Source organism: Mycobacterium toneyamaense, from assembly GCF_055384815.1.
In genome coordinates, this window is record NZ_AP040333.1 from 569,934 (window position 1) to 680,472 (window position 110,539).

Genomic DNA, 110,539 nt, shown 5'->3' on the forward strand with positions numbered 1-110,539 from the left:
GACGAGATCAGCGGGCGGGCTGAAGGACCGTCAGCCGACGAAACGTGACAGGCGCGCGGAGAGGTGCGGGGTCAGGCCGCCGTCGGCGTCCACGCGCTCCTCGACGTAGGCAAGATCGCCGTTCTCGATGATCCCGTAGAGCCGCTTCGCGCCGCCGACAAGCATGCCGGACTTGCTGCGGGCCAGGGCGTCGGTCGCCAGTTCCCAGGACGCCTGGTTCAGCGGGGTGCCGTAGAACAGCTCGACGTAGCCGGCCGAATGCGCCAGCAGCAGCTCGATGGCCTGGGACTCGTCCTGCCCGTGGGGATCGGTCGGGTCGTTCACGAACCGCCAGTAGCCGGTCTCGCGCAGGCCCGGACCGGCGTATTCGCCGTTCTCGTCGAGCCGCCAGGAGCGGGCATCCCAGTTGAGGTAGTCGCCGCCGTTGTGCGACACGATGATCTGCTGACCGAACCGGTAGTCGCCGGCGGAATCGCGGCCTTCGCCTTCGCCGCGCCAGACGCCGACGAGCGGCAGCAGGGCCAGCAGGGCGTCGTTGAAGTCCGCGCCTTCGCGCAGGTTGGCGGTGTCCGCGGGCAGCGGCAGATCGTCGAACCCGGGTACGTTGCGCGCGGCCGTGGCCTTGGCACGATCGGCAGCCGCGGCGATGGCACGGTCGCCGGAACCGGCCAGCGCGCCGAGTTCACCCAGGCCGTCCGAGGCTGAATCGCTCCTCGCGTCCGCGGGGTCCTGGTCGGACGTCACGACTCGTCGGTGATCAGGCGGTACAGCGCGTAGAGCGCGAACCAGGTGATGGCCAGCGAGGCCGCGACCAGCAGGATCTCGAAGAAAAGCACCACGGACAGATAGGTTACTCGCGATGCCGGTGTGACGTGCGCCGCACCGGCCGGGAAATGCGACGAGCGGCCGCATCGGCACACCAGGGCATGAAGTCCGGGTACCGATACGGCCGCTCGCGGCCAAAGAAACTAGGCGACCTTGACGTCGACCTCGTGGATACCGGCCCCGGTCGGCGCCACCACGGCGTCGCCGTTGCCGACCTTGGACAGCGCACGCAGCGTCCAGGTGCCGGGCGCGGCGAAGAAGCGGAAGTCACCGGTGGCCGACGCGACGACCTCGGCGGTGAACTCGTCTGTGCTGTCCAGCAGCCGCACGAACGCGCCACCGACCGGCTGGCCGGAACCGTCGACGACGCGGCCGGTGATAACGGTTTCCTTCTCCAGGTCAACGCTGGCCGGCAGCGTCAGGCCTTGCTTGGGTGCAGAGCACATAATCAGTTTCCCAACTCGATCGGGGCACCCACCAGGGAGCCGTATTCGGTCCAACTGCCGTCGTAGTTCTTTACATTCCGGTGGCCCAGCAATTCCTGCAGCACAAACCAGGTGTGCGACGAACGCTCACCGATGCGGCAGTAGGCGATGGTCTCCTTCTCGCCGTCGAGGCCGGCGTCGGCGTAGATCTTGGCCAGCTCCTCGTCGGACTTGAAGGTGCCGTCGTCGTTGGCGGCCCGGCTCCACGGCACGTTGATGGCGCTCGGCACGTGGCCGGGGCGCTGGCTCTGCTCCTGCGGCAGGTGCGCCGGAGCCAGAATCTTGCCGGAGAACTCGTCGGGCGAACGCACGTCGACCAGGTTCTTGGTGTTGATCGCGGCGATCACCTCGTCGCGGAACGCGCGGATGCTGTTGTCGATCGGCTTGGCCTCGTACGAGGTCGCCGGGCGGACGGTGGCGTCCTTGACCAGCGGGCGGTCGTCGAGTTCCCAGCGCTTGCGGCCACCGTCGAGCAGCTTGACGTCGCCATGGCCGTACAGCTTGAAGTACCAGTAGGCGTAGGCCGCGAACCAGTTGTTGTTGCCGCCGTACAGAACGACGGTGTCGTCGTTGCTGATGCCCTTGTCGGACAACAGCTTCGAGAACTGCTGCTGGTCGACGAAGTCACGCTTGACCGAGTCCTGCAGATCATCGCGCCAGTCCAGCTTGACGGCGCCGGGGATGTGCCCCTCGTCGTCGTAGGCGCTGGTGTTCTCGTCGACCTCGACGAACACCACGCCGGCGGTGTCGAGGTTGTTCTCGGCCCATTCGGTCGAGACCAGGACGTCGGAACGTGCCATGTACGAATTCCTTTCGGTTGCTTATCAGCTCTAGCGGGTCAGGAGGTGGCGGGGATGCCGGTGCGGCGCAGGCGCGCCACCAGGGGGTAGATCTGGCAGCCGAGGCAGATGCCGAAGGCAGCGTTGAGGAAAGCGGCGATCAACGCGAACGCGGTGGCACCCAGGCCCAGCGCGGGGATACCCGCTGCGAAGCCGGCGAATCCGGCGATCGCGAACAGCAGCCCGACGAGTTGGGCGAACTTCAGCGGCGCGACCGGTTCCTTCTCGGTCACCGGCGCCAGCCGCGGCGCGATGAAGGTGGCGAAGATGCGGCCGTACGGGTGCTTGCGCGGTCCGCCGATGGCGCCGATCGCGAACACCACGGCCTGCACGCCGAGAATCACGGCCGCGGCGATCGGGCTCGCGGCCGAGACCAGCAGCGCAGCGATCAGCACGCCGGTGGTGACCCAGGCTGCGAAGCGGGGTCCACGCACGTCGACCTGGGGGGTTTCGATGGAATTGTCTGACATGGGAAAGCTCCTGTTGTTGGGAAGACGTGGACCTGCCACGGAAAGCTGCTCGGAGCGCAACACGAAACGACGGCGCGGCTACTCAGCAGCTACAACAACAACAGCAACAACCCGCGACGCGGCACAGATCTACTGCGCGACGTTTGGTGAGCAGGAGCTCGCGGGGGGATAACACGGCAGACAGCTTACCCAACAACGGCGTGCTCAGGCCAACAGCGGTAGCAGGGCCTCGCGCAGATCAGCGGATTTCGGGACGCCCGCGGTGCGGTACCGCTGCTGCCCCGAGGCGTCGAAGATGAACGTCGTCGGCAGCGACAGTACCGACAGGCGGCGGGCCGCAACGGGATTGGCGTCCAGGTCCAGCTCGACGTGCGCGACCCCGAGGTCGTCACACACCTGGTCGACGACGCGGCGGACGGCCGCGCAGGGTCCGCACCACGTTGCGCTGAAATGCACGACGGTCGGGCCGGTGGTGGACAGGCCGAGATCGGAGTTGTCGGTTTCGGCGGACGGTTCGGCCGGCGTCACTTCCTTCATCAGGCCCGCGCGCACGGTCAGCAGCCGGCCGATGATGTAGGCGATCCCGAGGGCGGCCACCAGGACCGTCAGCACCACGACTGTGGAGTTCATGACTGTCTGAACCCATCGAGGGGCACGGTTACTCCCGTGGCGATGCCTTCGATGATGACGTCGGAGCCGCGCGCGCCCTCACTGGTCGGGGTCAGCCCGAACGGCAGTTTCATCCCCGGCATCGTGGTGGAGAAGGCCCGCAGCACCGCGGCCTTCTTGTCGTCGGGCACCTTTTCTTCGGCAGTGCCCGGGCCGGTGAGCACGTCGGTCGCGGTGAACACCAGGTTCGTGTGGTCGGCGCCGGTGATGGAGAGGTCCACCGAGACGCTGACGCGCTTATTCAGACCGGCAGCGGTCGGGGTCCCGGTGAACACGAGGCCGTGGCTTTCGGAGATGCCGGACTCGGTGGTGCCGCCGGTGGCGTCGTTCGAATCGTTGGTCGGCGCTTCCACCAGCAGGTCCTTGATGCCCATGAAACGGCCGACGTGAGTCGAGTCCACGATGATGCGGCTTTCCAGCTTCGTCGAGGTCAACTTGGCGTCGGGCCCGATCAACCAGGACTTGGGTGTCGCGACCATGTCGTACAGCGTCGCCTCGATGGACGCCTTGCCCACGACGGGGTGCGCGACGGCGGCGGCTTTGACCTCGACCTGCTGGTAGCGGCCCCGCGCCGCCTGGGTTCCGAACGGGAAACCGAGGATCGACACCCACGGATCGAAGTGCAGGTGGGCGGCGGTCCGGACACTGCGCGCCATGCGGTATTCGGCGAAGATCGCGAAGCCGAAATCGGTGCCGACGACCGCGAGGATCAGCACGACCACTGGGATCAGCAGCCGGGTCAGCACCTTACGCATCCGGACATTCTGGCGTACGCCCAGGCACGCAGCGTCGCGACCGGCCGTTCCAAGCCGCTAAATCGCAGGTGGCAAGCTATCGTTAGATGATCTTGGCCGGTAACGGCCATGTGTCAGCCATGATTCTCCGGAGTTGAATCGGATTGAACTGCGACAGCGTCGTCGCGGGGGAACGTCCGGTGCGGCCCCGGACGTACTGGAGGACCCGTTGGATCTTCTGCTACTGACCGTCGACCCGCACCCGGAGTCTGTACTCCCGGCGCTGGCGCTGCTGCCGCACAGCGTGCGGCCGGCACCCACCGAGGTGTCGTCGTTGCTGGAAGCCGGCAACGCCGATGTGGCGATCGTCGACGCGCGCACTGATCTCGCGGCCGCCCGCGGACTCTGTCGTCTGCTGGGCAGCACCGGTGCCTCCGTCCCCGTGGTGGCCGTGGTCAACGAAGGCGGCCTGGTCGCCGTCAACGTCGAATGGGGCATCGACGAAATCCTGCTGCCCGGCACCGGGCCCGCCGAGATCGACGCGCGGCTGCGGCTGCTGGTGGGACGCCGTAACGGCGTCGCCGACCAACAGAGCGCCGGCAAGATCACGCTCGGCGAGCTCGTCATCGACGAGGGCACCTACACCGCCCGGCTGCGTGGCAAGCCTCTTGACCTGACCTACAAGGAATTCGAGCTGCTGAAGTACCTGGCGCAGCACGCCGGCCGGGTGTTCACCCGCGCCCAGCTGCTCCAGGAGGTGTGGGGCTACGACTTCTTCGGTGGCACCCGCACCGTCGACGTGCACGTCCGGCGCTTGCGCGCCAAGCTCGGCCCGGACTACGAATCGTTGATCGGCACCGTCCGCAACGTCGGTTACAAGGCCGTTCGGCCCGCGCGCGGCCGCACCAACGGTGCCGCCGAGTCGGTCGATGACGTCGACGACGAGGACGACGGCGACTCCGGTGACGTCGAGAACGGCGCTCGGCAGACCCAGCCCGCGCAGTGACGGAACTGACCTGGCACACCGCATTGAGTGCTGCCGACCAGACGGCCATCCGTGAACTCGTCGCGGCGGCGACTGCCGCGGACGGGGTTGCCCCTGTCGGCGACCAGGTGCTGCGCGAACTCCCGCTGGAGCGCACCCGCCATCTGCTGGCGCACGACTCGGGTGCGTTGATCGGCTATCTGAACCTCGCACCGGACATGGCGGAGGCCGTCGTCGCCGTCGAGGCACGACGCCGGGGCATCGGCAGCGACCTGATCCGTGCCGGCCTCGCCGCCGGTGGCGCGGCGACCCGTATCTGGGCGCACGGCAACCTCGATGCCGCGCGTGCCACCGCTGTGGCACTCGGCCTGACCGCGGTGCGCGAACTCTGGCAGATGCGTCGCTCGCTGTCCGACTTGCCTCCTTTGCTGGGTGAACCCGGTGTCCGGCTGACCACGTATCCGGGGCCCGAGGTCGACGCCGAACTGCTGCGCGTCAACAACGCGGCGTTCCACTGGCACCCCGAACAGGGCGGCTGGACGCAGGCCGAGGTGGACGAGCGCCGGGCTGAATCGTGGTTCGATCCGGCGGGGCTGTTCCTGGCATATGACGCCGACGATGCGGCCGGGGAACGGTTGCTCGGCTTCCACTGGACGAAAGTTCATCGGACTCCGGACACCGAGTCTTCTGACGCCTCCGGCGTCGGCGAGGTGTACGTCGTCGGTGTGGGGCCGGACGCGCAGGGCCGCGGTCTCGGAGCGTTGCTGACGCTGGCCGGTCTGCACCACCTGGCGGACCGGCTGGGTGCGGGCGGGACCGTACTGCTGTATGTCGAGGCAGACAATGCCGCGGCGGTGAAGACCTACCGACGTCTCGGGTTCGAGCTGTACAGCGCCGATGTCGCCTACGCGGCAGCCCCGACCGTTAGCTGAAACGACGAGTTGCCTGAAAAGTCGCTGATCGAGTTCACCCGGTGTTCATTCGGCATCAGTGATTCGTCCATTACGGCCGCATACGTTGCGCGGGAGTCGGAAGCCGACCCTTGAAAGCCGACCATCGGCCGACACCGAAAGTAGGACCCGTGAAGTTCACCAGCATCGGTAAAGCATTCGTCGTCACCGCAGCGGCCGCATCGCTTGCCGTCGGCATGACCGCGTGTGGCAACGACAACACCTCCGGCACTTCGTCGTCGTCGGCGTCCGGTTCGTCTGCCGAGTGTGGCGGCAAGAACGCGCTGACCGCCGAGGGCTCGACCGCGCAGCAGAACGCGATCGCCGAGTTCAACAAGGCCTGGGGCCAGGTGTGCGCCGGCAAGAACCTGTCCTACAACGGCACCGGCTCGGGTGCCGGCCGCCAGCAGTTCATCGCCAAGCAGGTCGACTTCGCCGGTTCCGACTCGGCGCTGGCCAAGGAGCAGATCGAGAAGGCCGCCGAGCGCTGCGGTGGCAACCCGGCGTGGAACCTGCCGCTGGTCTTCGGCCCCGTCGCTCTGGCCTACCACCTCGAAGGCGTGAGCAAGCTCGTCGTCAACGCCGACGTGCTGGCCAAGATCTTCCAGGGTGAGATCAAGAAGTGGAACGACCCGGCCATCGCCGCGCTGAACGCCGGCACCACCCTGCCGGACACCGACATCAAGCCGGTCTACCGCTCGGACTCGTCGGGCACCACCGACAACTTCCAGAAGTACCTGGCCGCCGCGGCTCCCGAGAGCTGGAAGAAGGGCGCCGGTAGCGAGTTCCAGGGCGGCGCCGGTGAAGGCGCGCAGAAGTCGGCCGGCGTCGTGCAGGCCGTCCAGGCCACCCCGGGCGCCATCGGTTACGTCGAGAAGAGCCCGGCCGCAGCCGCCGGGCTGCCGTTCGCGCAGATCGACAACGGTTCGGGCGCAGTCGAACTGACCGACGACAACGCCAAGAAGGCCATCGCCGCCGCCAAGTTCGCCAAGGACGGCAACGACCTGGCTCTCGACCTGAAGTCGCTGTACTCGACCAAGGAAGCCGGCGCCTACCCGCTGGTGCTGGCCACCTACGAGATCGTCTGCTCGAAGGGCTACGACGCCGACACCGCCGCCGCGGTGAAGTCGTTCCTGAAGGTCGCCGCCAACCAGGGCCAGGCCAACCTGTCGAAGGCGGGCTACATCCCGCTGCCCGACGCCTTCAAGGCGCGTCTGCTGCAGTCGGTCGACGCAATCGCTTAAGCAGTGCTGGCGCTCCGGTTCCATCGCAGTAAGGATGGAACCGGAGCCCACGACCGTTAGGTTCCTGACAGGATGACAGTGACAACACCGAATCCAGCCGACGCGGGGTCGGGGGAGGCAATTGCCGCACACTTCCCCGAGCCGACGCCGGTGTCTCTCGACCCGTCGAAGGGCTCGAAAGTTCGCCTGGGCGACCGGATTTTCCGCCTACTCGCCGAGGGTTCCGGCGTACTGATCGTCGCGCTCATCGCGGCCATCGGTGTGTTCCTGCTGTGGCGCGCCATCCCGGCGCTGGCCCGCAACAAGGAGAACTTCTTCACCTTCGGCGGCAACTGGGTCACCACCGACACCTCCGCGATGCACTTCGGCATCCTCGATCTGCTGCAGGTCACCGTCTTCGTGTCGGTGTTCGCGCTGCTGATCGCGATGCCGGTCGCACTGGGTATCGCGATCTTCGTCACGCAGTACGCGCCGCGCCGGCTGTCCGGCCCGCTGTCGTACATGGTGGACCTGCTGGCCGCGGTGCCGTCGATCGTCTACGGCGTCTGGGGTCTGTACGTGCTGGCCCCGGTGCTCAAGCCGTTTGCGTTGTGGCTCAACAAGGATCTGGGCTGGCTGTTCCTGTTCAAGACCGGTAATGCCTCGGTCGCCGGCGGTGGCACGGTCTTCACCGCGGGCATCGTGCTCGCGGTGATGATCCTGCCGATCATCACCGCGGTGAGCCGTGAGGTCTTCGTGCAGACGCCGCGCGGTCAGATCGAGGCCGCACTGGCGCTGGGTGCCACCCGCTGGGAAGTCGTGCGCACCACCGTCCTGCCGTTCGGGCTGTCGGGCTACATCAGCGGCGCCATGCTCGGCCTCGGCCGCGCTCTCGGTGAGACCATCGCGCTGCTGATCATCCTGCGCGGCACGCAAACCCAGTTCAGCTGGACCCTGTTCGACGGCGGCTATACGTTCGCGAGCAAGATCGCCGCGACCGCAAGCGAATTCAACGACCAGTACAAGGCGGGCGCCTACATCGCCGCCGGCCTGGTGCTGTTCATCCTCACCTTCGTGGTGAACTCCGCGGCACGCGCCGTCGTGGCCGGAAGGGGCGCGAAATGAACGCCAAGATGGCCGCGATGCTGGAACGGCCGGTCAAGCACCAGTCTTTCGAGGGCGTCGGTTTCCGCCGCAAGGCCACCAACTGGGTGGCCACGGTGCTGGTCAGCCTGTCGGTGCTCGTGGCGCTGATCCCGCTGGTGTGGGTGCTGTATTCCGTTGTCACCAAGGGTTATGAGGCGCTGACATCGGCAGACTGGTTCACCAACTCGCAGTCCGGCATGACGGCGTTCGAGGCGGGCGGTGGTGCGTACCACGCCATCGTCGGCACCGTCCTGCAGGCGCTTGTCTGTGCTGTCATCTCGATCCCGATCGGCGTGATGGTGGCGGTGTACCTCGTGGAGTACGGCGGCGGCACCCGGCTGGGCAAGGTCACCACTTTCATGGTCGACATCCTCACCGGTGTCCCGTCGATCGTCGCCGCACTGTTCATCTACGCGCTGTGGGTGGCCACCCTGGGCTTCCAGCGCACCGGTTTCGCGGTGTCGCTGTCGCTGGTGTTGCTGATGATCCCGGTCATCGTGCGGTCCACAGAAGAGATGCTGCGCATCGTCCCGATGGACCTGCGTGAGGCCAGCTACGCGCTTGGCATTCCCAAGTGGAAAACCATTGTGCGCATTGTCATTCCGACAGCGCGGACAGTTCTATAGCCACCGTTTCTGTTGTGGTTGAATGACCCGACTTTCTGATGGGAGCGGGCGGTTGGATTCTGGTAGCTGGTCTGTGCATCGGTTCGACTTTCGTCGATCGAACGGTGTGGTTGTAGAGGGGCTTGAACAGCAGGGGTTGGATCTGAGTGCCTGGGCGGCGCGGCTCGGCGTTCGGGATGGGCAGCGCTATCTGTTGGGGCCCAACGGATTTCCTGATGTTCGCGTGAATGCTTTTCTGGCCTCGGCGCGGATGCGCAACTTGGCCGAGACCACACAGCGCGATTACGCGCACGCGTTGGCGCTGTGGCTCAACTTCCTGGAGACCCGAGGAATCTCGTGGTGGGATGCTGCCGTCGACGATGCCGAGGAGTTCGAGTTCTGGCGGTTGATCGATCCGGCCAACGCCGCGCCGGTGGGGACATCGACGTTCGCCAAGGATGTGGCGGCGTGTAAGAAGTTCTACCGGTGGACGGCGGCTCGGTTCCCCGACGTCGTCGACGTGTTCGCGGAGGTGAGCTTTCCGCGGGCGAAACGCCAAGCGGGCGTGAAGTGGTTGGACCCGGCCGCCATCGTACGTTGGCGCGACGTGGGGCTGCGGGGCAGGGACTTGTCCGGACGGCGCGACCGGTCATGGAAGGGACGAAATGAGCAGCGGGACAGCGCTTTTGTCGACGGCCTCTACGGGACGGGTCTGCGCCTGACAGAGTGGGCCAGCGTGGTTTTGCCGGAGTTGCCGACGCTGGAGGCGGACCGGGGTTTTTTCACCTGCCAGCTGGCGGATGCGTGTGCAAAGGGCGGGTACGGGCATACGTATTGGATGCCGCGTGCGGCGCTGAGCGAGGTGCGTGCCTATATCGAGGGGGCGCGTGCGCGCGCGGTCCGCGACGCGCAGTGCGCCGGCCGCTATCAGCAGATGGCGGGGATCTGCGTTGTCGCCGAGACCGGGCGCCGGCGCTCGGTCTCGCTGCCCGACGGGGATGCGATGGTGGAGCGCAACTGGAATCTCATTGGTCCGCGCGTGCGGCGCACGCTGTTTCGCCGGACGCCGTCGGGCTTGGAGCCGCTGGCGCTGTGGCTCAATGAGGATGGCACGCCCCGCGATCCGCATGGTTGGCACCACACATTTGAGACGGGGAACCAGCGGATCGCCGATCTTGGGTTGGCGGATTTCAGCTGTACACCGCATATGTGTCGACATTCTTTTGCACTGAAATGGTTTTCGATCGCCAGGCTGGTCCAGTTGGCACAGCTGGGCCACCTGAGTACTCAGGAGGCCAGTGACTTTCGCGCCCAGTTCGGCGACACCTGGCATCTTGTGCAGACGATGCTCGGTCATGCCCGGGTGGAGACCACCAAGAACGTGTATTTGGAGCCGTTCCGCAGCCTGGACGTCGAGGTGCTGCTGACCCACGCAGACGGGTTTCCGATCGCGGAGTTCATGGCCGCTGCGTTCGCCACGCACCCGAAGGTCGCCGGTGACCCGCTCATGGCGGTGCAATGACACGGCGGGGTCGCAAGGCTGCATTGCCCAAGAGTGGTCATGGCACTGATCGTGGCCTGGTGCCGGGAAGCTTGACTGTGCGCTGTTTTTCCCAAAAGTCCGGCACTGTAATCGATTTCGATTTCTCGGCGCTCTCGACGGCGCCGGATGTGCAACGCGCTCTGGCCCTCGCGTTCGCGCGGCGCACCGCTCCAGGTGGCGGCCTGAACGCGGTGCAGTCGTTTCGTATCAGCTTCCGCGTGGCGCGGCTGTTCAGCGATTATGTGTCCGCCCTGCCATCCCCGCCGCTGCACATGGCCGACGTGACGGCTCAACACATCGACGGGTTTCACGCGTCGCGAGGCCACATCTCGTGTGCTCCGATGGAGCTGGGTGCGCTCAAGGCGCTGTTGTTGCGTGCCGATGGCATCGGCGAGGCGTTGCGGGCCAAGCTGCATGAAGCCAACCCGCCGTTCGTGGCCAGCGGAGAGGGCAAATCAAGCTACAGCCGTGCGGAGTTCAAACGAATCGCCGACGCAGCGCGATCGGACCTGAGGGCCGCGGCAGCGCGCATTCGTTCCAATCGGGCGTTGCTGGCGCGGTTCCGCGCCGGGGAGTTGGCCGACCCCGATCGGCGTTTGGAACTGCTCGATTGGGTAGACCGTACCGGCGATGTTCCGCGGTATGAACGAAAGTACCGGCAAGGCACCAACATCAAGGCCTGGGTACAGCAGGGGCGTTACGGCAGCGTGGCCGATGTCATTCGGTGGGCGCACCTGGATGGCTTTGAGGCCAGTGCCGGTGCGGTGTTACTGGCGGTGATGACCGGGGAGAACATGAGCGTCATCTTGGACACCCCTGCGGCCCATCACCGCGCCGACGGGTACACCGGGGACGCGGCGACGGCAATCCTGGACACCTACAAGGCGCGTCGCGGCGCCCGGGCGTACATGAATCTGGTGCTGTCGCAGGTTCCCGACTGGATCAGCATCCCCGCTGAGCCCCAGGCGCTGTCGGTTCGCGACGAGTTGCACACCCCGTTCGGTCTGTACGCGCTGCTGCTGGAGCTGACGGCGCGTTCGCGTGAGATCACCGGCAGTGACCGGCTGCTGCTCGGTTATCACTGGACCGGTGGGCACAGCGGTTTAGGGCGGGGGTTTCGGGTTCCCCCGGGGCACAAGTGTTTCGCCACGTGGGCCGACAGGCACAATCTGCGCAGCGATGCGCTCGACAGCCAGGGCCGCGCGGTACCGCTGGCGGTGGCGGCGGGCCGGATCAGACTGACGTACCTTCAACTGCACCAGAAGCCGGTGGCGCACACCGAGACCACGCTGGTACGCGACTACCTGGGCCGTGATCGAGGCAATCTGCAGGAGTATCGCGGCGTGGTCGCCGCGGCGCTGGCTGATCAGGTGGACACCGCCCGTACCCGCGCCGCCATGGACGTGATCTCCCCCGCCGAACTCGAACAAGCCAGCTCCGACCCCGAGGCGATCGCCGCCAGTCACGGGGTGGACGCCGCGACCCTGCAACAGCTGGCGCGCGGGGAGCTCGACACGGTCATGAATGCGTGTATCGACCACGAGAACAGTCCGCACGCCCCGGCGGGGCAACCCTGCCGGGCGTCGTTCATGACGTGTTTGGAGTGTCCGTGTGCGCGGGCGCTGCCACGCCACCTACCGATTCAGGTGCTGGTTCATGACCGCCTGGCGGCCCGCCGGGCCGTCATGCCGCCGCTGGCGTGGGTGCAGCGTTTCTCGGTGCCGTACGCGCAGCTCGCCGACCTGCTGGCCCGCCAGGACCCGCTGGACGTAGCGGAGGCACGCGCCAATCCCACACCGGCGCAACGTGATCTGGTGGAGCGGTTCGTCAATCGGGAATTGGATCTACGGTGACGACGCTCGCGGCAACGGACTGCTGGCCCGAGGGCCCGCCGGCGGGGGTGTCCTGGCCAACCCCTGACACGGTGGTGTTGCTGGACCGCGAACTGGTACCCGGAACCGATGTGAGCACGTTGTGCCGTTTCGGCGCGGACCGCTGGCGGCTCTCGGAGGCGATCTTCGAAGAGCACGAGACTGCGGCGAGCCTGAACTTCGCGGCACTGCCCGCTCCGCTGCGACTGGCGGCCAAACACTATGTGTGGCAGCTGATTAACCACGACGCGCCGACACCACTGTATCGGGTGGGCGCCGAACGGGCTTCGATCCGCACCATCTTGTCGGCGTGGTCGGGGTTCAAAGATTTCCTCACCTGGCTGCATCGCCGCCAGATCACCCAGTTCTGCGACGTGACCCACGATCTGCTCGATGACTACCTCAGTCATGTCGGCGATCAGGACATCACCCTGGAGGCCAAATTCCGCCGCACCGTCGAGGTCCGGCGGCTGTGGAGCTATCGCAGCATTCTGCCCGCATCGATGCGCCTGCCCGTGTTGCCGCCGTGGGCAGGCGATCCGGCGGGCGAGCTGTTCGGGCGCGCGCGAACCAGCCGGGAAAACCGCACCCCACGTATCGCCGAAGCGACCATGGCGGCGCTGCTGTCATGGTCGCTGCGCTTCGTGGAGGATTTTGCCGCCGATATCGTGGCCGCCCACACCGAGTACGTGCGGCTCAAGGCGCGCACGCCGGAGGGGCGGCGCCGACACGGGCCGGTGCCGTTTCGGCCTCCGCCCGGCACCGTCGAGCGGCAAATGCGCGCCTACCTCGACGACGTGAAACGACGTGGCGCTTGCCTGCCAGGCAAGACAAGCGCCGACGGTCAGGTCGAGGTGGACTGGCGCCACGTCGGCATGATTCTGGAGCGCTCGTTTAACTCCAAGACTGCCTCCAGCCCGGCCGGGCAGCTGCTGCTGGCTGCCGGCGTGCCCGTCGCCGATGACGCCTACCTCGATACCGCGATCACCGCGCAGCTCGACGGCCAGCCATGGCATGCCGGCCCGATCGCCTACCGCGACGCCAAAGTCCTTGCCCGGCACCTGAGTACGGCGTGTTTGGTGGTGATCGCCTATCTGTCCGGGGCCCGCCCGGGCGAGGTGCTCAACCTGCGCCGCGACTGCATCAGTCACGATGACGCGGCCGACATGTGGTTGATGTCAGGGGTGTTCTTCAAAAACGCCGTGGATGTCAGCGGCAACAAGATCCCCGCGGGGGCACCACGGCGTGACCCCTGGGTGGTGGTGGCACCGGTGGCCGACGCGGTGGCGGTACTGCAGCGCCTGCACGACGATGACTTGTTGTTTCCGGTCACCCTCGAGGTGGGGCGAAGCCGGCCCCGCAATATCACGCGCAGCGGGCGGGCCCGTACCGAATCGACTCCCGACATTGCCGCGTTCATCGACTGGGTCAACGACTACTGCCGCCCCCGCGGACTACCGCCGATCCCACCCGATCCGCGTGGCGGGCTGAGCATTTCGCGGTTTCGCCGCACACTGGCGTGGTTTATCCGACGCCGCCCACGCGGCCTGGTCGCCGGTGCGATCCAATACGGACATGTGCACACTCGGCTGATTCAGGGTTACGCCGGCGACTACAACTCCGGCTTTCCCGACGAATACGCCTTCGAAGACTTCTTGGCCCGCATGGAAGAACTGGCCGCCGACGAACAAGCCCTGGCCGGTGGCGAGCATGTATCGGGACCGGCTGCGCACACCTACCGCTCCCGTGTCAGCGCAGCGAGCAAGCAGTTCGGCGGCCACGTGATCACCAGCGCCAAACAGGCACGTGATCTGCTGGGCAATCCGCTGCTGCAGATCTTTCACGGCGACGGGATGACGTGTGTGTTCGAACCGGCCCAGGCACGGTGCCAGATCCGCGGCAGCGCCGAGGATCCTATGGTGACCCCGGATATCGATGACTGTCAGCCGCGGTGTCGTAACATCGCGCGCACCGACCGTGACATCATGGCCGTGCGCGCCCGTCACGATGAGCTGGCCGACATCGTCAACGACAGTTTGGCGCCACCGTTGCGCCATGCACGTGAGCGCCAAGAGCTTTCGCGCTTGGCGGCGATTCTGCAGGAGCACCAATGAGTGGCAGTGTTGCACAACGAGACAACGACCCGGTGCGCCAGAAGATCATGGCCGCGATGGATCGACTGCTGGCGGGCGAGCCGCTGCGGTCGAGCGGGCGGCTCAGCGTGTCCCAGCTGGCGGTGGAGGCCGATGTCGGCCGCTGGCAGCTGACGCATCAGCACGTCGATCTCAAAGAGCAGTTCCAGGCCCGGGTCCGCAACGCTGACGGGGCGCCGGCCGCCTTCGCCCGTCAACTCAGCGACCACGCGAAACTCCAACGCGACCACACCGCGCTGCTCGCGCACTGCGTCGAGTTGGAGGAACGCCTCGCCACCTATGCCAGTGTCATTCAGCTGCTGGTCCTGGAACGCGAAGCCGCTGCGCGGAAAGCTCCTGTCGCCGATATTGCGTCACGACGCATCACGGGCCAGGGCCGCTAACCGACCACGCGGCCCTGCTGCACGCCGCGGTACGCCGTGGCGTGCAGCCGGGCTGCTGGGGCCTCAGCAGCAGGAGGCGGCGCTGGGCTGACCAGCTTCAGCGGCCGCGGTGCCGCCGCAGCAGACACCGCCTTCGCCGGAGTCGTCGAGAAGGTTGGGGCTGGAGCCAAAGGTGTCCGAATCGGCGAGCACGGTGTAGACCTCCCACTTCTCGCCGGCCGGGCCGGTCACCCACACTTTGTCCTGGGTGGCGAAACAGCACGTGGTGCCGATTTCCTCGGCGGTGAATAAGCCTTCGCCGGTCAACCGGGCGATCTCGCTGTGGACCTGCTCGCTGGAGGCCACCTCGACGCCGAGATGGTTGATGGTGCCGCCCTTGCCGGGGTTCTCCAGCAGCACCAACTTGAGGGGCGGCTCGGCCACCGCGAAGTTGGCGTAACCCGGCTTCACCTTGGCCGGGCTGATGCCAAACAGCTTGGAGTAGAACGTGATTGCCTCGTCGAGGTTGTCGACGTTAAGGGCGAGCTGGACACGGGACATGGTCGAGACCTCCAGTATTGGATGTGACATATATCGAATTGGCGCCAACCTCAGCTTGCCACCTTTTTGATATATGTCAAGATCGCTGGCACGATGGTGTCATGCCCAAGGCGTTACCGATGATCGACATGTCCGAGCCGGTGTGTTGCAACCCGGTGGCCTCGGGCCCGATGGGCGATGAGGATGCGCTGGCGGTGGCCATGCGGCTCAAGGCAATCGCCGACCCGGTGCGCATCAAGATCTTGTCGTCCCTGTTCAGCGCGGCCGATGGCGAGCAGACCAGCGGGGACCTGTCCGAAGCGCTCGGCGTAGGAGAGTCCACGATCAGTCATCACATCGGGCAGCTGCGCACCGCGGGGCTGGTGTTGTCCGATCGCCGCGGCATGAGGGTGTTCCACCGGGTGAAACCTGATGCGCTGCAAGCGTTGTGTGTGGTACTCGATCCCCGCTGCTGCCAATAGCGGGGCGGCCTCTAGGCGCGCCCGGGGTATGCGCGCAGCAGCCGCTCGATGGTGCGCCGCTGCCCAGGATGGGGCAGCCGGCCGGTGACACCGACAATCGCCACCGCGACCTCCACCGGATCGGCCGGGCGGTCCACCAAGTGCTCGACCACCTGCTGGGCCTGCTTCGGCGTCAGCGACGGCGGGCCCGCCAACGCCATGAGCGGTGAATACCCCAGGCCCGGAGCCTCATTCGGGTAGCCCGCCCGGAACCAATCGCGCAACGCCCGCAGGCGGCGCGTGAGCGGGACGGAGGCTGTGCCGGCCACCGTGACCACCGGACCTCAGCCCGCCCGCAGCCGCGGGGCGACGTGATCGATGCGTTCGACAAGCGTGTCGACCACGATGTCGAAGGCATCGGGCGTCGCCGCGCGGACCGGATCGGGGATCGACCAGTGGATCCGTTGCGGGTCGGCGGGCAGTTCCTCGTGCGCGTTGTCACACACCGCGATCACCAGGTCGCTGGGCTGCAGCACGTCGTCGAGGCGCTGGGGTGTGCGCGCCGGCATCGGCACCTGCCGACGCTGCGCGGCCGCCAGTGCCAAGGGATGAATGTGCTCGGCGGGATGGGTGCCGGCCGAGGTGGCCGGCACGGCGCTCATACGGTTCCAGATCGCCGCCGCGAGCTGACTGCGCGCAGAATTCTGCGTGCAGACGAAAACCACCCGGCGAGCCCGCCGCCCCGCCACGGGCACCATGGCATCCAACGCGCGGCGGTCCAAATGCAAGTACGTACGGCGCCCGTCGGCTTCGGAGCGGCGGCGGGTGATGAGCCCGGCCTCGGCCAGCACCCGCAGATGATGGGCCAACAGATTCGACCCGACACTCAGCAGCTCTTGAAGTTCCGACGGGGACGCGTCTGCCAGCAACAAATGGTCAACGATGGTGAGGCGGCCCGGATCGGCCAGTGCGGCGTGGATGGCCGCCCGGTGGTGCACGGTGTCACTCGACTCCATAGGCATTGACTCAATGTTCATTGAGTTATCACGATACGTCAAGGTAGGGCATACCGCTGCAGCGGACACCCTCCCAGCGTGGTTCATCTTCCGTTCATCGTGATTGGGCCGGACGTTCATGGGGGACGCCTAGGTTCTGTTGCCGGACGGAGACAGAACCGTCTAGCGGAGCGACATTTTCGTGCTCGGCCCAACCCGGTGACGCAAATTTTTGCGGACGTCACCCCAATGCTGTGAGGGAGTTCTGTGAAGCTCAACCGATTTGGCGTCTCCGTGAGCTTGGTGGCCGCCGGAGCGCTGGCGCTGTCGGCGTGCGGCAGCGACAACAACGCGTCCTCGGGTGGCTCGAGCGCCAACGGCGGTTCGTCCAACGTGTCCTGCGGCGGCAAGAAGGCACTCAAGGCCAGCGGCTCGACCGCGCAGGCCAACGCGATGACCCGCTTCGTCAAGGCCTACGAGGAGGCCTGCTCGGGCTACACCCTGAACTACACCTCCAACGGTTCGGGCGCCGGCGTGAGCGAATTCCTCGGCAAGCAGACCGATTTCGGTGGCTCGGACTCCCCGCTGAACGCCAAGAAGGGCGAGATCGACAAGGCCAAGGACCGCTGCGGCTCGGAAGCTTGGAACCTGCCGGTCGTCTTCGGCCCGATCGCCATCACCTACAACGTCCCCGGCGTGACCTCCCTGTCGCTCGACGGCCCCACCGCCGCCAAGATCTTCAACGGTGAGATCAAGACCTGGAACGACCCGGCCATCGCCGCACTGAACAACGGCGTCGCCCTGCCGGCCGACCCGATCCACGTGGTCTTCCGCAGCGACGAATCCGGCACCACCGACAACTTCCAGAAGTACCTGGACGCGGCCTCTGACGGCGCCTGGGGCAAGGGCGCGGGCAAGGCGTTCGCCGGCGGCGTCGGCGAAGGTGCCAAGGGCAACGAGGGCACCTCGGCCGCCATCAAGAACACCCCCGGATCGATCACCTACAACGAGTGGTCCTTCGCCAAGACCCAGGGCCTGACCACCGCCAAGGTCGTCACCTCGGCCGGACCGGAGCCCGTCGACATCAGCACCGAGACCGTGGGTAAGACCATCGCCGGCGCCAAGGTCAAGGGCCAGGGCAACGACCTGGTGCTCGACACCGCCACCTTCTACAAGCCGACTCAGGCCGGCTCGTACCCGATCGTGTTGGCCACCTACGAGATCGTGTGCTCGAAGTACGCCGACGCCGACACCGGCAAGGCGGTCAAGGCGTTCCTGCAGTCGACGATCACCGGTGGGCAGAAGGGCCTGGACAGCAACGGCTACATCCCGATCCCGGCCGAGTTCCAGTCGAAGTTGACCACCGCCGTCAACGCGATCTCCTGATTTGAGTTCTCATGGCGTTACAACCCGATATTTCGGGAACCCCGCGGGTGCCGTCGTCGACGGCACCCGCGCCGGGGGACAATTCACGGATGTCTGATCCGATCACGCCCCCGAAACCGGCCGCCCCGAAACGGACCAGCACCGGCGCCCTCGGCGACCGGATTTTCAAGGCCATTGCCGTCGCCGCCGGGGCCACGATCGTCATCGCCATCGCGCTGATCGCCGTGTTCCTGTTGATCCAGGCGATCCCGTCGTTGATGGCCAACCACGACAACTTCTTCACCAGCAGCGAGTTCAAGACCTCCGACGGTGACCACCTGGCGTTCGGTATCGCCGACCTGTTCATGGTCACGGTGCTCAGCGCAGGATTCGCACTGGTCTTGGCGGTACCAGTGGCGATCGGCATCGCCCTGTTCCTGACGCACTACGCCCCGGCCCGACTGTCCCGGCCGTTCGGCATCGCGGTCGACCTGCTGGCCGCGGTCCCCTCCATCGTCTTCGGCTTGTGGGGCATCTTCGTGCTGGCACCCCAGCTCTCGCCGGTGGCCGAGTTCCTCAACCGCAACCTGGGCTGGCTGTTCCTGTTCAAAGAGGGCAACGTGTCGCTAGTTGGTGGCGGCACCATCTTCACCGCGGGCATCGTCCTGGCGGTGATGATCTTGCCGATCATCACCTCGGTGAGCCGGGAAGTGTTCCGCCAGACCCCGATTCCGCACATCGAAGCCGCCCAGGCCCTGGGCGCGACGAAGTGGGAAGTGGTGCGCATGACGGTGCTGCCGTTCGGCCGCAGCGGCGTGGTGGCCGCGTCCATGCTGGGCCTGGGTCGTGCCCTCGGTGAGACCGTCGCGGTCCTGATCATCCTGCGGTCGGCGGCCAAGGCCGGTAACTGGTCGCTGTTCGACGGTGGCTACACCTTCGCATCGAAGATCGCTTCGGCCGCAGCCGAATTCAGCGCCCCGCTACCTACGGGCGCCTACATCGCTGCGGGCTTCGTCCTGTTCGCGCTGACCTTCGCGGTCAACGCTGCCGCACGCGCCATCGCCGGATCGAAGGTGAACTGAGATGAACGTCGCCACACTGGATGAGCCGATCAAGAGCCCGACTTTTCACCCGACCGCGCGCGGTCGGCGCATCAAGAACGCGGTGGCCACCACGCTGGTGGGTAGCGCCTTCGGGGTCGCACTGATCCCGCTGGTCTGGGTGCTCTACATCGTCATCGAGCGAGGCTGGCGCGCCATCGTCAGCTCCACCTGGTGGACCCGGTCGCTGCAAGGCGTGCTTCCTGAAGAGTTCGCCGGCGGTGTGTACCACGCGCTGTACGGCACCATCGTGCAGGCGAGTATCGCTGCGGTGCTGGCGATCCCGCTCGGGGTGATGGCCGCAATCTTCCTCGTCGAGTACGGCGGTGGCCGTCTGGCCCGCACCACTACCTTCATGGTGGACGTGCTGGCCGGTGTGCCGTCGATCGTCGCGGCGCTGTTCATCTTCAGCTTGTGGATCACCACCCTGGGCTTCACCCAGAGCGCGTTCGCGGTCTCGCTGGCGCTGGTGCTGCTGATGCTGCCAGTGGTGGTCCGATCCACCGAGGAAATGCTCAAGCTCGTCCCCAATGATCTGCGGGAAGCCAGCTACGCCTTGGGCATTCCGAAGTGGAAGACCATCGCACGCATCGTGGTGCCCACGGCCCTTCCCGGCATCATCACCGGCGTGCTGCTCTCGATCGCCCGCATCATCGGCGAGACCGCGCCGGTGCTGGTCTTGGTCGGCTATGCCCGTTCGATCAACTTCGACATTTTCGGCGGCAACATGGCCTCGCTGCCGCTGTTGATCTACACCGAGCTGATCAACCCGCAGCCCGCAGGCCAACTACGGGTGTGGGGCGCGGCACTGACGCTCATCATCGTGGTCGCCATTTTGATCCTCGCCGCCGCGGCCACGACCCGGCTGCTCACTCGCAAACGCTGAATCGACAGGAACTTTCGTCATGGCCAAACGTATCGACCTCAAAGACGTCAACATCTTCTACGGCGCGTTCCACGCCGTAGCGGATGTCTCGCTGTCGGTGCAGCCGCGTAGCGTCACCGCGTTCATCGGGCCCTCGGGTTGCGGCAAGTCCACGGTGCTGCGCTCGCTGAACCGCATGCACGAGGTCACCCCCGGTGCCCGCGTTCAGGGCTCGGTGCTGCTCGACGGCGAGGACATCTACGCCGCCGGTGTGGACCCCGTCGGGGTGCGCCGCACCATCGGCATGGTGTTCCAGCGGCCGAACCCGTTCCCCACCATGTCCATTCGCGACAACGTCATCGCGGGGTTGAAGCTGCAGGGTGTGCGCAACAAGAAGACCCTCGATGAGGTCGTCGAGCGCTCGCTCAAAGGCGCCAACCTGTGGAACGAGGTCAAAGACCGCCTCGACAAGCCGGGGTCGGGCCTTTCGGGTGGTCAGCAGCAGCGGCTGTGCATCGCTCGGGCGATCGCGGTGCAGCCCGATGTGCTGCTGATGGACGAGCCATGCTCGGCGCTGGACCCGATCTCCACGTTGGCGATCGAGGACCTGGTCGCCGAGCTCAAGCAGGACTACACCATCGTGATCGTCACGCACAACATGCAGCAGGCTGCCCGGGTCAGCGATCAGACGGCGTTCTTCAACCTGGAAGCCACCGGTAAGCCGGGCCGGCTGATCGAGATCGACGACACCGAGAAGATGTTCTCCAATCCCGGCAAAAAGGCGACAGAGGATTACATTTCCGGACGGTTCGGTTAGCGTCAGCGTGCCGCTCACGGTAGGGGCATGAGCGGCATCAGCGGCACAGGAAGGGTGGGCGGCACGCGTTGACCATCGAGGTGCGGCGAACGAACGCGCCGATGGAGCCGGGGACCTACCGCGCGGCACTGGGTGCGCCGCGCGGCAGCCTGGTGTTGTGTGAAGTCGACTCCCGCATCGCCGCGGACCTGATGGATGAGGCCGCACGAGCGGGGATCGACACCACCTGGTGCCGCAACGGCGCTGAGACCCTGCTGGCGGTCGGCGCCGGCGCTCCGGATGTGTTGATCATGGCCGCCCGCACCGCCACCGTCGCCGCCGCCAGCATCACCTCGGCGGTGCGCGCGACCTCCGATCTGCCAATCCTGGTGGGTGCCGCGCCCGGCGAGGAAGACCTGGCGCGTCCGGTGCTGGCGGCCGGCGCGTCAGCGGTGATCGCTCGGCCCTATGCCATCGCCGCGATTACCCCCTTCGCCCTCACCGGCGAACCCGGGCCGGCGATCCTGGTCGCCGGACCGATCCACGTCGACCGGCACGGCTACGAAACCCAGGTTCGGGGCCGCGAAGTCCAGCTCACCCACCGTGAACTGGAGCTGCTGGTGTTTCTCATCGAGCGGCGCGGCAAAGTCGCCAGCAGCGAAGAGATCAGCCGCGCGGTGTGGGGGCACCCGTCGGACACCAATACTGTTGCGGTGCATGTCAAACGACTCCGCCGGAAACTGGGCGACGATCCCGAACATGGCGAGTTCATCCGCACCGTCCGCGGGGTTGGCTACCGGCTGGCACCGTCTGTGTGCGCGTGAGCGTCCCGGACACCGCGCCGCACTGGAACGATGCCCTGGCCGCCCTGCAGCGCTATCAGAGCCAGCGCGGCACCACCGACGTCGGCCCGAACATCCGCGCCTACGGCATCGATCTGGGCAAGTGGGTCGCCCGCTGCCGTGACGAGTACTGGGACGGGATCCTGGACCTCGATCACCTCGCTGCGCTGGAGGCGGTCACCGGCTGGCACTGGGGGCCGCCGCGTCCGGGCAGTTGGCGCCACGGGCACGATGCGCTCGCGACCTTCGCGCGCCAATCCGGCACGACGAGGATGCTGGCCGGCACCGTCGTCGACGGCGTCGACCTGCACGCCTGGGTGACCGCACAGCGCCAGGCCTTCACCGGCCTGGAACTGTCCGCGCCGCAAATCCGGCTGCTGGCGGCGCTGCCGGAGTGGGACTGGGACATCGAGACAGCCCGCTGGGACCACGGTATCGCCGCCGCGACCGCCTGGATCGCCGAGCACCACACGCTCGCCTCGGTGCAGCGCGACACCCGACTCGCGGACTATCCGCTCGGCCAATGGCTGCACCGCTGTCGCGAAGATTTTCGGGCCGGCACGCTGCTCGCTGACCGCGTCGCCGAGCTCGAAGCGCTGCCCGGTTGGAGCTGGGGCCGCCACCACGACAGCTGGGAGGAAGGGCTGCGGGTGTTGCGTGCCTACCTCGCCGAGACCGGCCACGCGTGCCCGCCGCAAAAGACGGTCTTTGACGGCCACCCCATCGGCTGGTGGGTCACCCATCGCCGCCGCGAGCATCGCAACGGCACACTGCCCGTCGACCGCGCCGAACTGCTCGCCGCCCTGCCGGGGTGGCGATGGACACCGACGCAGGACCGCTGGCAGGAGGGCCTCGATGCCCTCACCACCTACGTCAGCCGGCACGGCGCCGCCACCCCTGGCCGCAGCGACACCGTCGACGGCTACCCACTCGGTGCGTGGGTGAACACCCAAAAGAGCGCGCACAAGGCGGGCCGGCTGCCTGCCGATCGGGCCGCCAAACTTGCGGCCCTACCGGGCTGGCGCTGGCGAACCTGACCCGGTTGCCACGCAACTGTCTCGATCAGGCTGACGCCGACGTGCCCAGGGCGCTGCGCTGGTGACGGGTCCAGGTTTGAGCGGCCATCTGCACCGCATCCCAGGGCGAGCCCAGCGGTGGGGTGTAGGACAAGTCGAGTTCGCTGAGCCCGTCGATAGTCATCCCGTGAAACAGGGCGGTGGCGTAGGTGTCGACGCGTTTGGCGACCTCGGCGCTGCGGTGCCCGACCAGTTGAGCGCCCAGCAACGCGCCGCTGGCGGTGTCACCGGTAATCCGGATGTGGATCGGGGTGGCGCCCGGGTAGTACGCCTTGTGATCATCGGGACTGGCCGCGACAGTGGCCGGGATCCAACCCCGTTGCGCGGCAATGACTTCATGTTCCCGTAGCCCGGTGCGGGCGGCGACCAGGTCGAACACCTTGACCACCTGGGTGCCCAGGCTGCCGGCGTAGCGGGCGTTGCCCCCGATGGCGTTCTCGCCGGCGACGCGGCCCTGCTTGTGAGCGGTGGTGCCCAGCGGGAGCCACGTCAGGCCCAACAGGCGGTGGTGCGTGTGGACGCAGTCACCGGCGGCGTACACGTCGGGCAGATTGGTACGCATCGCCTCGTCGACCACGATCGCGCCTTTGGTTCCGAGTTCGGCGCCGGCGTCGGCGGCCAGTTCGACATCCGGGCGCACGCCCACCACGACCAGCACGAAATCAACAGTGCGGGCGATGGTCTCGCCATCGTGGCTGCCGGTCACCGTCAGGGCGCCGGCATCGGTGCGACTGATCGCCTGCACGGTGGTGCTGGTCAGCACCTCAACCCCATGACGCTCTAGCTCGGTGTGGACCAGGGCGCCCAACTCGGCGTCGACGGTGGGCAGCACTTCGGGCAACGCTTCGATCTGGGTGACCGCGATACCGCGGGTGGTGAGCGCTTCGGCCATTTCCAGGCCGATGTATCCGGCACCGATGATCACCGCGCGTTTCGGGTCGCGCTTGTGCAGGGATTCCATCACCGCGAAGGTGTCGCCCATGGAATGCAGCAGGTGCACACCCTCGGCGGGGCCGAGGGCATCCGGACCGGTCAGACCGGCGATAGGAGGCCGGGCCGACACCGCGCCGGTACCGACCACCAGGGCGTCGTAGGCCAACTGCTGGGGTGTGCCGTCGGCGCCCAGGACATCGAGGGTGTGCTCGGTGACGTTGATCCGGGTGGCGGTGGTGTCGGTGAGCACCCGCATCCCGGTCGCGGCGAGATCGGCGGCGGTGCGGTGCGCCAGGTTGCTCCAGTGGGTGACTTCACCGGAGACGTAGTACGGGATGCCGCAGATGGAGAAGTTCGGGAAAGCGTCGGCGACCACGACGGTGACGTCGGTGGTGGGGTCGAGTTCACGGATGCGTAGGGCGGCGCTGATACCGGCATCACTGCCACCAATGGCGACAACTCGGCGGTCAGACATCAGGGGTGCTCCTCACAGGAGTGGGCGGGCGATCAAGGGATTGCCAGACGGCGGCTGCCGCGATGAAGCACCGTCTATGTCAACGATTTTCGTGATCAATGGCCCGATCGGGCCTAGTGGCCGTTGAGTCGGGAAGCCAATTCCGTGACGCGGGCGGCGATGTCGTCGCGGACCAGTCGCATCCGTTCGATGCCGTCGATGCCGCGGTCGGACGGTTCGTCGGTGTCCCAATTCTCGATCGGGGTGCCCTGTACCGGTTCGACGACGGCTTCGCGGCCCAGCGTCACGACCAGATCAACCTGGCTCAGCAGATCAGGGTCGATCGGTTTGGGCTTCTCGCCGGTGATATCCACGCCGATCTCGGTCAGCACCTGTGCCGACAGCGCGTTGATTGCACCGCCGGGTTTGGTGCCAGCCGAGTAGACGGCGACAGTGTCGCCGGCCGTATGGCGCATGAGGCCTGCGGCCATTTGGGACTTTCCGCCGTTCTTCACGCAGACGAAAAGCACGGCGGGTGTTTGGGGTTGGGTCATGTCGGGTCCTGTGGTGTGGGTGAGAGGCCGGTGCGGGTGCTGCGCCGTTCGAGCAGGGTGACGTCGCGCCAGCGGCCGTGGTGTTGGCCGAGGTGGTGTTGGGTGCCGACGACGCGGAAGCCGGCCTTCTCGTGCAGGGCCAGGCTGGCGGTGTTCTCGGGGAAGATGCCGCACTGCAGCGTCCAGATGCCGGCGTTCTCACTGGAGGAAATCAGGGTCTGCAGCAGACGGGTGCCCAGGCGCTGGCCGCGGGCGGCGGCGCTGACGTAGACGCTGTGCTCGATAACACCGGCGTAGACGCATCGCGATGAGATCGGCGCGGCGGCAACCCATCCCAGGACAGTGCCGGTGTCGTCGCAGGCGACGTATCGGTGCTCGGATAGGTGCCCTGCGTCGAAAGCGGCCCAGTCGCCGGCGGTGCTGGCGAAGGTGGCCTGCGCAGTATCGATCCCCTCCTGGTAGATGGCCAGCACCGCGTCGGCATGGGCTGCCGTCATCGCCACGATGGACGGGGTCGGGTTCATGCGGTCAGCCGCTGGTGGTGACGTTGAGGTCGGCGAGCAGCCGACGGACGAGCCCTTCGATATCGTCGCGGATCGGACGCACCGCATCGACGCCTTGGCCGGCCGGGTCGGGCAGTTCCCAGTTCAGGTACCGCTTCCCGGGGAACACCGGGCAGGCGTCCCCGCAGCCCATCGTGATGACGACGTCGGCGGCCTGCACGATCTCCTCGGTCCACGGCTTGGGGTACTCGCCGGTGATGTCGATACCAACCTCGGCCATCGCGTCGATCGCAGCGGGGTTGATCTCGTTGCCGGGCTCGGATTCCCCCGACCAGGCGACCGCCCGGTCACCGGCCAAGTGGGTGAAGTACCCCAACGCCATCTGCGAGCGTCCGGCGTTGTGAGTGCACAGGAACAGGACGGTGGGTTTGCCGTCGACGATCTTGCCTTCCACGCGGGCCAGGGCGTGCAGGCGCTGGCGGGCGAATCGCTCGGCCAGCAGCGGCAGGAAGTTGGGAATGGTTGCCCGGCCGGCGAATTGGTCATAGGACGTGTGCAGGAACCGTTCGATGGTCTCCACCCCGAAGGTGTCCTCGAACTCGGCCCGCAGCCGGGTCGCCGCGGTCTTGAGGGCGAGCTTCTGGTCGATGGACAGGTCGTCGCGCAGTTGGTGGGTGACAGGGGTGCCGGTCATGACGCGGATTCCGTTCTCGTCGCTGAGTCGCTGGGCAGATGCTGGGACGTGTGGTGGCTGAACCGCTTTCGCAAGGCCAGGGAGACGTAGACCAGCGCGACCAGAACCGGTACCTCGATCAGCGGCCCGACGACACCGGCCAGGGCTTGGCCTGAGGTGGCGCCGTACGTGGCGATCGCTACAGCGATGGCCAGCTCGAAGTTGTTGCCCGCGGCAGTGAACGCCAGCGTGGTGGTGCGCTCATAGCCCAGCCCCGCCGCGGCGCCGAGCAAGTACCCGCCGCCCCACATGATGGCGAAGTACGCCAGCAGCGGCAGCGCGATCCGGGCGACATCCCACGGGCGGTTGATGATCTGGTCGCCCTGCAGCGCGAACAGGATCACGATCGTGAACAGCAGCCCGTAGAGCGCCCACGGTCCGACGGTCGGGAGGAACTTGGTCTCGTACCATTGCCGGCCCTTGGCGCGTTCGCCTAGACGCCGCGACAGATAGCCGGCCAACAGCGGAATCCCCAGGAAGATCAGCACCGACTTGGCGATCTGCCAGGGCGAGGTGTTGATCGTGGTTTGTTCCAGCCCGAGCCAGCCCGGCAGCACCGACAGGTAGAACCAGCCCAGGACGGCGAACATGACGACCTGGAAGATCGAATTCAAGGCCACGAGCACGGCGGCGGCTTCGCGGTCGCCGCAGGCCAGGTCATTCCAGATGATCACCATCGCGATACAGCGGGCGAGGCCGACAATGATGAGGCCGGTGCGGTACTCGGGCAGGTCGGGCAGCAGGAGCCAGGCCAGGGCGAACATCAGCGCCGGGCCGAGTACCCAGTTCAGCAGCAGTGAACTGATCAACAGTTTGCGGTCACCGGTGACGGTGTCGAGGCGGTCGTAGCGGACCTTGGCCAGCACCGGGTACATCATGATCAACAGACCCAACGCGATGGGCAGGGATATCCCGTCCACCTGAATCGCTTCGAGCGCGGTGTTCATGCCCGGAATCCAATGGCCCAGCAGCAGGCCGGCAGCCATCGCGATACCGATCCACAGCGGCAGGAATCGGTCCAGGGTGGAAAGTTTGCCCATCACATGCGCGTCGGCGGGGCTGGGGGCGGTATCGGTCACAGGGTCACCTCGGTGGAAACGTCGATGTCGATGGGGGCGAAGAAAGCGGACAGGCCGATCAGGGCTTCGGGGACCACGGAGTAGTACACCCATGACGCCCGGCGTTGCGATGTGAGCAGGCCGGCGTCGCGGAGGACCTTCAGATGATGCGAAATCGTGGGTTGGCCGACGTCAAGGCCGTCGGAGACATCGCACACGCACGCCTCGCCGCCAGCGCGGGTGGCGACTGCACTGAACAGACGCAGTCGTACCGGATCGGCCAATGCCTTGAGTTTGACTGCCATCTCCGTGGCAGCCGCTGTGGTCAGCGGCTCGCGAAGAAGTGATGTGGTTTCGCAGCAGGCGTCAGCGTCGACCCCTGCCGGTGAATTCGACATTCATCGATATTGACAGAGATCGATACCGCCTGCCAAGCGAACAGTTCATGAACGCCTGCGACGTGGACCTCGGCAAGGACGACGTTGAGGCCGGCCTTCCTGGCGGGCACCCGGCCTTAGTAGGACCACGGCTCACTGTTGCGGTATCGATCGGCAATAGTCGCTGGGGCGACATCAGCGAGTTTGTATGGACCGGGCCCGGTATTGAGACCACCCTTGGTCTCCACCGTCTTGGTCATGCGGAGGCCGTCTGCCAACGGTTTGAGAGTTGGGTCGTTGAGCGCCAGGCGATTCCACAACAGGCCGATGAAGTTGGTCAACGGCGACAGGGTCGTCTGCTCATAGTCGTGCCGCATACCCGACAAGACAAGCGATTGAGCCTGGGCGCTTCCCGTGAAAGCGATCATTGCTTCTTCCGGCCATTTCTGCCGCGCGATAAATCGCTCAGGCAGTACCGCAGTTGTCCGGCCCCAGGTCGCTAGGTCGGCTACGCACAGAAGATCGAGCCCCTCGCGCGGCGACAGCACCAGGTCTCGATCGAACTCGTTGGTGATGTCTTTGACGTTGTCTTTCGGTGTGCTGCCTGGGTTCTTCCAGTTATGGGATTCGGCGAGCAGTCCGTAGAACACAGGCGGTATCAGATAGGACTGCAGGCCGTCTCCACGTATCCGTAGATAGCGTCCCGGGGAGTGGTGGACTTCGGATCTGGCGTGGTTCACGCGTTGTGATCAACGAGTCATGGTGAACGCTAGGCGATTTGGTGTTGTTTGGCAAGTGCTGCCGCGGCGTGTTTGGCGGCGATCACGGCGCGTAGTTCGTCCATGGAGACATCGGAGAGGTAGCGGCGGGTGACCTGCCACTCGTCGTGGGATTCGATGACCACCGCGGTGGCCAGGCGAAGGAACGCCGCCGGATTGGGGAAGATCTCCACGACATCGGCCCGACGCTTGATCTCTTTATTCAGACGCTCTATCGGATTATTCGACCAGATCTTCTGCCAATGCGCCTTCGGGAACGCAGTGAACGCCAACACGTCGGTCTTGGCCTCGCCCATCATCGCGGCCACCTTCGGGAACGACGCGGCCAGGGTGTCGGCGACCCGGTCCCACTGCGCGGCGACCTCGTCGGGTTCGGTGTGAGCGAAGATGGTCTTGACCGCCGCGGTAACCGCCGGGGCGTGTTTGGCCGATACCGCGGTATGCAGGTTCCGCATGAAATGCACCCGGCACCGCTGCCACGATGAGTTCGTGAACTGCTGTGCCACAGCGACTTTCAACCCAGCGTGCGCATCGGAGATGACCAGGTGCACCCCCGATAGGCCGCGCGCCTTAAGCGAGGCGAGGAACTCGCGCCAGAACTCGAACGACTCGCTGTCACCGACCGCGGTGCCCAGCACCTCACGGGTGCCGTCGATCGACACGCCGGTCGCGACCACCAGGGCCTGGGAGACCACGTGCGCCCCCACGCGGACCTTGCAGAAGGTGGCATCGCAGAACACGTAGGGGAAGCTGGTGTGGGTCAGCGAGCGTTCCCGAAACGCTGTGATCTCGCGGTCCAGGCCGGCGCAGATCCGCGACACCTCCGACTTGGACACCCCGGTCTGCACGCCCATCGCCGTCACCAGGTCATCGACGCTGCGGGTGGACACCCCGTGCACGTAGGCCTCCATGATGACCGCGTGCAGCGCCTTGTCGATACGCCGGCGGGGTTCCAGCAGCGACGGGAAGAACGATCCCGCCCGTAGCTTGGGGATCTGCACCTCGATGTCCCCGGCGGTCGTGGAGACGGTCTTGGGGCGGTGCCCGTTGCGGTGCACCGTGCGGCCGTCGCTGCGTTCGTAACGGCCCGCGCCGATCGCCGCGGTGGCCTCGGCCTCGATGAGCTGCTGCAACCCGGAACGGATCAACTCGGCGAACACCGCACCCGAGTCAGCGGACTTCAGTGCATCGAGCTGAGCGAGCAGGGCAGAATGGTCAAGGGTCATCGCGCGGTTTCCTTCGGTGAGTCACTTTGGTACGTAACTCACTGACCACTACGCGATGGCCCACCCCAACACCGGCACCGACACGGCCTGAACATCTCCGCCCACCTCAGCCCCGTCCCCGAATTCCCACCACCCCAGGGGACTTAGCCTATCCGTATCCCCCGACGGAGCGCGATGCCCTCTTTGTAGGCCTCTTCAATGTCGTTTCGCCCGATGGTGCGCCTGACGCTAAAAGCCGCAGCTACACCCGAGGCAAGAATGTAGTTCTTCTTTCGCATCTTCTCCGGATAGTGAGGGTGATAGACAACGACGTCGGTTTCCTTGGGGAGCGACGTACCCTCGTCGTTTTCGAGCAAGATGTACTTCCGCTTCGCAACCTCGTACTGCGGCGGCAGCCAATCGGTGAGTACGACGTCCCAGAGTGACTCGACTACGTGCCCCGTCTCCTGGGTGCGCCCCTTGGTCTGGGCCATCTTCTGCTCGCGCTCGTAATCCCTGACGATCGAGTCGTTCACATCGGTCAGCCACTCGTGGTGTTTGTGGATCATGTCCCGAGCGTAGTGAGATGCTCCGACGCTTTTGACGAGCTTGACAATATCCATCTATTTTCAACGTTCGTAGTCAATCGCGTAGCTTGCGCACACGAGATTCGACGTCCAGGGAAGTGAACCTGCGGATCGCTCGAAGTGGTTCTATGGCGAAATGCTCTCGGGCACTTAGTGATTGATGGGCGCGCGTCGCGAGATGTGCCCAATCTCGCCCTTGGTGGTCCGCGCTCCAGATCTGTTCGCAGCGGCCGGAGCCTAACCACGCGCAGCGACAACCACGGCGTTCTTGCTGCGGACATTCAACCGAGCGCGGCTGATGCGTCGCGGCAGGTCGGCTGCTGGTGACGACCGAGGGTATGCGTGATGAACGCTGCATGACACTGTCGGGTGCGCACCTGCTGCGTCTTGACCCGGTAGCTATGTCAGTGAATATTGACTCAATGATGGTTGAGCAATTATCGGGGTGGTGCAGCGGCACGGGGGCTGCGGGCCGTTCATGGGTGATCGGGGCAGCGGGCAGCATCGCATTGGCCGGCCTGTGTGCTCGACGTTGTTCACTCGCAGGCCTTAATCCCGTTAGGCGGCTGCACCGGCCACGCGTCACCCGCCCCGTTCACCGCGATGCCCACCGCGATGCCCACCGACGCGGTGCCGCGCGCTCGGCGCGTCAATCCACCAACCGGTACCTGATCGAGGAGTCGACATGTTGATGAACCCCGCCAAAGCTGGTGCTATCGCCAGCCTGATCGCCGTCTCTGCCCTCGGCTTGTCCTCATGCGCCAGGACGCCGGTCCAGCCTTACGCGCAGAACGCCACCATTGACTGCGGAGGCAAACAGGGCCTGGTGGCCAGCGGTTCCACGGCGCAAGCCAACGCGATGACCCGCTTCATCGCCAGCTACCAGAAGGCGTGCCCCGGCCAGACATTGACCTACACCTCCAACGGATCAGGCGCTGGCGTCCGCGAATTCGTTGCCGGGAAAACCGATTTCGGCGCATCCGACTCTCCGCTTCGCGACCAGGAATACACTACTGCCAAAGGGCGGTGCAACGGCGCGGACGCGTGGAACCTGCCCGTGGTCTTCGGGCCTCTGGCGGTGACGTTCAACCTCAAGGACGTCAACGTGCTGACCCTCGATGCGCCCACCATCGCCAGGATCTTCATCGGTGCTATCACCCGCTGGAACGATCCGGCCATCACCGCGCTCAACGGGCAGATGCCCGCCGAAGACATCCACGTGGTCTACCGCAGTGATGACTCGGGCACCACCGACAACTTCCAGCAGTACCTGCAGGCCGCTTCCGGCGGCGTGTGGAACCGGGGCGCGGGCAAGGCATTTCACGGCGGCACCGGCCAGGGGGCAGCCGGGAACGAAGGCACCTCAGCGGCGGTCGCCAAAACCGAAGGCGCCATCAGCTACAACGAATGGTCCTATGCCCTCAACCAGAACATGGCCGCCGCCGACATCAAAACACCTGCCGGCATCGTCCACATCGGCGACGACTGGGTCGGCAAGACCCTCGCCGACGCCAAGATCACCGGCAACGGCGACGACCTGACCGTCGACCTCTCGGCGATCTACAACACCACGACAAAGGGCGTGTACCCGATCATGTTGGCCAGCTACGAAATCGTCTGCTCCAAGAACCCCGACGCCCAGGTCGGCAAGGCCGTCAAGGCGTTCCTGCAGTCCACCACGACCGTCGGGCAGACCGACCTGACCAAGAGTGGCTACATCCCGCTGCCCCCGGAATTTCAATCCAAAGTGGCTGCCGCCGTGAACAAACTCACCTAACGCCAAACCCGAGCAGCGCGACCCACACGAACGGCCAACGCCTCCCGGGCATGCGCTCGACCGTGTGCGGCCGTGGCGATGGATCAGCACCGAAGGCCACCGGGGCGACCGCGATGGAGAACTAGAATGCGTCAGCATCGAGACGTCATGGGGCCTGGAGTGTGAGCCATGCACGAAAATTGCCTGCGATCGCACGAAACTCGTCGCGTCAGGCGAGTTTCGTGACGCCGGCCGAGGCCATCGAGCAGCGTGCCGCCGGCATCATCAGCACCGACGAGATGATGCAGAGTCTGTTGAGCTGGTCTTACACCTTCGGTGACGTCGCTCGTGTCGATGGCGTTGCCACCGACGCCTGGATCCGTGGTGACTGGGACTGCGTGGAAATGGCCTTCTATGTCGATAAGCTGACCGACGACGAGTTCGAGCGCGTGGCCGAGTATGCCCGCCTTCAGTTGCCGGCGGCTGGGCACGAGCAGCGGCTCACGGGTAGCGCCTTTACCGCGCAGGACGTCGCGGCAGGACTGGAGCTCAACTATGCCCAGGTCCACCACATGCGGATGGCACGCCAGCTCTGGGCGGTCTCGGATGGGCAGTCGTGGCGATTCCCGGCAGCCCAATTCGATATCGACATCGTGGCCTGGCGGCCGATCCGTCAGATCAGCGGCCTCGCTGACGTGCTGGCCGCGCTGCCAGCTGACCTACGTCCGGTAGCGATCGAAGGCTTTCTGTACACGCCGCAACCGGACCTTGTCCGTGGCCGGGCTCAATCGACTCTGGCCTGGCTGCGCGGCGGCGGTGATATCGACGCGGCGGTACGCGCCGCGCGGGCTTATCCGTGGTACGGCCGCTGAGTACCGAACCGACGGGCGTCGTTTTCTACCTCGCCAAGGACGGTGACCGCACCATCGCTCTGGTCGCCGAGCGCGACGGCAGACTGTTCTGCTACATCCCCAACGTCGACGCCTTCGTCTACAACAAGCCGATGAGCGTCGACTTCCTGATCGACCGCAGCCGCCGATACGACCAGATCAACACCGCCGACGCCGCACGGATCATCGGTGAGGGCCGCATCGGCAGAATCGACGGCGGCGAGTACGTCACGCTATGGGAGTGGGCAACATCTGAGCCACTGCGGATGAATCCGGAGGCGGTGCTCGGCGCGCCGGATCCCGAAGAACCGAGAAAGCGCCCGCACCGATGACCAACGCACGTTGAGCTTGCCGCGGGCGGCGGTCTTCGCAGGGGCGCAGCCGCCCTCCGACACGGCCGTTGGATACCCCAAGAGTCCGAGAAGCCGGAGTGCGTCCTGATATGAAATCTGGGTGCCGCAGCGTCGCAAACCGCCCACCGAACGGGACTGGATGCAGGCCCCCGTCAACGCGTGGCCACAGGTGCTGGTCCCGTGAAGATCGATGTGCCCGCTCAGATGTTTGGCGGCGACCCGGCGGGGTTCATTGAGCACTTGGGCTTGCGCATCACCGGTCGCCCATCGCCCTCTGAGACCGTCTGGGACATCGCCGCACCTGCGGCAACGCTGGTCGCGGGACAGACGCTGCACGGTCCGGCGCTCAAGCGCAGCAGATTCGATGTCTCAACGGCACCGGAGCCTTCGGTGCCGGGCGGCGTGCCGGCCGAACTGGCCGGCAGATTCGAACAGCTCGCCGCACTCCTTGACGAACACCCAACGCTGCCTTCGCGATTCGACCGGATCGTCCAGACACTCATTGCAGTACCCGACGACCAAGTACCCACCGCGATCAGATGGGGCAGCAACATGCTCGCGGCCATGCCGCTGCAGAACGAGGACGGCACGACCGAGCCGCTGTTTCCTCGGCATTCGGTCCACGACATTCGCATCAGCGAGAGCGTCTACCGCTGGACCAAACTCCCCCAGGTGTTCCTCCTCCTCAAGCGCCACAGTCTGTCCGAGGTGATCGCCGCTTCCCGAACGAATTCGTTCGAGCAGGTCTTCCAGTCCTCCGGAGCCCTGCTGGAGGGCAGCGTATTTGGCGGCCTCTACTTCGCCCCGCTGCTGGGCAACCAATCCCCGCTGATGTGGGGCATCGGAGCCCCGCGCATCGGCCAGGTCATCATCTACACCTTCGGACGGCTGATCGGTGGACGAAGCGACGGCGCCAGCCGCGACGGCCTGGATTCTCTTCAACCCCTTACCCACTTCACCGCCAGCCGCGAGTTCGCAACCGGACTCCAACACGAAACCACCATGCACAAGGCAGTGTTCTCAGAGGCGGTGGACTGGTGGACCTCACGAATCAACAACGCCATCGTCGACCTCTACTCACCGACCACCTACGTCAACAGTAACGGCTTCTACGTGCCCGAAGCGCACCAACGATGGATGCTCAACTTCGAACAGCTCCTGGTGCGTATCGCGGCAATACTGCGTCACCCTCGCGATCAAGCGGCCCAACTGACCTTGCTGTTCCCGGCGATGGACATGCTCGCAGACAGCTTGATCAGGAGCAGCGGCATCGGCCAGCTCATGACTCCCACCCGCATCCGCAAGCGTATCGTTGCCATAGAACAGCATGTGCCCCAACGTATTAGGCAACTCATCATGGAGCCCGCCCACCGTGCTCTGGCCGCGGCAGAACACGTCGCCGACGAGTTCTTCGTCGAAAGCCTCAACGCGGACGCCACTACCGAGTCGCGGCTCACCACGCTGTGGAACGCCAGGCGCAACGCCACCCACGGCTTCAACAGCAACGCGGAAATCCTCGCCGAGCACAGTGGGCGACTGCCCTCCGACATCGTGCTGGTGCCGATGGTGTACCTGTTGGACATCCTGACCGACCGGCAGTATCTGCTCAGGCACATCGAGAGCAGTTGCGCACGGAATCCGGCATAGCCACCGGACAACCGCGGACGACCCACCCACGCCGCGGCTGCCCGAGTCGGCCGACTGCCGGAGCATCGAAGCGCGAGTTATTCCGCCGGGGGCAGTTCCAGTTCAACAACGGCGCCGTCGCCGACCATCAGAAACTCATGGGGCGAGACTTCAAGGGCGGCGGCTAGATCGAACAAGCGCTCATAGAGCAGGCCGCTCTTGCCGAGTTCCACGTCGACCAGCAGGTTTCGCGAAAACCCGGAGCGTAGTGCCAGAGCTTCCTGAGTTAGACCGCGACGGGTACGCACTTGGCGGATCCGCTGTCCCACAAGGGCGCGAGCCCGGGCCCACTCTGCAACGCGTTCTGGGTCGGACTGATCTCGCGGTTTCGGCACCCAACCAAGTAGCAGCATCGCACCACCAAAGGTCTGCCAAGCTAGCTTGGCATGAGATCTATACTTTGCCGGGTCGCGAATGAGAGGGAAGTAACGAATGCCGGATAGTGCCAGTGCAAAGAGGGGTCGCAGTGGATCGGAAACGCGACAGCGCACCGATACCGTGACCCTTCGGCTTCTACCGGCGGAAGGTGCTGCGCTCAGCATCTTGGCGAAGAAGCATGGACACGCGAGCCGCCAAGCGCTAATACTTGCTGCGCTGCAGCCGCTCATTTCTGATTCTTCGCAAACGCCGTCGTAATCGGCTGTACCATGCGCTATTCCGGCGGCGTGCCCTCCACGATCATCGCGGGACGGGCGTATTCCATCGCTTCGGCTAGGGTGCGACGATGATGAAAGCACATGAAACGTCAGCTGTTTCGGTATTTCGATGAGGAGAACGTTGCCACGTAACGTGCAGTATCCAGTCGCCGAGCCGTCGTCGATGTGGCCAGATACGTGATACTGCGCCACATCTGCGAAGTGTGCGGTATCGAAGAACACCTCACGCCCGAAGCGGCCCACGAAGCCGGCTGGGACTACCCGCCGAAAATGGGCACATTCGGCGTGATCAGCCCACGAACCTGCCCCAATTGCGTGGTCAACCAGACTCTGTGGTGGGCGGTCGTGGTTGAGAAATGCACAGTCGACATGCTCACTACGCGCCAGCGAGAAACGTTCGTCCGGATCACCGGCGAGCCTGGCAACATCACAGTCCCGTAGATCGGTCGGACGCATTCATTCGTTGTGTCCCAACGCTTCACGGCGCTCCTCGTCCGGGAGTAAGCCGCCCATCGGTGACGCTTCACGCATTTCGATTGCGTGGCGATGCAGGCCAATCAATGCGAGGCGCAGTGCCGCCAGATCGTTGCTCTCCACGATGCGTTGCCGACAGTCGAGGTTCGCAATGTGAGGCTGGCCGTGAACACCGGTGCGCAAGCGTGCGATGTTGGCGAGGATGGTCAATGCCCAATCGCCGAGTGACGATTCGGTTAGGTCTGTAGCGAGCTGGCGATGGACAAGCCACGAGCGCCGCTCGGATCGGGTCAGTTCGACATCGTCAACGTGGCGCATCGGCTCGCTGGCCTCGACCATAAGTTCCTCCAGATGAACGTCCCGAGCTGAACGCCTCACCATGCTGGCGCTCAACGGGTTTCACGGCTGAATCGGCGTTCACTGACGAGCTGAAGGTGAAGGCTGGCCCTCGGTCATAGACGGCGCTGCTCGCCGCCTCAGTCAAACGGTCTTGCTTGAAGCGGTGCTCAAGGAGCGACACACGTCGCCCCTGGTGCTGTTGTAGACGGATCAAGGCACGATATAGCTGTTGAAGTGTACGTTCGATGCTACAAGCGATGATGTGTACAACAGAAAAAAGTAGCGAAAGAATATCGGGCATCGTGACCGGCATCATGTTGTCGCTGGCCCGCGTCATGGGCGAGACGGCCCCGCTGCTGGTCCTGGTGGGCTACGCGCAGGCCATGAATTTCGACATGTTCGGCGGCTTCATGGGTTCGCTGCCGGGCATGATGTACGACCAGATCGGCGCCGGTGCCGGCGCCAACGAGGTCCCCACCGACCGGATGTGGGGCGCGGCGCTGACCCTGGTGCTGCTCATCGCGTTGCTGAATGTGGCAGCGCGGCTGGGCGCCAAGTTCTTTGCCCCGAAGAAAGTTTGAGCAGGAGTACGGGATAATGGCCAAGCGTCTGGATCTCAAAGATCTCAACATCTACTACGGTTCGTTCCACGCCGTGCAGAGCGTCAGCCTGTCGGTGGAGCCGCGCAGCGTGACTGCGTTCATCGGGCCGTCGGGCTGCGGAAAGTCGACGGTGCTGCGCACCCTCAACCGCATGCACGAGGTGATCCCGTGCGCTCGCGCCACGGGCTCGGTCCTGCTCGACGGTGACGACATCTACGCCCCCGGCGTCGACCCCGTCGGCGTGCGCAAGACCATCGGCATGGTGTTCCAGCGCCCGAACCCGTTCCCCACCATGTCCATTCGCGACAACGTGGTGGCCGGCCTGAAGCTGCAGGGCGTGCGCAACAAGAAGACGCTCGACGAGGTCGCCGAGCGGTCACTCAAGGGCGCCAACCTCTGGAATGAGGTCAAGGACCGGCTGGAAAAGCCCGGTGGTGGCCTCTCCGGCGGTCAGCAGCAGCGGCTGTGCATCGCGCGGGCCATCGCTGTGCAGCCCGACGTGCTGCTGATGGATGAGCCGTGCTCGGCGCTGGATCCGATCTCGACGCTCGCCATCGAGGACCTGATCGCAGAACTGAAGCAGGACTTCACGATTGTGATCGTCACGCACAACATGCAGCAGGCGGCGCGCGTCAGCGACCAGACCGCGTTCTTCAATCTCGAGGCCACCGGTAAGCCGGGGCAGCTCATCGAGATCGACGACACCGAGAAGATCTTCTCCAACCCGTCCAAGAAGGCCACCGAGGACTACATCTCCGGCCGCTTCGGTTAGGTCGCCTTTTTCGCGGGCAGACGCCCGCAAATGAAGTGCTCCCCACGAGCTGGACTGAAAGTTGGTTCTGGGGAGCACTTTTGTTTCGTGCTCACGTCCCAACGGGCAGCGGCGCGACAGCTCGACGGGAGCCCAGCGACAGAAGTACGTGGCTTCAATCACCATGCGGCCCAGCGGCCCTGATTGAACACAAGTACGTTTTCAGGCTAGCAGAGGTGCCTGAGTTCAATCACCGCCGGCATCTTCCCGCCGCGATTGAACTCAGGGACTTGTCCGCCCTATCCGGCAAGTCGAACGACCTCTACGGCGTGATGACGACGCGGGTGCCGGAGGGTTCCTTTGCCGCCCAGACGTTTTCGATGTCGGCGAGCGGGCGGGCAACGGTGGTCAGCTGCAGTTCGCCGGAGTCGAGCATCGCGAACATCCGGGGCAGACCTTCGGTGCGGGCGCGCTGCAGCGCCTCGGGCGGGACGCTGCCGATACCCACGCCTTGGAGCGTGATTCCGGTGCTGCGCAAGGTCGCAGCGTCGATCTGGATGCTCGCACCGGTCATCGAACCGACCTGGATGAACCGCGTGGCGTGGAAATGGGCCGACGGATGCGCGGCGGCCAGGGCGGCGAGCGTCTGCTGTGCGGACGTGCCCCACAGGTAGTCGATGACGGCGTCGAACGGCCGCGCCGAGTGTTGGGCGACAACGCTTTCCGTGAGATCGTCGGTTCCGAGCGCGATGACGTCGTCGGCCCCGACGGTGCGGAGCCACTCCAGTCGCTCAGGGTTGCGGCCGGCGACTACGACGCGTCCCGCCCCGAACACGAACTTGGCCAACTGCACGGCAATCGATCCCGTGACGCCGGTGGCGCCGAGGACCAGCACGTGGTCGCCGGGTTTGGTCTGGGCGGCGTAGTCGAGGCTCATCCACGCCGACATGCCGGGATTGGGCACCGCGGCGGCGGTGACCGAGTCGACGTGTTCGGGAACCGGGACCGCGTCGCCGGGGTCGACGAGGGTGCGTTCGGCCATCAGTCCGTACGGGGCGAGCGACGCGGTGTAGACGCGGGAGCCGTCATCGAGGCGGGCGACACCGTCGACCCCTGCGATGGCGGGGAGCTGAATTTCCTTGCTGCTGTAGTGCTTTCCCATGATCACCATGCGGCTGAGGTTGGTCAGCGCCGACGCCTCCACGTCGGCGACGACGGCGCCCTCGCGTGGCTGGGGTTCGGGGAAGTCCAGATACCGGGGCTCCTGGCCCCACTCGTGCACGACCGCTGCCTTCATGTGCGCTCCTCAAAATAGTTTCTTCGGAAACTATATGCCGCGTGCCGGCGGGATGGCAAGATGGTTTCCGTGAAAACCAAGTCGGCGCTGATCACCGAGATCAGTGCACTGGTGACGGCGGTCGGGGACAAGTTCGACACCGACGAGAGCGATGCCGAACGGGACTTCCTCGCCGAACACTGCCCTGCGCGGCTGGAACGCACCGTGCGTGAGCTGCCCACCCTCAGCCTGCACCTGCTGGCGGAGCTCGCCGAAGGGCCGATCAGCGTGGTGGGCCTGGCGGCGCGCGCCGATCAGCTCAAGGGCACGGTGTCCAAGCATGTGCAGCGCCTGGTCGACGCCGGTCTGGTCAGCCGCTCACCGGTGCCGGGCAACCGCAAAGAACTGCAGCTGAGCCCCACTGAGGACGGAAAAACCCTCATCGAGGTACACCAGCGCATGCACGACGAGATGGACGCCGGCCGACACCACTTCCTGTCGCGCTATCCGGCGGCGGAACTGTCGGTACTGGCGAAGATGCTGCAGGACCTGCTGGCGGCCGATCGGGACGGGGTGCGGCTGGTACCCGCCGAGCAGGGCTAGTGGATGGTCGGCAGGCCGTCGTCGTCGGAGAAACGGCCGGTGACCTGGAAGATCACCCGGCGCGCGACCTCGACGGCGTGGTCGGCGAAGCGCTCGTAGAAGCGGCTCAGCAGCGTCACGTCGACCGCCGCGGTCACGCCGTGCTTCCACTCGCGGTCCATCATCACGCTGAACAGATGACGGTGCAGGTCATCCATCGCGTCGTCTTCTTCCTGGATGCGGGCCGCGCGCTCGGGGTCCTGGGTGAGCAGTACCTCTTGCGCGGTGTTGCCCAATTCGACTGCCAGGCGGCCCATTTCGGCGAAGTAGCCGTTGACCTCCTCGGGCAGCGCGTGCTGCGGGTGCCGGCGCCGGGCGATCTTGGCGACGTGCAGCGCCAGCGCGCCCATGCGGTCGACGTCGGCGACGATCTGGATGGAGCCGACGACGGACCGCAGGTCACCGGCAACCGGGGATTGCAGGGCCAGCAGGACGAAGGCCTGCTCCTCGGCGTGGGCGCTCAGGGTGGCGATCTGCTCGTGATCGGAGATGACCTGCTCGGCCAGCACCAGGTCGGCCTGCAGCAGGGCCTGGGTCGCGCGCTCCATGGCAACGCCGGCCAGTCCGCACATCTCGCCCAGGCGGTTGGTCAGGCCTTCAAGCTGCTCGTGGTACGCGGTACGCATGGGCTCCAGACTACTTTCTGGCCCTTGGACATGCCGTGATCTGGCAATGAACGGCCGGTGAATGGGACAGGTCAGATGCTATTTGCACGTGGTGTCGGCTGCATTGGTGATGCTGAGGTCTTCCGGCAGCTTGGTGGGCTCTCCGGACAGGCTGCCGTGGGTCACCCGCATCTGTGCTGCTGAGCCGCTGGCCGCCGGGGTTCCCACCGCGGTGAAATCGGTCCCCAGCACCACCCGCACCACGTCTCCCAGGCCAGACACCCGTTCGACGTGGGCGCCCGGCAAGGTGGACGCCACGGTCGCGGCGGCCTGTTCGTGCCCTGCCGAGAAGAACACCGTCGTCGACGTCACCTGGCCCTGGTAGTCGTCCGGCGAGTTGACGGTGAAGCCGTGCTGCTCGAGTTCCTTGGTCGCGGTCGCGGCCAGGCCGTCCTGACCGGTCGAGTTGGATACCCGGACCGTCACCTGGCTCGGGTCGGTCGTCGTGGTGTTGACGTCTTCGCCGTCCGGTGCGGCTGCGTTGGTGCTGGGCGCGGCCGACGTGGACGGCACCGGGGTCTTGTCGGCGTTGCGTTCCTCGGGCAGTGGATCGTCGTTGATGATCGCGTCGAACAGTGCGCGCATGTCGTCGACCCGCGGCGGTTCGTTGCCCTCGGAGTCGGTGACGCCGGTGGGCACCGTCACGAAGGTGACGCGGCCGGCGCTGACGCCCTGGATGGACTGGCCGAGCTGCACCAGGTCCTTGGTGGTGACGTTGTCCACAGAGGAGTCGTTGATGAACAGGTTGACGACGTTGTTGAGCTTGCCGATGTTGAAGAACGTGTCCTTGGAGATCATCGACCGCAGCAGCGACGACAGGAACATCTGCTGGCGCTTGATCCGGCCGTAGTCGCCGTTGACCTCGGTGGTGACCTGGCGGGCGCGGACATACTGCAGCGCGGTGTGGCCGTCGATGACCTGACGCCCGGAGTGCTCCAGCACGGTGCCCAGCTCGTAGTCCTCGAGCGGCGTGCTGCTGCAGACCTCGACGCCGCCGACGGCGTCGACGAGTTTGGAGAAGCCGGCGAAATCGACTGCCATGAACCGGTTCACCGACAGGCCGGACAACTTCTGGATCACCTTCACCAGGCACTTCGGCCCGCCGAACGAGTACGCCGAATTCAGCTTGGTCTCGGTGTAAACCTGGTCTGGCCCATAGCTTTTGGTGTCTTCGTCGTAGATGGGGCCGTAGCCGCCGGTCTTCGGATCCCAGGCTTCGCACTGCGTTGACTTGATGGCCAGGTCGCGCGGGAACGACACTGCCACAACACGTTTGCGGTTGGCCGGGATGTTGACCAGCATGATCGTGTCGGAGCGCGTGCCGCCCGCGTCTTCGGTGGTACCTGCGCCCATGTCGGCGTTCTGGCCGTAGCGGCTGTCCACGCCGACGATCAGGAAGTTCTCGTCACCGAACTGCGCGTTGGGGTCGACGATGTCGCGGGAGTTGAGGTCCAGCGCCGAGACCCGGTTCATGTTGTTGTTCTTGATGTTCTGCCACTGCCAGGCGGCGCCGGTCATCGACAGTGCGATGACGGCCGCCAACGCCATGAGAATGCGGCCGGCCACCGCGAACCGGTGACGGGTGTGATGATCGACAGGTGGGGGAGCGTCGGCATGCGTCGGCCGTTCCGGATTGTCGATGTAGTTCCGGACGTCGGTGCGCACCACGGCTCGCGGCCGTTCGGGCAGTTCGACGGGTTCGGCCAGCGGCGCGCCGAAAACCTCTGTGACGGGATCGGATTCGGGCCGAAGGCGGGCGGTTCGCACCGGCTCCTCGGCCGCCGGTTCCGGGATCGGCGCCGGGGCGACGGGCTCGGGCTTCGGTGCGGACCGCGGCGGCTGCGGACGCTTGACTGGCGCCGATGGCGCCGCCGGCGCCGACGGCGCGGGTGCCTCGATGGCCGTCGCCGGCGGGACCGCGCCACCGGAGAGCCGGGCGATGAGTTCGGCGACGGTGACGCCGCCGCCGCCGTGGCTGCCGGTGATCTCGTCGTCGGGCTGTTCCGCTAAGCGACTGGCCCGTTCCCATGGCGCCCGGACCGGACCCGAGGCGCGCGTCGTGCGCGTTACCCAGGGGTTGTCGCCGTCACCCTCACCGGGGGTGGTCCGGTCGCGGTCGCTCACGTCTACCCGCCAGAGTTGACCACGTCGGCGCCGAACGGCACCGTGCAGTCGTCGGGGTCGTCCAGCCAGCCTTCGGGCAGCACCACGGAACCCGGCGACCCCTGCCGGCCTCGCGGGCCCTCTGCGCAGTCCGGGAACGGCACATCGGAATCCAGTTGGGTGAGCAGTTCGTCGAGCTCGGCCAGGGTTTTCACCAGGGCCAGGGCGCGGCGCAGATCGGCGCCGGCGGGCAGCCCGTGCAGGTACCAGGCGACGTGCTTGCGGATGTCGCGCATGCCCTTGTCCTCGCCGAAGTGGTCGGCGAGGAGTTGGCCGTGCCGGCGGATGATGTCCGCGATCTCGCCGAGCGTCGGCGGGGTGGGGCGCGGCTGGCCGTTGAAGGCCGCCGAAAGTTCGGCGAACAGCCAGGGCCGGCCCAGGCAGCCGCGGCCGATGACGACGCCGTCGCAGCCGGTCTCGGCCATCATTCGCAGGGCGTCATCGGCGTCGAAGATGTCGCCGTTGCCTAGCACTGGAACGCCGCTGACGTGGGCTTTCAGGGCGGCGATCTGGTCCCAGTCGGCGGTGCCGGAGTAGCGCTGCGCGGCGGTTCGGGCATGCAGCGCGACGGCCGCCGCGCCCTCCTCGGCGGCGATGCGGCCGGCATCGAGGTGGGTGTGGTGAGCGTCGTCGATCCCGATCCGGAATTTCACGGTGACCGGGATATCAGTGTTTTCGGTCGCGCGCACGGCTGCCGCGACGATCTGGCCGAACAGCTTGCGTTTGTAGGGCAGGGCCGAACCGCCGCCGCGGCGCGTCACCTTGGGCACCGGGCAGCCGAAGTTCATGTCGATGTGGTCGGCCATGTTCTCGTCGACGATCATCTTGGCCGCAGCGTACGTGGTGGCCGGGTCGACGGTGTAAAGCTGCAGCGAGCGGGGCGACTCCTCGGGCGCGAACGTCGTCATGTGCATGGTCGCGGCATTGCGCTCGACGAGGGCGCGCGCGGTGACCATCTCGCAGACGTACAGGCCACTGACCGTGCCCACCCGGGCCAGTTCCTGCTCGCGGCACAACGTCCGGAAGGCGACGTTCGTCACACCCGCCATGGGGGCGAGGACGACCGGAGAGCGCAACGAGATCGGCCCGATCCGCAGGGATCGGGCCGTGTCTCGTTCCGGACTTACGACGCTGATGTCGACACCAGTAGGTTCTTCATCGCCTTCTTCTCGGCGACCTTGCGCTCGCGCTCCAGACGACGTTCCTTGGCCACCTCGAACTTCGCGCAGGTGTCCTCGAGCTCGTTGATGATCCGGCCCAGGTCGTCGCGCAGGCGCGCGCCTTCACCGGTGAAGTCTTCGCGCTCGAAGATGCGCCACTTCTTGAGCACCGGCATGAGGACGTCGTCGAGGTGGATGCGCGGGTCGTAGACGCCGCCGACGGCGATGATGACGGCCTTGCGGCGGAAGTCGGGCACGGTGTACCCGGGCATCTTGAAGTTCTCGACGATGCGGTGCAGCGAGGCCATCGCCTGGTTCGGGTTGATGTCCAGGCCGGCGGCCGAGACGTCGCGGTAGAAGATCATGTGCAGGTTCTCGTCGCCGGAGATGCGCTGCAGCAGCTGGTCGGCGACGGGGTCGTTGCAGGCCTTGCCGGTGTTGCGGTGCGAGACGCGGGTGGCCAGCTCCTGGAACGAGACGTACATGACCGAGTCGAACAGGCTCTCGGCGAACAGGTCGCCCTGCAGGTTCTGGCCGGGCGAGAAGCCGCGGGTGACCTGCTCGACGCGCAGTTCCTCGAGCTCGACGGGGTCGCAGTTGCGGGTGACGACGAGGTAGTCGCGCAACGCGATGCCGTGGCGGTTCTCCTCGGCGGTCCACCGGTTCACCCAGTAGCCCCAGGCGCCGTCCATGCCCATGTTCATCGCGATCTCGCGGTGGTAGGACGGCAGGTTGTCCTCGGTCAGCAGGTTCTGGACCATGGCGGTCTGGGCGACCTCGGAGAGCTTGGCCTGATCCGGATCCCAGTCCTGGCCGCCGAGGGCGTAGTAGTTCTTGCCCTCTTTCCAGGGGATGTAGTCGTGCGGGTTCCAGTCTTTCCGCATGCTCATGTGGCGGTCGACGAGCGTCTCGACGACCGGCTCCAGCTCGTGTAGGAGCTGCAGGTCGGTGTAGTCGGCTGTCATGGCGCCTCCCGGTGCGATGTATCTGTACCTGTTGGTAGCAGTCAGAGTATCTGTGTCGGGTAGTGACATCAAGTTGCTGTGACGCATGTCCGACCGGTGATTCTGAACTGTGATGTCGGCGCTCGTTAGGTGTTACCGGTGTGAGGGCACCCGGCTCATCAGCATGTCGACGCAGTAATCGACGAACTGCTCGCGGGTGACCGGCAGCTTGCCGCCCAGGTACCCGGTGAACAGTGCGGTGAGGGCGCCGATCAGGCTGGTGGCCTCGAGCGCCCGCCGCGCGGGATCGCCGCCGGGGAACATCTTGTGCTGCAGCAGTTCGATGAAGCTCGGCATCCAGTCCGCGCCCGAGCGGGTGAGTACGGGTTCCTGCGCCGGCGCGATGAGCAGGACGCGGCCGCGCGTGGGGTCGTCGACCATCATCGTGACGAACCGTTCGACGGCGTCGCGGGGGCTTTGCGATGTGGTCAGCGCCGCCATGGCCGTCGTGCACACCTCGTCGTACACGGCGCGGACGAAATCCTCGCGGTCGGTGAAGCTCTCGTAGAAGTAGCGCTCGGTCAGGCCGGCGGTGCGGCACACCGCCCGCACCGTCGCCGCGGGGCCGTCGGCATGGCCGAGCGCGGCGATGCCGGCTTCGATGAGCGCCTCGCGACGCCGCGTCGGGCGGTCCGCCAGTGGGACGGCAGACCAGCGGCCCTGTCGTTGACCGGAAGGCACGTGACTCCTAAGCTGTGGCTGACAACGCGTGTAGTCAGGATACCCGCTGACATCCAGGAAAGAATGCCGGTGACCCAAAATACTTCCGACACATGCCCAGTGACCAGCGAATCTGCCCCCGTGGCGGCGGTCGGCTGCCCGGCTTCGCCCGGCGGCTACGACGCGGTGCCGCTGGGCCCTGACTCGCTGACGTGGAAGTACTTCGGCCAGTGGACCGGGCTGTTCCAGGGCACGTGGGCCGGCTCCATGCAGAACATGCATCCGCAGCTCGGCGCGGCGGTGGAGGAACATTCGATCTTCTTCATGGAGCGGATTCCGCGGCTCCTGCGGTCGATCTATCCGATCGGCGGCGTCGTCTTCGACGGTGACCGTGCGCCCAAGACCGGCGCCGAGGTGCGGGACTATCACATCGGGATCAAGGGCGTCGACAAGCGGGGTCGCCGCTACAGCGCGCTGAACCCCGACGTCTTCTATTGGGCCCACTCGACGTTCTTCAAATCCACTCTGCTGGCTGCCGAGAAATTCGGCGGCGGCATCTCCGAGGCCGACAAGCGACAGCTGTTCGACGAGCACGTGCAGTGGTACCGCATGTACGGCATGAGCATGCGGCCCGTGCCGAAGAGTTGGGAGGACTTCGAGGTCTACTGGGATCACATGTGCCGCAACGTCCTGGAGAACAACTATGCGGCGCGCGAGGTCATGGATTTGTCGACCATGCCCAAACATCCGTCGCTGCAATGGATTCCGGACTGGCTGTGGGCGCAGAACCTCAAGGTGATGCAGCGCTTCCTGACTTTCATGACGGTGGCCCTCTACGACCCGCCGGTGCGCGAGCTGATGGGTTACTCGTGGTCCGCGCGGCAGCAGTGGGTGCACGACCGGCTGTGCCAGGTGATCACGTTGGTCTCGAAGTACGGCCCGAAGCGCAGGCTGATGCATCCGCGCAAGCGGTCGGCGATGGACCGCGCCTCCGGCCGGCTTCCCGTCGACTCGCCGCTGGTGGAGACGCCCGCGCGTAACCTGCCGCCGCTCGAATATCGGGGTCAGCCGCAGTTCTACTGCCCAATTGTGGACTGACCCAGGCACTTTCCGTACTCGCAGCAATTCGAGGGGTCTGTGAGGCCGATTTAGTCGCTGGGTCACCGTCGAGCAATGGATAGGCAACACGGCGGGTGTTGGCTCGGTGCATGACGAGCATCTATGAGCAGATCGGAGGAGCCGAAGCGCTCGAACAGGTGGTGGCGGACTTCTACGAGCGCGTACTGGCCGACCCCGAACTCGCCGGCTTCTTCGCCGGCGCCAATATGTCACGGCTCAAAGGCCGGCAGGTCGAGTTCTTCGCCGCGGCCCTGGGTGGTCCCGAGCCCTATACCGGCGCTTCCATGCGGGACATCCACCGCGGGCGCGGCATTTCCCGGCAGCACTTCAACCTGGTGGCCGCGTATCTGAGTGAAAGCCTGGCCGCCGCGGGCGTTCCGGCACGGACCGTGCAGCGGATCATGGCCGCCATCGCGCCGCTGGCCGGCGACATCGTCACCGCCAAGAGCGCCTGACGGACCCTGCCCGCACCAGACTCGGCGGGTCGGTCGAGGCGGGCTAGCGTGGAGTCATGCCTTATCCCGGGGTTCTCGCCAACCGCTACCAATTGCGGGGGACGCTGGGCCACGGCGGTATGGCGGAGGTCCGCGACGCGTGGGACGCCCAATTGCAGCGTCCGGTGGCCGTCAAACTGCTTCATGCGCCGCTGAGTGCACAGCCAGACTTCCGGCGCCGCTTCGAGGTCGAGGCCCGCGCCGCGGCCGGTCTGAACCATCCGCACGTTGTCGCCGTCCACGACTACGGCGAGCAGGACGGCACGCCGTACATCGTCATGGAGCGGCTGCCGGGACGCACCCTGGCGGACGCGATCGCCGCGGGTCCGCTCCCGCTACCGCAGGTTCGGTCGGTGCTCGACGACGTGCTCTCGGCACTGGCGATGGCCCACGCGGCCGGCATCCTGCACCGCGACATCAAGCCGGGGAACATTCTGCTGGCCGATTCGGGAGCGGCGAAGATCGCCGACTTCGGCATCGCCAAGAGCGCCGAATCCGGCCACACCATCGCCGGCCAGGTCGTGGGGACGATGGGCTATCTCAGCGCCGATCGCCTCTCTGGGCATCCGGCGACCGTCGCCGACGATCTGTACGCCGTCGGTGTCGTCGGGTACGAGGCGCTCACCGGCCGGCGGCCTTTTCCACAGGACAATCTGGTGGCGCTCGCCCGCGCTGTCTCGGAGGGACATCCGGTACCGCTGCGCGTGTTGCGGCCCGACGTCGACCCGGCGCTGGCTACCGTCGTCGAACGCGCGATGGCGCGTGACGCGCGGGCGCGCTTCGGCAGTGCCGAGGAGATGCGCGCCGCCCTGCACGGGGTTGCCCGCGCTGTGCGACCGCCGACGTTGGTGCTCGGGCAGCCGCTACCGGACCCGACGACGTCGCTACTGCCGGTCGCCGCGCCGCGGCGCCGCTCGCGACTGCTGCTCTGGGGTGCGGCCGCCATCGTGGTGCTGGTGACGGTCGTCGCGGTGATCGTCGACGCCGCGTCACGGCCGTCGACGCCGGCGCCGGTCGGGACGAGCACGCCTGAGCCGACCCCGACGTCCACGTCGGCCCCGGTTTCGACTCCGCCACAGCCGGTCGATGACGCACCGCCGCCCAACGGTCATGGCAACGGAAAAGGCAAGGGCCACAACAAACATTGACGACGCGGTGATTGGCGGCGGGATGAGTCCGACGGTACATTGGTTCCTGAATACAGAAAATGATGTACCGTCAACCGTATGGCGACACTGCAGCACACTGACGCCCTGGCGCGGTTCGGCCATGCCCTGTCCGATCCGACGCGCACCCGAATCCTCCTGAGCCTGAACAAGGTTCCCGGGTACCCGTCGGACCTGGCCGACCAGCTGGGCGTCTCCCGGCAGATCCTCTCCAACCACCTCACCTGCCTGCGGGGCTGCGGTCTGGTGGTGACGGTGCCGGAAGGCCGTCGGATGCGATACGAGCTGGCGGACCGCCGGATCGGCCGGGCCCTGGACGACCTCATGGGACTGGTGCTCGCGGTCGACCCCGACTGCGTGTGCGTCGGCGCCGACGGCGAGCCGTGCGGGTGCACCTGATGACACTCACCGACGTGCGCCGCGGTCAGCTGGCGCGGCGCATCAGGTGGCTGGTCGCGGCGACCATCTCCTACAACGTCATCGAGGCCGTCGTGGCGCTGTCGGAAGGCACACGGGTGTCGTCGGCGGCGTTGGTCGGCTTCGGCCTGGATTCGGTGATCGAGGTGTCCTCGGCCGCCGCGGTCGCCTGGCAATTCGCGGGCGCCGACCCGGAAGCCCGCGAGAAGACCGCACTGCGCGTCATCGCGTTCTCGTTCTTCGCGCTGGCCGCCTACGTGACGGCCGACGCGATCCGTGCCCTGCTGGGTTTCGGCGAAGCCCGGCACTCGACTGTCGGCATCGTGCTCGCGGCGGCAAGCCTGATCGTCATGCCGGTGCTGTCGTACGCACAACGACGGGCCGGCCGGGAACTCGGATCGCGTTCGGCGGTGGCTGATTCCAAGCAGACACTGCTGTGCACCTACCTGTCGGCCGTGCTGTTGATCGGTCTCGTGGTCAACAGTGTTCTGGGCTGGTCGTGGGCCGACCCGATCGCGGCGTTGGTGATCGCCGGGATCGCGGTGAGGGAAGGTGTGGGCGCCTTGCGAGGCGATGTGTGCTGTGCGCCGGCCGTCCGCGAGCCCGCCGCAGCACCCGACGGGTGTGGCTGCTCTGACTGAGTCCGACGGGCCCTCAGTCGTTCCGGGCGACCGAGATCCCGCTTGAGCACCTTGCCCGTCGGGTTGCGAGGCAGCTCGTCGAGGAACACCACCTCGCGCGGCACCTTGTAGCGGGCCAGGTTGTCCTTGACGAACTGCTTGACCTCATCCTCCGACACCTCGGTCCCCTCGACGGTGACCACGAAGGCGCGCAGGCGTTTTCCGAACTCCTCGTCGTCGACGCCGACGGCGGAGGCCTCCACGATGGCGGGGTGGGTGATCAGCAGTTCCTCGACCTCGACGGGGAACACGTTCTCGCCGCCGGAGACGATCATGTCGTCGTCCCGGCCGTCGATGTAGAGGCGGCCCTTGTCGTCGAAGTGCCCGACGTCGCCGCTGGCCATCAAGCCGTCGATGAACTCTTTGGTGCCGCCACCGGTGTAGCCCTCGAATTGCGTTGCCGCACCGACGAATATCCGGCCTGTTTCAGGGGCAGGCACCTCGTGGCCGTTATCGTCGAAGATCTTGATCCGGCAGCCGAGCATCGGCTTGCCGACAGAAGTGGGTGCCTCGCGGATGTCAGCGGGTGTCGCCATGGTCGCGAGCGCCACTTCCGTTGAGCCGTAGAGGTTGTAGACCACCTCACCGAGCAGGTCTTGCGCCGCGGTTGCGACGGCGGCCGGCAACTGGGAACCGGCGCAGAAGATGGCGCGCAGGCTCGTGGTGTCGTAGCTGCGGACGGTGTTCTCGCCGAGGCCCAGCACCCGCTGCAGCATGATCGGCACGACGCACACTGTGGTGGCTTTGTGCCGCTCGATGTCCGCGACCAGTTGTTCGGCCTCGAACTTGCGCCGCAGCACCAACTTCGAGCCCAGCGCGATCGTCATGATGGCGATCAGCAGGCCCGTGCCGTGGAACAGGGGCGGCCCGATGATGGTGGCTTCACGAGCACGCATCGGCAGCCGCTCCAACAGACCGCCCGGGAGGATGAAGCTGCGCGGCTCGGCGCGCGGTGCGCCCTTGGGTGTGCCGGTCGTGCCGCTCGTCAGCAGGATGATCCGGCCCTGCTTGGCCGGAGCCGGCGGCGCCTTCGGCGACGCGTCGGCCGCGAGGGCGTCGAGATCGTCACTGGCGCTGTCGATATCGGTGACGTACGTGCCGCGCGGGGCCTCGATGTCGGCGACCAGATCGGTGAACTCGACGTCATGCACCAGCAGGTCGACGCCTTCGCGGTTGGCGACCTCTGCGGCCTGGCGGGCCGAGAACGCCGTGTTGAGCCACACCGCGTTGACCCCGGCGCGCGACGCGGCGAACGCCACGATCAGGGGTGCGCGGTGGTTGCGGCAGAGGATGCCGACGGTGGCTCCGGGGGCCAGGCGAGCACGCAATGCGTTGGCAATCCGGTTGACCGCCTGATCGAATTCGGCGTACGTCAGCTCGCCGCGCTCGTCGGCGATCGCCGGATAGGCGCCGTGCCGGATCGCGGCGATGCGCGGTGCGGCGCCGAACGGCCCGTAGGTGTTGAGTGCCGCCAGGACCTGCACCAACCGGTGCGGCAGGTCGACGCCGATGGCGCCGGCCCGCACCAATGCCACGAGGGCGCGGGTTTCGGGACCGGCCCGCCGGGCCGGCTCGGCAAGCAGTGAGTTCAGGTCCATCAGGTTCCTTTTCTATTCAGCCGCAACGGGTTCGGCGGACTCTGCCGGTGCCGCCTGCGCAGCGGCGGACTCACCGAACATCGAGTAGACCTTGTTCCGCACCAGGTCGAACGGACGCGGGCTGAGGGCGTCGGTGAGGGCCGTCAGCTGTCCGGACGGCGGGCTCAGGCGGCGCGGCCGGTGCATGATCGCGTCGCACAGCGTGGCCGCGGCCTGCTCGGGCGTCAGGGTGGGGAAGCGGTCGTACATCTTGGTCGGGGCGATCATCGCGGTCCGCACCAACGGCATGTGCACCGTCGTGAAGGTGATGTTCTCCGACACCGTCTCACCTTGCAACGTGTCGCACAGTCCGTCCAGTGCCGACTTGCTGGCGATGTAGGCGCCGAAGCGCGGCAGCTTGGTCTGCACGCCGATCGAGGACACGTTGATGATGTGCCCGAAGCCGCGCTCGCGCATGCCCGGCGTGAACTTCAGGATCAGCTGGACGGGCGCGAAGTAGTTGAGCTGCATGGTCCGCTGGTAGTCGTGCATGCGGTCGTGGGACAGCTCCAGCGAGCGGCGGATGGACCGGCCGGCGTTGTTGATGAGGATGTCGACGTGACCCAGGTCGGCCAGCACCTGGTCGGCCATGGCGCCGATGGCGTCGAGGTCGCTCAGGTCGCAGGGGTACACGTGCGCGGTGCCGCCGTCGGCGCGGATGTCCTCGGCGACGCGTTCGAGGTTCTCCCGGGTGCGGGCCACCAGCACGACCTCGCCGCCGGCGGCGCCGATGCGGCGGGCGGTGGTCTCGCCGATACCGGCCGAGGCGCCCGTGATCACCACGATCTTCCCCGCGACGGCGTCCTCGAGCGTGTAGCCGGTGAGGGCGTCGACCACGGTCTGCAGGTAGATCGGGCGGGTCTTGATCGGCGTGTTCATGACGCTGGCGAACACGGCGAGCGGCTTGGCGCTGACGGCGGCGACGGGCTTGGTCGCCAGGGCGGTGATGTCGGAGAGGTTCATGGCAGGGGTCCGTTCTTGAGTGGGGTCGGTTTTCAGCCGAGGGCCCGGCGGGCCAGGCGCAGGGCGGGCAGCAGCAGGGCGTGGGGAGTGATCGAGCCTGTGATGGCCATGAGCTTCACGACGGCGCCGGGCACGATCTGGCGGGCGCCGCCCTGCATGCCGTCGACGGCCTGCGTCGCGACGTCGACAGGGGAGACCTGAGCCGGTCGCAGGCTGAACTCGTGTGCCGAGGCGACCTCGGCCCATTCGGTGGGAACCGGTCCGGGGCACAGCGAGGTGAAGGAGACGCCCGTGCCGCGCAGTTCTTCGTGCACGGCTTCGGAGAACGAGTTGACGAACGCCTTGGATGCGCCGTAGGTCGCCATCGACGGCATGGGCTGGAAGGCCACGACGGAGGCGACGTTCAGGACGGCGCCGGCGCCGCGCTCCACCATGCCGGGCAGCACGGCGTGCGTGAGTTCTTGCAGCGCAACAACATTGACCTCGACCTGCTCGCGCTCGCGGTCCATCGGCAGCGTGTGGAAGGCGCCGCTGGTGCCGAAGCCGGCGGAGTTGCAGAGGCCGGCGACCGGCCGGGTGCGCAGTTCCTCGATCAGCGTCTGGCGCTGCGCGGCGTCGGCCAGATCGCACGGCCGCACCGTCACGCCGACGCTGTGGTCGGCGCGCAGCTCGTCGGCGAGGGCGTCGAGGCGGTCCTGCCGGCGCGCGACGAGGAGGAGGTTGTAGCCGCGGGCGGCGAGCACGCGGGCCAGTTCGGTTCCGATTCCGGAGGAGGCGCCAGTGATGACGACCTCGGTGGTGCCATCGGGCTTCGGCAGGGTCATGTGGCTCTCATTTCATAGTGACGTGTGACTGTGCCAGTAACACTGGCACAGTGTGAATGTTGGTGTCTATACTTCGTGGAATGACAGATGTCACAGTCGAGGAATTCACCATCGACGAACTGGCCGCGCGTACCGGCACGACGGTGCGAACCATTCGCTTCTACAACGAGAGCGGCCTGCTGCCGCCGGCCGAGCGGCGTGGCCGGCTCGCGTATTACGGTGCGCCGCACCGCATTCGGCTCGAGTTGATGCAGCAGTTGCAGCAGCACGGCTACACGCTGGCCGCCATCACCAAGGTGCTGGCGCGGCTGCCGGAAGGTGCGACGGCCCACGACCTCGCGGTGCGTGCGGCACTTCTCACACCGTGGAGCCCGGCTGACGACGAGGCCGTCGACCTACGCGAACTCGAACAACGTGCCGGTCTGGCGCTGGACGACCGGGCCCTCGACACGCTCGAAGCGTTGGGGGCGATTCGACGCCTGGATGACGGCCGTTTCAGCGTCCGGCAGTCGGTGCTCGGCGCCGCCATGAACCTGCGCGACACCAACGTGCCGGCCGACGACATCCGGCGCCTGGCCGGCGTCGTCGACAAGCACATCGATGCCCTCGCCAATGAGGTCACGGACGTCGTGTTCAGCCGGATTCGCGAGGCCGAGGACCCCAATGTGTACCTCGGGCGGATCGCCAAGGTGGTGCCGAACCTGCGGCCGCTGGCGGCGCAGATGATGGCCGACCGCTTCACCGCCGCGATCAGTCAGGCGGTGCAGGAACGCGTGGCGGAACTGGAGATTCCGGCGAAGTAGGTCGGCGTTGCAACGCTTTACGTCGAGCGTGGGGGTTGCCGAGGCGACACGCCGGGTGGCTTCCCGAAAAGCCCCACGCTCGGCGTCGGGCGAGGTATTTGTGCCCCCACCAGGGCTCGAACCTGGGACCTGCGGATTAAAAGTCCGTAGCTCTACCGACTGAGCTATAGGGGCGTGGGACACAGGATACTGCGTCCCGTGAGGCCGCCTCCGCGGGTAGGTGGTTGAGCGGCCGTTGGTGGTCTGAAGTGCCGATTTGGGCCGTGGGGCGGTCGTGCCCTAAGCTATCGAAGCTCCCAACGGAAACGTTGAGAGTGCCCCCGAAGAGATTCGGATTGGCCCCCATCGTTTAGTGGCCTAGGACGCCGCCCTTTCACGGCGGTAGCACGGGTTCGAATCCCGTTGGGGGTACGCAACGCGAAAGCGAAGCAACGCAGTATGTAAGGCCCTGTGGCGCAGTTGGTTAGCGCGCCGCCCTGTCACGGCGGAGGTCGCGGGTTCGAGTCCCGTCAGGGTCGCCAGAACGGCGAGGCAACTTGCCCTTCCGGCCAGGTAGCTCAGTTGGTACGAGCGTCCGCCTGAAAAGCGGAAGGTCGGCGGTTCGATCCCGCCCCTGGCCACCAGGTTGACCTGCTTGGACACGGATTATGCACTCGATGGATGGTTCAATTCGTCCGGTTCTTGTCCGGTCGTGAGTGGTTGAATCTCAGTGGCGTGAAGCCGATCGAGGTTGGTTGCCACTTGATCTAGTTCGTCGGCATAGAGATCGCTATAAATATTCGCGGTGACGGTGGGCGTGGAATGACCCATAGTTTTTTGGACATAACGCAGGTCTGCCCCCGATTTACGGGCCAGGCTGGCATACGTGTGGCGTAGCTCATGGATAGTTAGCGGAGCCAGGTCGGTCTTCTCAAGGGCTTGATTCCAGTGCGTATGGCGGCGCCAGTTATTGGATCGCAGCATTGTTCCGTTGGATGAGGTGACCGCTGGTTCGTCGGGAGCGCGGCCTTTGGTGCGGCGGGCGAAGATCTCGACCACGACTTGCGGGAGCGGGATGGTTCGGATGCCAGCGCGGGTCTTCGGAGGTCCGATGACAATGCGGCCCTCAACCTCGGGTGCGGCCCTTCGGACGAAGAGGCGGCGGGCGCCAAGGTTGATGTCCTTGACGCGGAGGCCGACGAGTTCGGACCAGCGCAGGCCGGTGTAGGCGAGGATTGTCACGACGTCGCCCTGATCGCCGCAGGCGCTGGCTAGTCTCTGGACCTCCTGTGCGGTCAGGTAGCGATGACGATCCCGCTCGGGAATGCGGCCCGCTGAGACGCCAAGAGCGGGGTTGCGGTGGATGCGGCCGTCCTGGTGGGCGACGTCGAGAATCGAGCGCATGAGCCGCAGGGTGGACACTTTCGCCCACGGGCCGACCGTGAGGCCGTCAACGAACGCCTGAACGTCGGCACGAGTGATCTCGTCGACGGGGATGTGGCCGAATCGGGGCGCGATGCGCAGTTCCCAGTGTTGGACGTATCCGCTCCAGGTCTTCGGCGACACCGCCGGCTTCTTGGAATCCGAGAACTGCGTCCAGATCCGGTTCAGCGGTGTGCGTCCGAGGCGTGGGTCGAATCGACGTGCACCGAGCGCGGCTTCATTGTCGCGGTCGGATTTGAACGCTTTCGCCTCGCGCAGGGTCCGAAAGGTGGCCGATGTTTCGACCCAGCCCGATGGCGCGTCCGGATCACGGATCAGGTAGCGGACTTGGTAGCGGGGTTGGCCGGCTGCGTTGAGGCGCTTTCGGATGCCGCGAGGGGTGTTGCCCGCCATTACCGGCGCACCTGTTTCAGCCAGGACCGAACTTCCGCGCAATCCCAGCGGCGTACGCGGTCTGACAACGTGTAGCAGGGCGGCCCGATCTGCTCGCCGGTTGTTTCGCGGAGTGCGGCCCAGCGGTTGAGTGTTGCAGCGGAGACGCCTAGGAGAGCTGAAACCTGTTCGGCGGTAAGCAGTTCTGGGAAGTTGCCCGTAGCGACGAGAGATTCCCTAATGCCGTGAGCGACCATCGCGTCACCCAGTCGCGGGTCGTTGGTGTGTGGACGGCGTGTGCATGCCGGCCCGAATAGCGTCGAACCACGCGCGGGTGCGGGGCAACCCGGCGGCGCTGTCGGCTGCGCCCCCCGTGACTCCCCATAGGCTGTATGCCCAACGATCCAGTGCGGACACAGGCGTCTCGCTGCATCGTTGGAGTTCCGTCTCGTCGTGCAGAACCAGTGCGGTGCCGAGGATCTCGCCGGAGGACCATATATGCCGGTACTCATCGAAACCGTATCTGCGCACCAGGTTGGCGCGTTGCATCAAATCGTCTGCTTGCCGGGCCAATTGGTCTTGGTCGGGCAGTTCGAAGAGATATCCGCAGTCAGTCATTGAGCTGTCCTTTCGCGGTAGCGCCCGCCGTCTGTCCGTATTGCATTGCAGTGGAGCGGATTTGATCATCAGTCCAGAAATCAGCACGCACTCTGGTCACCTGGCCGTTCTCGGCGACGACGTACCCGGTGCCCGGCGTGTCAGGGCTGATCCGATGTGCGGGTGCGGAATCGGCCATTCCGTCACCGAGAACCATCGTTACCTCGTCGCGGGAACGAAGACGGAGTGCGATCGTCTGAGTGAACAGGCCCCGCATCGGTAGGACTTCTTTGCGGGGATCCTGCAGGAATGCGACCACGACGATTCCCAGTGCGCGGCCTTTGGTCAAGATTCGAGACAACGAGGCGGCGGCTTCTTTGCGCAGTGCGGGGTCGCTCATGTACGCGGTCATTCCAGCCAGCTCGTCGATCAGCAGCACCACGAGGGGTGAGCTCTTAGTCGGACTGTGCTCGCGCGTGCGACCTGCCATCGCGGCGCCGCGCCGTTCCATCAGGTTCTCCACTGCGGTAAGGGTTTGCACGGCATCAATCTCCGTGGTAGCGATCTTGGTGAATAGCCTTGAGCCAACTGATAATTCGATGCCGTACTTCAGGTCGATCCCCACCAGGCGCACCACATCGGCGGCAACAGCGGGACCGAGCCCACAGGCTATGCCCCAGAAGACCGAACCTTTGCCTGCGCCCGAGCAACCTACGGTGAGGGTGTGACGGCCGCTCAATAGCAAGATCCACGGTGTGCCGTTCTCGCATCGACCGAGCCTGACCCGTGATGTCGAGACGGATGTTGATGGAGCAGCGTCGCCCACCGTCGACAACTGTTCCCACATGACCAATTCGATTAGGAGCGTCCCGGGTGAGACGACAACCGACCGCGCCGAATGGGCGCCCGCAGCGTCGCGAATCGCCGGAACGGCGCGCTCCAAGTCGTCGATGGTCTGTCCCATCCTGGCCCGTACTGTCAAATGCAGGCTGGTTTGAGACACTTCAGTTCCGCACAGTCTTGGATGAATCCAGCGCGTCCTCGCAACTTGCCGTCCTTCTTTGTCTAGGCGAGTGACCTGCTCTGAGGCTGACAACCCGCAACGCTTGCACAGCCTTTTCCACGAGACGTGTGCCCACAGTCGCCAGCGCACAAGGCGGGCGGGCGTCGCGAAACGATCCTTGTAGGTTTCCGGTGACTGCAATCGCCAATAAAAGAGGGCGGCGGCGGTGACACCACCGATTACCGCTATCGACAGGGTCAAGCTGGTGAGGAAGTGCAGCACGTGGTCGAGCCGCAGCGGGGTGTCGGGATCGAATGGCGCGTCGGGATCAGGATTCATGCCGATGCCCGACCTGAGCTAGGCGCGGCGGACGGCTTGCCCGGTGCTGTCATGCTCGAGGCCCGGAATGACCAGGCGATCCGTGAGAAGTCGCCCGACCGCTCGATGTAAGGCAGAGCCATCAGACCCTCGAAAACCACTGGGGTGAAGGGTGTTCCGCTGGAATTGGTAGGCGCAACTGGTTGGGTTTGCGCAGCGAACTTGACAGTCACGGTGCGGCTGCGCTTCGGTGCGGCCGGGTCGCCGTCGAGCACTTCGACCTGCCACATCGGCGAACCGGTTTCGCGGTCAGTCGCTTGCACGCGGTTGTCGCCGGAGGACTTGTCGAAGTCGATCATCGGCGTCACCTCTGACACCAGAAACGCGCCGAGCGAGAACACCTGGTCGTGCCCGATCTGTATCCATTTGGGGACCGACATGCTTCCTTCCCTTCCGTTCATTCGCCACACCCGCGCCATACGAGGTGTAGTCACTGTATAGACAATAACTAGACAATAACAGCGCAATAGACCCCCCGCTACGGCCATTGCTCGACGGTCCCGACGACATGTCAAGGCCGTCTGCGAATAGCTGAAGGAGGCGCGGGTATCGGCTGATTCCGGCCCTCTTCCGCCGGGTTGTCGAGCCGGGTCTACGCTTCTATGGCGTGTAGGTTCGTCTAGCTACTGGCTAGTCTTGTACTAGCCCGATGAGCAGGTGACTTGTGTTGAACTTTGGTCAGATTGACCGCGAAAGCAATGCGCCGCCATACGAGCAGATCGCGGACCTGCTACGACATGCGATTACCTCGCTCCAGCTACGTCCTGGCGAGCGGATACCGGCAGAGACAAAGCTAGCCGAGCATTTTGGCGTCGCGAGAATGACTGTGCGGCGGGCGGTGCAGGAACTTCGTGCTCAGGGTCTTCTTGTGCCGGCCTCTGGCCGCGGATTGGCCGTCAGGCCAGCCCCCGCAATTAGGGAACTATGGCCTGCAGAACCTGGCCATCCAGCCGAGGCCGCAATTCCAAACTTTAATGTTTGGGGGGATGCAGCGCCGTTGATTGCCCATGCAGAGAACATACGAATGCGAATGTATGTCCTGGGCGGGGATCTAGAGCAAATCGGGCTGCTTGCGGGCGAGCCGGCAGTGGCCGACGAGCTCCTTAGGACTCTCGCTGGCGTTGGATTGGCCGAGTCCGACCTACTTGGCGCCTTGGCCATCCGCCTCAATATGCATATCGGTGACTCAGCGCATGCAACCGAAGTCTTCCGCGCGATGAAGGCTGCTCAGCGAGCGTTCGCTGAGGCCTGGACTGCAGCGCGATCTGCCTCCGATACCTTGCGGCGGTGCGCGTCGGCCAGCCCGGATTTACCTACTGCGCATACAAGCGACCCGTCGTCGCATGATGCCGAGGGCTAACATCCACTTAACAACGCGTGTCGTTGACGGGGAGCCTCCGACCATTCCACGGGAATCACCTGCGCACCTCCCTGATAGGACTCGATGCCTCTAGCTCGCGCCAGCCGGGAACTAGCGCAGTCATCATCGCGGTAAAGGCTTTTCCGTGGGAGCGGTATCGCAGGTGGAGCAGTTCATGAACGACGACATAGTCCTGGAAGGCCGGGGGCATTTCGACAAGATCCCGTGCAAGCGTGATCACACCGTCCGGTGCGCACGAGCCCCACTTTCTAGTGAGCTCGGCGATCACGATGCGGGAAGGATTCACTCGAATCTTGGTCGCCCACGCCATCGCCTTGCGGGTTAGCGCTTGATCGGCGGTCAGCGGCATCTTCGGCCTTGCCATCAGACCTTCTCCAGCACTGTCATAACGTTGTCGATAATCTCGGCGCAGGACTTTGGAGGTACCTGACTATCCAGCAGTGGTTTGTAGAGTCCACTGCGCAGGCGGCGGCGCTCCTCGGGATTCTGCCGCCAGTGCGGGAACTGATCTACCGCCACCTCGATGCTCACCGCAACCCTCTGGATATCGACCTTCAGCCCACGCAACGAGTGCTCGGTTCTCAATGCCGAGTAAATACCGAAGGCGCGATCCGACAGTCCGCTCTGCCGGGCGAACTCGCGCAGCTTGTCCTTCTCCTCCGCAATTGCCTTGAGCTCATCTAAAGCGGCAAGGCCGTTGACCTTTCGCTCTTCGAGGTTTTCGATGACACGGTCGGCCCTTTCTTTTATGCTTTGGAGCGCCACCGCGGCTGCCGGGTTGTCGTCCATCTCCTTGCGTAAGCCACGCAACAGGTTGTAGACCTTCTCCTCAGGTGGTCCGTCGTCCCTACCCAGGGCCTCCAATGTTGGGACATCGAACGTGGCAAACTTGGTAAACCTACCGAGACCTTCTTGAGTTGCGGTCTCTTCGACCAGATGCTTGGTCTTGTGCTCCAGATCGGCAGTGAAGGTGGTCGCCTCGGAGTAGGCGTTTCGCACGGCCGCGTACAGAACAGATAGGCGCTTGTACGTCGCGATGTGGTCGCGCAACTCCGCTGAGGGCGAGAGTATTTCCCACAACGCCTCGATGTCGCGGTAGTCGTCGAAAAACTTCTTGCGCTCGTCCTCCGATACAAATTTGCCGTAAACGATGCCTTCTAACTGCTCGTCATCACCTTGGCCGCGCGTGACCTGCAGGTACTCGCTGGAAGCAGCGTCGATCTTCAGCAGTAGATCAGCCATCAGCAGATCGAGGTCTTGCAGGGCGCCTTCGACATCGGCGGAATCGAACCGCAGCGCCTTGTGAAGTTCTTTCAAGATGCCAACGAAGTCTACGACGAGACCCACCTTCTTCTGCACACCCTCGCTGTCGACATATGGTCGGTTCACGCGCGCAAGCGCCTGGAGGAGGACGTGGTCACGCATCGGCTTATCGAGATACATCGCGTACAAGATCGGCGCGTCGTAGCCGGTGAGCAACTTGTCAGTGACGATCAGGATCTTGGGCTGTTGATGGCCCTTCTTAAACTGCCGACGCACCTCTCTCTCGCGGTCATCGGAAAGCTGGAGCTCATGTACGTCGGGACGGTCGACGACATCGCTCGCATTCTTGCTATAGACCACCTCGGACCACTCGGGCGGTAGCAGCTTGTCGAGCGCCCGCTTATATTTCGCACACGTCTCACGGTCGACCGCGACGAGAAAGGCCTTGTACCCCAGCGGATCCACGTTCTCATTGAAGTGGTTCGCGACGAACTCAGCCACCTGCGCGACGCGGCTGTCAGAGCCGAGGAAGGTGCGGAGTCCGACTGCTCGCCGCAGTACGTTGTTGAGTTCATCGATGTCGGTGACGGCCTCGTCGGACGCAAGGGCGTAGAACTGCTCGTCCAAGTCCTCTGGTGCCATGGACATCGACGACGGCGCAAGCATGTACTTGATCGGCAGAGTGGTCTCGTCCTCGATCGACTCAATGATCGAGTATTTGTGCAGGTAGCCCATTTCGTCCTGTGATCCGAAGATCTGGAACGAACTTGTGCCACCGCCTTGTGTCCCGCCGACCGGGGTGCCCGTAAAGCCGACAATGGTGGAGTTTGGGACCGCCGCCATGAGGTATGAGCCGAGGTCAGCAGCGACCGATCGGTGAGCCTCGTCGATGAAGACAAAGACGTTGTCGCGGTTGGAGCTGTCCTTCCGGATTGTCTCGAACTTGTGGATCATCGAGACGACCAGGCCTCGGAAGTCGGAATCGAAGATGTCTTGCAGGTCATCCTTGCTGTTGGCACGCCGAACCGGGATGTCGTTGGCCTGCATCTCGCCGAGCAGTCTGTCGACCCACTCCTTGAGCTGGCCCTCCAGCTCGGTGCGGTCAACGACGAGGATGACGGTTGCGTTGTTGAAGCGGTCCTTCTGGCTGAGGATCAACTGCGCCGCCGTTAGCAACGTGAAGGTCTTGCCGGAGCCCTGCGTGTGCCAGATCAGCCCCCGGTTCTTCGCCTGGTCGGCGCACCGCGCGACCACCGCATCGACTGCACCGCGCTGGTGCTCGCGGAGGACCGATTTCTTCGTTTCACCGTCTTCGACATAGAAGAGCACCCACTCGCGCAAGGTGCGCAGGAAGTCACGCGGCTCGAAGAACGCCTGTACGGCATCGCGGTAGGACTCGTCGCTCGTGTGCTTCCACCTAATGAGCATGCGGCGGTTGATGTTCCACGTGACGCCGTACCAGTATTCGATCAGGTGGGTCTCGTTGTGAAGCTGGGCCTGAGCCAGAAGCTCTGGCGTCTCCATCTCGTAACGTCGAAGCTGGGTCACGGCTTTGGTGAGCGCGTCGCGGTCTTTTGGGTTCTTGTGCTCGACGATGGTGACCGGAATTCCGTTGACGACGAACATGACGTCGGCGCGGTTCCCTTTTGCCCGGGCCGGCGGCTCGACCTTCCACTCCCACGTGACGTGTAGGGCGTTCTCGTGGGGCAGATCGAAGTCGACAACCTGAACCGGGCGCTGGCGCTGTTCGCTCTCGTCGTGCCATTGACGTTCGCCTCGGAGCCAACGCAGCACCTCTCGGTTGCCCTCGATCGTGGCGGGCAGCGCTTCAATGCTCTCGACGATCGCGCGGGCCTGGTCCTCGGTAAGCCACGGGTTGAACTGCCGCAGCTTGTTCTCCAGCACCTCGGGGAACAGCATGTTGGCCCGACCGCGACGCATGCGTTCGGCTTCCTCTGGCGCAAGTTGCTCCCAGCCGACGGCTGAGGCGTGCTTCACCATCGGGAATTGCACCGATTTGGCCTCGGAGATCTTGATCTGACTCATGCTGCAGTCCCGTCGATTGACGGCAATGCGCTCAAGTCGAGGTCGGCGACCGAAATCTCTCCGGTCATCAGCTTGTGCAGCAACGACTTGAAGAGCTGGTCAAGCACGTCGCGCTTACGGCCGAGGAGCTCGATCTTGCGGTCGAGTGCGTCCAGCACCTCGACAATCTCCTGCTGTTCGATGATGGTTGGCGGCCACGGCACGGTCATCCCACGGAGGAAGCCGCACGTCAGCGCCCCCTTCGTGCTACCTCCGCCGGAAGCGACCGCACGCAAGTGGTCGTACTGAGTCTCAAGGTATGCGCGTACGAACTTTGGTTCAGCCTTCTCAAGGTCCGTCTGAAGGTAGGCGAGGTGTTGGTTGATCGTTGCACGGATACTGAGGACGGCCGCATTACCTAGGGTTTTGCCTTGTCCAGTGATAGCCACCAGAACGGCTCCCGGCTCGAGCACGGGCAGATGACACTCCTTCAGGGCGACGTCAGTCACGAACTGGTCTGCATCTTGGATGTCACGGTCGTAGACCTTTGCGCTGTTGAGCCATGGGAAAGTCCCACCGTCCCAGTAAGCACCAGTCGATCGTTTCGGGGTCGAACCATTCCCGATTCGACCGAGCTCGCCCAGACGAATAAGTTCCCAGCTCTCGGGGATTCGGCCGATCTCGGTTTCCTTCTGTGCCTCCCCCCGCAGGCCCCGCGAGAACAACTGCTGCATCGTCGATCTCTTGGTCTCGGTGGTCGTGCTGAGAGCCGCCTCTTCCTGTTGAATCTGAGTCAGCAGGAAACGAAGCGATCGTCCGATGGCAACCTGATCTTCCAGAGGAAAGAACGGAATCTCCAGCTCGCGCAGTGTGGTGCTGTTAACGCTGGCGAAGGTTGATCCGGTAGCTTGCGCCTCGAGAACGGGCTTCATGAAAGCAAGGGAGAAGTACAGGTACCACGGCTCCACGCCCTTCGCGGCGCGGATGACTGACACCCCGCGTCCAACGACTGCGGCTTCGGTTGCCATGTTGACATCGCCGACTGGGGCGCGAACCGAGATCAATACATCGGCAGGCCTCGCGAACTTGTTGCCTTCTGTGCACCAAACTCGTGGTGTGGGGTGCATGAGTCCGAAGTCTGCCTTCCCCTGATAGAAGGGGAGGCCGATACTTTGCTCGTTGTAGGTCGATGAAGGTGGAGACTGCCCGAGAATGACATCAGCGACGTCCGGATCACCAAGCCTGACAGTCGCGGTCACCGGGCTCACTGGACCTTCTTTAATAGGGCGAAGAGGACGTCATCATTCTTGGCGGAGTCAATGGCAAGGGCCTCCAACTCAGAAATCAGTTCGCTGATGCCTCGGTGATCGGAACCCTCAGCCGAGGTGACCCAGCGACTCGGACTGAGGTTGTAGTCAGCCCCGATAGCCTCCCCGAGGTCGATGACCGCTACCTCGCCTTCAACCGGCTCACCCACGTTGAAGAGATTGGCGAGGTCAGCGACATCCGCGTCCGCGAGGTGGTTCTTGGGTCGGCCTTTGGTCAACCGCTTGCTCGCGTTGACGAGCGTTATCTTGCCCTTCTTGGACTCAGGCTTCCGCTTATTGAGCACCACGATGACGCCAGCGGCCGTCGTGTTGTAGAAGAGGTTGTCGGGCAACAGGATGACGCCCTCGACGAGGTCGCGGTCGACGAACCACTTGCGGATGTTGCGTTCCTTGTCTTCGTTCTTCGAGCCCGAGCCGCGAGTTACGGCACCGGTGTCGAGGACGACCGCCGCACGGCCGGTGTCCTTGAGCACCGAGAGAGTCTGCTGGAGCCAGGCCCAGTCACCCTTGCCTGACGTTGCGCCACCGTGTTTGATGAACCGGTCGTACGGGTCGTCCTCGAAAATGCTCGGGTCAAAAGGCTGGTTCCACATCGGGTTGGCGACGACAAGATCGAACTGGTCGAGTGATCCCGACGAGGTCCGGAACTTAGGATTGATCATGGTGTCGCCCCGGCGTAGGTCGACGTCCATGTCGTGGATGATTGCGTTCATCCGGGCGACGGCGTAACTCTCGGCCTGTAGCTCTTGACCAAACAGTTTGAGCGGGATCTTGGCGGTCGGGTCCAGCTCGCGCGCGATGAGCTGGAGCTTGATGAGTAGGCCGGCGGAACCGCAAGCGTAGTCATGGCAGGTCTGTCCTGGCTTCGGCCTCAGGATGCGCGCCATGAGGAATCCGACCTCGGTTGGAGTGAAGAACTCGCCCGCACTCTGGCCCGAGCCTTCTGCGAACTTCCGGAGAAGATATTCGTATGCGCGGCCAAGGAAGTCCGGCTGCACGTCTGCGAGGCCGAGGCGATAACGCGGGTCGGAAAATGTCTCGACGACGCCATTGAGCTTGGCGGGGTTGATGTCTCGCTCACCGTTGCGCTCGGCCGCGAAGTCGACGACGTCGATGACTCCGGCGAGGCTCGGGTTGAATCGGACGACGGCACGCACGGCCTTAGTGAGATGTTCACCGATGTCGCGTGGTCGTGTAGACCGACCGCGCTCGTCGTCAGGCCAGTCGTACGGCACGCGTCCGCTGATGACGGACCAACGTGCCTCGGCCGGGAGATAGAAGCGGAGCAGGTCGTGGTCGTTGTCCGCGATCTCCAGGGCGACGTCACGGTCGCCGTACTCCTCGGCGAGTCGGTCGATCTCGTCGTCAAAGACATCGGAAAGGCGCTTAAGGAATAGCAGCGGCAGCAGGTAGTCCTTGAACTTCGGCGCGTCCTTCTCGCCTCGGATCGAGCAAGCGGCGTCCCACAGCATCTGCTCCATTGGCTTTGTGGTCGGAGTCGCTGGCTTAGCTTGGCGGCCACGGCGACGGGTGACTACTGCTCCACCGGCAGCCGGGGCATCGCTGGGATCGACGCCAGCTTCCTCGGCCAGAGCGTTGATCTTTGCGAGCTGGGCCCTCTGCGGCTTGCTGGAGCCGGCTTCCCACCTGTTCACCGTGGCGAAGGAGACACCGAGCCGCTCGGCCAACTCGCCCTGGGTCAGATCTAGAGCAGCGCGGATGGCTTGAAGGTGCGCGGGACGAGTCGAGGATTCCGTCATTATGTTATGTTTGCATAGTGATATAGCAAATGCAACCTCGTCTAGTCAGTTGACCAAGGTAGCCAAGACACCTGCACGCCGCCGGCGTGCTGCAACGGAGAGGGCTGTATGGCAGAGCCAACGGAAGAGACTGCAGCAGCGGAAGGCAGGCCTAAATTGTTGCTCGCACAAGTCCGTGATTTGTACGGACGCGCTGCGTACACGCACAAAACTCATGAGAAGCAGGCAGACATCTGCTACCGAAAGTATTTGTGGCAGCGCCGAGGGCTTCTGGCCATGACAGCCATAAGCTCGACCACGTTCGTGGCGTCGCTCCTCGGCCAGGCAAACGCGGAGCAATGGGCGCCATTGGTCACCTCGTTCATCGCGTTAGTCGTCACCGCGATGAATCTTGGCAGCAAGAACTTCAATCACGGCGAGGAGATGCAGCAGCACCGTGACACTGCGGCAAAGGTGTGGGATGTCCGCGAGTCCTACCTGTCGCTCATCGTTGACCTTCAAGCGGGAATGTGTTCGATGCAGGAGGGAATCGAACGACGCAACGATTTGCAGAAGCAGTACTTCGCCATCCTCGGTGATGCTCCCCGCACAACCTCAAAAGCCTACGAGGCTGCGCAGGACGGTTTGAAGAGCCGCGAAGACTTGACGTTCTCGGAGAGTGAGATTGACCAGATGCTGCCAGCCCAGCTTCGACAGGGAAAGCCAGCAGCCGATGAAGACAAGTGAGATTTTCGAGGGCCTGCTCACGAACCTACAGGTCGACAACGCCGGCACCATCGGTGCCCGTCGCGATGAAATTGCCAAGGTTCTGAACAAGGAGTTCCGGAACCTCGACAGCTCGAAGGACCATCAGCTCATGGTGGGCTCCTACGGGCGCTTCACGGCAATTCGCGGCATATCGGACCTTGACATGCTTTACATCCTGCCGTCGTCCCTATGGGACAAGTACGAAGGAGAGGACGGACCCTCGGATGTCTTGTCGCGCACGCGCGCCGCTATTCAAGCGCGCTACCCGACATCCAGCGTGAAGGTTGACAGTCCGGTGGTCGTCGTCACGTTCCAAAATTTCATGTTCGAAGTACAGCCCGTCTTCGAGCAAGCGGACGGCTCGTTCAAGTACCCGCATACGAAATCGAAGTCCTGGAAGGTCACTAAGCCGCGCGAGGAGATCAATGAGACCCGAGACTACGACAGCATCACCAATCGGAATTTTCGCAAACTATGCAAGATGGCGCGAGCGTGGAAGAACAAGCACGGCGTAGTCATGGGTGGCCTGTTGATGGACACCTTGGCGTACAACTTCCTGCAGAAGAACGCCGACTACCATTCCGCGACCATGACGACTTATGCCTTCATGGTCCGAGACTTCTTCAAGTTTCTGTCCGAAGAGGACGATCACGACCATTACCAAGCGCTGGGAAGTAAGCAGGATGTAAAAGTCAAGAAGAGGTTCCAGAGCAAGGCGAAGACCGCGTACGAGTTGTGCCTCAAAGCGATTGACGCTGACGGCAACACGACGGTCAACGCTAAATGGAAGAAGGTCTTCGGCAAGCCTGTTCCTGCGGTCGACAGTACCGCGAAGACTGCGAGCGCCTACACGTTCGATCACACCGAAGAGTTCATCGAAGATGAGTTCCCAGTGGACGTTCGGTACACCCTGACCATCGACTGCACCGTCACCCAAAACGGCTTCCGCCCGGATACCCTACGCAGCATGCTTGCCCGACATGTCTGGCTCAGACCGCAAAAAACCTTGAACTTCACAGTCACGGAGTGCGATGTGCCGCAACCATTCAAGTTCAAGTGGAAGGTCTTGAACCGCGGCGAGGAAGCGGAGAAACGAAACGAGATTCGGGGTCAGATTATCAACGACGACACCCGAACACACCGCGAATCCACAAAGTTCCGTGGGGAGCACTATGTCGAGTGTTACGCCATCAAGAATGGCGTGGTCGTTGCGCGGGACCATATTGATGTACCAATCACCACGGCCCAGCATGCCTAAGCCCAAGCCGTTTGCTGGTCGCCGCATCGTGGTCACGATAACACTGGGATCACTTGTGGCACTTCCCAACTTAATTGACCGAGTCGATTGCTAACTCGCTGACGATGTCACGGGCTGGGTTGAATGGCAGGAAATGCCATGTGGCAGTCAATGTGTTTGGCGACGGCACGGGCGAGCTGCCTTGCGCGGCGCTGTGTTGCTCGTCATCCCAGCCGGCGCGCTCAACCGCCCACTCCAGGAGGCTGGGGGCCGACACTGACGCGCACTACCACGGTGCCCGCAGCCTCCGTCCGTGCACGGTGTCAGTGTGCCGCAGCCAATAAGGCGGGGCGCGTCGACCCTGCCCATGAGATTGAACCGAGACGACCGACCTAGACGTCCTACCCAACCAATTCGCATTGGGTCACGGTGACGCCGCTGGTCACGACAGCAGCGGTAGCGCCGCCTCGATCATCACTTTGCCCACCTCGGTGCCCGCCGCGGTGGCGATTGAGGTCATCGCCGCGGTGGCCAACGTCTTGAGTCGACCCGGGGATGGGGAATCCGAGTTCGACTCACCGCGGATCTCCGACACCAGCTGTTCGGCGGCGCCGCGGACGTGTACATCGGCGAGCGCGGGCAATGCCTGTTCGATCGCATCGGCGAGTATGCGCGCCTGTTCTACCTTCTGCTGGACGTTGACAGTCTGCGTAGCGCCGGGACTGTTGAATGCAACGGCGATACCGCTGCTGCTTTCGATGTGCAGATACGGGCTTTGCACCTCGGCGACGCCAGGCAGGTCACGCACCGACTTGCCCGACGCTGCGTACTTCTCGCCGTAGGGGGTCAAGTGTGGCCGGAGAACGATCCCCTGCATGGTGCCGGTGCCGTCGACGTAGCCCTCCTCCATGAGCCACTCTAGTGCGGCGTTCAACTCTTCGCGGGTGACCTCGATGTCGGACCAAGAAGTCGCCTCCATGAAGGCCGCAGTTTTTGCCTCGGCGATGGTGGCCCCTTCGACCCGTAGCTCGTACAGCCACGCCAGCACTGCGTCCCGCAGATTCCACAGACGCTCGGCCTTGTTCATACCGGTCCTCCTCAGTGTGGTTCGGGGTCAGCGTAAGTGCGGGGTCCGACATTGATGATGGAAGTGCGTTGGCGTTGTTGGGGTTGCGCACTCCGCCTCGACCGCTGCAAGTACGGCTGGTCGATCACCGACCAGAACTTGATTGGTGAGCGCTTACCCCGTTTGGTCAGCCGGGTCTCCGGTTTCCGACAACAGCGGGAGCAGGATCTCGGCGACCTCGGTCATGTTTTGCCGTGTCACCAGCAGCTCAAGGATCTGTTCCGGGGTCTGCGGCGGGTTGGTTCGGCGATTCGACATCTCTCGCAACGCGCGGACTCCTGCATGCGGGTGCGCTGACACCGTGTTGGCGGCGAACTGATGTGGGTGCACGGTTTCGATGTCGGCCTCCACGAGCACGCCCGCTGTGCTGAACCCGGCCCGGCGATCATCTGTGACGATGGCGTCGGCCTTGCCGATGATCGCCGCGTGGGCGACATGGCCGTCATCGGGATCATTGAGGGCGTAGCTGTAGTCGCGGTCTTTGGGTGCGTGTACCTCAGAGCCAGGAAATGCAGCCTTCAGCTGGTCGAAAAGGTGCTGACGGCGCCTGGCGCTATCGGTGATCCCGCGCTTGTCGTGCAGGCCGGCGAGTACATAGTCCAGCTCGAAGAGGATTCCGGACCCCCACACGGGTGCGTAGGCCTCTTCGGTGGCTAGCTGCAGCAGGAAGTCGCGCTGAAGGCTCGGCACGAGGGCGCAGGTGTCGAGGACGGCGCGATACACGCGGGCGAGTCTTTCAGACGTCGCGGACGGTCAATGCGTGCGTTTCGCCTCGGCGAGTAACTCGGCGACTTCGTCGGCGTCGGCGTCCGCGAACTCCGCCGAGCTCTCGGTGATGAACCGGTTGCGTCGGGCCCGAAGCTCCTCGCGGTAAGCAAGAACATCGGCGAGCCGCAGCTTGCGACGCACTGCACCGGGTACGTGCGCGTGCAATTCGCCGTCCTCGATAAGGCGAACCACGGTGGGGCGGCTCAGGCCGAGGATCTCGGCGGCCTGCTGGGTGGAGATTTCTCGGTCGCGAGTCAAGATACTTATGGACTGGCCGTGGCTGAGGGCGTGGGCGACACGCTTGAGGACTTCGTAAAGCTGCTCGGTCAGTTCGACACGATCGTGCTCGCCCGCGCCGGACAAGAAGAAGGCAGGCTCAGGCGAGGTCCCGTGACGGGCCTCGTGCGCCTCCATGAAGCTGAGGACATCGGCAAGCCCATCGGCATCGGCCGGAACCGGGCTCACAATCTCCGCGGAGGCGGTGCTCATGGGTCTCACTTCCTCTCATCTCACCGTCGGAACCCAACCAATCGTAGCAAATTTGCGAAAGTTACGAAAAAGTGGCACGCGTTGGACTCTGCGTCGCAATGTCGATTTCCCGACGCTAATCGTAGGTAACACGGTTCGCGCCAGCCGCTTTGAGCAGCCGGTCCCGTGCTTCGCACAGGTTGTCGAGAGCGGAATTCAAGTCGAGGGCGGCGTCGGCCAGTTGGTGGCGCGCTGCAGGATCGCCGTGTGAAGCAAGTATTGCGGTCGCCGAGCGGAGCCTGTTCACGTAGAGCAGCACATCGACGGTGTAGCGAGCCGTCTGCATTGGGGTGGCACCACCAGATCGTTGGAGGTGCTTGTTCATGAGCGCTGTCCAGTCGTCGATGATGCGCCTGTCGAAGCCGTGCAGTGCGTTGAGCGACCAACGTTGCCAGGCTGGCGGCCATCGTCTTAGTGAACGCGAATGTGGTGACGGAGAGGCCATCTTCAAACCCTAAAATCCGTACTCGCCGTATCGCCACATCCGAACGAGATTGCACAGCCGCCGCGCTGAATGCCGTGGCCAGCGAGTTCGCGCCGCGATCAGAATGCGGTTCAGCGGCGCCGGCGGGGGTAGCCTCGATCGTTCGCGTCCTGTCAGGGCGCGCCGGTAGCGTCTATTGGCAAGCGAGCCGAGTGGGTGGTCGATGGTCTCGATTCAACGGAGAAAAGATGGGCAACGAGATCGAACTGGTTGCAGACGGCGACGGTTTGGCCGTGATCGGTAACTCGGCCGATGTTGAGCGCTTCTTGCTCGATCAAGGCCTGGATAAGGCGTCGCCGAAAGTGCTGGATTTAAGCCGTCTTTCGTCGTTGGCCGGTACCAGCGGGGCCTCACTGCGAGTCGGCTCGGAAGTGGCTACAAACTCGGGACGCTGGGTCAAGCTGACTGCTGAGTCGGCGCAGGCCGTCAAGCAATACGGGCTGATGGCGACCAAGACCCCCGGTGTCAGTCACGCGATGATCGGGAAGCCCGGTGAGGTCAAGCAGTGGCTTCAGATCGCTCAGGCCCCGACGAAGCTGCTTGGTGGTCCGTTGGCCCTTTCCGCGGTGTCGACGATGATGCAGCAACAGGCGATGCAGCAGCAGATGGACCAGATCGTGGAGTATCTCCAAGAGATCAACGAGAAGGTCGATGACATCCTGCGTGCACAGAAAGACGCGGTTCTGGCGGAGATGATCGGCGTTGACCTGGTCATCGAGGAAGCATTGACCGTGCGCGACCAGGTTGGGCGGGTTTCGGAGATCACCTGGTCGAAGATCCAATCGGGCTCATTGGTGCTCGCCCGGACGCAGGCGTACGCCATATGCCAACTCGAGGCCATCGCCGAGACTCTGGAGAAGAAGGCCGACCTCGGCAAGATTGCCAAGGCCACCAAGGAGGCCGAGCCCAAGGTGCGCGAATGGCTGGCGGTCATCGCGCGCTGCTTCCAGCTCCACGACGGGGTGGCCATGCTGGAACTCGATCGGGTGCTCGATTCCGCTCCCGAGGATCTCGACAGCCACCGGCTGGGCCTTGCCAAGGCTCGTCAGAAGCGGCTGGGCCTCATCTCGAGCAACACCGCCCGCTTACTGACCCAAATGAATCAGACGATCTGCAACGCGAACTCCAAAGTGCTGCTCAATCCGCGCGACGCGCCGGCGGCCGTGCGGTCGAGCAAGGAGCTCGCTACGGGTGTGATGGCTTTTCGCTCCCGCCTCGGCATCGAGTCCGGCGACGCGCCCAGCGATGCGAAGCGATGGAGCCAGGCCGCGGGCGAGGCGGTGAACAAAGCGCTGGCGACTGGGTCAGTGGGTGCCACCGCGGCAAAAGACAAGGCCACGGATCTGACCGACGCGGCCAAGGTCAGAGCAACTGATTTGACCGATGCAGCCAGAGATAAGACGGCCGACCTCAGAGACTCCGTCCGAACACTGTTCCGGCGCAAGTAATGCCAGTTCCAGGGCAGCGCACTGCGAAGACTGGTGAAAAGTTCCAAATGATGGCGCTACGTGATCGCACGCGCAAGCTGTACGGCAAAGGTTGGGCCATCATTCACGAGCGCGTATCCGCCGGCCAAGCCGCCGTGAGTGCAGAACGTTCGTCGTCGGCGCACACGCCGGTGTTCTACGACGCCTGACTTGCGGTCGAGACGCGAAACCAGGCGTGTGGCCGTGCGCGGCACTACGGAAGTGGGGTAGCGGCTGGCCGAATCGCCGTACACCGCCTGACTCCGTGACCACCGTCGCACGATGCGTCGCGCGGAGAGATAAGCATCTTGCGCGACCTCCACCACGGCGATGGCTTTCTTGAGTCCGTACACACCCCAGAACCGGCCAGGCCCACGTCCAGCCCGTCGCCACGGTTCGGGCACGACGTGCTGGTATTCCTTGTCTCCGTGTAGATTTGGTGAGGAGTGCTTCGTGAAGTAGATGGCCAGGCGCTTCGGATCGCAGGCTTTTAGGCCACTGCGGACGTCGATGGCGGTGCCGGCAAGTCGATGGCGGGCCTTTTGCACTGGGTTGGGGTGGTCGACGACCTCTGCCCACGTCTCGGACAGCCACTGAGCGAAGCCCCGACCCGACCGGCCCGGCGACATGGGTGGTGCCGTCCACAGGTGAATGTGGGGTGCGCCGCGCCGCTGAAATTCCAGTTTCCAGATGTAGCGAGCGGGTTCGCCATACTCTCGTTGAAATCGTTTGCGCCACAACACCATGTGTCGCTTCACGCTCGCACCATCCGGCGCGACGACCTCCCAGTCACCGGGATAGGTGAGCGTGACCATCGCCGGGACACGATCAGACTCCACTAGCGGGCTGTAGTCGAGTTCGGCGAAGGTGCGGCACATCGCGGAGCGTGATTTACGGGACCACTCAGTGATGACACCACCAGAACCGCACGGGTCATTTTCAGGACGACTCCGTCGTGTCGACGACACGACGGCCTGATCATCGTCTCCATCTGTGAGGGCGAGGTCGTTTCTGACTTGCAGCTTCGCATCGTCAACGTCACGTTGGTGATGACCGACGGCTCGTTCGGCAGCTTTCTCGGCCCGGACGGGATTGGTCCACCCGAGCCGCACGACGCCGGGGCCGATAGTGATGCGAAACCGTCCGGATTCAGGTTCGGTACCTCGCCGCCCGGGTCCATACGCCCACGGTGCTGCCGGTTCGAACAGTGCCGCTGCTGCGGTGACCATCTCGGGGCTCGGGAACCGCAGCCCCAATGCGTCGATCGCCCGCAGATCACTGGTCGCGATCCCGTCGGCGAGCGGGCCGCGGACATTTTCGGCACATATAACAAGCCCGCCCGGCGCGGCGGGGTTGAGGCCGGCGCCCCGGTTGACGTCCGGCCGACCACTGTCGCTCTCGCGCCCTGCGGCCTGGGCGGCCTCGGGCGCTCGCGACCTACCGTCAACCGAGGCACCGGCAGCACCATGCCGCAAACACGGGTGTTGTGATGCCGATGTCGAGCCCTGCGTCGAGGGCGTCGGTCCGGTGGCTGACGATGCGATGCTGGGCATCGGGGTGCCTGCTCCCCGGAACCGCCGAGGCTGCACACAAATCAAGCGGCAGTACGGAAGCTCCTGGTCGGGAGTGCAAGCACCGTGTCCGGTTTATGTCCGTTCGCCGGACAGGCTCAGTACGTCAGCCCTGCTCAATGCGGAACATATGACGCACAGAAGCAGATAAACCGCAGGTCAGTGGCTATCTCGTCCGCCTGAAAAGCGGAAGGTCGCCGGTTCGATCCCGGCCCTGGCCACTTCGAGAACCACCTGGTAACGGGTGGTTCTTCTCGTAACTGGGCCGGGTTCTGGCAGGGCGCCGATGACCCAGAGTGACCCATTCTGGATCTAGTCGCCAACGCGGTGGCCCTGATGACCCGCAGCTGGATCATTTCGAAGCGTCGATGGCTCGTCGGAACGGACCGAAAGCTGGGTGGGCGGCGGTACCCTCAGCGCACTATGAGAGCACGACTGCTCGCCGCGACTGCGATGCTCGCCGCGTTCACAATCAGCAACGCGGGCACGGCATCCGCCAACGAATACTCATGCGCCAACGCAGCTGCGGCGAACGGCTACGTCAACTCGAACAAGTTCCTTGCGGAGGTCCAACAGGACTGTGCCGTCGCATACGGGATCGCCAACGCGAAGGGCGTAGGCACTCAGTCTGAGGCCAGCGCCGCTGTCGCCGCCGCTAATCAGTACCTACGTTCCCGCGGGTACGACGCGGCTACGGTTGAGCAGATGGACATCGCTGGACACGGAGTGTAGCCGCGGCGCGTTACTCCGCGGCTCTGTCTCGGGATCAGCCGGGCATCTGCCTACCGCATCGTGAGGGATGCCGCTCTCGACGGCGCCGTCGCAGAGTTAGGCACCGCATGACCGCCTAGACTGTGTGGCGAGGTTTCCGGCTTTGAGCTCACCGATGCCGCTGAAGTACCCCAGCCTGCTATTGACCACCAGGGTCACTCACGATCGTGGTGATCCGCCCGGCCTCGTCAATTCCGATCACAACCTGTCCGTCCGGTGCCTGCAGGACCATGCGGTCGTGCCCGGGGATATCCAACGAAATCCCTTGCCGGCGTTGAGCATAGGCGGTCACCGCCAGGCGGTGATCGGTGATGTCGCCGGTTCGCAGCGCGCGGGTAATCGCCGCCGTGGTGGACACAGCGGCGGCGGTGGGCATCGAGAACTCGTCAGGGTTGTCAAGCAGAAACCAGCTGTATCCGTTCCCATTCGGGGCTCGGTAGTAGACCGGGGCGGGCAGCTCGGAGAGTGCTTGTGCGCAGTAGACGTAGACGGCTTCGGGCATGCCGCGTGCGATCAGCCCCTCGTAGACCCGTTCGGCCGGTTGAAGGTTCTGATACGCGGTCGTCAGCTCCGCCGCGCCGAGTCGCTCGCCTGCCTCCCGGACGTACTGGGCGAGGGAGACTACTGAGTCCGGGAAGTCGTTGATGTTTTCCCAGGCCCACAGCCACGTGTTGGTGCGCGTCGAGGTGGAGCCGATGAAATGTGGGCGGAACACCGCCGCGGGCTCGCGCTCGAACCAGAACACCGGCGGCTCGGACAGGTCTACGCGCCAAGACAGCCCCGAGTACCGGGCGATGAGTTCGGTCTGCGCCTCGATGGACAGGATGAGCGTGTGGTCGACGAGCTGGCCGACGACGTCGCGGTCTCTCGTCAAGGTGAACTCGAAGCTCGGTGGCTCGCCTGTCACGTGCTTAGTGCGGCACTTCGTCGAGCCCGTTGGCGCTCAAGGTCTCTGTCAGCGCAGCAACCACCCGTTCGGCCGGCCAGTTGTCCGGAGCCGAAATGAGCGTTCCCCCAGCCAGTTCGGACGCCGTGAGCCCATCGGCGACTCGACTGACCGTCCCGACCTCGGCGCTGATCCAGGTGCGGTAGCCGATGCCGATCTTCCAGTTGCCGCGGCGCGCGGCGCTCCGCGTCGGGTCGTCCGCTAGGGCGAACATGGCCGGTCCCCAGGTCCGCGCCACCGCCGCGCACACGATGTCACCGTCCTCTGCGGTGATCGCACCGGTATACATCTCGCGAAGCTCCACCGTCATGTGGTGGCTCGGAAGTCGCCCGCCCGTGGAGACGGATCCCGCAGACACCCTGATCCGCGGCGCCACCCGCGGTCCCGCACCGGCGACCGAGAACACGTATCCGTTCTCGGGCTCGGGGTCACCGTCTATGCCGGTGCCGACGAAGCCGCGCACGATGTCGGCCAGGGCCTCCGGTGAGCCCTCCCAACGCTGATCCTTCGACGTCCGCCAATACGACACATCGAACGCCGCCTGAAGCTCACTTAGCAACGCGTCGGTGCGTTGCGCGATCCATTCGGGGGACTCTCCGGTCGCGACCCACACGGAGCGCAGGATCGCATCCCGGCTCCCCCATACCGGCGCGGTGCCTGCGGTGCTCATGATCTGTCAATCCTAACTTTCACGGCATCCTTGGGGTGTAGATGACCGAGACGTCATAGATGCCGTTGGCCTCAAACAGTTTTCGTATCGCCGCAGCGCCGTACGGGTCGGAGACGTGCCATTCGAGAATCGCATCGGGTGGCAGCGCGCGAAGCTGGCGCTCGACCTGTTCGAGCGTCTTGTCGGCCCGGCCTTCCCAGTAGGTGCTATCCGGCGCGAAAGCCATACCGCGATGCCCGTCTTTCGCTTCGAGGTAGACCTCCTGCGGCCCTCTGAACACCTGTGCGTCGTATTCGACGGGTCTCCCGGTCGTGGGGTCGATCCGGACGTACTCCGGGAGGTGGCCCTCCGGGGTGCGTTCAATACCGCCGACCTGGCCCTGGAAGTCCATCCAAGGCTTGTCCGGGCCGCGGTTCACGTGCCGCCAACCGGGTTCGGTGTCGCCCTTCTGCCAGGTCGACTCGGGAGTATGCGGTGGCCAGTTACCTGGGTGGTACGGATCGCCGGAGTTGTAGTGCGACCCCTGCCCGAGGTCGAAGGCGTCGGGCGACGGCGGGGTGTGCGTCGGCGGAACCTCAACCGGATTCGCATCGTGATGCCCGCCGAGCAGCATGTCCTCGAGCGGACTGTGATGCTCCAGTGGCGGTGGCGCGGTGTCACTGCCGTGCCCGATCAGCCCGTGGTCCCCGGTCGCCGGTACCTCGACGGGTCCGTGCGGAGCGACTGGCAGGTCGGCAGGCGGGTGTGGGGCGACCGGCGCCGCGTCGTGGACGACCCCGTGCTCGATGCCGTGCTCCAGGCCGTGGGTGACGGCGCCCTCGGCTGCCCCGCGTGCCAGTAGGCCTTCCCCGGCCAAAGGTGCAGTGGCTGCCGCGACGGTGCCGTCGAAGAGCGTCTTGCCGGCGTAGCGACCGGGGTCTTCGACCATCGCATGCCCCTCACGCTGCGCAGCCTGGTAGCGCAGGGGATCGCTGCGGATGTCGTCGATCGTGCCGTGCACGAGCTGTTTCCAGGACTCGCCCACACCCGGATGCCCCGGCCCGCCTAGGCCGGTCAGGTTCTCGATACCGGTGAGGGTTTCGCGTCCTCGCTCGTAGAACCCCTCTTGCATGCTGTTGGTGAAGTTGTTGAACTTGTCGCCGAGTCGTTCCCCGAGGCCGGGGATCGGTGGCTTCGGGCCGGGTTCTTGCACAGGTGGCGGCGGCAACGGCTGCTGCGCCTGCGCCGTCATCGCGGCCAGGCGCTGCTCAACCTCCCCGGGCGGTACCCGGGGATCGTTCATCAACACTTGACGCGCCATCGCCAGACCCGCCCGACCCTCGGGGGTTTTGGGATCGAACTTCGGCTCCGAAGCTGGTCCAGCCGCGGCGGGCGGACCACCCGGCAGCATCATGTCCTGCAGCGTGCGGGGATGCTCAGACGCCGCGTCGCTCTTGCCGTCCTTGCCGGCCAGCAGATCCAGCGGATTCGTCGGCTTGTCCGGCTGCGCGGGAGGTCGCTGCTGCGTCCAGGGCGATTTCTCGTCGGGTTTCTTTGCAGGATCCGGTACGCCCAGAAGCCCTGCGAGTCCGCCATTGTCGTCGTCGCCCGGCTTGTCCTGCGGTGGCTCTTTCGGCTTCTGGTAGTCCACGGCCTTCACCGTTGGCTCGTGCTTCCCGTCGCCGTCGTGACCTGGGAACGCGACCCCGTTCAGCGGGGAGAGTGCGCCGTGGATCCGGTCGGCGGTCTGTTTGTCGGCGTCGACCAGCTGCTGCACAGCGGTTTGGATCGCGTGCGCGTGTTCCTTCGCCTTCGACTGCCGGTCCGATCCGTCGCTGAGGAGAGACGGCGTCGACGTGTCCTTCACGGCGAAGTCCTGGCCGACAGTGAACCCGTCCTCCTCCGCCTCGACGATCGCGTTCAGGGCCTGTCGCTTCGCCCACGCCACGTCGCCAGACCCGGTGGTGGCGTGCGCGCTCGCGCTGTGCAGCGCGTCCGCGGCGCCCCGGACTGTCACCAGGTCCGCCCAGGAGCGTTCGGCGGCAGCGTCAGCCCCGGCGCCCTCCCAGGTCGTCCCGCCCGGCCGAGTCATGCCGTTGTGGATGGTCGTGAAGTGCTCCTCCCACGCCTGGGCTGTGCTCGACCAGTGCGTCGCCGCGGCGTCGAGGTGCTCGGTGTTCCACGCTTCGACATCGGCGCGGGTCAGGGATCCGCCGGCCAAGGCTTCAGACCTGAACGGCGGAGATCGCCTGGCCGGAGTCGCCGTCGGTGCGCGTGTAGCGGGCCGCCGCCGCGCGCAGCTTCTCCCCAGTGCTGGTGGCTCGGCCGGAGAGAGTTGAGGTGATGGTGTCGACCAGCGAGTGGCCCATGGTGACGGCAGACGTGCTGGCCTGAGTGTGGTGCCCGGCCGAGGCTGTGGGTGCGGCGCTGCCGGCGAGGGCTGCGGCGGCGGTATCGCAGACGTTGGCGTGCGACTGCAGCCCCTCGGCGTCGACCTTGATGGCATCTGCCACGACGGATCCCCCTCCTCCCCAGGAGATCCAAGGATAAGGCTAGATCTGGTGTGGGGTCCGACGCTGATTTGTTCGGATCCGCGGCCGAGCAGGGGCGGATCAGGAAGCCGACGACGAATACGCGATGGACCACCACTCCACGCGTCGTTCAGTGCGGCCCTCTGCGCCGTGGAGAACCGCGTCACCGCCAATCCGGGTGAGGTTATTCGGCCCGGGTCGGGCGAGGCGCCCACACCCGGCTCCACACTTCACGAATCGCGACGCCGAGCAGAACCAGCGCAAACACCACCAGCAAGCTCAACTTGAGACCACCGCCGAATCCCGTGCCGTAGTGGAGCGCACAGAGGATGATGGCGGCACCGGTGATCGGCGCGAGAATCGTGACAATGCCCGCGGGCCATCGCGCGACGGATATCGCTTCGACCACGGCGGCAATGGTAGTGATGGCCAGCGCCACGACCGCGACGGTCGAGAGGCCGTTCACGATGAAGAACCCATCGTTCAGCGCCGGCGGATGGCCGGTCAGCGGCTCGTACGCCGTCCAGCCAAAGTCTTTGTGTCCCAACCCGACTCCGAATATCGACTCGTCGGAGTCGGCGTACCGCCGCGGCAGGCCGAAGTTCAATGGCGCCGAATTCATCTCCGTCATGAGACGTGCGACGACGAACACCCACCACGACACGGCCCCGGTGACGTGAGCGATGCGCGCCGTAACGAAGCGCCGGCCGTGGAGTTCAACGCAGCTCATCCGAGTACCGCCGCGCCGTTCGGGCCGATCTGTGGCGCCGGCACGAAGCAGCGAGTCATAGTTCGTCGTCTTCGTCCTCAAGCCGCGGGCGTGGCTTGCGCATCACGACCACTGCCCAGATCACGCCGCCGATGAGCGCCGCGACGATGGCCAAGAAGACGAGCTGTCCCGCCAGGTAGTCCATCGCATCCCCCTGCCCCCGAAATCCAAGGATAAGGGGATCGCCGGCATGGTTCCCGCGGAGATTGGGCGTCACCCGCTGAGGTGACAGCAGGACGGAACACGCGCACTCACTCAGCCAACTCGCGGGTGTACCTCGAACCGTGGCGCCGGACTATGTTGGCCAGTGAATGGGCGAAAGCGGGCAATGATGGCCGGTCTCCTTCGGCTGGGCACGTACCTGGCGACATGCGGGGCGCCGGCCCTCGGCCTGTCACCGGTAGCGGCAGCTGACGCGGCTTACGACCCGACCGGCAACCGATCAGGCGGCCCGGTACCGACTGTCAATGGTGTGCCGTGTGTCGGCGGTGGCCTGGGTGTTTGCGTGAGTATGCGGCAGAACCGTCCGCCCGCTTCGGTGCCGCAGTTCGGTGTGGGGCACAGTCCGACGGTGCGCCGCTGAGTGTCGAGCCGCCCGACGCGCAACCGGCGGCCGACGAGTTCAGCTGGGTAAGGTGCTGGCAATGACCAATTTCCCGGAGCCGGCCGACGACCTCGAGCCGCAGCTCGAACCGGTCGCGGCCCGGCTCCTCGATGCGCAGGTGGCGTTCGCCATGCAGCAGCTGCGCGGCGAGAACTACCACAGCCTGGTCCTCGACGAGATCGAGCACGCCCTGTCGGAGGCGTCGGAGATCACGCTGTCCGACGCCGTGACGCCCACGATGATCAAGAACGTCGCCGCGAAGTACGCCGTGCAGGTCCCGGTGGAAGGCGGCATCGCGGAACTGGTCAGTGAGGTCGCTGCCCGGCTCTATCAGCTCACCGCGTCCTCGGACACCCGCTTCGGCGACGTCATCGACGGGCGTCGTTTCAGTGAGCTCAGCGCGATGGTGCTCGAGATGGGCGTCACGCAGCGAGTGCTGGAGCGGATTCTGAGCAGCGAGGCGTTCACCGAATTCTGCGTGACGCTGGTCCAGCACTCGCTCGCCGAATCCGTCACGCAGGGTGGCAGGTCGTTGGCCCGTGGTCGACTGGGCCGCGTGTTCGGCGCAGTCGGTGCCCGGATGCCACAGGGCCCGGTCGAACGGCTGGAGCTGCGCGCCGAGGATCTGGCGCGCCGCGGCGCCCGCTTTCTGCTCGCCCACACGCATGCGGACGAAGACGTGCTCGCCGAGGCGCTCAACGATCTGTGGCGCAGCAACCTGAACAGCCCGCTGTCGTCGGCGATTTCGGTGATTTCGGCCGACGACGTCGAGGACGCGGTCGTGCCGATCTACGAGTTCTGGCGCACCTTCCGGGACACCGACTACTTCCGCGCGCTCCTCGACGAGGGCATCGATCATGTCTTCGAAAAGTACGGCGATGTCAGCCTTTACGATCTGCTGCTCGATCTCGGGGTCGGCCGTGAGGACATGATCGAGGAAGCGCTGCGCTTCGGCCCGCCGGTGATCGCCCTGCTCGATGAGCGCGGTTATCTGGAGTCGGTGCTGCGACGCCGTCTCATCCCGTTCTACGCCTCGGATCAGTTCCGGGAGGCCCTGGCTGGCGGCTGAGCCGTTTGGCTGTGCAGCACCCGGGTAACCACCCGTCATGGCTTCCGACAGACAGCCGAACCAGGCACCACCGGACCCGGATCCGACATTGACCCCGGGCCTGGCACCTGGCGGCGGCACCGAACCCGGCGACACGCCGCCCGATTCCGGGCAGGAATCGGCGACGAGCAATCCCGATCCGACCCCGCCGGCCGGCGGCCCGAAAAAGGTGATCGCCCCGACGGTTGTGATCGCGATCTACGTCATCATCTTCCTGACCATTGCGGTCCTGTTCATCCTGAAGATCGCCGGCGTCTTCAACTGACTACTTGTACGGCGGATACGGCGCGTCGTGCAGCACGCGGGCCAGGTGTGCGGCGTTGCGGGCCGCCGCGGCGGTGGCCGACGCGACCGCTTCCGGGACCTCGTCGAGATCGTTGTAGTCCGTCGACTCCATCGCGGCGCCGTTCCAGTACGTGCAGCCCTGAGCGGGGATGTTGAAGCCAATGTCGTTGAGGCCCTGGAAGATATCGGCGACGGTTTTGTGGGCACCGTCCTCGTTGCCGACGACGCTGACGATCGCGACTTTCTGCGAGACGGCCGGCCGGCCCTGATCATCCTTGTTGGAAAGCTCGGCGTCGAGGCGCTCGAGAACCCGTTGTGCGACCGACGACGGGTGCCCCAGCCAGATGGGCGTGCTGATCAGCAGGATGTCGGCGTCGAGGACCTGGGCCCGGATCTGTGGCCACTGATCGCTGTCACCCATGTCCGCCTCGACGCCGGGCGCGATGTTGTAGTCCACGCACCGGACGGTTTCGCACGCGACGCCCTGCTCCCGCAGCACGGCCAGGACATGCTCGGCGATGAGGTCACTGCTCGACGGTGCCGGGCCCGGTTTGAGGGTGCAGATCAATGCTGTCGCGCGAAGCGGAATCTGAGGCACGGTGGATTCGGTCATGACGGGCGGGTACCCGCGACGGACTGTGACAAACGGAACGGGCGGGGATCACTACTTCCGGAGCCATGCCAGGCGGAGCATCCTCAGCCGGTCACGCGTGGGGTGAGCGCGCCTCCAACTCCGCCACCCGTGCCTTGAGCGCGTCGATCTCGGCCTGCAGTTCGGCCTCGCGGCCGTCGAACCTGGCCTGGTATGCCTCGCCGAGTTCGCGCATGTACTCGCGGTCGAAGCGGGGAATGATGGAGCGTGAGCAGTTCCAGTCGAAGGCCTCGACCGCGATCTCGATCTCGCGCTGCGGTCCGTCCTCGATGACGGTCCCGCGGCCGAAGACCTTGAGGCGGGTGCGTCGCGGGTAGTCGACGAAGAACATCGCCAGCCGGTCGTCGGCGGCCAGATTGCCCAGGGTGACGAACTGGTTGTTGCCGGGCAGATCGATGAACCGCAGCCGTTCGGTCTCGGGCAGGTACCGTACGAATCCGGCTGGGCCACTGCGGTATTGGAGGTAGGGCCAGCCGTTGGGTGTGACGGTGGCCAGACAGAACTGGTCGGCGCGCCGGATCATCAGCAGCTCGCGGTCGTCGAGGCGCTGCGGTCCGTCGTCGGCGCGCTCGGTGTGCCGGCCGTACGCCAGATAGCTGCCGTTGCGCTGCTGACGATCCAGGGCATCGGGGCCGAATGCCAGGTGGTGGTAGTGATTGTTGGGTTCGGCGGACACAACGGCTACGCTACGCCCGCCTTCGAGCCCGGGGATCGGCTAGCGCGGCGGATTGAAGGTGTTCGGGGTTTCCGGGTGGATGCGCTGCACCGTGGGGGCCGGGCGCGTGCCCTGTGGACTGCCGGGATGCAGCGTCACCTGCCAAATACTGCTCAGGTCATTGGGTGTGAAGCACGTCTTGTCCAGGCACGGCACGCATTGCTGGTCGGGGCCGCATCCCGCCACCACGGGAATGCCGAGGAGATTCATGATGCGGAAGATGTTCTCTGTGTTGCCGCCCACGAGTGCGACCGATCCGGCGGGAAGGCTCGAGACTGCTTGGGCCAGCGGTTCGGCGGCTGCGGCGGACGGGGTGCTGGGATCCGCGTTGGGCAACTGCTGAACCGCCAGTCCGCGCGCGGCGGCGGTGTACGACACGGTCTGCTTGGACCGCAGCGCACTCGATGCGTACACGTTGTTGAACCTGATGTCCTGCAGGACCTTGGCGACGGCCTTCGCGTATTGAATCCCGTTGCTCGACAGCGGGAGGGTGGGATCGGAGAACATCGGTTCACCGTGTTCGACGATGTACACGACGGTCGGCGCCCGGTTGGGTGCGTCGGCTTGCGCGGGATTGCTTGCCACCGCGATCGGTAGTGCGCACACAGTGCCCGCGATCGCGATCGAAGCTCGGGTTGTGAGCTTGCGTCGTGCCGCCATCGTTGTCCTCCTGGCCGTGAATGATGTTTGCAGGCACCATCTTTCGGTGCGCGCTGAACGGTACGACCGGAGCTGACGAGGCGGCGGGCGAGTTCCGCTGGATGGGATCACGGTCCGGCAACGCTACGGCGCGGCGGTCACCACGACCTGAACGACACCGGTGTCGGCGTCCGACGCGATCACCAATGTCGGTGCGTTCGCGGCCGAGACCACGTGGCCGCCGGTGACGCTGACTGTGTACCCGTTCGGGTAGGCGATGGCCGGCACCGACATGGTGCTCAACGAGCCGGCCGCGAAGCTACCCGAACCGTCCGCCTTGGTGGTCGAGTAACTGAAAGTGAAGGCGCCATTGGCATTTGACAGCTTGAGCGGCGTGCCGGACACCGCCTGTGGGTACGGCCCGGCCAGCACCTGAAGGTTCCCGGTGTTGACGTTGTCGCCAGTGGGCGGCAGGGCCGGGTCGTAGACGACGGACTCGCCGTCGGTGCTGCCGCTGGTGGTGATGTCACCGACACCGGAGTAGGCCCATACGGACCAGCTCATCAGGTACCGGTCTGCGGCGTTCATCTCGGCTCTCAGATCCGAGGGCAGGTGGGAGGCGCCGAACTCGTCCATGAACACCGGGATGTTGTTGGCCTTGCCGTAGGCGTGTGCCGTGCTGGCCTGCTGCATGGCCAGCCAGCCACAGATGCTGCTGGTGGCCGAGCCGGCACAGTAATCATGAAACGCCAGAACGACATTCGCATCATCGATGGTGCCCAGCTGGATGGGCAGGCCGAGGATCGCGGGAACTTCGGACACGGCGGGGTTGGCCGGTTCGACGAACAGCGCGGTGTTCGGATCGACGGCCCGGATGGCAGCCGCCACCTGGTTGTACATCGGCGTCAGCTGTTGCGTCGCGTAGAACGGGCTGCCCAGCAGCGTCGGCAACCACGAGGTGCCCGGGAAGGGTTCGTTCATGATGTCGTAGCCGATGACGCTGTTGTTGCCCGCGACCGCGGCGGCGACCGTCTCCCAGGCCTTGGCGTAGTTGTCCTCGAGCCCGATTCCGTTGGCGGCCTCGGCGTTGTTCCAGAAGCCATCCCACGCCGCGGTTTCGGCGGGGTTCAGGTAGTAGCTGCCGGGGAAGCCGAAGCTGCGGTTGGGCAGCCCGCCGGTCTTGGTGGCCCACTCGGGCGCGCCCTCGCCGCCGAGCGATGCGCTGTACAGGTCCTGGTGCATGTCGATGATGGTGTAGATGCCGTGCGCCGCAAGCATGTCGACGGTCTGCCGGATCGAGTCGACATAGGCGGCGTCGTACACACCGGGCTGCGGCTCGACGCCGGCCCAGATCACCCCGAGCCGCACGACGTTGAAACCGTTGGCCGCCAGGAATGCGGCGTCGTCCTCGCTGAATCCGCTCGCCGACGGTTCATACGGCGCCAGCTTGTACACCTCGTTGAAGCCGTGCAGCAGGACGACCTGTCCTTCGCTGTTGGTGAGCCAGACGCCGGTCGGCGTGACGGACAGCATGGAGGTGTTCGCGCCGGTCTGGATGAGGGTGGTGCCCGTCCCGGACTTACCGACCGCGCCGTGATTGCCCAGCAGACCCGCGTTGCCGCCCGCGCCACCGAGCGCGGGCAGTTCGGTGGAGCCGCCGCCGACGCCACTGTTTCCCGCATCCCCGCCGGCGCCGCCGATGCCCATGATGAACGCGCCGGAACCGCCGTTCCCGCCGCGGCCGCCGTCAGCCCCGTCGCCGCCGCGGCCACCACCGCCGCCGGCGCCGAACAGCAGACCGCGCCCGTTTCCGCCCTTGCCGCCCGGCCCGCCGGTGCCGCCGGCCTGGGCGCCGCCCGCACCGCCATGGCCGCCGATACCCATCAGCATGCCGCCGGGGCCACCGGCGCCGCCCGATGCTCCGGCGCCCCCGGAACCGCCGCGCCCGCCATTGCCGACCATGCCCGCCGCGCCGCCGTTGCCGCCGCGGACCAAGGCCTCGGTGCTGTCCCAGCCGGCGCCGCCGTCGCCGAACAGCCACCCGCCCGCGGTGCCATTGGGTGCGGTCGCGGTGCCGATGCGGCCGTTGCCGATCACGTAGGTGCCGGCCAGCCTGTTGATGACGCCGTCCACGCCCTGCCCGAGCGGACTGTTGATCCAGCCTTGGATGCCGGTGTGCAGCGGGTTGTAGATCACTGCCTGGAACCACCCGGCCGCATTGTTGGGTAGGGCGGCCGGCACGGCGCTCGGCGCCGCCTGTGTCGCCGCGGAGGGGAGCGTCGCGGCGACAGTCGTGGCACTGGCGCTGGTGGCTCGCGGGGTCACCGCAGGCGCTGCGGCCGCCGCACTGGCTGCTGACTTCGGCTTGGGGACAACGGGATTCGCCAGGATCTGGGGTCGCGATGACGTCGCGCCGGTGGTCGGTGCGGCTGTGCGGTGCGACCGTTCACCAGCCGAACTCGCCGCAGGTTTGGTGCGGGCGGGGGAGCGGGTGCCGCTCGAGCGGGGCGGTGCGGAACGCGCCGGCCGGCCGGTGGGCGGGGCTGAACTGTCGCTACCCGCGTGCGCCGCGGCACTGGCCGCCGAGGCGGCGGGACTGCCGGCAGCGTTGTGGCCGGGTTCATTGTCCGCCCATGCGACGGCGGTCCCGGTGGTGAGTGCTGCCCCGATGATGGCCGCCGCGAGTCCGCCGACGCCGTACCAGCCGGCGCTTACCGTCATTGCTTGTGTATACGTGACGGGCCCATGCGCTGCGGCCAAAATGGCGCGGCTGTCTGAATTCAGCATGACCGGCGACCAACCGGCGCAGACGATTCGGGCCCGCCAACCGGAGTTGACGGGCCTGAATCAGGTGTTCAGTTGGCGGGTGCCGGCGGTACCGGCGGAACCGGTGCCCCCGGCGGGGGCGGGACATCGGCGGGGTCCGGACGGAACTCCACCAGGCCCGGCGGGATGTTGGTCCCGGGAGGCGGTGCCGTGCCGGGTAGGGATTCGCCGAGCTGTTCGCGCGGCATCTGCCCGAGCAGTCCGCCCTTCAGACGACCGTCGCGGTACATGTCGATGTAGCGACCCAGCCACGTACGCCCGTTGACGTCGGCGTTCTCCTCACCGGGTTCGACATCGAACTGCTCGCACTTACCGGGAGCCGACGGCTTGATGCACTGCTGCGGGCCGTAGGCGTTGTTGAAGGCCCGGAGATTCGGTGTCGTGACGGGCGATGGCCCGCCGGGAGCCGAGGGCACGGCGTACTGGCCCAGGACGCTGCCGCGGTCGAGGCCGGTCAGGTCCGAGGGTGCACCGAGCGCGGCGCCCAGGGGATTCACCCCGTCGCTCTGGGCGAGGACGTTGAGCCCCTGGGGACCCAGGTTGGCGCCCGCGACCGGGACCGCGAGGTTGCCGCCGGGGCCTTCGGGTGCGACGGGCGCCGGTGGTGGCAGGGCGGGGCCAGGCGCGGGAATCGGCGTGGGCACGACCGGATCGGCGGATGCGATGTCAGTTTGCGTCATTGCCGCCGCCGCAGCGAAAACCGCTGCGGCGGTGACAATTCCGCGGGTAACCCGATGCATCAGACCGACTTGGTGATGCCGTAGTAGGCCACGATGTCGTCGGTGTCGGTGGTGGAGCTGGTCAGCACCGCGTACGACCGCAGGAAGGACTGGCCGACGCAACCGTCGATCTTGATGTGGGTGTCCTTGAGCGTCACGCGGACCGGAGCCGACTTGAAGGTCTTCTTGTCGACCGGCACCTGGGTCACGGTGCCCGGCTTGGCGTGGATTTCCAGGGTGCCCGACATCGGCATGCTGACACCGGTCGGGATCAGGCCGGCCAGGGTGGAGCCCGAGGTGCTCAGACCGATCTGGCCGATCAGACGCACCTGGCCGAGCTCGATGCCGCAACCGATCTGGTAGCCGGCCTCCAGCGTGCCGCCGTTCAGCTTGGTCTTGCCGTTGCCGGTGACCGTGCCGGTGAACGTGCCGCCCACCAGGTATTCGCGGGAGCTGACCGCGGTGGTCAGCGGGGCGACGGGCAGCTGGGTCTCGTTCTTGGCCACGACCTCGAGGACCCACCCGTCCGGGCTGGTGATGCGGGCCGGCTCGTCGGAGGCCACGACGCCGTTGTCCGGCGGCGGGCCGTCGAAGCCGGCGGGATCGACCGGGTCGGCCAGGGCGAGCGGCGTAACGGTCGCCGACAGCAGCACGCCCGCTGCGGCAGCCAATGTGGCAAGTCGGTTCAACATGGGGTTACGGCGCCTCTCGTGGGTTGGAATGCGAGAACGAGACTGTTTTCGGGCTCTTCATGATTGACGGTGTAGTTGGGGTCTGAATCCGCCGGTTTCGAGTAGGGATCGGGCGATGTAGTGGGTGAGGTTGCGAAAGCCCAGGGCGGAGCCACGGAGGTGTTCGAGACGGCCGTTGATCGCTTCGGTCGGTCCGTTGCTGGTGCCGGGCCGGTCGAAATAGGCCAGCACATCGACAGCCCGCTTGGTCAGTGTGCGTCCGAGGGTGATCAGCTCGGTCAGCGGTTTGGGAACGCCGGCGCTCAGCGTGTCGATCAGCGCCGCCATCATGGCTCGGCCTTTCGTGCGGTCGGGTTCGCGGTAGGCGGCCACGGCGCGTTGGTACATGTGCCAGGTCGCTTCGACCTCCACATGAATGTCGCCGGTGAACAAGGCTGCCAGCCGGGCTTTCTGGCGGTCGGTGAGCAGATCGACGCCGGTGTGCAGGGTGCGTCGGCAGGCATAGAGCGGGTCGGTCTTGCGGCCGCGGTGCCCACACGTGGCCACCTGGATACGGCGGCGGCAGTCGTCGAGAGCGTTGCCGGACAACCTCACCACGTGGAAGGGATCCATCACCGTGGCTGCCTCAGGAAGTTCTTCGGTGGTGGCGGTCTTGAACCCGGAGAAGCCGTCCATGGCAACAACTTCGACACCGTCGCGCCAGGGCTGGGGTCGCTCGGACAGCCAGTCGGCGAACGCCTTCTTGGAGCGGCCTTCGACCATGTCGAGCAGCCGGGCAGGGCCGGTCTGGTCGTGGACCGGGGTGAGGTCGATGATCACGGTGACGTACTTGTCGCCGCGACGGGTGTGCCGCCACACGTGCTCATCGACGCCGATCACCCGCACGCCGTTGAAGCGGGCCGGATCGGCGATCAGCACTCGCTGCCCTTCGGCCAGGACGGCGTTGTTGGCGGTGTTCCACGACACCGCCAGCGCTTCGGCGACGCGAGCCACGGTCAGGTGTTGGCAGACAATCGCTTTCAAGGCCCACTGCAACGCACGCCGGGACAGCTTGGCGCGTGGTTCGGCGGCGTTGCCGAGGTCTTGGCGCCACACATGGGCACAGCCGGCGCAGCGGTAGCGGCGGAGGGTGACCAGCAAGGTGGTGGGCCGCCACCCGAATGGTTCGTGGGCAAGCTCGCGTGTCACGCTGTCGCGGCTGACGCCTCGCTCGCCGCAGCGGCGGCACCACGAGTCGTCGTCGCTGACCCGGCATGCCAATACCGCACGATCGGGGTGCAGTTGCTGGCCGGTCACCTCCAACCCGAGGTCGTCGAGGCGGCAGAAAGTAGTCAGGTCAGCGCGGGCGAAGCCCGCCCGACCGGTAGCGTCAGGCACGTCGAGGTCTTTCGGATGAGGCGTGTAGGAACCTTCATCTTCGAGAGACCTCGACCCCTATCCCGGCAACGACGCGCCGATGACCTCTACACCCTCAACTGCGAAGAGCCGGTTAACGGACTGCAAAAACTTGCCCTTGCGTTATCAACCAGTGGGCAACACCGGAATATGCGTGTATTGCTGGAGTCATTTGTCGTGGTAGCCGGCTATTGAATGCCCAGTTCGGCGAGTGTGATCTGGGTCATTGGTCCAGTAGTGAAATACAACCGACGGAGATTGGAAATCGCCGGTTTGTCTTGTGTTAACCAACTGGCCATGTACACGCCTGACCGTGAGAGGGTCGAACGCCGAGCGTCCGTCATTGCCGGGTGACTCATGTCCGGTGGACGCGGCAATCGCACCGAATGACTTGGAGGAAAACGGTGAAGTCTTCACGCACCTGGGTACGTCTGGTTGTCGCATCTGCTGCCGTCTTCGGCGCAGGGGCGATGTACCTGCCCACCGCTGCGGCCGACGATGAAGCCGGGCCGGTCGGCCCGATCGATGCCGGCGCCGGGGTGCAGTCGACGGGCGTGACGTCGTCGAACGCCGACCCGGCCGCGGTCGCCGCGTGCTCGCAGTTCGCGACCGCGCTCGACAGTGCGGCCTCGGGCTACGAGGGCTTCGCCGACAGCCTCGACGCCAACGACCCCTACGTCCACCAGAGCAATGTGGCCGGCCGGACCACTCTGCGGCAGTCCTCGGCGGTCGCGATGGATGCCGCGAACACCCCGGGCCTGAACCCGGCAATCGCCGACCCCATGCGGTCCTGGTCGTACGGCGCCGCCAAGCTGCTCGTGAAGATGGGCATCGGCATGACGGGCGGCAGCCTCGACGACACGGCAACCCAGGTCAACACCAACGCCGAGGCCGTCCAGCGCGAGTGCGCCGCGGCCGGTACCCACGCCTGAGCGCGCCGGTATATAAGGAATACGTGAAGCGACACGCCTTCGGCGTCGCCGTGCTGTGCCTGGCGCTGGCCGCCTGCGGTGGCAAGACCGGTACGCCGACACCCGCGACCCCGTCCGTCGTTGCCGAGTCCAGCATGGACAGCCTGCTGCTGACGCCGGACGAGATGAACAAGACGATGGGCACGACCGGGATGGTGGGCCGTCCGCCGAAAGACGGGATGGACGACCACCGCAACCTGCTGCCGAACCTGAACTGCCTCGGCGTCTGGCAGATCGACGAGTCCGTCATCTACTCCAAGGACGGCAAGGATCTCAAGAGCGGCCAGGACTGGAAGGCCGTGCGGCAGCAGACGTTGCAGGTCCCTGACAGTGACCAATGGGACTACCTGGCAGCGCAGTCGGTCGTCTACTACCCGACATCCGACGCGGCCCGAAACTTCTTCAACCTGTCGGCCGCGCGGTGGGCCAAGTGCACCAACCACCATGTCAACATCCGGCTCAACGACAAGCCGTTGCCGAAGTGGCTGTCGGGCGACCTGGAGCGCACCGACACCAAACTGGCGATGCCCATCACGCGTGGCACCGGGCCCGAAACCCGTTGGTGCCAACACGTTCTCCAGCGCGTCGAGAACCTGATCATCGATGTCGAAGCATGCACGCCCAAGGCGCCGGTGACGGCGGCCGCCGACATCGCCACGAAGATCCAGTCGAACATCCACTGACGGTCGTCCCGCTGGTTGCACCATCTGGTCACGGCGCGTGGTCCCGTGGTCTATGGTCGCGCCATGGCAGTCAGCGCGTCGCACGAAGTGACCATCGAGGCAACCCCTGAAGAGATCATGGATGTCATCGCAGATCTTGCGCAGACACCCGTGTGGTCGCCGCAGTACACCAAGGCCGAGGTCCTGGACACCTACGAGAACGGCCGGCCGAAGCAGGCCAAGATGACCATCAAGGCCGCCGGCATGGCCGACGACCAGATCCTCGAATACACCTGGACCGACCTGACGGGCAGCTGGGTGCTGATCAGGTCGTCGTCGCTGAAGAAGCAGGAAGCCAAGTACACGCTGACCCCGGCCGGCAACAAGACCAAGGTGAAGTTCGAGATCACCGTCGACCCGGTGGTGCCGATCCCCGGCTTCCTGCTCAAGCGCAGTGTCAGCGGTGGTGCCGAGACCGCCACCGAGGGGCTGAAAAAGTTCATGGCCAAGAACAAGAAGGGCTGACGCACACCGGGATTCAGCCGCGTCAACCCATGGGCTAACGTCGCGGGATGACGAATGCGGGGCCACTGGCCGGAGTCAAGGTGATCGAACTCGGCGGAATCGGCCCCGGGCCGCACACCGCCATGATGCTGGCGGACCTCGGCGCCGACGTGGTTCGGGTGCGTCGTCCCGGCGGGCTGACGATGCCCGCCGAGAACGTCGACCTGCTGCACCGCGGCAAGCGAATCGTCGACCTGGACGTCAAGTCCGACCCGGCAGCGCTGCTCGCGCTGGCCGCGAAAGCCGATGTGCTGCTTGACTGTTTCCGTCCCGGCACCTGCGAGCGCCTCGGCATCGGGCCGGCCGAGTGCGAGGCCGTCAACCCGCGGCTGATCTTCGCCCGGATCACCGGCTGGGGCCAGGACGGGCCGCTCGCCCAGACCGCGGGCCATGACATCAACTACCTGTCGCAGACCGGTGCGCTGTCGGCCATCGGCTACCGCGACCGGCCGCCGGTGGCGCCGCTGAACCTGGTCGCCGACTTCGGCGGCGGGTCGATGCTGACGCTCATCGGCATCGTCACCGCGCTGTACGAACGCGAACAGTCCGGCCGCGGCCAGGTGGTCGACGCGGCGATGGTCGACGGTGTCAGCATGCTCGCCCAGATGATGTGGACCATGAAGTCCACCGGCGTGATGAAGGACCAGCGCGAGTCGTTCCTCCTGGACGGCGGCGCCCCGTATTACCGCGTCTACGAGACCTCCGACGGCGGCTACATGGCGGTCGGCTCGATCGAACCGCAGTTCTTCGCTCAGCTACTTGTGGGCCTTGGCCTGGATCCTGCCGAGGTGCCCAACCAGTTCGACCTCGCGCGCTACGACGAGATGCGCGACATCTTTGCTGCCCGGTTCGCGAGCCGGACCCGTGCCGAGTGGACCGAGACGTTCGCCGGCACCGACGCCTGCGTCACTCCCGTGCTCACCTGGACCGAGGCCGCCGCGGGCGAACACCTCCGGGCCAGGTCGACGATCGTCACCGTCGACGGCGTCGACCAGGCGTCGCCCGCACCGCGCTTCTCACGGACCCCGTCGGGCCCCGTCGGCGCTCCGCCGCAGCAGACCACGCCGATCGAAGAAGTCGGTTGGTAGCGGGTTTTGAAAGTTAGCTGACGCATTCTCTACCCGAGGCCGGTAGAGAGGACTAAATTTGCCCTTATGGCAGTTATGGCGTCCCGAGAGCTGGTGATCGACGCCTCGCCCGAAGCCATCATGGATGCGCTGGCCGACATGGACGAGGCGTCGCAATGGCGCAGCTTGCACCGGGAATTACAGGTAGTGGATCGGTATCCCGACGGTCGTCCGCACCATGTCAAAGCGACCGTGAAGATCATGGGCATCACCGACAAGGAGCTCTTGGAGTACCACTGGGGTGATGACTGGATGGTGTGGGATGCGGCCGACACCTTCCAACAGCGTGGGCAACATGCCGAGTACAAACTGACTCGCGAGGGCGACCGGACCCGGGTGCGATTCGACATCATCGTGGACCTCGTCGCCCCCATTCCCGAGTTCCTGTTGCGCCGAGCCCGCAAACTGGTGCTCGATGCTGCGGTCGACCGGCTGCGGGCCCGGGTGACTCGTCTCTACGGCTAGTCCACACTCTGTCGATAGGGAGTTCGTATGACCGACCGCCCACCTTCTCCGCTGTTGGAGAAGCTGGTGGTGGTGCGGAACGGTGGGCCGCAGCAGACGGTGGTGACCGAGCTGCGCCGGGTGATCCTGCGCGGTGATGCGCCGCCCGGAACCCCGGTGCCGCTGACCGATGTCGCCGAACTGTTCGGCGTGAGCCATATTCCCGTCCGCGAGGCACTCAAGACGCTCATCAGCGAGGGCTTGGTGACGCACCGGCCCAACTCCGGATACACCGTCGCCCGGATGACGAAGCAGGAACTGCACGAGATGTATCTCGTGCGCGCGGCGCTGGAGGGCGCGGCGCTCACGATCGCCGCGGAAAAGGCCACCGACTACGAGCGGGCCGTCACGATGGAAGCCAATGAGCGGATGGCGCAAGCGATTCGGGACTCCGACGGTGCGGCGTTCCAGCGGGAGAGCCGTAACTTCCACATGGCGCTGGTGCGCCCGTCCGGCATGCATCGACTGCTGCACATCCTCGAAATGTCCTGGAACATGATCGAACCCGTGCAGGCCATGATGCACGTGACGCCGGACGACCGGGCCAAGCTCAACGGCGACCACGAGGAGATGCTCGAGGCGTTCCTGGCCCGGGACACCGCGCGGCTCAGTGCGATCGCGCAGCGCCACAACGACAGCGTCGACGTCGCGATCGGGACCCTGCCCACCGACACCGGGCTGCTCACGCAGGATTCCTAGCGATTTGTGCACGATTTTCCGCGGCCGGCGCGGAAAATCGTGCACAAATCACAGGGTGCGGAGCCGGCTGATCGCCTCGTCGAGGGTGTCGTCGCGCTTGCAGAAGGCGAACCGCACCAGGTGGTTCCAGCCGGCCGAGTCGGGGGAGTCCGGATCGAGGAACGCGGACATCGGGATGGCGGCGACGCCGACCCGCTCGGGCAGCCCGGCGCAGAACGCGGTGCTGTCGTCATATCCGAGCGGGCGGGGATCGGCGCACAGGAAGTAGGTGCCGAAGCTGTCGTGTACATCGAAACCGATGTCGGTGAGGGCGCCGGCCAACCGATCCCGCTTGCCGCGGTAGGACTTTCGCAGCCCCGCGACCCAGGCGTCCTCGTGGTCCAGCGCGTGGGCGACGGCCGGCTGGAACGGCGCGCCGCCGACGTACGTCAGGTACTGCTTGGCGGCGCGCACCCCGGCGATCAGGTCGGCCGGCCCGCAGGCCCAACCGATCTTCCAGCCGGTGCAGTTGAACATCTTCGCGGCGCTGGAGATGGTGACGGTGCGCTCGGCCATGCCGGGGTACCCGGCGAGCGGCCGGTGCTGATGACCGTCGAACGTCAGCTGCTCGTAGACCTCGTCGGTGATGACCAGCAGGTCATGCTCGATGGCGAGGGCGGCGATGGCCGTCAGCTCGTCGTGGCTCGCGACCATGCCGGTCGGGTTGTGCGGCGAGTTGAGGATCAGCGCACGGGTCTGCGGCGTGATGGCGGCACGGAGCCGGTCGATGTCGATGGCGAAGCCGTGGTTGTCGGGTGCCAATGGAACGACGACGCGCCGGCAGCCGGCCATGGCGATCACCGGGGAGTAGGAGTCGTAGAACGGCGCGATGATCAGGACGTCGGATCCTGGCTCGACCAGGCCGATCACGGCCGCGGCGATGGCCTCGGTGCCGCCGACGGTGACGAGCACCTCGGTGTCCGGGTCGTAGTCGATGCCGTAGTGCCGTGTGCGCTGGGCCGCGATGGCCTGGCGCAGCGCGGGGATGCCCGGGCCGGGCGGGTACTGGTTCACGCCGTCCGCGATGGCCTGCTGCGCCACCGCCAGCATCGGTGCCGGGCCGTCCTCGTCGGGAAAACCCTGACCGAGGTTGACGGCGCCGACCCGTGCGGCCAGCGCCGACATCTCGGCGAAGATGGTGGAGGCGTAGGGCCGCAGGCGGGCGACCATCCCCGGTGGCGTCACCCCTGGATTGTCGCAGAACTCCTGACGTGGTCGACGGCGCGCTCGTGCCGCTGCTGCCGCGCGACGACGGCGAAGTAGAACGCCAGCGCGAAAGCGCAACTGGTGAACAGGCTGCTGACGAAGAACAGCCAGGGGTGCCGGATGCCGCGTCGCAGCCCGTCGGCGATGCTGAACAGCGGTAGCAGGATGACGTTGATGATGGTGTAGTCCTGGCCCGCCGACGACGCCGCGGGGTTGACGAACATCAGGCGGATGTAGTCCGACCAGCTGCCCGGCCCGGTGATCGGATTGCCGCCCGGCGGTTGGTAATCCATGACGAATTTGGTGTTGAAGTAGTAGCCCAGCGCTATCGAGGCGATGCCGATCACGTAGTAGGCCGACTCGAGTGCCGAGAACGCGGGTCCGTCGGCCGGCTTGCGGAAGACCGCGGGATTGAGCTTGACGATGAACGCAATGGTGATCAGTCCGAGGAGCGCGTGGACGATGAGCGAGACCATGTCAGCGGAGTCTGCTCGCCGCAGAATGTTTTGTCAATCATGACAAAACATTCTGCGGTACCGTACTGGGATGCCCCGGCCGCCGCAGACCGTACGTAGTGAGCGCACGCGCGAGGCGCTGCAACAGGCGGCGTTGGTCCGTTTCCTGGCGCAGGGTGTCGAGGGCACCACGGCCGAGGAGATCGCCGCCGACGCAGGTGTTTCGCTGCGCACGTTCTACCGGCACTTCACGTCCAAGCACGAGCTGCTGTTCGCCGACTACGACGCCGGCCTGCACTGGTTTCGCACCGCATTGGCCGGACGACCCGCGGATGAACCGGTGCTGGCGGCGGTACAGGCCGCGATCTTCGCCTTTCCGTACGACTTTGGTGCGGTCACCAAGATCGCCGCGCTGCGCGAACAGGAACTCGACGCCGAGCGGATCGTCAGTCATATCCGGCAGGTCGAGGCCGACTTCGCCGATGCCATCGCCGAGTATCTCGAGCGGCGGGGCGGGCCTGACGACCGGCTGCGCGTCGCGGTGACGTCGCGGACCATTGCCGCCGCGGTGTTCGGCGCCATGGAGGTATGGATGCTGGGCGCCGAGCGGTCGCTGGCCGATCTGGCGCGCATGTGCCACCAGGCACTCGACCAGCTGGCGGCCGGGCCGGTCTGACCATCGCCGACAAGTTTTGTCATTGTTGACAAAACGTTGTACGAGTGCGACTCTGCGGACATGGCGCAATTCGACGCGATCGTGGTGGGAGCGGGGCACAACGGGCTGGCTTCGGCGGTGATGCTGCAGAAGGCGGGCCTGCGCACGCTGTGTCTGGAAGCCAAGCTCTACTCCGGCGGCATGGCCTCCACCGTCGAACTGTTCGACGGGTTCAAGTTCGAGATCGCCGGGTCCGAGCAGTTCCCGACGGCGCTCAAGGTGAGTCAGGAGCTGGGCCTCGACGAGGTGCCGAGCGTCGAGCAGGAAGTCATGTCGGTCAACATGCGGGGGATCGGCGACGAGCCGTTGCTCTTCTACTCGGACCCCATGAAGCTGCTCACCCACATGAACGAGGTGCACGGCGCCGAAGCCGTCAACGGCATGGCCGGGCTGATGGCCTGGAGCATGGCGCCGGCGCGGGCCCTCGGCCGGTTCGATGCCGGGCTGCCGCCCAAGACCTACGACGAGATGTATGCCTGCGCCACAAACGAATTCGAGCGGTCGGCCATCACCGACATGCTCTTCGGCTCGGTGACCGACGTCCTCGACCGCTACCTGCCGGACAAGGACAAGCACGGCGCCATCCGCGGCATGCTGTCGGTGCTGGCGTGCAACTCCACCTACCGCGGCCCCGCCACCCCGGGCAGCGCCGCCGCGCTGGCCTTCGGCCTCGCCGTCCCGACCGATGGGGCGTCGTTGATGCGAAAGCTCAAGGGCGGCATCGGCGCACTGGGCAAGCACCTCGAGGACACTTTCGTCGCTCATGGCGGTGAGGTCCGGTTGCGCAGTGCGGTCGCGGCCATCACGGTCGCCGACGGCCGGGTCACCGGCGTACGCCTGGACGACGGCACCGAAATCGCTGCACCCGTGGTGGTTTCGTCACTCGCACCGTCATTGACCGTGGACCGGCTGCTCGGCGCCGCCGTGCCCGACGACGTCCGGTCCCGCTACACCCGCGTCGACCACCGCGGCAGCTACCTGCAGATGCACTTCGCGCTCGACGGCACCCCGGAGTTCGCCGAACCCTACGAAATCCTGAACAACCCCGAATTACAGGGAACCATCGGTCTTTTCAGTACGCCCGAGGAATTGCAGCAGCAGTGGGAGGACAGCCGCCGGGGCATCGTGCCGGCCGATCCGTCCATCGCCTGGCAGATTCCGTCGGTGCTGGATCCCGAGCTGGCACCGCCCGGCAAGCACGCGTCGTCGGCGTTCGCGCTGTGGTTCCCGGTCGAAGGCGGCGGTGACTATGGCTCGATGAAACGCGAGATGGGACAACGCGTCATCGACAAGATCACCCGCGTGGCACCCAACTTCGAGAAGCTCATCCTGCGGCACACGACGTTCACGCCGCGGCACATGGACCGGATGTTCGGTGCTCCCGGCGGCGACTACTGCCACGGCCTGATCCACCCCGAGCAGATGGGGCCCAACCGGCCCGGCCCGCGCGGGTATCTCGACCAGGAGCTGCCGGTCGAAGGCGTCTACCTGGGCGGCGCCGGCTGCCACGGCGGCCCGGCCGTCAACTTCATCCCGGGCTACAACGCCGCCCACGCCGTGCTTAACACGTGATTCGCTAACCAGGCCGAAACGTCACCGAAACCGGTTCGGCAACAACGCCGACCTAGTGTGCGGATATGCGGCCCCACCGGCGTTCCGTCCTGCTCGGACAGCTGGTGGCCGATCGGGCCGCGCCGTCACAGCAGGGAGTGCTCAATGAACTGCGCCGTGCTGTCCTCGACGGCGGCGTGCCGCCCGGTACGCCGATCCCCTTGGCCGACGTGGCGGACGTGTTCGGCGTCAGCCAGATTCCGGTACGGGAGGCGCTGAAGACGCTCATCGGGGAGGGGCTGGTGGAGCACCGGCTCAACTTCGGTTACACCGTGGCCCTGCTGACGCCGCAGGAACTCCGCGAAATGTACATCGTGCGTGAGGCTTTGGAGTCGGCGTCGCTGGGCGTCGCCGTGGCCAACGCCACCGATGCCGACCGCGCGGCCGCGGTCGCGGTCAATGTCAGGCTGCAGCAGGCGATTCGCGACGATGACGCGGGCGCTTACCACCGGCAGAGCCGGGAACTGCATGCCGCGCTCACCCGACCGTCGCGCATGTATCGGCTGCTGCACATGCTGGAGGCGGCGTGGAATGTCACCGAACCCGTGCAGTCGATGCTGCATGTCAGCCGTGACGACCGGGCGGACCTGCATGCGGATCATTGCGCGATGGTCGACGCGTTCGTCGCCGGTGACGCCGAGCGCCTGATCGCCGTCGCGGAAAACCATGCCGTCCGGCTCAACGCGGTGATCGCCAAACTGCCCACGGACACCGGGCTGCTGGCGTAGCGGCGAACATATATCTTTTCCGCAATTGCGGCATATCTCAGGGGAAACAGCAGGGAAACGTTGCTTTTTTAGCGTTTTCGAGCATGACTGACACCCTCGTTCCCAAGGACCTGACCCCACCGGGCGCGGTGATCGGCGCAGGTGACATCGTCGAGGCCGCCGGCCACCCCGTCGGCGGCGGCGTCATCAAACCGGATTACAACCCCAGACTGACCAATGAGGACCTGGCCCCGCTGGGCAAGCAGAGCTGGGGCTCGTACAACATCTTCGCGTTCTGGATGTCCGACGTGCACAGCGTCGGTGGCTATGTGACCGCGGGCAGCCTCTTCGCACTCGGCCTGGCCAGTTGGCAGGTGCTTGTGGCACTGCTGATCGGCATCACCCTCGTCTACTTCCTGTGCAACCTGGTCGCCAAGCCCAGCCAGGTTGCCGGCGTGCCGTATCCGGTGATCTGTCGTACCGCATTCGGTGTGCTGGGGGCGAACATCCCGGCCGTCATCCGTGGACTGATCGCGGTGGCCTGGTACGGCATCCAGACCTACCTGGCGTCGGCCGCCCTGGATGTCGTGCTGCTCAAGCTGTTTCCGGAACTGGCCCCGTACGCCGACCTCGCCACCCACGGCTTCCTCGGTCTGCCGGTGCTGGGCTGGGCCAGCTTCCTGCTGCTGTGGGTGTTGCAGGCCTGCGTCTTCTGGCGCGGTATGGAGGCGATCCGCAGGTTCATCGACTTCTGCGGACCCGCCGTCTACGTCGTCATGTTCGTCCTGTGCGGTTACCTCATCTACAAAGCCGGCTGGGGCGCAATCGATCTCAACCTCGGCGAGGTCAAGTACACCGGCCTGGATTCGATTCCGGTGATGCTCGGCGCCATCGCGCTGGTGGTGTCCTACTTCTCCGGTCCGATGCTGAACTTCGGCGACTTCTCCCGCTACGGCAAGTCGTTCGCCGCGGTCAAGAAGGGCAACTTCCTCGGGCTGCCGGTCAACTTCCTGGTGTTCTCCGTGCTGGTGGTGGTCACCGCATCGCTGACGCTGCCGGTGTTCGGCGAACTGCTCACCGACCCCGTGCAGACCGTCGCCCGCATCGACAGCACCTTCGCAATAGTGTTGGGCGCGTTGACCTTCACCATCGCCACCATCGGCATCAACATCGTCGCCAACTTCATCAGCCCGGCGTTCGACTTCTCCAACGTCAGCCCGCAGCGCATCAGCTGGCGCGCCGGCGGCATGATCGCCGCGGTGGGCTCGGTTCTGATCACGCCGTGGAACCTCTACAACAACCCGGAGGTGATCCACTACACGCTGGAGACCCTGGGCGCCTTCATCGGACCGCTGTTCGGTGTGCTGCTCGCCGACTTCTACCTGGTGCGTAAGCAGAAGGTGGTCATCGACGACCTGTTCACCATGGCCGAGTCCGGAAAGTACTGGTACACCAAGGGCTACAACAAAGTCGCGGTCATCGCGACCGTGACCGGCGCGGTGCTCGCGGCACTGCCGGTACTACTGGCGGGCAGTGTGTACGGCATGCACACCGCGGCCCAGTACAGCTGGTTCATCGGCTGTGGCGTCGCACTCGGTATCTACCGGTTACTGGCCGTCCGCGACCGGTTCGTCGCCGAGTCGGTGGCGTGACCGCACGGGAGTCCTTGGGATGAGCCAGATCTGGGTCATCAATCCCAACACCACAGAATCGATGACCGCTGGGATCGGCCGCTGCGCACAGGCAGTGGCCGGTCCCGGCGTCGATGTCGTCGCCGTGACGTCCGACTACGGCCCGCCCTCGATCGAAAGCCACTACGACGAGGCCATGAGCGTGCCGGGTCTGCTCGAGGCGATCCGGCGCGGCGAACAGGCCCGGGTCGACGGATATGTGATCGCGTGCTTCGGCGATCCGGGACTGGACGCGGCGCGGGAGGTCGCGGCCGGGCCCGTCATCGGCATCGCCGAGGCCGCCATGCAGACGGCCAGCCACCTCGGCCGGGGTTTCTCGGTGGTGACGACGTTGTCGCGCACCATGGGCCGCGCCGCCGATCTGGCGGAACGCTATGGGATGCAACGGTTCTGCCTGGGTATCCATGCCTGCGACATTCCGGTGCTCGACCTCGAGGCAGACCCGACGGCACGCAAGGTCATCACCGAGGCATGCCGCGATGCGTTGGAGTCCGACGGCTCCGACGCCATCGTCCTGGGGTGCGCGGGCATGGCCGAGATGTGCGCGGCCATCACGGCAGAACTCGGGGTGCCGGTGGTCGACGGGGTGAGCGCGGCGACGTTGACGGTGCAGGCGCTGGTGCAAATGGGTCTGCGCACCGGCAAACGCGGCGAGTTCGCGACGCCGCCGGCCAAGCCGTACACCGTCCGGCGCGACGGCTAACCGGCCGGGTGCACGGCGCGCCAGTGCTCGGCGATGTCGATGCGCCGGGCCAGCCACACCCGGTCATGGCGCTGTACGTGGTCGAGGAATCGTTCCAGCGCCGCACTGCGGGCCGGGCGGCCGACCAGACGGCAGTGCAACCCGACCGAGAGCATCTTCGGGCTGCCGCCCAGGCCCTCGGAATAGAGGACGTCGAACGCATCACGCAGATGGGCGAAGAACTCGTCGCCGTTGGAAAACCCTGCGGGAGAAGCGAAGCGCATGTCGTTGGTGTCGAGCGTGTACGGCACCACCAGATGGTCGGTCTCGGCCACCCGCACCCAGTACGGCAGATCGTCGGCGTAGGAGTCCGAGTCGTACACGAACCCGCCGTGCTGCACCACCAGCTCCCGCGTGTGCGGTGAGTCCCGGCCGGTGTACCAGCCCAGCGGCGCGGCGCCGGTGAGCTCGGTCAGGATGCGTACCGCCTCGGCCATGTGTGCACGTTCGGTGTCGCGGTCGGTCAGCTGGTAGGACTTCCACCGCAGGCCGTGGCAGGCGATCTCGTGCCCGAGTTCACCGAACGCGGCCAGCGCCTCCGGGTTGCGCTGCAAGGCCCGCGCCACCGCGAAGATGGTCAGCGGGACACCCCGTCGCTCGAAAATCCTGAGTATCCGCCACAATCCGGCGCGCGAGCCGTACTCGTAGAGCGACTCCATGCTCATGTGCCGGTTGGGGAACGCCTCGGCGGGCGTCATCTCGGACAGGAAGGTCTCCGACGCCGGATCCCCGTCGAGCACGTTGTTCTCGCCGCCCTCTTCGTAATTGAGGACGAACTGCACGGCGATGACGGCGCCGCCCGGCCACTGCGGGTCCGGCGGGGTGCGGCCATAGCCCACCAGGTCGCGTGGGTAACTCACGCGAGGTCCCCGAACAGCCGCAGCCGGGCCAGCCCGCCGTCCGGGTAGATGTCCAGTCGTGCCTCGGACACCACGTCAGCGGTGTCGATGAGGAAACGGTGCCGGGTGTCGGGCAGCAGTTCGGTGCGGGGCAGCAGTTCGATCCACTGCCCGTCGGCGCGCAGTCCGGTCAGGGCCGCGGCCCCTGGGCTGTTGCCGATGAAGTAGGACGTGTCGATCTCGGCGAGTCGCACCCGGCCGGGTCCGGCCAGTCGGATACGTACCCAGTCGTTGGCGTCGTCGCGACGGCGGGCGGTTTCCCAGCCGTCGCCCATCACCTGTGCCTGCCCGGGGAAGATCAGATTCTGCGGCGAACTGTAGAAGCGATTCGAGGCGTCGAGCACCAGACCGCCGTTCTCCAGCGCCGCCAGGTCCACGGGGCCGACGCCGAGGAATCGCTTGTCCGGGCGGCCTTCCCCGTGCACGCGGAGTCGCGCCACCCCGCCGTCGGGAAAGATGTTGAGCCGCACATGCGTCCAGCGCTGTTCCGAAGAGACCTCGAAGTTGTTGCGGGTGTCGCCATATACGCGCGTGCGCTCGATGAGCGGAACCCAGCCGGGGTCCACGGCCAGTTGTTCGGCTGTCGGGTAGCCGTCGACCTCGATGGCGTCGACCGAGACGGCCGGCGGGTAGTTGCCCTTGAACCATGCGGTGTCGACCACGACGCCGCGGATGACACCCGGCACCCCGAGCCGCACGATGGCCGTGTCGTGGCCGGCGTCGCGGCGTCGCCGGGTCTCCCACCCGTCGTAGATCTGGCCCTTGTGCCCGAAGGATGCCGGCCGATACTGCGACGGCCCGGGGGAGACGAGGTTCTCCTTCTCGGCGAACAGTTCGTCGTTCGCCCAGATCACCGCGCCGCCGAGGCTCCGCAGCGCGAGGTCCGGCAACCAGGTGAAGTCGGGCAGTGATTCAGTCATGACAGCTTTCGGTTCTTGAGGTTTCGTAGTACGTCGATGGTGGCACCAGGCGCGACGTCGAGGACGTCGTCGGCCCCGAACGCGCCGCAGTCCAGCCCGCGAAGCACCACGGCTGCCAACGCCTCTGCGGTCGCGGGTTCGTCGACGATCGGACCGCCGGTGCGGTCGAGGTAGGCCTGCAGCCGTGGCGCCGCGGCGGCCATGGCGGCCCGGAAGAACGTGAAGGTGGCGAGCCAGCGCGTCACGAGATGGCCGGGGTGCATGTCCCACCCCTGGTAGAAACCGCGTTCCAGGGACCGGGTGACGAGCCGGTGATGGCGCCGGATCGCCTGCGCCACTTGCTCTTCGGTGCCGATCGGGGCCACCTGCGTCGAGCCGTCGGCGATCCAGACGCCGGTTTGCGCGGCGGCGGCCTGCATCACCGCTTTGGCGTGGTCGGCCACCGGGTGGTCGAGTGCCTGATGCTGCGGTGCGATACCGCAGGCAGCGCTGTAATCATAGGTGCCGTAATGCAATCCGCTGCACCGGCCGTCGGCCAGTTGGATCGCGCGGGCGAGGGTCGCGGTCCCGTCGGGGCCCAGCACTGCCTGGGGGCTCTCGATCTGCAGCTCGAAACGCAGCGTGTGATCGGTCAGGCCGTGTGCGGCCTCCAATGCCTCGCACAGCCAGACTGCCGCGGTGACCTGTTCTGCCGCACGCAGTTTGGGCACCGTGAAGACGAATCCGTCGATGGCGCCGGCGTCGAGTACCAGCTCGATGGTGCGCAGGGCGCGACGGCGCTCGGCGGTGGTCAGGCCCTTGATCCGAATCCCGCTGTGGCTCAACCCGAGTGCGGGCAGGGTCAGCGCCGCCCGCGCTGCGTCGCCGTCCTCCACGTCGTCGCCGCGGTGGCCGTAGCCGTCCTCGAAATCCAGTCGCAAGTCGGCAATGGGCGCGGCGGTGAGCTGGTCGCGCACCAACGCCACCGTGATCTCGTCGCCCAGTTCGGCGAAGACCTCCGGGTGCCGGTCCAGCAGTTCGAGCGCCGCTTGACCCCACTGCGCGGGAGTATCGGGCGTCGCGTCGGCCGCGCTGACATAGACGGTATGGATCGGCTGAGCGGCTGGGCCGTCCCCCGGAAACCGCGCCGCGAGGTCGGCGTCGACGCGGGACAACAGGGTGTCGATGCGCTCGAGCGCATCCGCCGCGATGCGATGGTGGGGGTCCGACACCTGCCTATCGTGCCGTGCCGACTCGATCTCAGCACGTCGAGCCAGAGCCGGTTTTGGTTAGCTGATCTAGTGTTGGCACTGCAACGTCGCAAAAGGAGTACCGATGACCAGTGCCGAACGGATCGACGATCCCGCCGAGAACTCTGTGCCCGAGCCCGTCACCTACGCGGGCCCGGAATGGATGGGTAAGGCCAACTGGCACTCGGTCGCCGAGTCCAACCTGCTGCGAGCCGTGAAGCCGCTGCTGTTCCTCCTGACCAAACTCATGCTGGCCATCAACACGCGATTCCCGCAGGTCCTGCTGGGCCGCGCGTACGACGGTTCCGAGCGGGTGACGAACTGGATGCCCGCGGTGCGTGGATCGCGCACCGAAAAGATCGAGCTGCCGAGCTGCCCGGCCGAATGGGTCTGGAACGAGACCACCCCGCCGGTCGACGGCCGCGTCATCATCTACTTCCACGGCTCGGCGTTCATCGCGCTCGGCATCAACAGCCACCGGCCGCTCGTCAGCCATATCGCCCGCGACAGTCGCGCGCGGGCCCTGAGCGTGGGGTACCGACTCTGCCCCCGCAACCTCGTCGAGGACGCGGTCGAGGACGGCGTCGACGCCTACCGCTACGTGCTGGCGCAGGGCGTGAAGCCCGAGAACATCGTGCTGGCCGGCGATTCGGCCGGCGGCTTCATCGCGGCCATGACGGCCGTGACGGTGCGCGACCTGGGCATGGCGCCGCCCGCCGGCTGCGTGCTCCTGTCCGCTGCCACCGACAGTGACATGACGCCGAAATACGAAGCAGCCGCGCGCGTTCCGGACGCCATGTTCCCGGTCGACTTCCTCCGGATGATCAACGAGGTCTTCCTCCTGCGTAACGGCGGGCGCGAAGCGACCCCGTCTCCGGTCGACGCCGACCTGCGCGGCCTCGGCCCGTTCCTGCTGCAGGTCGGGTCGGAAGAGGCGCTGCGCCCCGACTCGGAGCTGCTGGCCGAGCGGCTCGCGGCAGCGGGAGTGCCGGTGCGGCTGCAGGTCTTCGACCGCGCCGTCCACGTCTTTCAGGCCTTCGCCTTCTCGAACCCCGACGCCCGACGCGCGGTCGGTGAGGTCGCGGAGTTCGTGAAGGCCGTCGCCTGACTCAGGCGTTGACTCCGGTGTTGATCAGTCGCCGGCGTTGACGTGTCGGCGCCTTTGACTCTGTGGCGAGGGCGCTCTCTACTCGCGAAAGTTCGCCGTGGGTTCAGGATGAACGGGATTCGGGTCGCGGGTGGCGTTGAGCCTGTGGTGAGGGCGCTGTCCTCTCGCACAAATGCGCCCTGGTTTCAGGGTGAACGAGTTCCCGGTTGGCGGTGGCGTTGACTCTGCAATCTGGGCGGTACCTAGTCGCGAAAGTTCGCCCTGGTTTCAGGATGAACGGGCCAAGGGTGTTGAGCCTGTGGTGAGGGCGCTGTCCTCTCGCACAAATGCGCCCTGGTTTCAGGGTCAACGGGTTCCCGGTCGGCGCCGGCGTTGACTCTGCCCTGAGGGCGCTGTTCGGACGCTGGTTTGCGTCGACACTCGGCGACAGACCTGGCGCTGAACTGGCGCGGGCGTACCGGTCGACGCCGGCCGAAACGGAAGAAATAGCAGCTCAACGCACCTTCGCGGCCGGCGAGAGTGCGCGTTCTGCACGCCTCAGACGGCGTGTTGCCGTACAGACACGCACGCTCGCGAGTGATGGGCCGCACCCTCCCAACCACCTGGTTGGGAGGGCCTGTTACGCTTCCGGGCAGGGGACCGTCTACCTGCCGGTGGATGCACCCACAACCCCATCTCAATAGGACCTGGAGCAAACACATGTCCGAAGAAGCCTTCATCTATGAGGCCATTCGCACGCCCCGTGGCAAGCAGCGCAACGGTGCACTGAACGAGGTCAAGCCGGTCAACCTGATCGTCGGCCTGATCGACGAAATGCGTCGTCGCAATCCCGATCTGGACGAGAACCTGATCAGCGACGTCATCATGGGCGTCGTCTCGCCCGTCGGTGACCAGGGCGGCGACATCGCCCGCACCGCCGCGCTCGTGGCCAAGCTGCCCGAGACCACCGGTGGTTTCCAGCTCAACCGTTTCTGCGCTTCCGGCCTGGAGGCCGTGAACCTGGCCGCCCAGAAGGTCCGTTCCGGCTGGGACGACCTGGTGTACGCCGGTGGTGTCGAGTCCATGAGCCGCGTCCCGATGGGTTCGGACGGCGGCGCGTGGGCCGGTGACCCCGAGACCAACTACCGCATCGGCTTCGTCCCGCAGGGCATCGGCGCCGACCTGATCGCCACCATCGAGGGCTTCTCGCGCGAGGACGTCGACGCCTACGCCGTGCGCTCGCAGGAGAAGGCCGCCGCAGCGTGGTCGGGCGGCTACTTCGCCAAGTCGGTCATCCCGGTCAAGGACCAGAACGGCCTGACCATCCTGGACCACGACGAGCACATGCGTCCGGGCACCACCCTGGAGAGCCTGGGCAAGCTGAACTCCGCGTTCGCGGGCCTGGGCGCCATGGGCGGCTTCGACGACGTGGCGCTGCAGAAGTACCACTACGTCGAGAAGATCGACCACGTCCACCACGGTGGCAACAGCTCGGGCATCGTCGACGGCGCCGCCCTGGTGCTGATCGGTTCCGAGGCTGCCGGCAAGTCGCAGGGCCTGACCCCGCGCGCCCGCATCGTGGCCACCGCCACCAGCGGTGCCGACCCGGTCATCATGCTGACCGGCCCGACCCCGGCCACCAAGAAGGTGCTGGACCGTGCCGGCCTGACGGTCGATGACATCGACCTGTTCGAGATCAACGAGGCCTTCGCCTCGGTCGTCCTGAAGTTCCAGAAGGACCTGAACATCCCGGACGAGAAGCTGAACGTCAACGGTGGCGCCATCGCGATGGGCCACCCGCTGGGCGCCACCGGCGCCATGATCACCGGAACCATGGTCGACGAGCTCGAGCGCCGCGGTGCCAAGCGTGCGCTGGTCACGCTGTGTATCGGCGGCGGCATGGGCGTGGCCACCATCATCGAGCGCGTCTAGGGAGAATCGAAAAACAATGGCTGAGAAGACAATTCAGTGGGACAAGGATGCCGACGGCATCGTCACCCTGACCATGGACGACCCGACCGGTTCGGCCAACGTCATGAACGAGCACTACAAGGAGTCGATGCACTACGCGGTGCAGAGCCTGCTTGCCGAGAAGGACTCCATCACCGGTGTCGTAATCACCAGCGCGAAGAAGACCTTCTTCGCCGGCGGTGACCTCAAGGGCATGATGCAGATCGGCCCGGACGACGCCGGCGAGGCGTTCTCCATGGTCGAGGACATCAAGGCCGACCTGCGCGCCCTGGAGACCCTGGGCAAGCCCGTCGTCGCCGCCATCAACGGCGCCGCTCTCGGTGGTGGCCTGGAGATCGCCCTCGCGTGCCACCACCGCATCGCGGCCGACGTCCGCGGCAGCCAGATCGGCCTGCCCGAGGTCACCCTGGGCCTGCTGCCCGGCGGTGGCGGCGTCGCCCGCACCGTGCGCATGTTTGGCATCCAGAAGGCCTTCATGGAGGTCCTGAGCCAGGGCACCCGCTTCACCCCGGCCAAGGCGCAGGCCACCGGCCTGGTCGACGAGCTCGTCGACACCGTCGAGGAACTGATCCCGGCCGCCAAGGCTTGGATCAAGGCCAACCCCGAGGGTGGCGTGCAGCCGTGGGACGTCAAGGGCTACAAGATGCCCGGTGGCACCCCGTCGAGCCCGGGCCTGGCCGGCATCCTGCCGTCGTTCCCGGCGCTGCTGAAGAAGCAGCTCAAGGGCGCCCCGATGCCCGCGCCGCGCGCCATCCTGGATGCCGCTGTCGAGGGTGCGCAGGTCGACTTCGACACCGCGTCGCGCATCGAGAGCCGCTACTTCACCAGCCTGGTCACCGGCCAGACCGCGAAGAACATGATCCAGGCGTTCTTCCTGGACCTGCAGGCCATCAACGGTGGCGCCTCGCGTCCCGAGGGCATCGCCAAGCAGGACATCAAGAAGATCGGTGTGCTGGGCGCGGGCATGATGGGCGCCGGTATCGCCTACGTCTCGGCCAAGGCCGGCTACGAGGTCGTCCTCAAGGACGTCACGCAGGAAGCCGCCGACAAGGGCAAGAACTACTCCGAGAAGATCGAGGCCAAGGCCCTCGAGCGTGGCAAGACCACGCAGGAGAAGTCCGACGCGCTGCTGGCCCGGATCACCCCGACGGCCGATCCGCAGGACCTCAAGGGCGTCGACTTCGTCATCGAGGCCGTGTTCGAGAACCAGGAACTCAAGCACAAGGTGTTCCAGGAGATCGAGGACATCGTCGAACCCAACGCGCTGCTCGGCTCGAACACCTCCACACTGCCGATCACCGGTCTGGCGACCGGCGTGAAGCGCCAGGAGGACTTCATCGGTATCCACTTCTTCTCGCCTGTCGACAAGATGCCGCTGGTGGAGATCATCAAGGGCGAGAAGACCTCTGACGAGGCGCTGGCCCGGGTGTTCGACTACACCCTGGCCATCAAGAAGACCCCGATCGTTGTCAACGACAGCCGTGGCTTCTTCACCTCGCGCGTGATCGGCACCTTCGTCAACGAGGCGCTGGCCATGCTGGGCGAGGGCGTTGCGCCCGCGTCCATCGAGCAGGCCGGTTCGCAGGCCGGTTACCCGGCTGCGCCGCTGCAGCTTTCGGATGAGCTCAACCTCGAGCTCATGCACAAGATCGCTGTCGCCACCAAGGAAGGCGTCGAGGCTGCCGGTGGCACCCACGTCGCGCACCCGGCCGAGGCTGTCGTCGAGAAGATGATCGAGCTCGGTCGCCCGTCGCGTCTGAAGGGCGCGGGCTTCTACGAGTACGTCGACGGCAAGCGCACCCAGCTGTGGCCAGGACTGAAGGACGCCTTCAACTCGGGTTCGACCGAACTGCCGCTGCAGGACATGATCGACCGTATGCTGTTCGCCGAGGCACTCGAGACCCAGAAGTGCATCGACGAGGGCGTGCTGACCTCGACCGCTGACGCGAACATCGGCTCGATCATGGGTATCGGCTTCCCGCCGTACACCGGTGGTTCGGCGCAGTTCATCGTCGGCTACCAGGGCGAGCTCGGTGTCGGCAAGGAGGCCTTCGTGGCCCGGGCCAAGGAACTGGCCGCCAAGTACGGCGACCGCTTCCTGCCTCCGGCGTCGCTGGAGAGCTAGCCACTAGCACCACCAAAAACCCCCAAATCCCAAGGGATTTGGGGGTTTTTGCGTTGGTGGGTGACGCCGATGCGCGGTGGTGGCTGGTCAGGTGCCGGAGTCTGTCGCCTGGGGTGCCTTCACGTGAATCCACAGTTTGTCGAGGATGTGCTGCAAGTCCCGGCGCTCGCGCTCGCTCAGCACGTCGATGAGCCCGCCGCACGCCTGCTCGAAGACCGGAAGCGCTTCGGCGACAAGCTTTTCCCCCTCGGGTGTGATGCGAACCGGTGTGCTGCGGCGGTCGGTGGCATGCCGGGTCCGGGCGACCAGCTTCCGGTTCTCCAGCCAGTCGATGAGACCGGTGGCGCTGGCCTTGGTGATGCCGAAGTACTCGGCGATCCCGCTGGGGGTCTGGCGGACAGTCCATTCGTCTTCTGGTTGGGCGAGCTGTGCCGCGAAGATCATCAGGACATCGAGCTTGGCTTCCGAGATGTTGACGCGTTCGAGCTTGCGGTTCACCGCGGCGATGACGTCGTCGGCCAGCCACAGCAGGGACAGTCCCAGCCGGGCCGCACTGACGTCCCTCGCCGGATCGGCACCCTTCATGAGGTTGAGCACGGGCCGCATGGCCTCCGGCGCCGTGAGTTTGACCCGGGCGGCCGAGAGGCCGCGGCGAACGGTGGCGGTGCTGATCTGTGGCCGGCCCATGCCGGCAGTTTAGAAACCTGACAGTAAGGCAACCGAACCGAGTCTTGTCATGCCACCCCGGCGGCGGGTTTCGAGGTCAGCGCGCGGGGTTCGAGTACACCCGCGTCGGTGAGATGAGCACCGCGGCGCGGCCCTCGTCCCGCATGACGCGGTCGTACGTGTCCCAGTCGTCGTGGGTGCCGCCGGCGGCGGTAAAGACGTTGCGCAACAACACCCTCAGCGTCTCGGCATCGGTGTCGTCAGGCCCGATGACCTCCGCCGTGCCTTCGACCGTCAGCCACTGCCACCCCGCGTGCGCGACGACCGAAGTGCGCGGGTCGGCCCGCAGATTGCGCAGCTTGCGGGTTGATCCGATGGCGACGAGTGCGACGACCGGCTCCCCGGTCGTCGGATGTGGCAGCACGCCGGCATTGACCACCGACGACTGGATGCTGCCGTCACCACGCAGCGTGTTCAGCACAACCAGCCCGTGATCACGCGCGGACAGCTCGGCGAATTCAGACAGGTCGGTCATGGCGTCCTCACTCCGCCACGTCAAATGCGGCAATGACTTTCGTCGGTTTGACCCGGACCACCAGCTCGCCGGGGACACCGTTGCGGCGGCCGTATTCCTCGGCGCGGTCGGCGCCCATGTAGCGGCCGCCGGTACGCGTGGCGATGTCGAGCAGCTCGTCGGGGTCCTCACTGATCGCCGCGACGCCCTGAATTTGGACGAACGAAAAGGGCGGGGACGTGTCGTCGACGCACAGCACCACGCGTGGGTCGCGGGCCAACGCCCGACCCTTGGCGGTGTCCTTGCCGGTGTTGAACACCAGCTCGCCGCCGTCCACCACGAACCACACGGGTGCGGCCAGCGGCCGGCCGTCGGCCGCCACCCAGCCGAGCACCGCGGTGCGCGTGCCCTCGGACAGAAACGCGATCACATCGTCAGAAAGTTCGCCCATGTGGCCACGCTACGCCCGGCGACTGACGGCCCGATGCCGGCAAAGTCTGGCCGCGAAACCTCAGGTGCGGCGCCGCTTGAACAAGTAGTACCGCGCCGGGTTCTTGCCGCCCCGATCCAGGCCCGGCTCGTCACCGCTGTCGAGCAGCGTCCACCCGAGTGCGAAGCGCCGCTCCACCTCGGCCGGATCGATCCCCGGCACCCCGAACGAGGCGCCCGGCACGAACGCGACGATCAGCAGGCGCGCGTCTGCGGCGGCGACCGCCGTCACCTCGCCGACGTAGGCGTCGCGGTCGTCCGCGCTCATGCCGTGCAGGCACCCGTTGTCGACGATCAGCGTGAAATCGGCGCCGATGCCCTGCCCGGTGAGCCGGGTGGCATCGGCCTGGTCGAACCGCACCGCGCCCGGCGCCGTGGCGTCCCGCTTGGCGGCTTTGGCCCGCGCCTTCTGGACCGCCGTCGCGACGTAGTCGATGCCGGTGACGTCCCAGCCGAGCCCGGCCAGATACAGGGCGTTGTCGCCGGTGCCGCAGCCGATGTCGAGCGCGGTGCCCGGCGTCAGCGCACCGTCACCCTCGACCAGCTCGCGCAGACTGGTGGCCAGTGGATGCCCGTCCCACGGGGTGAATCCGAGCCGGTAGAAGACCCGGAACAGTCGCTGTCGGGAGGACATGGCATCACAGCGCGCCGAGGTCGGCCGACAGCCAGTGCTTCGGGTCGACAGTGACGGTCACGCTGGGGCCGTGCTCGCGCCGGGCGATCTCGAGGTAGGCCGGGGCCTTCTCCTTGCCGAGGTACCGCTCGGCCATCTCGACCAGCTGTTCGTCGGTGCCGGTCTCGATGCTGAGCACCGGTCCGTCGACCGCGACGTAGCGGACCGTCGGCTCCAGCCGCTCGGCCATCAGCGACACGTGCCCGGCCGCCTCGATCAGCTTGTGTTTACGGGAGCCGAGCCCGGTGAGCAG

112 protein-coding genes, 5 tRNA genes and 5 pseudogenes (1 of these 122 running past the window's edge) are annotated in these 110,539 nt (G+C 65.7%); 54 read left to right on the forward strand and 68 right to left on the reverse strand.

Annotated elements, in window-relative coordinates; genetic code table 11:
- Positions 1-30 precede the first annotated feature (30 nt).
- The 7 genes from ACZ5IQ_RS02630 to lmeA all read right to left on the reverse strand — a co-directional run bounded on the left by ACZ5IQ_RS02630 (position 31) and on the right by lmeA (position 4,043).
- On the reverse strand, positions 31-690 hold the full coding sequence (locus ACZ5IQ_RS02630) for a heme-binding beta-barrel domain-containing protein (protein ID WP_110783751.1): 660 nt from the start codon (positions 688-690) through the stop codon (positions 31-33).
- A 278-nt stretch (positions 691-968) separates the two neighbouring features.
- A complete protein-coding gene (locus tag ACZ5IQ_RS02635) occupies positions 969-1,271 on the reverse strand; it encodes a DUF1416 domain-containing protein (protein ID WP_020098804.1) in 303 nt (100 codons plus the stop codon).
- A gap of 2 nt (positions 1,272-1,273) precedes the next feature.
- On the reverse strand, positions 1,274-2,110 hold the full coding sequence (locus ACZ5IQ_RS02640; RefSeq protein WP_135355857.1) for a sulfurtransferase: 837 nt from the start codon (positions 2,108-2,110) through the stop codon (positions 1,274-1,276).
- Between the two features lie 38 nt (positions 2,111-2,148).
- Entirely contained in the window at positions 2,149-2,619 is a 471-nt protein-coding gene (locus ACZ5IQ_RS02645) for a DUF4395 domain-containing protein (protein ID WP_138247851.1), read from the reverse strand.
- 82 nt (positions 2,620-2,701) lie between these two features.
- Positions 2,702-2,794, reverse strand: coding sequence for an Ms5788A family Cys-rich leader peptide (locus ACZ5IQ_RS02650; protein WP_366663813.1), 93 nt, complete (start codon positions 2,792-2,794; stop codon positions 2,702-2,704).
- Positions 2,795-2,823: 29 nt separating this feature from the next.
- Entirely contained in the window at positions 2,824-3,249 is a 426-nt protein-coding gene (locus ACZ5IQ_RS02655; RefSeq protein ID WP_464480753.1) for a thioredoxin family protein, read from the reverse strand.
- Positions 3,246-4,043 (reverse strand): mannan chain length control protein LmeA, encoded by a 798-nt coding sequence (gene lmeA, locus ACZ5IQ_RS02660; protein WP_406804149.1) that lies wholly within the window; start codon positions 4,041-4,043, stop codon positions 3,246-3,248. Before lmeA ends, ACZ5IQ_RS02655 begins: the two co-directional genes overlap by 4 nt.
- Positions 4,044-4,251: 208 nt before the next feature.
- Here lmeA and ACZ5IQ_RS02665 point away from each other — a divergent pair, with 208 nt between their 5' ends.
- The 9 genes and pseudogenes from ACZ5IQ_RS02665 to ACZ5IQ_RS02705 all read left to right on the forward strand — a co-directional run bounded on the left by ACZ5IQ_RS02665 (position 4,252) and on the right by ACZ5IQ_RS02705 (position 14,881).
- Positions 4,252-5,028, forward strand: a complete 777-nt coding sequence (locus ACZ5IQ_RS02665) for a winged helix-turn-helix transcriptional regulator (RefSeq protein ID WP_064858769.1) — start codon at positions 4,252-4,254, stop codon at positions 5,026-5,028.
- On the forward strand, positions 5,025-5,939 hold the full coding sequence (mshD, locus tag ACZ5IQ_RS02670; protein WP_135355862.1) for a mycothiol synthase: 915 nt from the start codon (positions 5,025-5,027) through the stop codon (positions 5,937-5,939). Before ACZ5IQ_RS02665 ends, mshD begins: the two co-directional genes overlap by 4 nt.
- Before the next feature lie 149 nt (positions 5,940-6,088).
- A complete protein-coding gene (pstS, locus tag ACZ5IQ_RS02675) occupies positions 6,089-7,201 on the forward strand; it encodes a phosphate ABC transporter substrate-binding protein PstS (RefSeq protein WP_212813437.1) in 1,113 nt (370 codons plus the stop codon).
- Positions 7,202-7,273: 72 nt separating this feature from the next.
- The gene (pstC, locus tag ACZ5IQ_RS02680) at positions 7,274-8,305 is read left to right on the forward strand and encodes a phosphate ABC transporter permease subunit PstC (RefSeq protein WP_212813435.1); all 1,032 of its coding nucleotides are present in this window, start codon (positions 7,274-7,276) and stop codon (positions 8,303-8,305) included.
- 8 nt (positions 8,306-8,313) lie between these two features.
- Positions 8,314-8,937, forward strand: a pseudogene (gene pstA, locus ACZ5IQ_RS02685) (phosphate ABC transporter permease PstA); the annotation flags it as partial.
- Positions 8,938-9,025: 88 nt separating this feature from the next.
- A complete protein-coding gene (locus ACZ5IQ_RS02690; RefSeq protein ID WP_464480754.1) occupies positions 9,026-10,453 on the forward strand; it encodes a tyrosine-type recombinase/integrase in 1,428 nt (475 codons plus the stop codon).
- 149 nt (positions 10,454-10,602) lie between these two features.
- Positions 10,603-12,327 carry a hypothetical protein gene (locus tag ACZ5IQ_RS02695; RefSeq protein ID WP_409431001.1) on the forward strand — a complete coding sequence of 575 codons (1,725 nt, stop codon included), beginning with the start codon at positions 10,603-10,605 and terminating at the stop codon, positions 12,325-12,327.
- On the forward strand, positions 12,324-14,459 hold the full coding sequence (locus ACZ5IQ_RS02700) for a hypothetical protein (protein ID WP_409431002.1): 2,136 nt from the start codon (positions 12,324-12,326) through the stop codon (positions 14,457-14,459). The genes ACZ5IQ_RS02695 and ACZ5IQ_RS02700 overlap by 4 nt, the downstream gene beginning before the upstream one ends.
- A complete protein-coding gene (locus ACZ5IQ_RS02705; RefSeq protein WP_409431003.1) occupies positions 14,456-14,881 on the forward strand; it encodes a hypothetical protein in 426 nt (141 codons plus the stop codon). The genes ACZ5IQ_RS02700 and ACZ5IQ_RS02705 overlap by 4 nt, the downstream gene beginning before the upstream one ends.
- Before the next feature lie 63 nt (positions 14,882-14,944).
- Here the strand turns inward: ACZ5IQ_RS02705 and ACZ5IQ_RS02710 are convergent, their stop codons facing one another.
- Positions 14,945-15,421: an ArsI/CadI family heavy metal resistance metalloenzyme gene (locus ACZ5IQ_RS02710; RefSeq protein WP_464480755.1), complete on the reverse strand. Its 477-nt coding sequence runs from the start codon at positions 15,419-15,421 to the stop codon at positions 14,945-14,947.
- A 101-nt stretch (positions 15,422-15,522) separates the two neighbouring features.
- Between ACZ5IQ_RS02710 and ACZ5IQ_RS02715 the strand changes: the two genes are divergently transcribed.
- A complete protein-coding gene (locus tag ACZ5IQ_RS02715; protein WP_061002101.1) occupies positions 15,523-15,882 on the forward strand; it encodes an Rv2640c family ArsR-like transcriptional regulator in 360 nt (119 codons plus the stop codon).
- Positions 15,883-15,893: 11 nt separating this feature from the next.
- Here the strand turns inward: ACZ5IQ_RS02715 and ACZ5IQ_RS02720 are convergent, their stop codons facing one another.
- Positions 15,894-16,190, reverse strand: coding sequence for a DUF3349 domain-containing protein (locus ACZ5IQ_RS02720; RefSeq protein ID WP_212813425.1), 297 nt, complete (start codon positions 16,188-16,190; stop codon positions 15,894-15,896).
- A gap of 15 nt (positions 16,191-16,205) precedes the next feature.
- Positions 16,206-16,883, reverse strand: coding sequence for an arsenate reductase/protein-tyrosine-phosphatase family protein (locus ACZ5IQ_RS02725; protein ID WP_212814985.1), 678 nt, complete (start codon positions 16,881-16,883; stop codon positions 16,206-16,208).
- 240 nt (positions 16,884-17,123) lie between these two features.
- Between ACZ5IQ_RS02725 and pstS (ACZ5IQ_RS02730) the strand changes: the two genes are divergently transcribed.
- From pstS (ACZ5IQ_RS02730) to ACZ5IQ_RS02755, 6 genes are all read left to right on the forward strand, one after another.
- Positions 17,124-18,242 carry a phosphate ABC transporter substrate-binding protein PstS gene (gene pstS, locus ACZ5IQ_RS02730; RefSeq protein WP_071287805.1) on the forward strand — a complete coding sequence of 373 codons (1,119 nt, stop codon included), beginning with the start codon at positions 17,124-17,126 and terminating at the stop codon, positions 18,240-18,242.
- Between the two features lie 89 nt (positions 18,243-18,331).
- A complete protein-coding gene (gene pstC, locus ACZ5IQ_RS02735) occupies positions 18,332-19,303 on the forward strand; it encodes a phosphate ABC transporter permease subunit PstC (RefSeq protein ID WP_083420453.1) in 972 nt (323 codons plus the stop codon).
- 1 nt (position 19,304) lies between these two features.
- Entirely contained in the window at positions 19,305-20,207 is a 903-nt protein-coding gene (gene pstA / locus ACZ5IQ_RS02740; protein WP_212813423.1) for a phosphate ABC transporter permease PstA, read from the forward strand.
- 19 nt (positions 20,208-20,226) lie between these two features.
- Entirely contained in the window at positions 20,227-21,003 is a 777-nt protein-coding gene (gene pstB / locus ACZ5IQ_RS02745; RefSeq protein WP_061002092.1) for a phosphate ABC transporter ATP-binding protein PstB, read from the forward strand.
- Between the two features lie 68 nt (positions 21,004-21,071).
- Positions 21,072-21,806 (forward strand): winged helix-turn-helix transcriptional regulator, encoded by a 735-nt coding sequence (locus ACZ5IQ_RS02750; protein ID WP_071287807.1) that lies wholly within the window; start codon positions 21,072-21,074, stop codon positions 21,804-21,806.
- Positions 21,803-22,861, forward strand: a complete 1,059-nt coding sequence (locus tag ACZ5IQ_RS02755; protein WP_244872681.1) for a helicase associated domain-containing protein — start codon at positions 21,803-21,805, stop codon at positions 22,859-22,861. Before ACZ5IQ_RS02750 ends, ACZ5IQ_RS02755 begins: the two co-directional genes overlap by 4 nt.
- A 25-nt stretch (positions 22,862-22,886) precedes the next feature.
- Here the strand turns inward: ACZ5IQ_RS02755 and ACZ5IQ_RS02760 are convergent, their stop codons facing one another.
- The 10 genes and pseudogenes from ACZ5IQ_RS02760 to ACZ5IQ_RS02805 form a co-directional block, all read right to left on the reverse strand.
- A complete protein-coding gene (locus ACZ5IQ_RS02760) occupies positions 22,887-24,308 on the reverse strand; it encodes an FAD-dependent oxidoreductase (RefSeq protein ID WP_212813419.1) in 1,422 nt (473 codons plus the stop codon).
- Positions 24,309-24,421: 113 nt separating this feature from the next.
- The gene (locus ACZ5IQ_RS02765; protein ID WP_061010145.1) at positions 24,422-24,841 is read right to left on the reverse strand and encodes an arsenate-mycothiol transferase ArsC; all 420 of its coding nucleotides are present in this window, start codon (positions 24,839-24,841) and stop codon (positions 24,422-24,424) included.
- Positions 24,838-25,365: a GNAT family N-acetyltransferase gene (locus ACZ5IQ_RS02770; RefSeq protein ID WP_061010147.1), complete on the reverse strand. Its 528-nt coding sequence runs from the start codon at positions 25,363-25,365 to the stop codon at positions 24,838-24,840. The genes ACZ5IQ_RS02765 and ACZ5IQ_RS02770 overlap by 4 nt, the downstream gene beginning before the upstream one ends.
- A gap of 4 nt (positions 25,366-25,369) precedes the next feature.
- Positions 25,370-26,038, reverse strand: coding sequence for an arsenate reductase ArsC (locus ACZ5IQ_RS02775; RefSeq protein ID WP_464480756.1), 669 nt, complete (start codon positions 26,036-26,038; stop codon positions 25,370-25,372).
- 38 nt (positions 26,039-26,076) lie between these two features.
- Positions 26,077-27,117 (reverse strand): annotated as a pseudogene (arsB, locus tag ACZ5IQ_RS02780) (ACR3 family arsenite efflux transporter); the annotation flags it as partial.
- Between the two features lie 35 nt (positions 27,118-27,152).
- A complete protein-coding gene (locus ACZ5IQ_RS02785) occupies positions 27,153-27,533 on the reverse strand; it encodes an ArsR/SmtB family transcription factor (protein WP_212813416.1) in 381 nt (126 codons plus the stop codon).
- Complete coding sequence (locus ACZ5IQ_RS02790) at positions 27,461-27,643, reverse strand: hypothetical protein (protein ID WP_213020323.1); 183 nt, start codon at positions 27,641-27,643, stop codon at positions 27,461-27,463. The genes ACZ5IQ_RS02785 and ACZ5IQ_RS02790 overlap by 73 nt, the downstream gene beginning before the upstream one ends.
- Positions 27,644-27,649: 6 nt before the next feature.
- Complete coding sequence (locus ACZ5IQ_RS02795; protein WP_464480757.1) at positions 27,650-28,162, reverse strand: hypothetical protein; 513 nt, start codon at positions 28,160-28,162, stop codon at positions 27,650-27,652.
- 119 nt (positions 28,163-28,281) lie between these two features.
- Positions 28,282-29,517, reverse strand: coding sequence for an IS256 family transposase (locus ACZ5IQ_RS02800; protein WP_036437208.1), 1,236 nt, complete (start codon positions 29,515-29,517; stop codon positions 28,282-28,284).
- Positions 29,518-29,660: 143 nt separating this feature from the next.
- Positions 29,661-30,119 carry a DUF6602 domain-containing protein gene (locus ACZ5IQ_RS02805; RefSeq protein WP_464480758.1) on the reverse strand — a complete coding sequence of 153 codons (459 nt, stop codon included), beginning with the start codon at positions 30,117-30,119 and terminating at the stop codon, positions 29,661-29,663.
- A 655-nt stretch (positions 30,120-30,774) separates the two neighbouring features.
- Between ACZ5IQ_RS02805 and pstS (ACZ5IQ_RS02810) the strand changes: the two genes are divergently transcribed.
- The 4 genes from pstS (ACZ5IQ_RS02810) (at position 30,775) to ACZ5IQ_RS02825 (ending at position 34,729) form a co-directional block, all read left to right on the forward strand.
- The gene (gene pstS / locus ACZ5IQ_RS02810) at positions 30,775-31,860 is read left to right on the forward strand and encodes a phosphate ABC transporter substrate-binding protein PstS (protein WP_212814984.1); all 1,086 of its coding nucleotides are present in this window, start codon (positions 30,775-30,777) and stop codon (positions 31,858-31,860) included.
- A gap of 161 nt (positions 31,861-32,021) precedes the next feature.
- A complete protein-coding gene (locus ACZ5IQ_RS02815; RefSeq protein ID WP_409431006.1) occupies positions 32,022-32,711 on the forward strand; it encodes a hypothetical protein in 690 nt (229 codons plus the stop codon).
- Positions 32,696-33,061 carry a hypothetical protein gene (locus tag ACZ5IQ_RS02820; RefSeq protein WP_212813408.1) on the forward strand — a complete coding sequence of 122 codons (366 nt, stop codon included), beginning with the start codon at positions 32,696-32,698 and terminating at the stop codon, positions 33,059-33,061. Before ACZ5IQ_RS02815 ends, ACZ5IQ_RS02820 begins: the two co-directional genes overlap by 16 nt.
- A gap of 201 nt (positions 33,062-33,262) precedes the next feature.
- Positions 33,263-34,729, forward strand: coding sequence for a hypothetical protein (locus tag ACZ5IQ_RS02825; protein ID WP_212813405.1), 1,467 nt, complete (start codon positions 33,263-33,265; stop codon positions 34,727-34,729).
- Positions 34,730-34,806: 77 nt separating this feature from the next.
- Here ACZ5IQ_RS02825 and ACZ5IQ_RS02830 read toward each other — a convergent pair whose 3' ends face one another.
- Both ACZ5IQ_RS02830 and ACZ5IQ_RS02835 read right to left on the reverse strand, forming a co-directional pair.
- Entirely contained in the window at positions 34,807-35,121 is a 315-nt protein-coding gene (locus ACZ5IQ_RS02830; protein ID WP_212814983.1) for a helix-turn-helix domain-containing protein, read from the reverse strand.
- 759 nt (positions 35,122-35,880) lie between these two features.
- The gene (locus tag ACZ5IQ_RS02835) at positions 35,881-36,237 is read right to left on the reverse strand and encodes a hypothetical protein (protein ID WP_409431007.1); all 357 of its coding nucleotides are present in this window, start codon (positions 36,235-36,237) and stop codon (positions 35,881-35,883) included.
- Between the two features lie 290 nt (positions 36,238-36,527).
- Here ACZ5IQ_RS02835 and ACZ5IQ_RS02840 point away from each other — a divergent pair.
- Both ACZ5IQ_RS02840 and pstB (ACZ5IQ_RS02845) read left to right on the forward strand, forming a co-directional pair.
- Positions 36,528-36,818 (forward strand): annotated as a pseudogene (locus ACZ5IQ_RS02840) (ABC transporter permease family protein); the annotation flags it as partial.
- Between the two features lie 16 nt (positions 36,819-36,834).
- Positions 36,835-37,611, forward strand: coding sequence for a phosphate ABC transporter ATP-binding protein PstB (gene pstB, locus ACZ5IQ_RS02845; RefSeq protein ID WP_409431008.1), 777 nt, complete (start codon positions 36,835-36,837; stop codon positions 37,609-37,611).
- Positions 37,612-37,912: 301 nt separating this feature from the next.
- Here the strand turns inward: pstB (ACZ5IQ_RS02845) and ACZ5IQ_RS02850 are convergent, their stop codons facing one another.
- Positions 37,913-38,887 (reverse strand): quinone oxidoreductase family protein, encoded by a 975-nt coding sequence (locus ACZ5IQ_RS02850; protein WP_464480759.1) that lies wholly within the window; start codon positions 38,885-38,887, stop codon positions 37,913-37,915.
- 69 nt (positions 38,888-38,956) lie between these two features.
- Between ACZ5IQ_RS02850 and ACZ5IQ_RS02855 the strand changes: the two genes are divergently transcribed.
- Positions 38,957-39,469 (forward strand): MarR family winged helix-turn-helix transcriptional regulator, encoded by a 513-nt coding sequence (locus ACZ5IQ_RS02855; RefSeq protein WP_167838130.1) that lies wholly within the window; start codon positions 38,957-38,959, stop codon positions 39,467-39,469.
- On the opposite strand, the gene phoU is transcribed toward ACZ5IQ_RS02855, so the two are convergent.
- The 5 genes from phoU to ACZ5IQ_RS02880 form a co-directional block, all read right to left on the reverse strand.
- Complete coding sequence (phoU, locus tag ACZ5IQ_RS02860) at positions 39,466-40,134, reverse strand: phosphate signaling complex protein PhoU (protein WP_061002051.1); 669 nt, start codon at positions 40,132-40,134, stop codon at positions 39,466-39,468. The genes ACZ5IQ_RS02855 and phoU overlap by 4 nt on opposite strands.
- A 78-nt stretch (positions 40,135-40,212) precedes the next feature.
- Positions 40,213-42,297, reverse strand: a complete 2,085-nt coding sequence (locus ACZ5IQ_RS02865; RefSeq protein WP_464480760.1) for an LCP family protein — start codon at positions 42,295-42,297, stop codon at positions 40,213-40,215.
- 2 nt (positions 42,298-42,299) lie between these two features.
- Positions 42,300-43,433, reverse strand: a complete 1,134-nt coding sequence (gene dusB, locus ACZ5IQ_RS02870) for a tRNA dihydrouridine synthase DusB (protein ID WP_464481410.1) — start codon at positions 43,431-43,433, stop codon at positions 42,300-42,302.
- A 26-nt stretch (positions 43,434-43,459) separates the two neighbouring features.
- Positions 43,460-44,461: an acyl-ACP desaturase gene (locus tag ACZ5IQ_RS02875; protein ID WP_061002045.1), complete on the reverse strand. Its 1,002-nt coding sequence runs from the start codon at positions 44,459-44,461 to the stop codon at positions 43,460-43,462.
- Positions 44,462-44,593: 132 nt separating this feature from the next.
- The gene (locus ACZ5IQ_RS02880) at positions 44,594-45,181 is read right to left on the reverse strand and encodes a TetR/AcrR family transcriptional regulator (protein WP_133428295.1); all 588 of its coding nucleotides are present in this window, start codon (positions 45,179-45,181) and stop codon (positions 44,594-44,596) included.
- Positions 45,182-45,250: 69 nt separating this feature from the next.
- Between ACZ5IQ_RS02880 and ACZ5IQ_RS02885 the strand changes: the two genes are divergently transcribed.
- The 5 genes from ACZ5IQ_RS02885 to ACZ5IQ_RS02905 all read left to right on the forward strand — a co-directional run bounded on the left by ACZ5IQ_RS02885 (position 45,251) and on the right by ACZ5IQ_RS02905 (position 48,997).
- Positions 45,251-46,258 (forward strand): oxygenase MpaB family protein, encoded by a 1,008-nt coding sequence (locus ACZ5IQ_RS02885; RefSeq protein WP_406775811.1) that lies wholly within the window; start codon positions 45,251-45,253, stop codon positions 46,256-46,258.
- Between the two features lie 110 nt (positions 46,259-46,368).
- A complete protein-coding gene (locus tag ACZ5IQ_RS02890) occupies positions 46,369-46,734 on the forward strand; it encodes a group I truncated hemoglobin (RefSeq protein WP_135357912.1) in 366 nt (121 codons plus the stop codon).
- Positions 46,735-46,790: 56 nt separating this feature from the next.
- Complete coding sequence (locus ACZ5IQ_RS02895) at positions 46,791-47,921, forward strand: serine/threonine-protein kinase (RefSeq protein ID WP_464480761.1); 1,131 nt, start codon at positions 46,791-46,793, stop codon at positions 47,919-47,921.
- A 78-nt stretch (positions 47,922-47,999) separates the two neighbouring features.
- Positions 48,000-48,338 carry an ArsR/SmtB family transcription factor gene (locus ACZ5IQ_RS02900; protein WP_064858780.1) on the forward strand — a complete coding sequence of 113 codons (339 nt, stop codon included), beginning with the start codon at positions 48,000-48,002 and terminating at the stop codon, positions 48,336-48,338.
- Complete coding sequence (locus ACZ5IQ_RS02905; protein WP_464480762.1) at positions 48,338-48,997, forward strand: cation efflux transmembrane domain-containing protein; 660 nt, start codon at positions 48,338-48,340, stop codon at positions 48,995-48,997. The genes ACZ5IQ_RS02900 and ACZ5IQ_RS02905 overlap by 1 nt, the downstream gene beginning before the upstream one ends.
- Before the next feature lie 62 nt (positions 48,998-49,059).
- Here ACZ5IQ_RS02905 and ACZ5IQ_RS02910 read toward each other — a convergent pair.
- From ACZ5IQ_RS02910 to ACZ5IQ_RS02920, 3 genes and pseudogenes are all read right to left on the reverse strand, one after another.
- A pseudogene (locus ACZ5IQ_RS02910) lies at positions 49,060-50,634 on the reverse strand (AMP-binding protein); the annotation flags it as partial.
- A 12-nt stretch (positions 50,635-50,646) separates the two neighbouring features.
- Entirely contained in the window at positions 50,647-51,636 is a 990-nt protein-coding gene (locus tag ACZ5IQ_RS02915; protein WP_318987054.1) for an SDR family NAD(P)-dependent oxidoreductase, read from the reverse strand.
- Positions 51,637-51,668: 32 nt separating this feature from the next.
- Complete coding sequence (locus ACZ5IQ_RS02920; protein ID WP_212813360.1) at positions 51,669-52,460, reverse strand: SDR family NAD(P)-dependent oxidoreductase; 792 nt, start codon at positions 52,458-52,460, stop codon at positions 51,669-51,671.
- Between the two features lie 80 nt (positions 52,461-52,540).
- On the opposite strand from ACZ5IQ_RS02920, the gene ACZ5IQ_RS02925 reads away from it, so the two are divergent.
- Positions 52,541-53,263 carry a MerR family transcriptional regulator gene (locus ACZ5IQ_RS02925; RefSeq protein ID WP_212813358.1) on the forward strand — a complete coding sequence of 241 codons (723 nt, stop codon included), beginning with the start codon at positions 52,541-52,543 and terminating at the stop codon, positions 53,261-53,263.
- A 101-nt stretch (positions 53,264-53,364) separates the two neighbouring features.
- On the opposite strand, the gene ACZ5IQ_RS02930 is transcribed toward ACZ5IQ_RS02925, so the two are convergent.
- A tRNA-Lys gene (locus ACZ5IQ_RS02930) sits at positions 53,365-53,437 on the reverse strand.
- Between the two features lie 164 nt (positions 53,438-53,601).
- On the opposite strand from ACZ5IQ_RS02930, the gene ACZ5IQ_RS02935 reads away from it, so the two are divergent.
- The 3 genes from ACZ5IQ_RS02935 to ACZ5IQ_RS02945 all read left to right on the forward strand — a co-directional run bounded on the left by ACZ5IQ_RS02935 (position 53,602) and on the right by ACZ5IQ_RS02945 (position 53,886).
- A tRNA-Glu gene (locus ACZ5IQ_RS02935) sits at positions 53,602-53,674 on the forward strand.
- A 33-nt stretch (positions 53,675-53,707) separates the two neighbouring features.
- Positions 53,708-53,784 (forward strand) — tRNA-Asp (locus tag ACZ5IQ_RS02940).
- A 25-nt stretch (positions 53,785-53,809) separates the two neighbouring features.
- Positions 53,810-53,886, forward strand: a tRNA-Phe gene (locus tag ACZ5IQ_RS02945).
- A 22-nt stretch (positions 53,887-53,908) separates the two neighbouring features.
- Here the strand turns inward: ACZ5IQ_RS02945 and ACZ5IQ_RS02950 are convergent.
- The 4 genes from ACZ5IQ_RS02950 to ACZ5IQ_RS02965 all read right to left on the reverse strand — a co-directional run bounded on the left by ACZ5IQ_RS02950 (position 53,909) and on the right by ACZ5IQ_RS02965 (position 57,415).
- Positions 53,909-55,078 (reverse strand): tyrosine-type recombinase/integrase, encoded by a 1,170-nt coding sequence (locus tag ACZ5IQ_RS02950; protein ID WP_464480763.1) that lies wholly within the window; start codon positions 55,076-55,078, stop codon positions 53,909-53,911.
- Positions 55,078-55,314, reverse strand: a complete 237-nt coding sequence (locus ACZ5IQ_RS02955; RefSeq protein WP_464480764.1) for a helix-turn-helix transcriptional regulator — start codon at positions 55,312-55,314, stop codon at positions 55,078-55,080. The genes ACZ5IQ_RS02950 and ACZ5IQ_RS02955 overlap by 1 nt, the downstream gene beginning before the upstream one ends.
- A 353-nt stretch (positions 55,315-55,667) precedes the next feature.
- Positions 55,668-56,996: an FtsK/SpoIIIE domain-containing protein gene (locus ACZ5IQ_RS02960; protein ID WP_464480765.1), complete on the reverse strand. Its 1,329-nt coding sequence runs from the start codon at positions 56,994-56,996 to the stop codon at positions 55,668-55,670.
- Positions 56,993-57,415, reverse strand: coding sequence for a plasmid replication, integration and excision activator (locus ACZ5IQ_RS02965; RefSeq protein WP_464480766.1), 423 nt, complete (start codon positions 57,413-57,415; stop codon positions 56,993-56,995). Before ACZ5IQ_RS02965 ends, ACZ5IQ_RS02960 begins: the two co-directional genes overlap by 4 nt.
- A 284-nt stretch (positions 57,416-57,699) precedes the next feature.
- Between ACZ5IQ_RS02965 and ACZ5IQ_RS02970 the strand changes: the two are divergent.
- Positions 57,700-57,960: pseudogene (locus ACZ5IQ_RS02970) on the forward strand (GntR family transcriptional regulator); the annotation flags it as partial.
- Between the two features lie 490 nt (positions 57,961-58,450).
- Here ACZ5IQ_RS02970 and ACZ5IQ_RS02975 read toward each other — a convergent pair.
- Genes ACZ5IQ_RS02975 through ACZ5IQ_RS02990 form a run of 4 tightly spaced genes read right to left on the reverse strand, consistent with a single transcriptional unit; the run spans position 58,451 to position 64,792 of the window.
- Complete coding sequence (locus ACZ5IQ_RS02975) at positions 58,451-58,780, reverse strand: M48 metallopeptidase family protein (RefSeq protein ID WP_464480767.1); 330 nt, start codon at positions 58,778-58,780, stop codon at positions 58,451-58,453.
- Positions 58,780-61,725: a type I restriction endonuclease subunit R gene (locus tag ACZ5IQ_RS02980; protein ID WP_464480768.1), complete on the reverse strand. Its 2,946-nt coding sequence runs from the start codon at positions 61,723-61,725 to the stop codon at positions 58,780-58,782. Before ACZ5IQ_RS02980 ends, ACZ5IQ_RS02975 begins: the two co-directional genes overlap by 1 nt.
- Entirely contained in the window at positions 61,722-62,972 is a 1,251-nt protein-coding gene (locus tag ACZ5IQ_RS02985) for a restriction endonuclease subunit S (protein ID WP_464480769.1), read from the reverse strand. The genes ACZ5IQ_RS02980 and ACZ5IQ_RS02985 overlap by 4 nt, the downstream gene beginning before the upstream one ends.
- A complete protein-coding gene (locus ACZ5IQ_RS02990) occupies positions 62,969-64,792 on the reverse strand; it encodes an N-6 DNA methylase (protein ID WP_464480770.1) in 1,824 nt (607 codons plus the stop codon). The genes ACZ5IQ_RS02985 and ACZ5IQ_RS02990 overlap by 4 nt, the downstream gene beginning before the upstream one ends.
- Before the next feature lie 108 nt (positions 64,793-64,900).
- On the opposite strand from ACZ5IQ_RS02990, the gene ACZ5IQ_RS02995 reads away from it, so the two are divergent.
- Positions 64,901-65,518 carry an SLATT domain-containing protein gene (locus ACZ5IQ_RS02995; protein WP_464480771.1) on the forward strand — a complete coding sequence of 206 codons (618 nt, stop codon included), beginning with the start codon at positions 64,901-64,903 and terminating at the stop codon, positions 65,516-65,518.
- Positions 65,505-66,797 carry a nucleotide-binding domain-containing protein gene (locus tag ACZ5IQ_RS03000; protein ID WP_464480772.1) on the forward strand — a complete coding sequence of 431 codons (1,293 nt, stop codon included), beginning with the start codon at positions 65,505-65,507 and terminating at the stop codon, positions 66,795-66,797. Before ACZ5IQ_RS02995 ends, ACZ5IQ_RS03000 begins: the two co-directional genes overlap by 14 nt.
- Positions 66,798-67,218: 421 nt before the next feature.
- Here the strand turns inward: ACZ5IQ_RS03000 and ACZ5IQ_RS03005 are convergent, their stop codons facing one another.
- From ACZ5IQ_RS03005 to ACZ5IQ_RS03020, 4 genes are all read right to left on the reverse strand, one after another.
- Entirely contained in the window at positions 67,219-67,863 is a 645-nt protein-coding gene (locus tag ACZ5IQ_RS03005) for a hypothetical protein (RefSeq protein ID WP_464480773.1), read from the reverse strand.
- 153 nt (positions 67,864-68,016) lie between these two features.
- Positions 68,017-68,625 (reverse strand): PIN domain-containing protein, encoded by a 609-nt coding sequence (locus ACZ5IQ_RS03010; RefSeq protein WP_464480774.1) that lies wholly within the window; start codon positions 68,623-68,625, stop codon positions 68,017-68,019.
- A gap of 30 nt (positions 68,626-68,655) precedes the next feature.
- Positions 68,656-69,159 (reverse strand): helix-turn-helix domain-containing protein, encoded by a 504-nt coding sequence (locus ACZ5IQ_RS03015; protein ID WP_464480775.1) that lies wholly within the window; start codon positions 69,157-69,159, stop codon positions 68,656-68,658.
- Positions 69,160-69,274: 115 nt separating this feature from the next.
- Positions 69,275-69,643, reverse strand: a complete 369-nt coding sequence (locus ACZ5IQ_RS03020) for a hypothetical protein (RefSeq protein WP_464480776.1) — start codon at positions 69,641-69,643, stop codon at positions 69,275-69,277.
- 227 nt (positions 69,644-69,870) lie between these two features.
- Between ACZ5IQ_RS03020 and ACZ5IQ_RS03025 the strand changes: the two genes are divergently transcribed.
- Positions 69,871-71,130 carry a hypothetical protein gene (locus ACZ5IQ_RS03025; RefSeq protein ID WP_464480777.1) on the forward strand — a complete coding sequence of 420 codons (1,260 nt, stop codon included), beginning with the start codon at positions 69,871-69,873 and terminating at the stop codon, positions 71,128-71,130.
- Positions 71,131-71,186: 56 nt separating this feature from the next.
- On the opposite strand, the gene ACZ5IQ_RS03030 is transcribed toward ACZ5IQ_RS03025, so the two are convergent.
- Entirely contained in the window at positions 71,187-72,701 is a 1,515-nt protein-coding gene (locus tag ACZ5IQ_RS03030) for a rolling circle replication-associated protein (RefSeq protein WP_464480778.1), read from the reverse strand.
- A 174-nt stretch (positions 72,702-72,875) separates the two neighbouring features.
- Here ACZ5IQ_RS03030 and ACZ5IQ_RS03035 point away from each other — a divergent pair.
- Positions 72,876-72,940, forward strand: a tRNA-Phe gene (locus ACZ5IQ_RS03035).
- Positions 72,941-73,142: 202 nt separating this feature from the next.
- The gene (locus ACZ5IQ_RS03040; RefSeq protein WP_212813307.1) at positions 73,143-73,451 is read left to right on the forward strand and encodes a hypothetical protein; all 309 of its coding nucleotides are present in this window, start codon (positions 73,143-73,145) and stop codon (positions 73,449-73,451) included.
- A 178-nt stretch (positions 73,452-73,629) separates the two neighbouring features.
- Here ACZ5IQ_RS03040 and ACZ5IQ_RS03045 read toward each other — a convergent pair whose 3' ends face one another.
- The 6 genes from ACZ5IQ_RS03045 to ACZ5IQ_RS03070 all read right to left on the reverse strand — a co-directional run bounded on the left by ACZ5IQ_RS03045 (position 73,630) and on the right by ACZ5IQ_RS03070 (position 78,530).
- A complete protein-coding gene (locus tag ACZ5IQ_RS03045) occupies positions 73,630-74,397 on the reverse strand; it encodes a DUF6882 domain-containing protein (protein WP_212813305.1) in 768 nt (255 codons plus the stop codon).
- Between the two features lie 4 nt (positions 74,398-74,401).
- Entirely contained in the window at positions 74,402-75,106 is a 705-nt protein-coding gene (locus tag ACZ5IQ_RS03050; RefSeq protein WP_212813304.1) for a hypothetical protein, read from the reverse strand.
- A 19-nt stretch (positions 75,107-75,125) separates the two neighbouring features.
- Positions 75,126-77,306 (reverse strand): hypothetical protein, encoded by a 2,181-nt coding sequence (locus tag ACZ5IQ_RS03055; RefSeq protein WP_212813302.1) that lies wholly within the window; start codon positions 77,304-77,306, stop codon positions 75,126-75,128.
- Between the two features lie 4 nt (positions 77,307-77,310).
- A complete protein-coding gene (locus ACZ5IQ_RS03060) occupies positions 77,311-77,598 on the reverse strand; it encodes a type VII secretion target (RefSeq protein ID WP_464480779.1) in 288 nt (95 codons plus the stop codon).
- A gap of 202 nt (positions 77,599-77,800) precedes the next feature.
- Positions 77,801-78,346, reverse strand: coding sequence for a hypothetical protein (locus tag ACZ5IQ_RS03065; protein WP_212813298.1), 546 nt, complete (start codon positions 78,344-78,346; stop codon positions 77,801-77,803).
- A 55-nt stretch (positions 78,347-78,401) separates the two neighbouring features.
- A complete protein-coding gene (locus tag ACZ5IQ_RS03070) occupies positions 78,402-78,530 on the reverse strand; it encodes a hypothetical protein (protein ID WP_256370092.1) in 129 nt (42 codons plus the stop codon).
- 499 nt (positions 78,531-79,029) lie between these two features.
- Here ACZ5IQ_RS03070 and ACZ5IQ_RS03075 point away from each other — a divergent pair, with 499 nt between their 5' ends.
- On the forward strand, positions 79,030-80,058 hold the full coding sequence (locus ACZ5IQ_RS03075) for a hypothetical protein (protein WP_212813296.1): 1,029 nt from the start codon (positions 79,030-79,032) through the stop codon (positions 80,056-80,058).
- 37 nt (positions 80,059-80,095) lie between these two features.
- Positions 80,096-80,362, forward strand: coding sequence for a DUF6480 family protein (locus ACZ5IQ_RS03080; RefSeq protein WP_212813294.1), 267 nt, complete (start codon positions 80,096-80,098; stop codon positions 80,360-80,362).
- Here the strand turns inward: ACZ5IQ_RS03080 and ACZ5IQ_RS03085 are convergent, their stop codons facing one another.
- From ACZ5IQ_RS03085 to ACZ5IQ_RS03115, 7 genes are all read right to left on the reverse strand, one after another.
- Complete coding sequence (locus ACZ5IQ_RS03085; protein WP_212813292.1) at positions 80,363-80,995, reverse strand: flavodoxin family protein; 633 nt, start codon at positions 80,993-80,995, stop codon at positions 80,363-80,365.
- Between the two features lie 91 nt (positions 80,996-81,086).
- Positions 81,087-81,710: a pyridoxamine 5'-phosphate oxidase family protein gene (locus ACZ5IQ_RS03090; protein WP_464480780.1), complete on the reverse strand. Its 624-nt coding sequence runs from the start codon at positions 81,708-81,710 to the stop codon at positions 81,087-81,089.
- A 39-nt stretch (positions 81,711-81,749) separates the two neighbouring features.
- Positions 81,750-82,409 carry a histidine phosphatase family protein gene (locus ACZ5IQ_RS03095; protein ID WP_464480781.1) on the reverse strand — a complete coding sequence of 220 codons (660 nt, stop codon included), beginning with the start codon at positions 82,407-82,409 and terminating at the stop codon, positions 81,750-81,752.
- Between the two features lie 123 nt (positions 82,410-82,532).
- Positions 82,533-85,109 carry a cellulase family glycosylhydrolase gene (locus tag ACZ5IQ_RS03100; protein ID WP_464480782.1) on the reverse strand — a complete coding sequence of 859 codons (2,577 nt, stop codon included), beginning with the start codon at positions 85,107-85,109 and terminating at the stop codon, positions 82,533-82,535.
- Between the two features lie 134 nt (positions 85,110-85,243).
- The gene (locus tag ACZ5IQ_RS03105) at positions 85,244-85,894 is read right to left on the reverse strand and encodes a hypothetical protein (RefSeq protein WP_318987350.1); all 651 of its coding nucleotides are present in this window, start codon (positions 85,892-85,894) and stop codon (positions 85,244-85,246) included.
- A 59-nt stretch (positions 85,895-85,953) separates the two neighbouring features.
- A complete protein-coding gene (locus ACZ5IQ_RS03110) occupies positions 85,954-86,625 on the reverse strand; it encodes an MspA family porin (protein WP_133426510.1) in 672 nt (223 codons plus the stop codon).
- 57 nt (positions 86,626-86,682) lie between these two features.
- Positions 86,683-88,002 carry an ISL3 family transposase gene (locus tag ACZ5IQ_RS03115; RefSeq protein ID WP_073698465.1) on the reverse strand — a complete coding sequence of 440 codons (1,320 nt, stop codon included), beginning with the start codon at positions 88,000-88,002 and terminating at the stop codon, positions 86,683-86,685.
- Positions 88,003-88,424: 422 nt separating this feature from the next.
- Here ACZ5IQ_RS03115 and ACZ5IQ_RS03120 point away from each other — a divergent pair, with 422 nt between their 5' ends.
- The 6 genes from ACZ5IQ_RS03120 to ACZ5IQ_RS03145 all read left to right on the forward strand — a co-directional run bounded on the left by ACZ5IQ_RS03120 (position 88,425) and on the right by ACZ5IQ_RS03145 (position 92,547).
- The gene (locus tag ACZ5IQ_RS03120) at positions 88,425-88,952 is read left to right on the forward strand and encodes a hypothetical protein (protein WP_244872674.1); all 528 of its coding nucleotides are present in this window, start codon (positions 88,425-88,427) and stop codon (positions 88,950-88,952) included.
- Positions 88,953-88,975: 23 nt separating this feature from the next.
- Entirely contained in the window at positions 88,976-89,674 is a 699-nt protein-coding gene (locus tag ACZ5IQ_RS03125) for a sensor domain-containing protein (protein ID WP_244872673.1), read from the forward strand.
- 63 nt (positions 89,675-89,737) lie between these two features.
- A complete protein-coding gene (locus ACZ5IQ_RS03130) occupies positions 89,738-90,178 on the forward strand; it encodes an SRPBCC family protein (protein ID WP_133426512.1) in 441 nt (146 codons plus the stop codon).
- Between the two features lie 47 nt (positions 90,179-90,225).
- Positions 90,226-91,305, forward strand: coding sequence for a CaiB/BaiF CoA transferase family protein (locus ACZ5IQ_RS03135; RefSeq protein ID WP_318986794.1), 1,080 nt, complete (start codon positions 90,226-90,228; stop codon positions 91,303-91,305).
- 66 nt (positions 91,306-91,371) lie between these two features.
- A complete protein-coding gene (locus tag ACZ5IQ_RS03140; protein WP_318986793.1) occupies positions 91,372-91,809 on the forward strand; it encodes an SRPBCC family protein in 438 nt (145 codons plus the stop codon).
- Positions 91,810-91,836: 27 nt separating this feature from the next.
- Positions 91,837-92,547: a GntR family transcriptional regulator gene (locus ACZ5IQ_RS03145; RefSeq protein WP_318986792.1), complete on the forward strand. Its 711-nt coding sequence runs from the start codon at positions 91,837-91,839 to the stop codon at positions 92,545-92,547.
- A 48-nt stretch (positions 92,548-92,595) separates the two neighbouring features.
- Here ACZ5IQ_RS03145 and ACZ5IQ_RS03150 read toward each other — a convergent pair whose 3' ends face one another.
- Entirely contained in the window at positions 92,596-93,756 is a 1,161-nt protein-coding gene (locus ACZ5IQ_RS03150) for a pyridoxal phosphate-dependent aminotransferase (RefSeq protein WP_318986798.1), read from the reverse strand.
- 11 nt (positions 93,757-93,767) lie between these two features.
- Positions 93,768-94,268, reverse strand: a complete 501-nt coding sequence (locus ACZ5IQ_RS03155; protein ID WP_071286737.1) for a DUF2834 domain-containing protein — start codon at positions 94,266-94,268, stop codon at positions 93,768-93,770.
- 70 nt (positions 94,269-94,338) lie between these two features.
- Here ACZ5IQ_RS03155 and ACZ5IQ_RS03160 point away from each other — a divergent pair, with 70 nt between their 5' ends.
- The 5 genes from ACZ5IQ_RS03160 (at position 94,339) to ACZ5IQ_RS03180 (ending at position 99,674) form a co-directional block, all read left to right on the forward strand.
- A complete protein-coding gene (locus ACZ5IQ_RS03160; protein ID WP_071286736.1) occupies positions 94,339-94,923 on the forward strand; it encodes a TetR/AcrR family transcriptional regulator in 585 nt (194 codons plus the stop codon).
- A 60-nt stretch (positions 94,924-94,983) separates the two neighbouring features.
- The gene (locus ACZ5IQ_RS03165; protein ID WP_071286735.1) at positions 94,984-96,534 is read left to right on the forward strand and encodes a phytoene desaturase family protein; all 1,551 of its coding nucleotides are present in this window, start codon (positions 94,984-94,986) and stop codon (positions 96,532-96,534) included.
- A gap of 65 nt (positions 96,535-96,599) precedes the next feature.
- Positions 96,600-97,301, forward strand: coding sequence for a GntR family transcriptional regulator (locus tag ACZ5IQ_RS03170; RefSeq protein WP_071286734.1), 702 nt, complete (start codon positions 96,600-96,602; stop codon positions 97,299-97,301).
- Positions 97,302-97,384: 83 nt separating this feature from the next.
- Entirely contained in the window at positions 97,385-98,932 is a 1,548-nt protein-coding gene (locus ACZ5IQ_RS03175) for an NCS1 family nucleobase:cation symporter-1 (protein WP_464480783.1), read from the forward strand.
- A 19-nt stretch (positions 98,933-98,951) separates the two neighbouring features.
- Positions 98,952-99,674, forward strand: coding sequence for an aspartate/glutamate racemase family protein (locus ACZ5IQ_RS03180; protein ID WP_071286732.1), 723 nt, complete (start codon positions 98,952-98,954; stop codon positions 99,672-99,674).
- Here the strand turns inward: ACZ5IQ_RS03180 and puuE are convergent.
- From puuE to ACZ5IQ_RS03195, 3 genes are read right to left on the reverse strand one after another with little or no spacing between them, the layout of a single operon-like run.
- Positions 99,671-100,573, reverse strand: coding sequence for an allantoinase PuuE (puuE, locus tag ACZ5IQ_RS03185; RefSeq protein ID WP_071286731.1), 903 nt, complete (start codon positions 100,571-100,573; stop codon positions 99,671-99,673). The genes ACZ5IQ_RS03180 and puuE overlap by 4 nt on opposite strands.
- On the reverse strand, positions 100,570-101,532 hold the full coding sequence (alc, locus tag ACZ5IQ_RS03190; protein WP_071286730.1) for an allantoicase: 963 nt from the start codon (positions 101,530-101,532) through the stop codon (positions 100,570-100,572). Before alc ends, puuE begins: the two co-directional genes overlap by 4 nt.
- Complete coding sequence (locus ACZ5IQ_RS03195; protein WP_071286729.1) at positions 101,529-102,743, reverse strand: DUF6986 family protein; 1,215 nt, start codon at positions 102,741-102,743, stop codon at positions 101,529-101,531. Before ACZ5IQ_RS03195 ends, alc begins: the two co-directional genes overlap by 4 nt.
- 103 nt (positions 102,744-102,846) lie before the next feature.
- On the opposite strand from ACZ5IQ_RS03195, the gene ACZ5IQ_RS03200 reads away from it, so the two are divergent.
- The 3 genes from ACZ5IQ_RS03200 (at position 102,847) to ACZ5IQ_RS03210 (ending at position 107,944) form a co-directional block, all read left to right on the forward strand.
- Entirely contained in the window at positions 102,847-103,869 is a 1,023-nt protein-coding gene (locus ACZ5IQ_RS03200; RefSeq protein ID WP_464480784.1) for an alpha/beta hydrolase, read from the forward strand.
- Between the two features lie 699 nt (positions 103,870-104,568).
- A complete protein-coding gene (locus ACZ5IQ_RS03205; RefSeq protein ID WP_064859744.1) occupies positions 104,569-105,780 on the forward strand; it encodes an acetyl-CoA C-acetyltransferase in 1,212 nt (403 codons plus the stop codon).
- A gap of 16 nt (positions 105,781-105,796) precedes the next feature.
- Positions 105,797-107,944 carry a 3-hydroxyacyl-CoA dehydrogenase NAD-binding domain-containing protein gene (locus ACZ5IQ_RS03210; protein ID WP_464480785.1) on the forward strand — a complete coding sequence of 716 codons (2,148 nt, stop codon included), beginning with the start codon at positions 105,797-105,799 and terminating at the stop codon, positions 107,942-107,944.
- Positions 107,945-108,031: 87 nt separating this feature from the next.
- On the opposite strand, the gene ACZ5IQ_RS03215 is transcribed toward ACZ5IQ_RS03210, so the two are convergent.
- The 5 genes from ACZ5IQ_RS03215 to ACZ5IQ_RS03235 form a co-directional block, all read right to left on the reverse strand.
- A complete protein-coding gene (locus ACZ5IQ_RS03215) occupies positions 108,032-108,631 on the reverse strand; it encodes a MarR family winged helix-turn-helix transcriptional regulator (RefSeq protein WP_464480786.1) in 600 nt (199 codons plus the stop codon).
- Positions 108,632-108,707: 76 nt separating this feature from the next.
- Positions 108,708-109,145 carry a TIGR03618 family F420-dependent PPOX class oxidoreductase gene (locus ACZ5IQ_RS03220; RefSeq protein ID WP_464480787.1) on the reverse strand — a complete coding sequence of 146 codons (438 nt, stop codon included), beginning with the start codon at positions 109,143-109,145 and terminating at the stop codon, positions 108,708-108,710.
- A 7-nt stretch (positions 109,146-109,152) separates the two neighbouring features.
- Complete coding sequence (locus tag ACZ5IQ_RS03225; RefSeq protein ID WP_464480788.1) at positions 109,153-109,575, reverse strand: PPOX class F420-dependent oxidoreductase; 423 nt, start codon at positions 109,573-109,575, stop codon at positions 109,153-109,155.
- Between the two features lie 60 nt (positions 109,576-109,635).
- Positions 109,636-110,247 carry a class I SAM-dependent methyltransferase gene (locus ACZ5IQ_RS03230; protein ID WP_318986781.1) on the reverse strand — a complete coding sequence of 204 codons (612 nt, stop codon included), beginning with the start codon at positions 110,245-110,247 and terminating at the stop codon, positions 109,636-109,638.
- A gap of 4 nt (positions 110,248-110,251) precedes the next feature.
- Positions 110,252-110,539, reverse strand: the 3' portion of a protein-coding gene (locus ACZ5IQ_RS03235) for a pyridoxamine 5'-phosphate oxidase family protein (RefSeq protein WP_212813242.1). It continues 138 nt past the right edge of the window; only the last 288 of its 426 coding nucleotides appear in the window; its start codon lies off the right edge, out of view; it ends in the stop codon at positions 110,252-110,254.

Excerpts from the sequence above, each read along its gene's own strand:
- ACZ5IQ_RS02635 (WP_020098804.1), bottom strand. The coding sequence starts at position 1,271 with ATGTGCTCTGCACCCAAGCAAGGCCTGACGCTGCCGGCCAGCGTTGAC.
- ACZ5IQ_RS02640 (WP_135355857.1), bottom strand. The coding sequence starts at position 2,110 with ATGGCACGTTCCGACGTCCTGGTCTCGACCGAATGGGCCGAGAACAAC.
- ACZ5IQ_RS02645 (WP_138247851.1), bottom strand. The coding sequence starts at position 2,619 with ATGTCAGACAATTCCATCGAAACCCCCCAGGTCGACGTGCGTGGACCC.
- ACZ5IQ_RS02655 (WP_464480753.1), bottom strand. The coding sequence starts at position 3,249 with ATGAACTCCACAGTCGTGGTGCTGACGGTCCTGGTGGCCGCCCTCGGG.
- lmeA (WP_406804149.1), bottom strand. The coding sequence starts at position 4,043 with ATGCGTAAGGTGCTGACCCGGCTGCTGATCCCAGTGGTCGTGCTGATC.
- pstC (WP_212813435.1), top strand. The coding sequence starts at position 7,274 with ATGACAGTGACAACACCGAATCCAGCCGACGCGGGGTCGGGGGAGGCA.
- ACZ5IQ_RS02705 (WP_409431003.1), top strand. The coding sequence starts at position 14,456 with ATGAGTGGCAGTGTTGCACAACGAGACAACGACCCGGTGCGCCAGAAG.
- ACZ5IQ_RS02710 (WP_464480755.1), bottom strand. The coding sequence starts at position 15,421 with ATGTCCCGTGTCCAGCTCGCCCTTAACGTCGACAACCTCGACGAGGCA.
- ACZ5IQ_RS02715 (WP_061002101.1), top strand. The coding sequence starts at position 15,523 with ATGCCCAAGGCGTTACCGATGATCGACATGTCCGAGCCGGTGTGTTGC.
- ACZ5IQ_RS02725 (WP_212814985.1), bottom strand. The coding sequence starts at position 16,883 with ATGCCTATGGAGTCGAGTGACACCGTGCACCACCGGGCGGCCATCCAC.
- pstC (WP_083420453.1), top strand. The coding sequence starts at position 18,332 with ATGTCTGATCCGATCACGCCCCCGAAACCGGCCGCCCCGAAACGGACC.
- pstA (WP_212813423.1), top strand. The coding sequence starts at position 19,305 with ATGAACGTCGCCACACTGGATGAGCCGATCAAGAGCCCGACTTTTCAC.
- pstB (WP_061002092.1), top strand. The coding sequence starts at position 20,227 with ATGGCCAAACGTATCGACCTCAAAGACGTCAACATCTTCTACGGCGCG.
- ACZ5IQ_RS02760 (WP_212813419.1), bottom strand. The coding sequence starts at position 24,308 with ATGTCTGACCGCCGAGTTGTCGCCATTGGTGGCAGTGATGCCGGTATC.
- ACZ5IQ_RS02765 (WP_061010145.1), bottom strand. The coding sequence starts at position 24,841 with ATGACCCAACCCCAAACACCCGCCGTGCTTTTCGTCTGCGTGAAGAAC.
- ACZ5IQ_RS02770 (WP_061010147.1), bottom strand. The coding sequence starts at position 25,365 with ATGAACCCGACCCCGTCCATCGTGGCGATGACGGCAGCCCATGCCGAC.
- ACZ5IQ_RS02775 (WP_464480756.1), bottom strand. The coding sequence starts at position 26,038 with ATGACCGGCACCCCTGTCACCCACCAACTGCGCGACGACCTGTCCATC.
- ACZ5IQ_RS02785 (WP_212813416.1), bottom strand. The coding sequence starts at position 27,533 with ATGTCGAATTCACCGGCAGGGGTCGACGCTGACGCCTGCTGCGAAACC.
- ACZ5IQ_RS02800 (WP_036437208.1), bottom strand. The coding sequence starts at position 29,517 with ATGACCCTTGACCATTCTGCCCTGCTCGCTCAGCTCGATGCACTGAAG.
- ACZ5IQ_RS02805 (WP_464480758.1), bottom strand. The coding sequence starts at position 30,119 with ATGGATATTGTCAAGCTCGTCAAAAGCGTCGGAGCATCTCACTACGCT.
- pstS (WP_212814984.1), top strand. The coding sequence starts at position 30,775 with ATGAACCCCGCCAAAGCTGGTGCTATCGCCAGCCTGATCGCCGTCTCT.
- ACZ5IQ_RS02830 (WP_212814983.1), bottom strand. The coding sequence starts at position 35,121 with ATGCTGCTACTTGGTTGGGTGCCGAAACCGCGAGATCAGTCCGACCCA.
- ACZ5IQ_RS02835 (WP_409431007.1), bottom strand. The coding sequence starts at position 36,237 with ATGGTCGAGGCCAGCGAGCCGATGCGCCACGTTGACGATGTCGAACTG.
- pstB (WP_409431008.1), top strand. The coding sequence starts at position 36,835 with ATGGCCAAGCGTCTGGATCTCAAAGATCTCAACATCTACTACGGTTCG.
- ACZ5IQ_RS02850 (WP_464480759.1), bottom strand. The coding sequence starts at position 38,887 with ATGAAGGCAGCGGTCGTGCACGAGTGGGGCCAGGAGCCCCGGTATCTG.
- phoU (WP_061002051.1), bottom strand. The coding sequence starts at position 40,134 with ATGCGTACCGCGTACCACGAGCAGCTTGAAGGCCTGACCAACCGCCTG.
- ACZ5IQ_RS02875 (WP_061002045.1), bottom strand. The coding sequence starts at position 44,461 with ATGACAGCCGACTACACCGACCTGCAGCTCCTACACGAGCTGGAGCCG.
- ACZ5IQ_RS02890 (WP_135357912.1), top strand. The coding sequence starts at position 46,369 with ATGACGAGCATCTATGAGCAGATCGGAGGAGCCGAAGCGCTCGAACAG.
- ACZ5IQ_RS02895 (WP_464480761.1), top strand. The coding sequence starts at position 46,791 with ATGCCTTATCCCGGGGTTCTCGCCAACCGCTACCAATTGCGGGGGACG.
- ACZ5IQ_RS02900 (WP_064858780.1), top strand. The coding sequence starts at position 48,000 with ATGGCGACACTGCAGCACACTGACGCCCTGGCGCGGTTCGGCCATGCC.
- ACZ5IQ_RS02905 (WP_464480762.1), top strand. The coding sequence starts at position 48,338 with ATGACACTCACCGACGTGCGCCGCGGTCAGCTGGCGCGGCGCATCAGG.
- ACZ5IQ_RS02915 (WP_318987054.1), bottom strand. The coding sequence starts at position 51,636 with ATGAACCTCTCCGACATCACCGCCCTGGCGACCAAGCCCGTCGCCGCC.
- ACZ5IQ_RS02920 (WP_212813360.1), bottom strand. The coding sequence starts at position 52,460 with ATGACCCTGCCGAAGCCCGATGGCACCACCGAGGTCGTCATCACTGGC.
- ACZ5IQ_RS02925 (WP_212813358.1), top strand. The coding sequence starts at position 52,541 with ATGACAGATGTCACAGTCGAGGAATTCACCATCGACGAACTGGCCGCG.
- ACZ5IQ_RS02950 (WP_464480763.1), bottom strand. The coding sequence starts at position 55,078 with ATGGCGGGCAACACCCCTCGCGGCATCCGAAAGCGCCTCAACGCAGCC.
- ACZ5IQ_RS02955 (WP_464480764.1), bottom strand. The coding sequence starts at position 55,314 with ATGGTCGCTCACGGCATTAGGGAATCTCTCGTCGCTACGGGCAACTTC.
- ACZ5IQ_RS02960 (WP_464480765.1), bottom strand. The coding sequence starts at position 56,996 with ATGAATCCTGATCCCGACGCGCCATTCGATCCCGACACCCCGCTGCGG.
- ACZ5IQ_RS02965 (WP_464480766.1), bottom strand. The coding sequence starts at position 57,415 with ATGTCGGTCCCCAAATGGATACAGATCGGGCACGACCAGGTGTTCTCG.
- ACZ5IQ_RS02975 (WP_464480767.1), bottom strand. The coding sequence starts at position 58,780 with ATGGCAAGGCCGAAGATGCCGCTGACCGCCGATCAAGCGCTAACCCGC.
- ACZ5IQ_RS02980 (WP_464480768.1), bottom strand. The coding sequence starts at position 61,725 with ATGAGTCAGATCAAGATCTCCGAGGCCAAATCGGTGCAATTCCCGATG.
- ACZ5IQ_RS02990 (WP_464480770.1), bottom strand. The coding sequence starts at position 64,792 with ATGACGGAATCCTCGACTCGTCCCGCGCACCTTCAAGCCATCCGCGCT.
- ACZ5IQ_RS02995 (WP_464480771.1), top strand. The coding sequence starts at position 64,901 with ATGGCAGAGCCAACGGAAGAGACTGCAGCAGCGGAAGGCAGGCCTAAA.
- ACZ5IQ_RS03000 (WP_464480772.1), top strand. The coding sequence starts at position 65,505 with ATGAAGACAAGTGAGATTTTCGAGGGCCTGCTCACGAACCTACAGGTC.
- ACZ5IQ_RS03005 (WP_464480773.1), bottom strand. The coding sequence starts at position 67,863 with ATGAACAAGGCCGAGCGTCTGTGGAATCTGCGGGACGCAGTGCTGGCG.
- ACZ5IQ_RS03015 (WP_464480775.1), bottom strand. The coding sequence starts at position 69,159 with ATGAGCACCGCCTCCGCGGAGATTGTGAGCCCGGTTCCGGCCGATGCC.
- ACZ5IQ_RS03020 (WP_464480776.1), bottom strand. The coding sequence starts at position 69,643 with ATGGCCTCTCCGTCACCACATTCGCGTTCACTAAGACGATGGCCGCCA.
- ACZ5IQ_RS03025 (WP_464480777.1), top strand. The coding sequence starts at position 69,871 with ATGGGCAACGAGATCGAACTGGTTGCAGACGGCGACGGTTTGGCCGTG.
- ACZ5IQ_RS03030 (WP_464480778.1), bottom strand. The coding sequence starts at position 72,701 with ATGCCCAGCATCGCATCGTCAGCCACCGGACCGACGCCCTCGACGCAG.
- ACZ5IQ_RS03040 (WP_212813307.1), top strand. The coding sequence starts at position 73,143 with ATGAGAGCACGACTGCTCGCCGCGACTGCGATGCTCGCCGCGTTCACA.
- ACZ5IQ_RS03050 (WP_212813304.1), bottom strand. The coding sequence starts at position 75,106 with ATGAGCACCGCAGGCACCGCGCCGGTATGGGGGAGCCGGGATGCGATC.
- ACZ5IQ_RS03065 (WP_212813298.1), bottom strand. The coding sequence starts at position 78,346 with ATGAGCTGCGTTGAACTCCACGGCCGGCGCTTCGTTACGGCGCGCATC.
- ACZ5IQ_RS03070 (WP_256370092.1), bottom strand. The coding sequence starts at position 78,530 with ATGGACTACCTGGCGGGACAGCTCGTCTTCTTGGCCATCGTCGCGGCG.
- ACZ5IQ_RS03075 (WP_212813296.1), top strand. The coding sequence starts at position 79,030 with ATGACCAATTTCCCGGAGCCGGCCGACGACCTCGAGCCGCAGCTCGAA.
- ACZ5IQ_RS03080 (WP_212813294.1), top strand. The coding sequence starts at position 80,096 with ATGGCTTCCGACAGACAGCCGAACCAGGCACCACCGGACCCGGATCCG.
- ACZ5IQ_RS03085 (WP_212813292.1), bottom strand. The coding sequence starts at position 80,995 with ATGACCGAATCCACCGTGCCTCAGATTCCGCTTCGCGCGACAGCATTG.
- ACZ5IQ_RS03095 (WP_464480781.1), bottom strand. The coding sequence starts at position 82,409 with ATGGCGGCACGACGCAAGCTCACAACCCGAGCTTCGATCGCGATCGCG.
- ACZ5IQ_RS03100 (WP_464480782.1), bottom strand. The coding sequence starts at position 85,109 with ATGACGGTAAGCGCCGGCTGGTACGGCGTCGGCGGACTCGCGGCGGCC.
- ACZ5IQ_RS03105 (WP_318987350.1), bottom strand. The coding sequence starts at position 85,894 with ATGACGCAAACTGACATCGCATCCGCCGATCCGGTCGTGCCCACGCCG.
- ACZ5IQ_RS03110 (WP_133426510.1), bottom strand. The coding sequence starts at position 86,625 with ATGTTGAACCGACTTGCCACATTGGCTGCCGCAGCGGGCGTGCTGCTG.
- ACZ5IQ_RS03130 (WP_133426512.1), top strand. The coding sequence starts at position 89,738 with ATGGCAGTCAGCGCGTCGCACGAAGTGACCATCGAGGCAACCCCTGAA.
- ACZ5IQ_RS03135 (WP_318986794.1), top strand. The coding sequence starts at position 90,226 with ATGACGAATGCGGGGCCACTGGCCGGAGTCAAGGTGATCGAACTCGGC.
- ACZ5IQ_RS03140 (WP_318986793.1), top strand. The coding sequence starts at position 91,372 with ATGGCAGTTATGGCGTCCCGAGAGCTGGTGATCGACGCCTCGCCCGAA.
- ACZ5IQ_RS03145 (WP_318986792.1), top strand. The coding sequence starts at position 91,837 with ATGACCGACCGCCCACCTTCTCCGCTGTTGGAGAAGCTGGTGGTGGTG.
- ACZ5IQ_RS03150 (WP_318986798.1), bottom strand. The coding sequence starts at position 93,756 with ATGGTCGCCCGCCTGCGGCCCTACGCCTCCACCATCTTCGCCGAGATG.
- ACZ5IQ_RS03155 (WP_071286737.1), bottom strand. The coding sequence starts at position 94,268 with ATGGTCTCGCTCATCGTCCACGCGCTCCTCGGACTGATCACCATTGCG.
- ACZ5IQ_RS03160 (WP_071286736.1), top strand. The coding sequence starts at position 94,339 with ATGCCCCGGCCGCCGCAGACCGTACGTAGTGAGCGCACGCGCGAGGCG.
- ACZ5IQ_RS03165 (WP_071286735.1), top strand. The coding sequence starts at position 94,984 with ATGGCGCAATTCGACGCGATCGTGGTGGGAGCGGGGCACAACGGGCTG.
- ACZ5IQ_RS03170 (WP_071286734.1), top strand. The coding sequence starts at position 96,600 with ATGCGGCCCCACCGGCGTTCCGTCCTGCTCGGACAGCTGGTGGCCGAT.
- ACZ5IQ_RS03175 (WP_464480783.1), top strand. The coding sequence starts at position 97,385 with ATGACTGACACCCTCGTTCCCAAGGACCTGACCCCACCGGGCGCGGTG.
- ACZ5IQ_RS03180 (WP_071286732.1), top strand. The coding sequence starts at position 98,952 with ATGAGCCAGATCTGGGTCATCAATCCCAACACCACAGAATCGATGACC.
- alc (WP_071286730.1), bottom strand. The coding sequence starts at position 101,532 with ATGACTGAATCACTGCCCGACTTCACCTGGTTGCCGGACCTCGCGCTG.
- ACZ5IQ_RS03200 (WP_464480784.1), top strand. The coding sequence starts at position 102,847 with ATGACCAGTGCCGAACGGATCGACGATCCCGCCGAGAACTCTGTGCCC.
- ACZ5IQ_RS03205 (WP_064859744.1), top strand. The coding sequence starts at position 104,569 with ATGTCCGAAGAAGCCTTCATCTATGAGGCCATTCGCACGCCCCGTGGC.
- ACZ5IQ_RS03210 (WP_464480785.1), top strand. The coding sequence starts at position 105,797 with ATGGCTGAGAAGACAATTCAGTGGGACAAGGATGCCGACGGCATCGTC.
- ACZ5IQ_RS03215 (WP_464480786.1), bottom strand. The coding sequence starts at position 108,631 with ATGGGCCGGCCACAGATCAGCACCGCCACCGTTCGCCGCGGCCTCTCG.
- ACZ5IQ_RS03220 (WP_464480787.1), bottom strand. The coding sequence starts at position 109,145 with ATGACCGACCTGTCTGAATTCGCCGAGCTGTCCGCGCGTGATCACGGG.
- ACZ5IQ_RS03225 (WP_464480788.1), bottom strand. The coding sequence starts at position 109,575 with ATGGGCGAACTTTCTGACGATGTGATCGCGTTTCTGTCCGAGGGCACG.
- ACZ5IQ_RS03230 (WP_318986781.1), bottom strand. The coding sequence starts at position 110,247 with ATGTCCTCCCGACAGCGACTGTTCCGGGTCTTCTACCGGCTCGGATTC.